At 47.2% G+C, this 115,343-nt stretch carries 117 protein-coding genes, 4 tRNA genes and 2 riboswitches (2 of these 123 only partly in view); of the genes, 100 read left to right on the plus strand and 21 right to left on the minus strand.

Annotated features, from left to right (window positions below):
- From lptB to rpoC, 16 genes are all read left to right on the plus strand, one after another.
- A protein-coding gene (gene lptB / locus MWL85_RS10900; RefSeq protein WP_018028412.1) for an LPS export ABC transporter ATP-binding protein crosses the window boundary here: on the plus strand, positions 1-670 show its 3' portion. Its footprint begins 101 nt before the window's first position; 670 of the gene's 771 nt are visible here — the last part of the coding sequence; the start codon falls outside the window, past its left edge; it ends in the stop codon at positions 668-670.
- Entirely contained in the window at positions 657-1,283 is a 627-nt protein-coding gene (gene recR / locus MWL85_RS10905; RefSeq protein WP_018028411.1) for a recombination mediator RecR, read from the plus strand. The genes lptB and recR overlap by 14 nt, the downstream gene beginning before the upstream one ends.
- Before the next feature lie 91 nt (positions 1,284-1,374).
- Positions 1,375-2,805: an MFS transporter gene (locus MWL85_RS10910; RefSeq protein WP_026161734.1), complete on the plus strand. Its 1,431-nt coding sequence runs from the start codon at positions 1,375-1,377 to the stop codon at positions 2,803-2,805.
- 301 nt (positions 2,806-3,106) lie between these two features.
- Positions 3,107-3,189, plus strand: a tRNA-Tyr gene (locus MWL85_RS10915).
- Between the two features lie 28 nt (positions 3,190-3,217).
- Positions 3,218-3,290 (plus strand) — tRNA-Gly (locus tag MWL85_RS10920).
- A gap of 9 nt (positions 3,291-3,299) precedes the next feature.
- Positions 3,300-3,371 (plus strand) — tRNA-Thr (locus MWL85_RS10925).
- Between the two features lie 195 nt (positions 3,372-3,566).
- Positions 3,567-4,754, plus strand: a complete 1,188-nt coding sequence (gene tuf / locus MWL85_RS10930) for an elongation factor Tu (protein WP_021902511.1) — start codon at positions 3,567-3,569, stop codon at positions 4,752-4,754.
- A gap of 85 nt (positions 4,755-4,839) precedes the next feature.
- Positions 4,840-4,912, plus strand: a tRNA-Trp gene (locus MWL85_RS10935).
- A 30-nt stretch (positions 4,913-4,942) separates the two neighbouring features.
- A complete protein-coding gene (secE, locus tag MWL85_RS10940; protein ID WP_018028408.1) occupies positions 4,943-5,164 on the plus strand; it encodes a preprotein translocase subunit SecE in 222 nt (73 codons plus the stop codon).
- Between the two features lie 68 nt (positions 5,165-5,232).
- Complete coding sequence (gene nusG, locus MWL85_RS10945) at positions 5,233-5,784, plus strand: transcription termination/antitermination protein NusG (RefSeq protein ID WP_021902510.1); 552 nt, start codon at positions 5,233-5,235, stop codon at positions 5,782-5,784.
- A 139-nt stretch (positions 5,785-5,923) separates the two neighbouring features.
- Entirely contained in the window at positions 5,924-6,370 is a 447-nt protein-coding gene (gene rplK / locus MWL85_RS10950; protein WP_018028406.1) for a 50S ribosomal protein L11, read from the plus strand.
- 20 nt (positions 6,371-6,390) lie between these two features.
- Entirely contained in the window at positions 6,391-7,092 is a 702-nt protein-coding gene (rplA, locus tag MWL85_RS10955; protein ID WP_018028405.1) for a 50S ribosomal protein L1, read from the plus strand.
- Positions 7,093-7,119: 27 nt separating this feature from the next.
- Positions 7,120-7,665, plus strand: a complete 546-nt coding sequence (gene rplJ / locus MWL85_RS10960; protein WP_018028404.1) for a 50S ribosomal protein L10 — start codon at positions 7,120-7,122, stop codon at positions 7,663-7,665.
- A gap of 101 nt (positions 7,666-7,766) precedes the next feature.
- The gene (gene rplL, locus MWL85_RS10965; protein ID WP_018028403.1) at positions 7,767-8,141 is read left to right on the plus strand and encodes a 50S ribosomal protein L7/L12; all 375 of its coding nucleotides are present in this window, start codon (positions 7,767-7,769) and stop codon (positions 8,139-8,141) included.
- 118 nt (positions 8,142-8,259) lie between these two features.
- Entirely contained in the window at positions 8,260-12,072 is a 3,813-nt protein-coding gene (gene rpoB / locus MWL85_RS10970; protein ID WP_244400730.1) for a DNA-directed RNA polymerase subunit beta, read from the plus strand.
- A 29-nt stretch (positions 12,073-12,101) separates the two neighbouring features.
- Positions 12,102-16,391: a DNA-directed RNA polymerase subunit beta' gene (gene rpoC, locus MWL85_RS10975; RefSeq protein ID WP_244400731.1), complete on the plus strand. Its 4,290-nt coding sequence runs from the start codon at positions 12,102-12,104 to the stop codon at positions 16,389-16,391.
- A gap of 176 nt (positions 16,392-16,567) precedes the next feature.
- On the opposite strand, the gene ribB is transcribed toward rpoC, so the two are convergent.
- A complete protein-coding gene (gene ribB / locus MWL85_RS10980) occupies positions 16,568-17,209 on the minus strand; it encodes a 3,4-dihydroxy-2-butanone-4-phosphate synthase (protein WP_244400732.1) in 642 nt (213 codons plus the stop codon).
- A 105-nt stretch (positions 17,210-17,314) separates the two neighbouring features.
- Positions 17,315-17,434, minus strand: a riboswitch (FMN riboswitch).
- 945 nt (positions 17,435-18,379) lie between these two features.
- Positions 18,380-18,500: riboswitch (FMN riboswitch) on the minus strand.
- 501 nt (positions 18,501-19,001) lie between these two features.
- On the opposite strand from ribB, the gene MWL85_RS10985 reads away from it, so the two are divergent.
- The 46 genes from MWL85_RS10985 to MWL85_RS11210 all read left to right on the plus strand — a co-directional run bounded on the left by MWL85_RS10985 (position 19,002) and on the right by MWL85_RS11210 (position 49,121).
- Positions 19,002-19,604 carry a hypothetical protein gene (locus MWL85_RS10985; RefSeq protein ID WP_244400733.1) on the plus strand — a complete coding sequence of 201 codons (603 nt, stop codon included), beginning with the start codon at positions 19,002-19,004 and terminating at the stop codon, positions 19,602-19,604.
- A gap of 320 nt (positions 19,605-19,924) precedes the next feature.
- Positions 19,925-20,299: a 30S ribosomal protein S12 gene (gene rpsL / locus MWL85_RS10990; protein WP_018028961.1), complete on the plus strand. Its 375-nt coding sequence runs from the start codon at positions 19,925-19,927 to the stop codon at positions 20,297-20,299.
- 600 nt (positions 20,300-20,899) lie between these two features.
- Entirely contained in the window at positions 20,900-21,376 is a 477-nt protein-coding gene (gene rpsG, locus MWL85_RS10995) for a 30S ribosomal protein S7 (RefSeq protein ID WP_018028962.1), read from the plus strand.
- A gap of 24 nt (positions 21,377-21,400) precedes the next feature.
- Positions 21,401-23,524: an elongation factor G gene (gene fusA, locus MWL85_RS11000; protein WP_026161807.1), complete on the plus strand. Its 2,124-nt coding sequence runs from the start codon at positions 21,401-21,403 to the stop codon at positions 23,522-23,524.
- 29 nt (positions 23,525-23,553) lie between these two features.
- A complete protein-coding gene (rpsJ, locus tag MWL85_RS11005) occupies positions 23,554-23,865 on the plus strand; it encodes a 30S ribosomal protein S10 (protein WP_018028964.1) in 312 nt (103 codons plus the stop codon).
- Positions 23,866-23,934: 69 nt separating this feature from the next.
- A complete protein-coding gene (rplC, locus tag MWL85_RS11010) occupies positions 23,935-24,552 on the plus strand; it encodes a 50S ribosomal protein L3 (RefSeq protein ID WP_021903024.1) in 618 nt (205 codons plus the stop codon).
- Between the two features lie 5 nt (positions 24,553-24,557).
- Positions 24,558-25,190, plus strand: coding sequence for a 50S ribosomal protein L4 (gene rplD / locus MWL85_RS11015; protein ID WP_018028966.1), 633 nt, complete (start codon positions 24,558-24,560; stop codon positions 25,188-25,190).
- A 30-nt stretch (positions 25,191-25,220) separates the two neighbouring features.
- On the plus strand, positions 25,221-25,517 hold the full coding sequence (gene rplW, locus MWL85_RS11020; protein WP_018028967.1) for a 50S ribosomal protein L23: 297 nt from the start codon (positions 25,221-25,223) through the stop codon (positions 25,515-25,517).
- Positions 25,518-25,523: 6 nt separating this feature from the next.
- Positions 25,524-26,357, plus strand: a complete 834-nt coding sequence (gene rplB, locus MWL85_RS11025; RefSeq protein ID WP_244400734.1) for a 50S ribosomal protein L2 — start codon at positions 25,524-25,526, stop codon at positions 26,355-26,357.
- 45 nt (positions 26,358-26,402) lie between these two features.
- Complete coding sequence (gene rpsS / locus MWL85_RS11030) at positions 26,403-26,669, plus strand: 30S ribosomal protein S19 (protein ID WP_018028969.1); 267 nt, start codon at positions 26,403-26,405, stop codon at positions 26,667-26,669.
- 41 nt (positions 26,670-26,710) lie between these two features.
- Positions 26,711-27,118: a 50S ribosomal protein L22 gene (gene rplV / locus MWL85_RS11035; RefSeq protein ID WP_018028970.1), complete on the plus strand. Its 408-nt coding sequence runs from the start codon at positions 26,711-26,713 to the stop codon at positions 27,116-27,118.
- Positions 27,119-27,144: 26 nt separating this feature from the next.
- Positions 27,145-27,891 carry a 30S ribosomal protein S3 gene (gene rpsC, locus MWL85_RS11040; RefSeq protein WP_018028971.1) on the plus strand — a complete coding sequence of 249 codons (747 nt, stop codon included), beginning with the start codon at positions 27,145-27,147 and terminating at the stop codon, positions 27,889-27,891.
- A 47-nt stretch (positions 27,892-27,938) separates the two neighbouring features.
- Complete coding sequence (gene rplP, locus MWL85_RS11045) at positions 27,939-28,358, plus strand: 50S ribosomal protein L16 (protein WP_018028972.1); 420 nt, start codon at positions 27,939-27,941, stop codon at positions 28,356-28,358.
- A gap of 28 nt (positions 28,359-28,386) precedes the next feature.
- On the plus strand, positions 28,387-28,596 hold the full coding sequence (rpmC, locus tag MWL85_RS11050; protein ID WP_018028973.1) for a 50S ribosomal protein L29: 210 nt from the start codon (positions 28,387-28,389) through the stop codon (positions 28,594-28,596).
- A gap of 15 nt (positions 28,597-28,611) precedes the next feature.
- Positions 28,612-28,869: a 30S ribosomal protein S17 gene (gene rpsQ / locus MWL85_RS11055; protein WP_018358870.1), complete on the plus strand. Its 258-nt coding sequence runs from the start codon at positions 28,612-28,614 to the stop codon at positions 28,867-28,869.
- A 30-nt stretch (positions 28,870-28,899) separates the two neighbouring features.
- Positions 28,900-29,265, plus strand: coding sequence for a 50S ribosomal protein L14 (gene rplN, locus MWL85_RS11060; RefSeq protein WP_018028975.1), 366 nt, complete (start codon positions 28,900-28,902; stop codon positions 29,263-29,265).
- A 17-nt stretch (positions 29,266-29,282) separates the two neighbouring features.
- Positions 29,283-29,603: a 50S ribosomal protein L24 gene (gene rplX, locus MWL85_RS11065; RefSeq protein ID WP_018028976.1), complete on the plus strand. Its 321-nt coding sequence runs from the start codon at positions 29,283-29,285 to the stop codon at positions 29,601-29,603.
- 24 nt (positions 29,604-29,627) lie between these two features.
- Complete coding sequence (gene rplE / locus MWL85_RS11070) at positions 29,628-30,179, plus strand: 50S ribosomal protein L5 (RefSeq protein ID WP_021903025.1); 552 nt, start codon at positions 29,628-29,630, stop codon at positions 30,177-30,179.
- Positions 30,180-30,197: 18 nt separating this feature from the next.
- A complete protein-coding gene (gene rpsN, locus MWL85_RS11075) occupies positions 30,198-30,467 on the plus strand; it encodes a 30S ribosomal protein S14 (RefSeq protein WP_244400735.1) in 270 nt (89 codons plus the stop codon).
- Between the two features lie 455 nt (positions 30,468-30,922).
- Positions 30,923-31,318, plus strand: a complete 396-nt coding sequence (gene rpsH, locus MWL85_RS11080; RefSeq protein WP_021903027.1) for a 30S ribosomal protein S8 — start codon at positions 30,923-30,925, stop codon at positions 31,316-31,318.
- A 24-nt stretch (positions 31,319-31,342) separates the two neighbouring features.
- The gene (gene rplF / locus MWL85_RS11085; protein WP_018028980.1) at positions 31,343-31,897 is read left to right on the plus strand and encodes a 50S ribosomal protein L6; all 555 of its coding nucleotides are present in this window, start codon (positions 31,343-31,345) and stop codon (positions 31,895-31,897) included.
- 25 nt (positions 31,898-31,922) lie between these two features.
- A complete protein-coding gene (gene rplR / locus MWL85_RS11090) occupies positions 31,923-32,267 on the plus strand; it encodes a 50S ribosomal protein L18 (protein ID WP_018028981.1) in 345 nt (114 codons plus the stop codon).
- A 24-nt stretch (positions 32,268-32,291) separates the two neighbouring features.
- Complete coding sequence (gene rpsE / locus MWL85_RS11095) at positions 32,292-32,798, plus strand: 30S ribosomal protein S5 (RefSeq protein WP_018028982.1); 507 nt, start codon at positions 32,292-32,294, stop codon at positions 32,796-32,798.
- Positions 32,799-32,820: 22 nt separating this feature from the next.
- Complete coding sequence (rpmD, locus tag MWL85_RS11100; RefSeq protein ID WP_018028983.1) at positions 32,821-33,000, plus strand: 50S ribosomal protein L30; 180 nt, start codon at positions 32,821-32,823, stop codon at positions 32,998-33,000.
- 61 nt (positions 33,001-33,061) lie between these two features.
- Positions 33,062-33,505 carry a 50S ribosomal protein L15 gene (rplO, locus tag MWL85_RS11105; RefSeq protein ID WP_018028984.1) on the plus strand — a complete coding sequence of 148 codons (444 nt, stop codon included), beginning with the start codon at positions 33,062-33,064 and terminating at the stop codon, positions 33,503-33,505.
- 18 nt (positions 33,506-33,523) lie between these two features.
- Entirely contained in the window at positions 33,524-34,849 is a 1,326-nt protein-coding gene (gene secY / locus MWL85_RS11110) for a preprotein translocase subunit SecY (protein WP_018028985.1), read from the plus strand.
- A gap of 29 nt (positions 34,850-34,878) precedes the next feature.
- The gene (gene map / locus MWL85_RS11115; protein WP_244400736.1) at positions 34,879-35,679 is read left to right on the plus strand and encodes a type I methionyl aminopeptidase; all 801 of its coding nucleotides are present in this window, start codon (positions 34,879-34,881) and stop codon (positions 35,677-35,679) included.
- A gap of 51 nt (positions 35,680-35,730) precedes the next feature.
- On the plus strand, positions 35,731-35,949 hold the full coding sequence (infA, locus tag MWL85_RS11120; RefSeq protein ID WP_018028987.1) for a translation initiation factor IF-1: 219 nt from the start codon (positions 35,731-35,733) through the stop codon (positions 35,947-35,949).
- Positions 35,950-36,051: 102 nt separating this feature from the next.
- Positions 36,052-36,168 (plus strand): 50S ribosomal protein L36, encoded by a 117-nt coding sequence (gene rpmJ / locus MWL85_RS11125; RefSeq protein WP_018028988.1) that lies wholly within the window; start codon positions 36,052-36,054, stop codon positions 36,166-36,168.
- Between the two features lie 104 nt (positions 36,169-36,272).
- A complete protein-coding gene (gene rpsM, locus MWL85_RS11130) occupies positions 36,273-36,653 on the plus strand; it encodes a 30S ribosomal protein S13 (protein WP_018028989.1) in 381 nt (126 codons plus the stop codon).
- 15 nt (positions 36,654-36,668) lie between these two features.
- Positions 36,669-37,055 carry a 30S ribosomal protein S11 gene (gene rpsK, locus MWL85_RS11135; protein ID WP_018028990.1) on the plus strand — a complete coding sequence of 129 codons (387 nt, stop codon included), beginning with the start codon at positions 36,669-36,671 and terminating at the stop codon, positions 37,053-37,055.
- 176 nt (positions 37,056-37,231) lie between these two features.
- The gene (gene rpsD, locus MWL85_RS11140; RefSeq protein WP_018028991.1) at positions 37,232-37,831 is read left to right on the plus strand and encodes a 30S ribosomal protein S4; all 600 of its coding nucleotides are present in this window, start codon (positions 37,232-37,234) and stop codon (positions 37,829-37,831) included.
- Between the two features lie 38 nt (positions 37,832-37,869).
- Positions 37,870-38,868 (plus strand): DNA-directed RNA polymerase subunit alpha, encoded by a 999-nt coding sequence (locus MWL85_RS11145; RefSeq protein ID WP_018028992.1) that lies wholly within the window; start codon positions 37,870-37,872, stop codon positions 38,866-38,868.
- A 9-nt stretch (positions 38,869-38,877) separates the two neighbouring features.
- Positions 38,878-39,381, plus strand: a complete 504-nt coding sequence (rplQ, locus tag MWL85_RS11150) for a 50S ribosomal protein L17 (protein WP_018028993.1) — start codon at positions 38,878-38,880, stop codon at positions 39,379-39,381.
- 900 nt (positions 39,382-40,281) lie between these two features.
- The gene (locus tag MWL85_RS11155) at positions 40,282-40,509 is read left to right on the plus strand and encodes a hypothetical protein (RefSeq protein WP_070708396.1); all 228 of its coding nucleotides are present in this window, start codon (positions 40,282-40,284) and stop codon (positions 40,507-40,509) included.
- Between the two features lie 1,196 nt (positions 40,510-41,705).
- A complete protein-coding gene (locus MWL85_RS11160; RefSeq protein WP_018029269.1) occupies positions 41,706-42,743 on the plus strand; it encodes a PQQ-binding-like beta-propeller repeat protein in 1,038 nt (345 codons plus the stop codon).
- A gap of 239 nt (positions 42,744-42,982) precedes the next feature.
- Complete coding sequence (locus MWL85_RS11165; RefSeq protein WP_244400737.1) at positions 42,983-43,768, plus strand: hypothetical protein; 786 nt, start codon at positions 42,983-42,985, stop codon at positions 43,766-43,768.
- A 25-nt stretch (positions 43,769-43,793) separates the two neighbouring features.
- Positions 43,794-44,453, plus strand: coding sequence for a hypothetical protein (locus tag MWL85_RS11170; protein WP_244400738.1), 660 nt, complete (start codon positions 43,794-43,796; stop codon positions 44,451-44,453).
- 550 nt (positions 44,454-45,003) lie between these two features.
- On the plus strand, positions 45,004-45,465 hold the full coding sequence (locus MWL85_RS11175) for an Imm49 family immunity protein (protein ID WP_244400739.1): 462 nt from the start codon (positions 45,004-45,006) through the stop codon (positions 45,463-45,465).
- A gap of 24 nt (positions 45,466-45,489) precedes the next feature.
- Complete coding sequence (locus tag MWL85_RS11180; protein WP_244400740.1) at positions 45,490-45,759, plus strand: transposase; 270 nt, start codon at positions 45,490-45,492, stop codon at positions 45,757-45,759.
- A gap of 23 nt (positions 45,760-45,782) precedes the next feature.
- Positions 45,783-46,487: a hypothetical protein gene (locus MWL85_RS11185; RefSeq protein WP_244400741.1), complete on the plus strand. Its 705-nt coding sequence runs from the start codon at positions 45,783-45,785 to the stop codon at positions 46,485-46,487.
- 187 nt (positions 46,488-46,674) lie between these two features.
- Positions 46,675-47,127 (plus strand): PDDEXK family nuclease, encoded by a 453-nt coding sequence (locus tag MWL85_RS11190; protein WP_244400742.1) that lies wholly within the window; start codon positions 46,675-46,677, stop codon positions 47,125-47,127.
- A gap of 138 nt (positions 47,128-47,265) precedes the next feature.
- Positions 47,266-47,961, plus strand: a complete 696-nt coding sequence (locus tag MWL85_RS11195) for a hypothetical protein (protein WP_244400743.1) — start codon at positions 47,266-47,268, stop codon at positions 47,959-47,961.
- Positions 47,962-48,141: 180 nt separating this feature from the next.
- Complete coding sequence (locus MWL85_RS11200) at positions 48,142-48,435, plus strand: hypothetical protein (protein ID WP_021902721.1); 294 nt, start codon at positions 48,142-48,144, stop codon at positions 48,433-48,435.
- Between the two features lies 1 nt (position 48,436).
- Positions 48,437-48,619: a hypothetical protein gene (locus tag MWL85_RS11205; RefSeq protein WP_021902720.1), complete on the plus strand. Its 183-nt coding sequence runs from the start codon at positions 48,437-48,439 to the stop codon at positions 48,617-48,619.
- A gap of 16 nt (positions 48,620-48,635) precedes the next feature.
- Positions 48,636-49,121 (plus strand): hypothetical protein, encoded by a 486-nt coding sequence (locus MWL85_RS11210; protein WP_244400744.1) that lies wholly within the window; start codon positions 48,636-48,638, stop codon positions 49,119-49,121.
- A 95-nt stretch (positions 49,122-49,216) separates the two neighbouring features.
- Here MWL85_RS11210 and MWL85_RS11215 read toward each other — a convergent pair whose 3' ends face one another.
- A complete protein-coding gene (locus MWL85_RS11215; protein ID WP_244400745.1) occupies positions 49,217-49,603 on the minus strand; it encodes a hypothetical protein in 387 nt (128 codons plus the stop codon).
- 479 nt (positions 49,604-50,082) lie between these two features.
- Between MWL85_RS11215 and MWL85_RS11220 the strand changes: the two genes are divergently transcribed.
- The 6 genes from MWL85_RS11220 (at position 50,083) to MWL85_RS11245 (ending at position 56,881) form a co-directional block, all read left to right on the plus strand.
- Entirely contained in the window at positions 50,083-52,242 is a 2,160-nt protein-coding gene (locus MWL85_RS11220) for a S9 family peptidase (protein ID WP_244400746.1), read from the plus strand.
- Positions 52,243-52,260: 18 nt separating this feature from the next.
- On the plus strand, positions 52,261-53,550 hold the full coding sequence (gene purD / locus MWL85_RS11225; RefSeq protein ID WP_244400747.1) for a phosphoribosylamine--glycine ligase: 1,290 nt from the start codon (positions 52,261-52,263) through the stop codon (positions 53,548-53,550).
- Positions 53,551-53,566: 16 nt separating this feature from the next.
- Complete coding sequence (locus tag MWL85_RS11230) at positions 53,567-54,451, plus strand: hypothetical protein (RefSeq protein ID WP_244400748.1); 885 nt, start codon at positions 53,567-53,569, stop codon at positions 54,449-54,451.
- 30 nt (positions 54,452-54,481) lie between these two features.
- Complete coding sequence (locus tag MWL85_RS11235; protein WP_244401882.1) at positions 54,482-54,937, plus strand: YqaA family protein; 456 nt, start codon at positions 54,482-54,484, stop codon at positions 54,935-54,937.
- 260 nt (positions 54,938-55,197) lie between these two features.
- Positions 55,198-56,196, plus strand: coding sequence for a class II fructose-bisphosphate aldolase (locus MWL85_RS11240; protein WP_021903900.1), 999 nt, complete (start codon positions 55,198-55,200; stop codon positions 56,194-56,196).
- A gap of 199 nt (positions 56,197-56,395) precedes the next feature.
- The gene (locus MWL85_RS11245) at positions 56,396-56,881 is read left to right on the plus strand and encodes a ferritin (protein ID WP_244400749.1); all 486 of its coding nucleotides are present in this window, start codon (positions 56,396-56,398) and stop codon (positions 56,879-56,881) included.
- Positions 56,882-57,384: 503 nt separating this feature from the next.
- On the opposite strand, the gene miaA is transcribed toward MWL85_RS11245, so the two are convergent.
- The 7 genes from miaA to MWL85_RS11280 all read right to left on the minus strand — a co-directional run bounded on the left by miaA (position 57,385) and on the right by MWL85_RS11280 (position 64,225).
- Complete coding sequence (gene miaA / locus MWL85_RS11250) at positions 57,385-58,245, minus strand: tRNA (adenosine(37)-N6)-dimethylallyltransferase MiaA (protein ID WP_244400750.1); 861 nt, start codon at positions 58,243-58,245, stop codon at positions 57,385-57,387.
- Entirely contained in the window at positions 58,245-58,817 is a 573-nt protein-coding gene (locus tag MWL85_RS11255; RefSeq protein ID WP_244400751.1) for an IS1096 element passenger TnpR family protein, read from the minus strand. Before MWL85_RS11255 ends, miaA begins: the two co-directional genes overlap by 1 nt.
- A gap of 41 nt (positions 58,818-58,858) precedes the next feature.
- Positions 58,859-59,677 (minus strand): acyl-ACP--UDP-N-acetylglucosamine O-acyltransferase, encoded by an 819-nt coding sequence (gene lpxA / locus MWL85_RS11260; protein WP_244400752.1) that lies wholly within the window; start codon positions 59,675-59,677, stop codon positions 58,859-58,861.
- 3 nt (positions 59,678-59,680) lie between these two features.
- Entirely contained in the window at positions 59,681-61,111 is a 1,431-nt protein-coding gene (locus MWL85_RS11265; RefSeq protein WP_070707141.1) for a bifunctional UDP-3-O-[3-hydroxymyristoyl] N-acetylglucosamine deacetylase/3-hydroxyacyl-ACP dehydratase, read from the minus strand.
- Positions 61,101-62,168 (minus strand): UDP-3-O-(3-hydroxymyristoyl)glucosamine N-acyltransferase, encoded by a 1,068-nt coding sequence (gene lpxD, locus MWL85_RS11270; RefSeq protein WP_244400753.1) that lies wholly within the window; start codon positions 62,166-62,168, stop codon positions 61,101-61,103. Before lpxD ends, MWL85_RS11265 begins: the two co-directional genes overlap by 11 nt.
- Positions 62,169-62,177: 9 nt before the next feature.
- Positions 62,178-63,008, minus strand: coding sequence for an orotidine-5'-phosphate decarboxylase (pyrF, locus tag MWL85_RS11275; protein WP_244400754.1), 831 nt, complete (start codon positions 63,006-63,008; stop codon positions 62,178-62,180).
- Between the two features lie 68 nt (positions 63,009-63,076).
- The gene (locus MWL85_RS11280) at positions 63,077-64,225 is read right to left on the minus strand and encodes a lactonase family protein (protein ID WP_244400755.1); all 1,149 of its coding nucleotides are present in this window, start codon (positions 64,223-64,225) and stop codon (positions 63,077-63,079) included.
- A 180-nt stretch (positions 64,226-64,405) separates the two neighbouring features.
- On the opposite strand from MWL85_RS11280, the gene MWL85_RS11285 reads away from it, so the two are divergent.
- From MWL85_RS11285 to MWL85_RS11295, 3 genes are read left to right on the plus strand one after another with little or no spacing between them, the layout of a single operon-like run.
- Positions 64,406-64,861, plus strand: coding sequence for a hypothetical protein (locus MWL85_RS11285; protein ID WP_244400756.1), 456 nt, complete (start codon positions 64,406-64,408; stop codon positions 64,859-64,861).
- Between the two features lie 17 nt (positions 64,862-64,878).
- Entirely contained in the window at positions 64,879-65,313 is a 435-nt protein-coding gene (locus tag MWL85_RS11290; protein WP_244400172.1) for a hypothetical protein, read from the plus strand.
- Between the two features lie 5 nt (positions 65,314-65,318).
- A complete protein-coding gene (locus MWL85_RS11295; RefSeq protein WP_244400171.1) occupies positions 65,319-66,251 on the plus strand; it encodes an IS3 family transposase in 933 nt (310 codons plus the stop codon).
- A gap of 278 nt (positions 66,252-66,529) precedes the next feature.
- Here the strand turns inward: MWL85_RS11295 and MWL85_RS11300 are convergent, their stop codons facing one another.
- Genes MWL85_RS11300 through MWL85_RS11310 form a run of 3 tightly spaced genes read right to left on the minus strand, consistent with a single transcriptional unit; the run spans position 66,530 to position 68,970 of the window.
- Entirely contained in the window at positions 66,530-67,510 is a 981-nt protein-coding gene (locus MWL85_RS11300; RefSeq protein ID WP_018028895.1) for a glucosaminidase domain-containing protein, read from the minus strand.
- Positions 67,503-68,222 (minus strand): 2-phosphosulfolactate phosphatase, encoded by a 720-nt coding sequence (locus MWL85_RS11305; protein ID WP_244400757.1) that lies wholly within the window; start codon positions 68,220-68,222, stop codon positions 67,503-67,505. The genes MWL85_RS11300 and MWL85_RS11305 overlap by 8 nt, the downstream gene beginning before the upstream one ends.
- Complete coding sequence (locus MWL85_RS11310; protein ID WP_244400758.1) at positions 68,212-68,970, minus strand: copper homeostasis protein CutC; 759 nt, start codon at positions 68,968-68,970, stop codon at positions 68,212-68,214. Before MWL85_RS11310 ends, MWL85_RS11305 begins: the two co-directional genes overlap by 11 nt.
- A 475-nt stretch (positions 68,971-69,445) precedes the next feature.
- On the opposite strand from MWL85_RS11310, the gene MWL85_RS11315 reads away from it, so the two are divergent.
- Entirely contained in the window at positions 69,446-69,745 is a 300-nt protein-coding gene (locus MWL85_RS11315) for a DUF4248 domain-containing protein (protein ID WP_244400759.1), read from the plus strand.
- Positions 69,746-70,063: 318 nt separating this feature from the next.
- Here the strand turns inward: MWL85_RS11315 and MWL85_RS11320 are convergent, their stop codons facing one another.
- Together MWL85_RS11320 and MWL85_RS11325 are read right to left on the minus strand one after the other, a co-directional pair.
- Positions 70,064-70,996 (minus strand): IS3 family transposase, encoded by a 933-nt coding sequence (locus MWL85_RS11320; protein WP_244400171.1) that lies wholly within the window; start codon positions 70,994-70,996, stop codon positions 70,064-70,066.
- 5 nt (positions 70,997-71,001) lie between these two features.
- Complete coding sequence (locus MWL85_RS11325) at positions 71,002-71,436, minus strand: hypothetical protein (RefSeq protein ID WP_244400172.1); 435 nt, start codon at positions 71,434-71,436, stop codon at positions 71,002-71,004.
- A 112-nt stretch (positions 71,437-71,548) separates the two neighbouring features.
- Here MWL85_RS11325 and MWL85_RS11330 point away from each other — a divergent pair, with 112 nt between their 5' ends.
- The 5 genes from MWL85_RS11330 to MWL85_RS11350 all read left to right on the plus strand — a co-directional run bounded on the left by MWL85_RS11330 (position 71,549) and on the right by MWL85_RS11350 (position 78,456).
- Positions 71,549-72,163 (plus strand): tyrosine-protein kinase family protein, encoded by a 615-nt coding sequence (locus MWL85_RS11330; protein ID WP_244400760.1) that lies wholly within the window; start codon positions 71,549-71,551, stop codon positions 72,161-72,163.
- 26 nt (positions 72,164-72,189) lie between these two features.
- Positions 72,190-72,360, plus strand: coding sequence for a hypothetical protein (locus tag MWL85_RS11335; protein ID WP_244400761.1), 171 nt, complete (start codon positions 72,190-72,192; stop codon positions 72,358-72,360).
- Between the two features lie 85 nt (positions 72,361-72,445).
- On the plus strand, positions 72,446-73,546 hold the full coding sequence (locus MWL85_RS11340) for a hypothetical protein (protein ID WP_244400762.1): 1,101 nt from the start codon (positions 72,446-72,448) through the stop codon (positions 73,544-73,546).
- A gap of 54 nt (positions 73,547-73,600) precedes the next feature.
- Complete coding sequence (locus tag MWL85_RS11345) at positions 73,601-77,089, plus strand: hypothetical protein (RefSeq protein ID WP_244400763.1); 3,489 nt, start codon at positions 73,601-73,603, stop codon at positions 77,087-77,089.
- Between the two features lie 23 nt (positions 77,090-77,112).
- Positions 77,113-78,456, plus strand: coding sequence for an OmpA family protein (locus tag MWL85_RS11350; protein ID WP_244400764.1), 1,344 nt, complete (start codon positions 77,113-77,115; stop codon positions 78,454-78,456).
- A gap of 587 nt (positions 78,457-79,043) precedes the next feature.
- Here MWL85_RS11350 and MWL85_RS11355 read toward each other — a convergent pair.
- Positions 79,044-79,601 carry a four helix bundle suffix domain-containing protein gene (locus MWL85_RS11355; RefSeq protein ID WP_244400765.1) on the minus strand — a complete coding sequence of 186 codons (558 nt, stop codon included), beginning with the start codon at positions 79,599-79,601 and terminating at the stop codon, positions 79,044-79,046.
- 209 nt (positions 79,602-79,810) lie between these two features.
- On the opposite strand from MWL85_RS11355, the gene MWL85_RS11360 reads away from it, so the two are divergent.
- From MWL85_RS11360 to MWL85_RS11425, 14 genes are all read left to right on the plus strand, one after another.
- Positions 79,811-80,335: an N-acetylmuramoyl-L-alanine amidase gene (locus tag MWL85_RS11360; protein WP_244400766.1), complete on the plus strand. Its 525-nt coding sequence runs from the start codon at positions 79,811-79,813 to the stop codon at positions 80,333-80,335.
- 3 nt (positions 80,336-80,338) lie between these two features.
- The gene (locus MWL85_RS11365) at positions 80,339-80,632 is read left to right on the plus strand and encodes a hypothetical protein (RefSeq protein WP_244400767.1); all 294 of its coding nucleotides are present in this window, start codon (positions 80,339-80,341) and stop codon (positions 80,630-80,632) included.
- Positions 80,625-81,086 (plus strand): hypothetical protein, encoded by a 462-nt coding sequence (locus MWL85_RS11370; protein WP_244400768.1) that lies wholly within the window; start codon positions 80,625-80,627, stop codon positions 81,084-81,086. Before MWL85_RS11365 ends, MWL85_RS11370 begins: the two co-directional genes overlap by 8 nt.
- A 20-nt stretch (positions 81,087-81,106) precedes the next feature.
- Complete coding sequence (locus MWL85_RS11375) at positions 81,107-81,613, plus strand: HU family DNA-binding protein (RefSeq protein WP_244400769.1); 507 nt, start codon at positions 81,107-81,109, stop codon at positions 81,611-81,613.
- 674 nt (positions 81,614-82,287) lie between these two features.
- Entirely contained in the window at positions 82,288-83,727 is a 1,440-nt protein-coding gene (locus MWL85_RS11380; RefSeq protein ID WP_244400770.1) for an RNA-binding domain-containing protein, read from the plus strand.
- 134 nt (positions 83,728-83,861) lie between these two features.
- A complete protein-coding gene (locus MWL85_RS11385; RefSeq protein ID WP_244400172.1) occupies positions 83,862-84,296 on the plus strand; it encodes a hypothetical protein in 435 nt (144 codons plus the stop codon).
- A 5-nt stretch (positions 84,297-84,301) separates the two neighbouring features.
- The gene (locus MWL85_RS11390; RefSeq protein WP_244400171.1) at positions 84,302-85,234 is read left to right on the plus strand and encodes an IS3 family transposase; all 933 of its coding nucleotides are present in this window, start codon (positions 84,302-84,304) and stop codon (positions 85,232-85,234) included.
- 337 nt (positions 85,235-85,571) lie between these two features.
- On the plus strand, positions 85,572-86,780 hold the full coding sequence (locus MWL85_RS11395) for a phosphoglycerate kinase (RefSeq protein WP_244400771.1): 1,209 nt from the start codon (positions 85,572-85,574) through the stop codon (positions 86,778-86,780).
- Between the two features lie 167 nt (positions 86,781-86,947).
- Positions 86,948-87,493 carry a hypothetical protein gene (locus MWL85_RS11400; RefSeq protein WP_244400772.1) on the plus strand — a complete coding sequence of 182 codons (546 nt, stop codon included), beginning with the start codon at positions 86,948-86,950 and terminating at the stop codon, positions 87,491-87,493.
- 6 nt (positions 87,494-87,499) lie between these two features.
- Positions 87,500-88,468, plus strand: a complete 969-nt coding sequence (locus MWL85_RS11405) for a GSCFA domain-containing protein (protein WP_244400773.1) — start codon at positions 87,500-87,502, stop codon at positions 88,466-88,468.
- The gene (locus MWL85_RS11410) at positions 88,465-90,933 is read left to right on the plus strand and encodes a bifunctional UDP-N-acetylmuramoyl-tripeptide:D-alanyl-D-alanine ligase/alanine racemase (RefSeq protein WP_244400774.1); all 2,469 of its coding nucleotides are present in this window, start codon (positions 88,465-88,467) and stop codon (positions 90,931-90,933) included. The genes MWL85_RS11405 and MWL85_RS11410 overlap by 4 nt, the downstream gene beginning before the upstream one ends.
- A 13-nt stretch (positions 90,934-90,946) precedes the next feature.
- Positions 90,947-93,724: a DNA polymerase I gene (gene polA, locus MWL85_RS11415; protein WP_244400775.1), complete on the plus strand. Its 2,778-nt coding sequence runs from the start codon at positions 90,947-90,949 to the stop codon at positions 93,722-93,724.
- Positions 93,725-93,752: 28 nt separating this feature from the next.
- Entirely contained in the window at positions 93,753-94,784 is a 1,032-nt protein-coding gene (locus tag MWL85_RS11420) for a virulence RhuM family protein (protein ID WP_244400776.1), read from the plus strand.
- Entirely contained in the window at positions 94,765-96,663 is a 1,899-nt protein-coding gene (locus MWL85_RS11425) for a ComEA family DNA-binding protein (RefSeq protein WP_244400777.1), read from the plus strand. The genes MWL85_RS11420 and MWL85_RS11425 overlap by 20 nt, the downstream gene beginning before the upstream one ends.
- Positions 96,664-96,895: 232 nt before the next feature.
- Here the strand turns inward: MWL85_RS11425 and MWL85_RS11430 are convergent, their stop codons facing one another.
- On the minus strand, positions 96,896-97,156 hold the full coding sequence (locus MWL85_RS11430) for a toxin-antitoxin system protein (protein ID WP_244400778.1): 261 nt from the start codon (positions 97,154-97,156) through the stop codon (positions 96,896-96,898).
- A 697-nt stretch (positions 97,157-97,853) separates the two neighbouring features.
- Here MWL85_RS11430 and MWL85_RS11435 point away from each other — a divergent pair.
- The 7 genes from MWL85_RS11435 to MWL85_RS11465 all read left to right on the plus strand — a co-directional run bounded on the left by MWL85_RS11435 (position 97,854) and on the right by MWL85_RS11465 (position 106,700).
- Positions 97,854-98,567 carry a porin family protein gene (locus tag MWL85_RS11435; protein ID WP_021903115.1) on the plus strand — a complete coding sequence of 238 codons (714 nt, stop codon included), beginning with the start codon at positions 97,854-97,856 and terminating at the stop codon, positions 98,565-98,567.
- 157 nt (positions 98,568-98,724) lie between these two features.
- Positions 98,725-99,879 carry a sensor histidine kinase gene (locus tag MWL85_RS11440; RefSeq protein ID WP_244400779.1) on the plus strand — a complete coding sequence of 385 codons (1,155 nt, stop codon included), beginning with the start codon at positions 98,725-98,727 and terminating at the stop codon, positions 99,877-99,879.
- Positions 99,876-100,649, plus strand: a complete 774-nt coding sequence (locus tag MWL85_RS11445) for a LytR/AlgR family response regulator transcription factor (protein WP_244400780.1) — start codon at positions 99,876-99,878, stop codon at positions 100,647-100,649. Before MWL85_RS11440 ends, MWL85_RS11445 begins: the two co-directional genes overlap by 4 nt.
- Positions 100,650-100,701: 52 nt before the next feature.
- Positions 100,702-102,105: a TolC family protein gene (locus MWL85_RS11450; RefSeq protein WP_244400781.1), complete on the plus strand. Its 1,404-nt coding sequence runs from the start codon at positions 100,702-100,704 to the stop codon at positions 102,103-102,105.
- 18 nt (positions 102,106-102,123) lie between these two features.
- On the plus strand, positions 102,124-103,200 hold the full coding sequence (locus MWL85_RS11455; protein ID WP_244400782.1) for an efflux RND transporter periplasmic adaptor subunit: 1,077 nt from the start codon (positions 102,124-102,126) through the stop codon (positions 103,198-103,200).
- Positions 103,201-103,204: 4 nt separating this feature from the next.
- Complete coding sequence (locus MWL85_RS11460; RefSeq protein WP_244400783.1) at positions 103,205-106,351, plus strand: efflux RND transporter permease subunit; 3,147 nt, start codon at positions 103,205-103,207, stop codon at positions 106,349-106,351.
- Between the two features lies 1 nt (position 106,352).
- Entirely contained in the window at positions 106,353-106,700 is a 348-nt protein-coding gene (locus tag MWL85_RS11465; RefSeq protein ID WP_021903121.1) for a PG0541 family transporter-associated protein, read from the plus strand.
- A 158-nt stretch (positions 106,701-106,858) separates the two neighbouring features.
- Here the strand turns inward: MWL85_RS11465 and MWL85_RS11470 are convergent, their stop codons facing one another.
- The 5 genes from MWL85_RS11470 to MWL85_RS11490 form a co-directional block, all read right to left on the minus strand.
- Entirely contained in the window at positions 106,859-107,728 is an 870-nt protein-coding gene (locus MWL85_RS11470; RefSeq protein WP_244400784.1) for a hypothetical protein, read from the minus strand.
- Complete coding sequence (locus tag MWL85_RS11475; protein ID WP_244400646.1) at positions 107,725-108,939, minus strand: ISL3 family transposase; 1,215 nt, start codon at positions 108,937-108,939, stop codon at positions 107,725-107,727. Before MWL85_RS11475 ends, MWL85_RS11470 begins: the two co-directional genes overlap by 4 nt.
- Positions 108,940-109,091: 152 nt before the next feature.
- Positions 109,092-110,819, minus strand: a complete 1,728-nt coding sequence (locus MWL85_RS11480; RefSeq protein ID WP_244400785.1) for a carboxypeptidase-like regulatory domain-containing protein — start codon at positions 110,817-110,819, stop codon at positions 109,092-109,094.
- Between the two features lie 3 nt (positions 110,820-110,822).
- The gene (locus MWL85_RS11485; RefSeq protein WP_244400786.1) at positions 110,823-111,671 is read right to left on the minus strand and encodes a GLPGLI family protein; all 849 of its coding nucleotides are present in this window, start codon (positions 111,669-111,671) and stop codon (positions 110,823-110,825) included.
- 93 nt (positions 111,672-111,764) lie between these two features.
- A complete protein-coding gene (locus MWL85_RS11490) occupies positions 111,765-113,441 on the minus strand; it encodes a putative transporter (protein ID WP_244400787.1) in 1,677 nt (558 codons plus the stop codon).
- 722 nt (positions 113,442-114,163) lie between these two features.
- On the opposite strand from MWL85_RS11490, the gene MWL85_RS11495 reads away from it, so the two are divergent.
- Both MWL85_RS11495 and MWL85_RS11500 read left to right on the plus strand, forming a co-directional pair.
- Positions 114,164-114,934, plus strand: a complete 771-nt coding sequence (locus tag MWL85_RS11495) for a hypothetical protein (RefSeq protein WP_244400788.1) — start codon at positions 114,164-114,166, stop codon at positions 114,932-114,934.
- Between the two features lie 130 nt (positions 114,935-115,064).
- A protein-coding gene (locus MWL85_RS11500; RefSeq protein ID WP_244400789.1) for a hypothetical protein crosses the window boundary here: on the plus strand, positions 115,065-115,343 show its 5' portion. 207 nt of this gene lie beyond the right edge of the window; 279 of the gene's 486 nt are visible here — the first part of the coding sequence; the start codon lies at positions 115,065-115,067; the stop codon falls past the right edge of the window.

Raw genomic sequence — 115,343 nt, forward strand, 5'->3', positions numbered from 1 at the left:
AGGCCCTAATGGGGCTGGCAAGACCACTACCTTCTATATGACGGTAGGGCTGGTGACCCCCAATAACGGACGGATATTCCTTGATGATGAGGATATCACCAAGCGACCTATCTATCAGCGTGCGAGGATGGGCATTAGCTACCTCGCTCAGGAGGAGTCTGTCTTTCGTAAGATGAGTGTGGAGGATAATATCCTAGCAGTGCTGGAGATGACGGGGCTGAATCATCAGGAGCAGATTGAAAAGTTGGAGAAGCTGATTGATGAATTTGGTCTGGAGAAGGTGCGGACCAATAACGGCGACCGCCTCTCTGGTGGAGAGCGACGACGTGTGGAGATTGCTCGTTGCCTCGCTATTGACCCGAAGTTTATTATGCTTGATGAGCCTTTCGCTGGTGTTGACCCTATTGCGGTGCAGGATATTCAGTTGATTGTCTCCAAGCTGAGGGAGCAGAATATCGGTATCTTGATCACCGACCACAATGTCCACGAGACCCTATCCATTACCGACCGTGCCTACCTACTATTTGAGGGACAGGTGCTTTTCCAAGGGAGTGCTGAGGAGCTAGCAGAGAATCCGACTGTGCGAGAGAAGTACCTTGGTAAGGACTTCGTGCTCCGCCGCCGTAAGTTTGACCACGTGACCATGAGGGGCGAAGATGTCGGGCGTTGAGGATTACTCACAATTGCTACAAAGGGCGATTGATGCTTTTGCCTCTCTTCCAGGGGTGGGGCATAAGAGTGCGATGCGCTTGGCTCTTTCTCTCTTAAAGCAGGAGAAGACTTTTACCTATCGTATTTCCGATGCTCTACGCGACCTCGTGGATGGTATACAATACTGCGAGAAGTGCCACAATATCTCCGATGAGCCGATCTGTAGCATTTGTAGTGATGAGACACGCGACTCCCATATCCTCTGTGTGGTGGAGAGTGTGCGTGATGTGATGGCAATCGAGCGGACTGGGCAGTATCAGGGGCTTTATCACGTATTGGGAGGCGTGATCTCTCCTATGGATGGGGTGGGGCCTCAAGACCTTTTCCTCCACGACCTCCCTACACGTATTCAAGAAGAGGGGATAAAGGAGGTGATCCTTGCCCTCAGTACCACTATGGAGGGAGAGACGACCAACTTCTACATCTACCGCCTGCTCAAGGATATAGAGGTGCAGATCACCACTATTGCACAAGGCATTGCGATAGGTGATGAACTGGAGTATGCCGATGATCTCACCCTCGGCCGTAGCATCTTACAGCGAATTGACTTCCAAGAGAGCCTTAAGCGGTAACCCCACTTTTCTGAGACCATCTTGTGGCAGTCTGCCCAAAAAACCTTACATTTGTCCCATCTGAAATTTTCAAACTTATAACACAACTATTATGACAACTTCTACTAAAGGCCACACGTTACGTGACAAAGCCGCAGTGAGGTGGACCGTTTTGATAATGATCGCCCTCACGATGCTTTTCGCCTACATGTTTGTAGACGTCCTTTCACCTCTCAAGACACAGCTCGATCAGGTATTGGGCTGGAATAGTACCGTCTTTGGTACTTACGCGGGGAGTGAATTCTTCGTCAATGTATTCCTACTCTTCCTTATCTTTGCTGGTATTATCCTGGATAAGATGGGGGTTCGCTTCACCGCTATCCTCTCAGGCTCTCTGATGGTGATCGGTGCCGGTATCAAGGTATATGCCCTGAGTTCTGCTTTCAATGCCGGTGCCTTCCCTTACGATCTATTAGCCGGTTGGTTCCCCAACTTTCCACCTTCTGCAGCCCTAGCATGTGCAGGTTTTGCTATCTTCGGTATGGGTACCGAGATGGGTGGCGTGACCGTTTCCCGTGCTATTGTAAAGTGGTTTACTGGTTATGAGCTAGCGATGGCGATGGGTATTGAGATGGCGATTGCCCGCCTTGGTGTTTTTGCTGTATTCCAGACCTCTCCTCGTATCAACCAATGGATGGTGAATAAACTTGGCGTTTCTGAAGGATTGGATGCACTGCAGACGGTACAGGCACCAGTTCTCTTCGTCTTTATCCTTCTTTGTATTGGACTCTTCCTATACCTTATCTATGGCGTGCTCGACCGCAAGTTGGAGAAAGAGGCTGCTGGCTCACTGGTAGAAGAAGAGGAGGAGCCATTCCACTTCCGCGACCTTGGTAAGGTCTTTGGTAGTAGTGCTTTCTGGATTGTAGCTCTGCTTTGTGTGCTTTATTACTCTGCTATTTTCCCATTCCAGAAGTTTGCCACCAGCATGCTAGAGAGTAACCTTGGCATTGAGAATACCACCGCTTCAAGTATCTTTAGCCTATTCCCTATCGGGGCAATGGTGATCACTCCTTTCCTCGGCTTCTTCCTTGATAAGAAGGGTAAGGGAGCTACTATGCTCATTATCGGTTCGGTGCTGATGATTCTTTGCCACGGTACCTTTGCGCTCTATCCATTTGATAATAGTACCACCTCTTTTGTGGTGGCTATCTCGGCCATTGTGTTGCTGGGTATCTCCTTTAGCTTGGTGCCTGCTGCCCTGTGGCCAAGTGTGCCAAAGCTGATCGATAATAAGGTGCTCGGCTCTGCCTACTCTGCTATCTTCTGGGTACAGAATATCGGTTTGATGTCGGTGCCAATGATTATTGGATCAGTGCTCGATAAGACCAACGTGGGTGTTGTTGCTGGCGAACCTATGAACTTCACCCCCTCTATGCTGATCTTCACTAGCTTTGGAGTCTTCGCCCTTATCCTTAGTCTCTACCTCAAGAGTGTCGATAAGAAGCGTGGCTATGGCCTAGAGCTCCCCAATATCAAGTAATAGTTACCCTATTAATATATTAAAAGCACCGTGGAACTATCTCCCACGGTGCTTTTAATGTTTGAACGCTAATAGGACTGTACCTGAGATGCTTTACTGCCCCGTCTGTCCTATCTACTTTGGGTGCTATTATTTCTTTGTGTTAGTCTGTTCGTAGCGGCAATAGACCTAAATATTGAAGGGCGCTGAAACTTTTTCTTGAGAATATTTGGCGAAAAGAAATAAGTTATGTATCTTTGCGAACGGTTTAGTCTATACAACGCTCTAGCGAGGGCCGTGGAGAGTGTAGTCTAAAAGGAATGGGCAGTTACCAGAGTGGCCAAATGGGGCTGACTGTAACTCAGCTGGCTTACGCCTTCGGTGGTTCGAATCCATCACTGCCCACTTTCTACCTTTACATTTAAGGGTGTATGCGGAAGTAGCTCAGTTGATAGAGCATTAGCCTTCCAAGCTAAGGGTCGCGGGTTTGAGCCCCGTCTTCCGCTCAATTATTTGCCTATGTAGCTCAGTGGTAGAGCACTTCCTTGGTAAGGAAGAGGTCCCGGGTTCAAATCCCGGCATCGGCTCAAGCGTATTTTACGACTTCAGCAAGGTGCGTGGAGTGATAGGGTGAGAGTATTCGCGATGTGTCGGGAATCTCAGCTCGAAGTAATGAATTGGGAGGAGTATGCCTTAGGTTATTACGTCTGCTTCGAAGCGTCTTGGAAGGGATGAGAAGAGAGAATAATATAAACTCAAATATATTTTATTGTTATTGAACTATGGCAAAAGAACATTTTAACAGGTCGAAGCCCCACGTAAATATCGGTACGATCGGTCACGTGGACCACGGTAAGACTACTCTTACTGCTGCTATCACTACCGTATTGGCAAAGGATGGTCACACTGAGCTCCGCTCATACGACTCTATCGATAACGCTCCTGAGGAGAAGGAGAGGGGTATTACTATTAACACCTCACACGTAGAGTATGAGACTGCTAACCGTCACTATGCCCACGTAGACTGTCCTGGTCACGCCGACTATGTAAAGAACATGGTTACTGGTGCTGCTCAGATGGATGGTGCTATCATCGTGGTTGCTGCTACTGATGGTCCTATGCCTCAGACTCGTGAGCACATCCTACTAGCACGTCAGGTGAATGTACCACGTCTGGTAGTGTTCATGAACAAGTGTGATATGGTGGACGATGAGGAGATGCTAGAGCTTGTAGAGATGGAGATTCGTGAGCTCCTTAGCTTCTACGAGTTTGATGGCGACAACACTCCAGTGATCCGTGGTTCTGCCCTTGGTGCACTGAATGGTGAGGCTAAGTGGGAGGATTCTATCCGTGAGCTAATGGATGCTGTTGACGAGTGGATTCCACTTCCTCCACGTGATATTGATAAGGACTTCTTGATGCCTGTAGAGGATATCTTCTCTATTACTGGTCGTGGTACTGTAGCTACTGGTCGTATCGAGACTGGTGTGGTACACACTGGTGATGAGGTTGAGATCATCGGTCTTGGTGCAGAGAAGCTGAAGTCTGTGGTGACTGGTGTGGAGATGTTCCGTAAGATCCTAGATGAGGGTGAGGCTGGTGATAACGTTGGTCTACTTCTCCGTGGTATCGATAAGGATCAGATCAAGCGTGGTATGGTGCTTTGTAAGCCAGGTAGTGTGAAGCCACACTCTCGCTTCAAGGCTGAGGTGTACGTACTTAAGAAAGAGGAGGGTGGTCGTCACACTCCATTCAAGAACAAGTATCGTCCACAGTTCTTCATCCGTACGCTCGACGTAACTGGTGAGATCACTCTTCCTGAGGGTCAGGAGATCGTGATGCCAGGTGATAACGTAACCATCACTGTAGACCTTATCTACCCAGTAGCATGTAACCTAGGACTTCGCTTCGCAATCCGCGAGGGTGGTCGTACAGTAGGTGCTGGTCAGATCACTGAGCTACTTAACTAATACTAGCAGTAGCTAAATATAAATATCTTATCGGAGTGGTGTAGAGGGTAGGTAATCCCTCCCCTCTATCCCTCTCCGATTATATACGGGCATAGCTCAGTTGGTAGAGCACTGGTCTCCAAAACCAGGTGTCGAGAGTTCGAGTCTTTCTGCCCGTGCGATTTTTGTAATAGAAATATATCGGTTATATGACTGACCAAAAGAAATCCAATTTCTTCGTAAGAGTAGGTGCTTACGTGAGCGATTGCTTTAAGGAGCTTCGCTACAAGGTTACTTGGCCGACCAAGAAGGAGCTTTCGAGCAGTGCAGTACTGGTACTATCTGCTTCCATAGTGATGTCAGTATTCATTTTCTTGGTGGACAAGGCGTTTGAATTTATCATGAGTAACGTTTACGGCTGGCTTGCTTAACCCTTCTTAAGGGAATGGTGAGTGAGTGGTAAAGCTTTTCTGTACTGTATCTAATGGATAACCAACCAATGAATTACTACGTTCTTCGTACCATCACTGGTAAGGAGAAGGATGTAGCTGATTATATAGAAAGTATGCGGGATGCTGTCCCAGTATTCAAAGAGCATGTAGGTGAGGTGCTTGTGCCTATGGAGACCTATTATCAGCTCAATAAGAGTGCTAAGGGAGGGCGCGTAGAGCGCACACGTCCGTATTACTCTGGCTATGTATTCGTTGAGGCTAGGTTGGTGGGTGAGACAAAGTTTACACTTCGTCGTATCCCTAATGTCCTTGGCTTTTTGGGCTCTGATGATGACCATCCAGAGATCTTGAGCCAGCAGGATGTGGATCAGATGAAGCATCTTGCAGATGAATTGAGTGAGACACCAGATGCCGATAGCCTTACCTTTATGGTGGGCGAGCGTGTTAAAGTGGTCTTCGGACCATTTGCAGGCTTCTTTGGTGAGGTGACTGAAGTGCTTGACGATCGCAAGAAGCTGAAGATACTTGTGAAGGTGTTTGGGCGCGAGACCTCAATGGAGGTGGATTTCGTGCAAGTGGAAAAGGAGAGTTTGTCATAACCTAGTGAAGAGGCCTCACGCGGCTCTGCTGTTACGAATTATGGGTGTGTGAGGTGTCGCCGATGGCGAAAGGCGATAGTCTAGGTGCTCGGATGTACTTTTCTACGAGTGAGTTATTAATGAGAAAAAGTGTTTAATCATGGCAAAAGAAATTGCTGGTCAGCTAAAGCTGCAAATTAAGGGTGGAGCTGCTAATCCTTCTCCTCCTGTTGGTCCTGCTCTTGGTTCCAAGGGGATCAATATTATGGACTTCTGTAAGCAATTCAACGCCAGGACCCAAGATAGTGCTGGTAAGGTCCTTCCGGTGATCATCACATACTACTCTGATAAGTCTTTTGACTTTATCGTAAAGACTCCTCCTGTGGCTGTACAGCTATTGGAGAAGGCTAAGAAGAAGAGTGGTAGTGCTGAGCCAAACCGTACAAGGGTGGCTACCATTACTTGGGACGACGTGAAGGCTATTGCTCAAGATAAGATGCCTGACCTTAACTGCTTTACCGTAGCGAGTGCTATGCGTCTAGTAGCAGGGACAGCAAGAAGTATGGGTATAGCCATTAAGGGCACTTTTCCAGAGGATGTTGAATAATCAAGGACCATTGATGAATTATGAGTAAACTAACGAAGAATCAGAAGTTGGCCCTGAGCAAGATCGAACCTGGAAAAGAGTATACACTTACGGAAGCATCTGCTCTTGTAAAAGAGATTACAACTACTAAGTTTGATGCATCTGTAGATGTAGATATACGCCTAGGTGTCGACCCACGTAAGGCCAACCAAATGGTGCGTGGTGTGGTATCTCTACCCCACGGAACTGGTAAGGAGACTAGGGTGCTGGTGCTTTGTACCGCAGATAAAGAGGCTGAAGCTACCGAAGCTGGTGCAGACTATGTAGGTCTTGACGAGTACATTGACAAAATCAAAGGCGGATGGACTGATGTGGATGTAATCATCACAATGCCATCTGTAATGGGTAAGATTGGTGCCTTGGGACGTGTCCTAGGTCCACGTGGCTTGATGCCTAACCCTAAGAGTGGTACAGTAACCAATGAGATTGGAAATGCTGTCCGCGAGGTGAAGCAAGGTAAGATTGACTTTAAGGTAGATAAGGCTGGTATTGTACATACCTCTATTGGTAAGGTCTCTTTCACTGCTGACAAGATTGCTGACAATGCACGCGAGTTTATCAATACTATAGTTAAGCTTAAGCCTAGTGCTGCAAAGGGTACGTACATTAAGAGTATTTACCTCTCAAGTACTATGAGCCCTGGTATCAAGGTGGATCCTCGCTCCTTAGAGTCGAAAGAGTAACAACTAGAGAAAAGAGATCCATAGTATATGAAAAAGGAAAAGAAAGTATCAGTCGTTGGTGACTTGGTAGAGCTAGTAGAGAAGTATCCTAACTTCTATCTAGTAGATATTGAGGCGCTGACTGCTGACAAAACAAGTAGCCTTCGTCGTCTTTGCTTCGAAAAGGATGTAAAGCTGATGATGGTGAAGAATACTCTGCTTCGTATCGCTCTCTCTCAGAAGGATGAGGAGACTTTTGCTCCTCTATTCCCTTATCTGAAGGGTAATACTGCTGTGATGTTTGCTGAGACAGCTAATGCTCCTGCACGCCTGATCAAGGACTTTGCAAAGGAGAATAAGCCTGCTGATGCAGATAAAGCAGCTAAGCCAGAGCTAAAGGCAGCTTACGTACAAGAGAGTCTATATCTTGGTGCAGACAAGCTCGAGGAGCTGGTCAATGTCAAGAGCAAGGAGGAGCTGATTGGAGATGTTGTATCTCTACTCGAGGGCTCTATCCAAGGTGTCCTTTCGGCACTCGACTCTGCTGGTGGTACTATCCATGGTCTACTCCAAACGCTCGAGGAGCGTGGTTGATTAAGAGACCATCGGACACAATAAAGGTGGCGTAGAGCATTAAGCTACTACGAATTGATAAATAACAAGATTGTATAATACCATAATAAGTATATAAGAATATGGCAGATATCAAAGCTATTGCGGAACAACTAGTGAACCTAACCGTTATTGAGGTAACTGAGCTAAAGAATATCCTTAAGGAGGAGTATGGCATCGAGCCTGCAGCTGCTGCTGTGGCTGTTGCTGCTGGTCCTGCTGGTGGTGAGGCTGCTGCAGAGGAGAAGACTGCATTTGATGTAATCCTTAAGTCTGCAGGTGCTGCTAAGCTACAAGTAGTGAAGGCTGTTAAGGAAGCTATGGGTGTAGGTCTTAAGGACGCTAAGGACCTAGTTGACGGTGCTCCATCTAAGCTTAAGGAGGGTGTAGACAAGGCTGAGGCTGACCATCTCAAGGCTGCTCTTGAGGAGGCTGGTGCCGAGGTAGAGATCCAGTAATCTCGCTTTGTCTCCCCTGTAGATATTACAGGTGATGGTTAAGAACCCACGAATACGAGTGTAGTGGGTTCTTAACCTTTTCGTGTCTTTGTTCGTTTTAGGCTTTTAAGGTTTTTTTATGTCCCCAAGAAATAATACAGAAAGAGTAAATTTCGCTTCTATTCAAAACCCTCTGGACTTCCCAGACTTCTTGGATATTCAGTTGCAGTCGTTCCGTGACTTTATGCAGTTGGATACTCCATCTGATAAGCGAAAAAATGAGGGTCTCTATAAGGTATTTATGGAGAACTTCCCCATCCACGACACACGCAATAATTTTGTGTTGGAGTTCTTGGACTATTTTATAGACCCCCCAAGATATACCATTGAGGAGTGCTTTACGAGAGGACTAACCTACAATGTACCTCTAAAAGCTAAAATGAAACTTTATTGTACTGATCCTGAGCATGAGGACTTTGACACCTCTGTGATGGATGTGTACTTGGGTCAAATCCCTTATATGACACCTCAAGGCACTTTTGTGATCAATGGTGCTGAGCGTGTGGTAGTCTCTCAGATGCACCGCTCGCCAGGTGTCTTTTTTAGCGAAAGCATCCACAATAATGGCACCAAGCTCTACTCTGCTAGAGTGATCCCATTCAAGGGCTCGTGGATTGAGTTCGCAACCGATATTAGCAACGTGATGTATGCTTATATCGACAGAAAGAAAAAACTTCCAGTAACCACTCTCCTGCGAGCTATCGGCTATGAAACAGATAAGGATATCCTTAATCTGTTTGGCATCGCTGAGGAGGTGAAGGTGACTAAGACTGGATTGAAGAAATATGTCGGTCGAAAGATCGCTGCACGTATCCTTAATAGCTGGGTTGAGGACTTGGTCGATGAGGAGACTGGTGAGGTGGTTTCGCTCGACCGATACGAGATTATTCTGGACCGTGACGAGGAGATCACGGAGGAGAATATCCCACAGATATTAGAGTCAGGCGCTAAGACAATTCTTCTCCTGACTGATGGTGAGTCGGGGCTTGACTACAGCGTGATCACTAACACATTGCAGAAGGACCCCTCTAACTCTCAAAAGGAGGCGGTTTACCATATCTATAAGCAGCTGAGAAGTCAGGATCCTGTGGATGAAGCTTCGGCAATGGAGGTGATCAATAACCTCTTCTTCTCGGATAAGAGGTACGACCTTGGCGATGTTGGTCGTTATCGTATCAATAAGAAGCTCAATCTCGACATTGATGAGAGTGTGAAGGTACTTACCAATGAGGATATTGCAGCCATTATTAAGTACCTAGTGGTGCTACGCAATGGCAAGGAGACGGTGGATGATATTGACCACCTAAGTAACCGTCGTGTCCGCACGGTAGGTGAGCAGCTCTCACAACAGTTTAGTATCGGTCTCTCTCGTATGGCACGTACGGTAAGAGAGCGAATGAACGTTCGTGACAATGAGGTCTTTACGCCAGTTGACTTGATCAACGCCAAGACGATTTCGAGTGTGGTCAATTCTTTCTTCGGCACCAACCCTCTATCACAATTTATGGACCAGACTAATCCGCTGGCAGAGATCACGCACAAGCGTAGACTTTCGGCCCTTGGACCTGGTGGTATTAGCCGTGATAGAGCTGGATTTGAGGTGCGAGATGTGCACTACACGCACTATGGCCGTCTTTGTCCAATTGAGACTCCTGAGGGTCCAAATATTGGACTGATCAACTCACTCTGTGTTTATGCCAAAATCAATGAGCTAGGCTTTATTGCTACTCCATACCGTAAGGTAGTCAATGGCAAGGTGGACTTCTCGGACAAGGGGGTAGAATACTACACAGCTGAAGCAGAGGAGGATAAGACGGTAGGTCAGGGTAATGCGCCACTGAATGAAAATGGTGAATTTATCCGCGACACCGTAAAGGCTCGTTATGGATCGGACTTCCCAGTGGTACCACCAAGTGAGGTGGATTTGATGGATGTCTCTCCTATGCAGATTGCTTCGATTGCTGCCTCTTTGATTCCTTTCTTGGAGCACGACGATGCTAACCGTGCGTTGATGGGATCTAACATGATGCGCCAGGCTGTGCCATTGATTCAGACCGATGCTCCTATCGTTGGAACTGGTTTGGAGGGCGTAGTGATTAGAGACTCCCGCTGCCAAATTATGTCGGAAGGAGAAGGTACGGTAGAGTATGTGGATGCTACGCAGATCAAGGTGCGCTACGATCGCACCGAGGATGAGGAGTTCGTCAGCTTCGAAGATAGCCTAGTGACGTATGAGCTACCTAAGTTCCGTAAAACCAACCAGAGCACGACTATAGACCTGCGCCCAATTGTATTGAAGGGCGATAGGGTGAAGAAGGATCAGATCCTTACCGAGGGATATTCTACCCAGAATGGGGAGCTGGCACTTGGTCGTAATGTGACGGTAGCTTACATGCCTTGGAAGGGGTACAACTATGAGGACGCTATCGTGCTTAGTGAGCGTATGGTGCGTGAAGACTTCTTTACCTCTGTTCATGTGGATGAGTACAATCTTGAAGTACGTGAGACGAAGCGTGGTATGGAGGAGCTCACTAGTGATATCCCTAACGTGAGCGAAGATGCTACCAAGGATCTAGATGAGCGTGGAATCATACGTGTAGGTGCAAGAGTACATCCAGGAGATATCCTTGTGGGTAAGATTACTCCTAAGGGAGAGAGTGACCCAACGCCAGAGGAGAAGCTATTGCATGCCATCTTCGGTGAGAAGGCTGGCGATGTGAAGGATGCTTCACTAAAGGCCAATCCATCACTGAGTGGCGTGGTGTACAAGACCTATCTTTTCTCTAAGGTGCCTAAGGGACAGAATAGTCGCAAGGCAACGCGCGAGATGAAACAGCAGTTGGAGGAGAGTGAAGCACAAGAGAAGGAGGAGCTACGCAAGAATATGCTGGCTAAGCTCTCTAAGCTCACCTCTCGAAAACTCTCTAAGGGCATCGTTGACTATATGGGTGCTACAGTGGTCGCAGAGGGAGTTAAGTACAATAATACGATCCTCGACCAGCTCAATTATGAAGAGATCGTATTCTCTGGATGGACCGATGATGAGCACACTAATAACCTGATCAGTCAGCTTCTTGGTAATTATATCAAGAAGGTGAAGAAGATAGAGAGTGACTATCGCCGTAAGCAGTTTGATGCTACCCTAGGTGACGAATTGCCTAACGGTATCATGCAGAATGCCAAGGTGCTTATCGCCAAGAAGCGTAAGATCCAGGTCGGTGATAAGATGGCAGGACGCCACGGTAATAAGGGTATTGTCTCTAAGGTGGTACGTGTAGAGGATATGCCATTCTTGGAGGATGGTACTCCTGTAGACCTTTGTCTTAACCCACTAGGTGTGCCTTCGCGTATGAACCTTGGTCAGATCTTTGAGGCGGTACTTGGCTATGCTGGTAGAAAGCTAGGGGTTAAGTTTGCTACTCCTATCTTCGATGGCGCTACCCTCGACGATCTCAATAAGTGGACAGACAAGGCTAGAATTCCACGCAATGGACGTACCTATCTCTATGATGGAGAGACTGGCGAGCGCTTCGACCAACCAGCTACTGTGGGAGTTACCTACTTCTTGAAGCTAGGTCACATGGTCGATGATAAGATGCACGCACGCTCTATCGGCCCTTACTCTCTGATCACCCAACAACCTCTTGGTGGTAAGGCTCAATTCGGTGGCCAGCGCTTCGGAGAGATGGAGGTGTGGGCACTGGAGGCCTATGGTGCCGCTCATGTGCTACAGGAGATGCTCACGATCAAGAGTGACGATGTGGTAGGCCGCTCAAAGGCTTACGAGGCAATCGTCAAAGGCTCGCCAATGCCAACTCCAGGTATTCCTGAGTCGCTCAATGTACTGCTCAACGAGCTTAAGGGTCTAGGCCTAAGCTTCGAACTCCAATGATTACATCACAGCCCTTTTGATATATAAATATGGCTTTCATAAGAGATACAAAGATAAAGTCCAACTTCAATCAAATCCGTATCGGTATCGCCTCTCCTGAGGAGATATTCGAGAATTCACACGGTGAAGTTACTAAGCCCGAGACCATCAACTATCGTACTTACAAACCAGAGCGGGATGGTCTATTTTGCGAGCGTATTTTCGGACCGGTTAAGGATTACGAATGTCACTGTGGTAAGTACAAGCGTGTCCGTTACAAGGGTGTAGTTTGTGACCGTTGCCAGGTAGAGGTAACGGAGAAGAAGGTGCGCCGTGAGCGAATGGGGCATATCAAGCTGGAGGTGCCAGTAGTACACATCTGGTTTTTCCGCTCCGTGCCCAATAAGATCGCTTATCTTTTAGGAATCCCAGCAAAGAAACTGGAGAAGATTATATACTACGAGAGCTATGTAGTGGTTCAGCCAGGTCCTTACGAAGACTTGGAGGTGGGCGACCTACTAACTGAGGAGGAGTACCTAGACCGTATGGCTAGCCTCCCTCAGGAGAATAAAGAGTTGTCTGATGAGGACCACAATAAGTTTTTCGCAGAAATTGGTGCGGTGGCTGTAGAGGCACTGCTCTCTAGAGTTAATCTAGATGAGCTCTCGTACAACCTTCGTGCTAGAGCCGCTAAGGAGACTTCTCAGCAGCGCAAAAAGGAGGCTCTTAAGCGCCTGCAGGTGGTAGAGAGTTTCCGTGCTAGCCACGGCTACACTCGCCCTGAGTGGATGGTGATGAGGGTGATCCCTGTTATCCCACCAGATCTACGTCCGTTGGTGCCATTGGATGGTGGTCGTTTTGCTACCTCCGACCTCAATGAGCTCTATCGTAGGGTGATTATTCGTAACAATCGTCTGCGTCGTCTGATTGAGACAAGGGCACCTCAGGTGATCCTCCGCAATGAGAAGCGTATGCTTCAGGAGGCGGTAGATAGCCTATTCGACAATTCTGGTAAGTCGGGTGCAGTGAAGAGCGACTCCAATCGTCCGCTCAAGTCACTTACCGATAGCCTTAAGGGTAAGCAGGGTCGTTTCCGTCAGAACCTACTTGGTAAGCGTGTCGACTACTCTGCTCGTTCGGTGATTGTGGTGGGTCCTAGTCTCAAAATGCATGAGTGTGGATTGCCACAAGATATGGCGGCAGAGCTCTACAAGCCATTTGTGATCCGCAAGCTGATTGAGCGCGGTATCGTGAAGACCGTGAAGAGTGCGCGCCGTATTGTAGACCGTCGTGAGCCAGTGATCTGGGATATCTTGGAGAATGTCGTGAAGGGGCACCCAGTGCTACTCAACCGTGCTCCTACACTTCACCGTCTAGGTATTCAGGCTTTCCAGCCAAAGCTAATCGAGGGTAAAGCCATTCGTCTGCACCCACTAGCTTGTACCGCATTTAACGCCGACTTCGATGGTGACCAGATGGCCGTTCACTTGCCACTCTCTAATGATGCAATCCTAGAGGCACAGTTCTTGATGCTTGCCTCACACAATATATTGAACCCTGCCAATGGTACTCCTATTACCGTGCCTTCGCAGGATATGGTATTGGGACTATATTATATCACCAAGCTTCGTGACGGAGTAAAGGGTGAGGGCTATAAGTTCTACTCTCCAGAGGAGGCACGAATTGCCTACAATAATGGCAAAATCGACATCCATGCCAAGATTCAAGTGGTGGTGGATGACCTTGATGAGGACCGCAAGCCATTTAAGCATATGATTGAGACCTCGTATGGTCGTCTGCTCTTCAACTCTAAGGTGCCTGATGAGATTGGGTATATCAATGACCTGATTGGCAAGAAGAGTCTTCGTACGCTGATCGGTGAGGTGATCAAGTATTGTGGTATCTCACGTACTTCACAATTCCTCGATGATATCAAAGACCTCGGGTACTATATGGCCTTTAAGGGTGGTCTTTCATTCAACCTTTCTGATGTAATCATTCCTGAGCAAAAGGAAGAGCTCATCCAAGAGGGTTATGACGAGGTGGCCGAGATTATGGACGACTTCAATATGGGTAATATTACCAATAATGAGCGTTATAACCAGATCATCGACGTTTGGACCAATGTGAATAACAACCTTTCTGCTATCCTGATGAAGGAGTTGAAGGAGGACGACCAAGGCTTCAACTCTATCTTTATGATGATGGACTCAGGAGCCCGTGGTTCGGCCAACCAGATTCAGCAGCTGAGTGGTATTCGTGGTCTGATGGCTAAGCCACAGAGAAGTGGTGAGGGTGCTCAGACGATGGAGAACCCTATCCTCTCCAACTTTAAGGAGGGACTTTCAGTGCTAGAGTACTTTATCTCTACCCACGGTGCTCGTAAGGGTCTTTCGGATACGGCACTTAAGACGGCCGATGCTGGATACCTCACTCGTCGTCTCGTCGACGTTTCTCAAGATGTGATTATCACCGAAGAGGATTGCGGTACCCTACGTGGTATTGTGCGTCGTGAGATCAAGGAAGGTTCTAGTGTAGTAGCATCGCTTTATGAGCGTATCCTTGGTCGTGTGTCAGTACACGATGTAGTACACCCAATTTCAGGCGAGCTGATTGTCGCTGCTGGTGAAGAGATTGATGAGGCCAAGGCTTCTAAGATACAAGAGTCGCCAATCACTGAGGTGGAGATCCGCTCTGTGCTCACTTGTGAAGCAAAGCAAGGAGTTTGTGCTAAGTGCTATGGACGCAACTTGGCCCACAACCACTTGGTACACAAGGGTGAGGTAGTTGGTGTGGTAGCTGCTCAGTCTATCGGTGAGCCAGGTACACAGCTTACGCTTCGTACCTTCCACGCCGGTGGTGTGGCAAGTACCGATACTATTGAGCGACTCATCAAGGCTAAGTACGATGGTATCCTTGAGATCGAGGAGCTTCGTACGGTAGATGCCAAGGATGAAGAGGGTAAGCCATTCAAAGTGGTGGTCGGACGTCAGGCCGAGATGCATATTGTAGACCCTCACACTCATATGACGCTTATCAATGAGAATATACCTTATGGTGCAAAACTCTTTATAGAGCCAGGTGCCGAGGTGAAGGCAGATGATATCATCTTTGAGACTGACCCATTCAACGCGGTGATTGTTGCTGAGGTGAGCGGTAAGCTACAGTATGAGGATGTGGTAGAGGGTAGTACCTTCCGTGTACAGTCGGATACCAATATCGCTGCTGGCCATACCGATAGGATCATCATTGAGAGTAAGGATAAGAAGCTATCGCCAGCAATGTCAATTATTGGCAAGGATGGCGAGGTGATCAAGACTTATAACCTCCCAGTGGGTGCCCACCTCAATAACCAACAGGGTCAGAAGGTAAAGGCCGGTGATGTACTAGTTAAGATCCCACGTACCGTAGTGAAGTCGGGCGATATCACAGGTGGTCTACCACGTGTAACGGAGCTCTTCGAGGCACGTAACCCATCTAACCCAGCTGTGGTTGCAGAGATCGATGGTGAGATCACACTTGGAAAGGTGCGTCGTGGTAATCGCGAAGTGATTGTGACGAGTAGTACTGGCGAGGAGCGCAAGTATCTAGTGAGCCAAACCCGCCAATTGCTGGTGCAGGAGAATGACTTCGTACGTGCTGGCGAACCACTATCAGATGGAGCTGTTTCTCCAACCGATATCCTAGAGATATTAGGACCAAATGCGGTGCAAAACTACATCGTGAATGGAGTACAAGACGTCTACCGTAAGCAAGGTGTGTCGATCAACGACAAGCACTTTGAGGTGATTGTACGTCAGATGATGCGTAAGGTAGAGATCATTGATGCTGGAGATACCAAGTTCCTCGAGCAGCAGTTGGTGGATAAGATCGACGTTCAGGACGAGAATAATCGTCTCTGGGGTAAGAAGGTGATCACCGATCCAGGCGAGTCTACCACTTACTTCGAAGGTCAGATCATCACCGCTCGTCACCTACGTGAGGAGAATAGCTTGCTGCGCCGTAACGATAAGAAGGTGATGGAGGTACGCGATGCCCTTCCTGCAACTACCAAGCAGGTACTTCAGGGTATTACTCGTGCTGCTCTTCAGACCAAGAGCTTTATGTCTGCCGCCTCCTTCCAGGAGACACCTAAGGTGCTGAATAACGCGGCTATCGAGGGTAAGATAGATAAGCTTGAGGCTCTAAAGGAGAACGTAATCTGCGGTCACCTGATCCCTGCAGGTACTGGGTTGCGTGAGTACGAGAAGATCGTGGTAGCTTCCAAAGCTGATATCGAATCCCAGCGCCTACTAGAGACCACCAAAGGTCCTAAGTCAGGAGTTGTGATCCCAGACTAATACAATAATAAATAGATAGAATACCCTGTGATGGCTTATGCTATCGCAGGGTATTTTTTTAGCTATAACACCAGATAGACATCTGGACCGACGTAACGAAGTAGCCTCAGACTACCTTGAGAATGTTGCATCTCATCCTTCGTGCAACATTCTCCACTTGGTACGAAACGTTTGGTTTAGCGTTGGTGGTGCTTGCGGTAGGCTACGATATCTTCGATTGTGAGCACCGGCATATTGTGTGCTACGCTAAACTTCTTGATCTCTGGTAGGCGTGCCATAGTACCATCCTCATTAGTTAGTTCACAGAGCACCGCCGTCTCGCCTAGGCCGGCGATAGAGACGATATCTATACTCCCCTCCGTGTGTCCTCGGCGCTCTAGTACGCCACCCTCCCTTGCACGAAGTGGGAATACATGCCCTGGGTGTACCAAGTCTTCAGGCCTTGCTCCTTCTCGTGCTGCCGTTGTGATCGTCACGTAGCGATCTTTTGCCGACACCCCTGTCGTCACCCCCTCCTTCGCCTCTATTGAGATGGTGAAAGCGGTGTTATTGACGCATGTGTTGTGCTGTACCATCTGAGGCAGGTTGAGCTCTTGGCACTTCTTAGGCTTTAGGCATAGGCAGATGATACCGCTGCACTCGCGGATCATCAGTGCAATGCTTTGTGGCGTAAGCCGCTCAGTGGAAAAGATGATGTCGCCCTCATTCTCCCTATTTTCATCATCTACGAGGAGGATGCCCCGGCCATCCCTAAGAGCTTTTACGGCCGCTTGGATGCGTGCCTCAATTGCTGGAGAAATTGTGTTGGTTTGTTCCATTTCTTTTTGTGTTACTATTAGATTATAAATTGACGAGGATCTATGGTACACAAAAGCAGATGGGCCAACACTATAGAGCCGAAGCCTCAAATAGGTTAGCGGCATCTTGATTCGAATACCATCCGGACTATCACCGTCGGTCATGGAATTTCACCATATCAGTCCCGCTAGGGAGTTGTGGACTATACCACCGGTAAGGAATTACACCTCTCCTCTTGAATCAATCTCAAAGGTACAAAGATTTTCAATATTCTGTTTGGACGTAAGCCGAAAATCCAGGGGTTACGCATTACTGTTATGCGAATGATCATATACAAGTTGTTGAGGATAATGGGGTAAGGACCTCGGCAGAGGTCCCTCTTAAATAGGCACAGGTCGGAGGGGCGTTAGCCCCGAACGACCTGTGTGCAAGAGCATATTCACCCCCTCCCTTGACCCCGGCTGAGGGGTCAGACCTAGAGATAGGGTTGTCCAACCCACAAGAGGTAGTGGGGTTTGATCGCCTTCGTGCAACAGTCTCTAGAGACGAAAACGTTGTCCTCCTCTGCCAGCAGACGGTTTTCCTCGTTCCATATTAGCTTGCGCTCTCCGACTGTGCTGTCTTTATGTCTGTGGTCATCATTAGTGATTGTTCCTTTCAATAGAATTTTTTTCAGAAAGATTAGAGTTCTTATCTGTAGTCCAAAGATACCTAATAAGAAAAATAAGTGCAATTACAGCTGAAATATTTGGAATAATCTGTTCGATAATGAAGGTTATTAAACTCACAGATGTCGACATAGAGAGTAAGTCAATAATCGACATGAACAGTATCATAAATGCAGAATATGTTAGAATCAAGGTTATAACAACCTTAATTAGTATAGAATAATTTTTGCAACTGTTGCACATTTTAGTTTAGACGTTTTGGATTGACCTTTTGCTGATTTTCGTCTTGTCTAGCTTGGAAAATCGCCCTACTATTTGATTATTTTCTCTGCAAAGGCTCCAATTATGAGCTTTTACAACCGCATGGATGCGTGTTTCAATTGCTGGAGAAATTGTGTTGGGTTGTTCCATTTCTTTTTTTTTGTGTTACTATATTAGATTGTAAATTTGCGAGGATCTATGGTACACAAAAGCAGATGGACCAATACTATAGAGCCGAAGCCTCACATAGGTCAGCGGCATCTTGATTCGAATACGATCCGGACTATCACCGTCGGTTATGGAATTTCGCCATATCAGTCCCACTCGGGGAGTTGTGGACTATACCACCAGTAAGGAATTACACCTCTCCTCTTGTGTCAATCTCAAATGTACAAAGATTTTCAATATCCTGTTTGAAAGTGAGCCGAAAATCTGGTTAAAAGAGGGTCAAAAAGACCCTTTCGCAACCTTCTGAAATTCAATGCTATATAAATGCCTCAACCGAGATGCAACTAAGCAATCGGCGAGTTGCAACTCGGCAAATGGTTAGTTGCAACTCGCCGATTGCTTAGTTGCATCTCCACTTTCACCCTACTAGCATAGTGATTTTATGGAGTTGCTAAGAGGAATTACTTAGACAGTGCTAAAAAAAGAATGAGAACTTCAATAGGTGTAACCAACAAACAAGTACTCAAGTGTGTACAGTATATAAACTCTACAAGACTCCAAATGGCTATCTGGTTGAAAAATAATCAGTAAATTGCACTAGTAAATTCGATCTGTATAAGTACATTTGGTAGTAATAGAATAGTGTGCATTTTCTCATTAAACGATATGTTAGTATATGATGTTTATTAGGATGAAACGGAATCGGTGTAAAATTGTGTCGATTTTTCTGGTTTTATTAGCGTTGTCATCTTGTGATGTAAAAGGGCACAATGACTCTTCAGAAAGGAGTAGTCAAAAAGTATCGCCAATCGAGCAGCAGATTGAGCTTGAAGTAGCTATACAACAAGAGGCCTTAGAAGCTTATGAAGCTTTGGTATCTGCATTACAATACAGCACAAGATCTGAAAGTCAAGCTGTATTAGCTAGTTTGCCATCTCTCTTTCCAGAGTATTTTGGGGGTGCTTATATTAATGGCACCAACCAATTAGTGGTACAAATTGTAGATCGGTACTACAGTGATAAACAAGTCACAAGAATAAGGTCTATGAAAGGTCTTGAAAAAGCGCAAATTGAGGTGGTCACATATAGTTACAAGGAACTAGAGGACGCTAAATTGCATATTGAAAAGCAGTGGGAGAACTCATCCGTTCTAAAAGACAATGTTACTATGTATGGGATAGACTTCGAATCCAATAGAGTGCTTGTTGGGATTGACAACATAAAACCCGAAATCGTAGCTCAGTTTAAGACTGAGATATCTGATAGTCCAATCTACACTTTCGAAAATATTGGCTATGTAATCGAAGATAGCTTATAGAGTTGAGATTTCCTTGCTGTAGACAATGCTGGTAATATTGAAGATGATATCTTTACTTTGTATAAATGTGAAAGGTGATAGTGGTGGAGTTGTTTATGCATTAAATAAAAATCAATTCTTTAGGACCCTAAAGGCTATGTGGTTGGAAAATAATCAGTAAATTGCACTAGTAATTCAATCTGTGGATAGATTTAATTAGCTATTTACTTGGTAGTTATCAAATTTTATCGTACCTTTGCCCACCGATATGGTATACCTCGCTCATAGTGGGTGAGAGTCTGCTATAGAGGTAGATAATTTGTTTAATAAGATAGGATAAGATGCCAACGATTCAACAATTGGTCCGTAAGGGACGTGCGACAATTGAGGAGAAAGGTAAGAGCCCAGCTTTGGATAGCTGTCCACAGCGTCGTGGCGTGTGTGTACGTGTGTACACTACTACGCCTAAGAAGCCTAATTCAGCTATGCGTAAGGTGGCTCGTGTGCGTCTCACCAATGGTAAGGAGGTGAACTCCTACATCCCAGGTGAGGGTCATAACCTTCAGGAGCACTCTATCGTACTAGTGCGTGGTGGTCGTGTGAAAGACCTTCCAGGTGTGCGTTATCACATCGTGCGTGGTGCACTAGATACAGCAGGAGTGAATGGTCGTACACAACGCCGTAGTAAGTATGGTGTAAAGCGCCCTAAAAAGTAATTCAAGCGATAGCTAGTTTTAGCTGGGTGCAAAGAGAGCCCTCGTAGTAGCACAGTGGTGTTACCGCCAAAGAAGAGAAAGAGGGAATACAAAAAGACATTGACTTTATGAGATGGTGACGAGATGTCCATCGGTCTGAAACGATGGGGTCTCTGCTGAGAGCCAGGGCTACCTAAGTGTAGCAGGGTGTCACTATAGTATCCGGAGCTAGCCCAATGATCAATATTTTGGTTGGGTGTCGCCAAGGTTGAGCTTACACATTATACATATATAGTGTAGGTGAGACAAGCCAAGATGGCTAGGCGGAGTGGGTCGGAAGACTAGCTAGGCAAAGGAGAAGATGCGTAAGAGAGGAGAACTCACAAGTGAGGTGGATGCTCCCTAGAAGTGGTCTTAAGATAAAGACTAAGGGGGAAAGATAACGAAGTGTGGGTTGTCTATTTTCAAGCTTGCGGTGAAGACCGTAAGTGCAATCAAAACAAATACTGATTTGGTCTTGGCACCTTACATAGAGGTGTGCCAGTAGAGAAGCAGAGGAATGGCTGTGGCTGGTACTACGGTAAGGACTGCAAGACAATGATACTTTTTTTGTAGCATAATATGAGAAAAGCGAAGCCAAAGAAGAGGCAACTATTGCCAGATCCAGTGTACAATGATGTCGCTGTGACTAGATTCGTCAACCACATGATGTATGATGGTAAGAAGAATCTATCCTTTGAGATCTTTTACGGTGCACTAGAGATCGTAAAGAATAAAATGGCTAATGAGGAGAAGACTCCTCTAGAGATCTGGAAGACCGCTCTCGAGAACATCACTCCACAGGTGGAGGTGAAGACTCGTAGAATTGGTGGTGCCAACTTCCAGGTGCCTACTGAGATCAGACCTGAGCGCAAGGAGTCTATCTCAATGAAAAATATGATCCTATTCGCTCGCAAGCGTGGCGGTAAGACGATGGCTGATAAGCTATCCGCTGAGATCATGGACGCTTACAACCAGCAGGGTGGTGCCTTTAAGCGTAAGGAGGATATGCACCGTATGGCTGAGGCTAACCGTGCATTTGCTCACTTTAGATTCTAAAGAATAGAAAGGAAACAACAAGAGATGGCTAATAAGACACATTTAGAGCGTACAAGAAATATCGGTATCATGGCGCATATTGATGCCGGTAAAACTACTACATCGGAGCGTATCCTATTCTATACTGGTCTTACTCACAAGATCGGTGAGGTACACGATGGTGCAGCAACTATGGACTGGATGGAACAGGAGCAGGAGCGTGGTATTACTATTACCAGTGCTGCAACCACTGCTTTCTGGAACTATCATAACGAAAAATATAAGATCAACCTTATTGACACTCCCGGACACGTGGACTTTACCGTAGAGGTGGAGCGCTCACTACGTGTACTCGATGGTACTGTAGCTGCTTTCTGTGCAGTGAGTGGTGTACAGCCACAGAGTGAGACCGTATGGCGTCAGGCAGATAAGTACAAGGTGCCTAGAATCGCTTATGTCAATAAGATGGACCGTAGCGGTGCTAACTTCTATGAGGTAGTACGTCAGCTCAAAGATATGCTTGGTGCACATGCTGTGCCAATTCAGGTGCCCATCGGTGCTGAGGAGACTTTCAAGGGGGTCGTGGATCTCGTAACGATGAAGGCTCTTGTATGGCACGATGAGGAAATGGGGTCACACTATGATACCTTGGAAATCCCTGAGGATGTAAAGGCAGATGCCGAGGAGTGGCGTGAGAAGATGCTGGAGAGCCTTGCTGAGGTAGATGAGGCACTTATGGAGAAGTACTTTGACGATCCATCCACTATCACTGAGGATGAGATTCGTGCGGCAATCCGTAAGGGTACCATTTCTATGGAGATCAATCCAGTGATCTGTGGTACTTCATTTAAGAATAAGGGTGTACAGCCACTGCTTGACTGTGTGTGCGCTTACCTTCCTAGCCCACTAGATACTCCTACAGTAGAGGGTACCGACCCACGTGATCCTGAGAAGGTGATTGTGCGTCAGGTAGATGAGGATGAGCCACTTTGTGCACTTGCCTTTAAGATCGCTACCGACCCTTATGTAGGTCGTCTCTGCTTCTTCCGTGTTTACTCTGGTAAGCTAGAGGCAGGTAGCTACGTATATAATAGCCGTAGCGAGAAGAAGGAGCGTATCAGCCGACTATTCCAGATGCACTCTAATAAGCAAAATCCTATGGAGCTTATTAATGTGGGTGATATCGGTGCCGGCGTCGGCTTTAAGGATATCCGCACAGGTGATACCCTTTGTGATGAGGAGCACCCTATTACACTTGAGAGTATGGACTTCCCAGATCCAGTGATTGGTATCGCAGTGGAGCCTAAGACTCAGAAGGATATGGATAAGCTCGGAATCGGTCTGGCTAAGCTGGCTGAGGAGGATCCAACCTTTACCGTGAAGACTAATGAGGAGACTGGTCAAACCGTGATTAGCGGTATGGGTGAGCTACACCTTGAGATTATTATCGACCGTCTGAAGCGTGAATTTAAGGTAGAGTGTAATCAAGGCCGTCCACAAGTTAGCTACAAGGAGGCGATCTCTGAGGCTGTTGAGCTTCGTGAGGTGTACAAGCGTCAGACTGGTGGTCGCGGTAAGTTCGCCGATATCATCGTACGCCTAGAGCCTAAGGATAAGGACTTTGAGGGTGACCTACAGTTTATCGACGAGGTGAAGGGTGGTAATATTCCACGTGAGTATATCCCTAGCGTACAGAAGGGCTTTGAGCGTGCTATGAAGAATGGTGTGCTTGCAGGCTATCCTATGGATGGACTAAAGGTGACCTTGCTTGACGGCTCTTTCCACCCAGTGGACTCAGACCAGCTTTCGTTTGAGGTGTGTGCTATCCAAGCCTTTAAGAATGGTTGCGCCAAGGCACATCCAGTGCTTCTCGAGCCTATTATGAAGGTAGAGGTGGTAACCCCTGAGGAGAGCATGGGTGATGTGATTGGTGACCTCAATAAGCGTCGTGGTCAGGTAGAGGGTATGGAGACTCACCGCAATGGTGCCCGTATCGTAAAGGCCAAGACCCCACTTGCTGAGATGTTTGGCTATGTGACTGCCCTCCGTACCATTACGAGTGGTCGTGCGACAAGTACTATGACCTTTAGCCACTTTGAGGAGATGTCGACCTCTAATGCCAAGGCCGTACTAGAGGAGGTAGATGGACACGTAGAGCTCCTTAAGTAATAGATAATAAAGAGAATCATTGCAAGCATATGAATCAAGTCATTAGAATCAAGATTAAGTCTTACGACCATACATTGGTTGATAAGTCGGCCGAGCAGATTGTCAAGGCAGTAGAGCCTACGGGAGTGACGGTGCGTGGACCTATACCATTGCCTACTCGTAAGCGTATCTTCACCGTAAACCGCTCTACTTTCGTGAATAAGAAGAGCCGTGAGCAATTCCAGCTATCTACCTACAAGCGCCTCATCGACATTGTCAATGCAGGTACCAATACAGTAGATGCTTTGGCTCGCTTGGTACTCCCAAGTGGTGTGGAGATTGAGATCAAGACGGATATCTAATTATAGAGAGGTCTGTCTTACAAGAGATAAAAGTTATATTGTAAACCAAACCAATAAGTTGAGACTGAAATGCCAGGATTAATAGGAAAAAAAGTCGGAATGACATCCGTATTCAGTGCCGAGGGGAAGAATATCCCATGCACTGTTATCGAAGTAGGTCCTTGTGTGGTAACTCAGGTAAAGACTAGTGAGGTGGATGGCTATGAGGCAATCCAATTGGGCTTCGAAGATAAAAAGGAGAAGCATACCAATAAGGCTGAGCAAGGCCACTTCGCTAAGGCTGGAGTAACCCCCAAGAGACACTTGGCCGAGTTCAATAATTTTGACAAGGAGTACAAGTTGGGTGATGTAATCAATGCCGAAATCTTCAATGACGTCGCTTATGTCGATGTTATCGGGACCTCTAAGGGTAAAGGATTTCAGGGTGTTGTGAAGCGCCACAACTTTGGCGGTGTGGGCCAGACAACCCACGGTCAAAAGAATAGGCTCAGAGCACCTGGATCTATCGGAGCGTGTGCTACACCCTCTAAGGTAGTGAAGGGTATGAGGATGGCAGGTCAAGATGGTAACCGCCGTGTGACCATTGAGAACCTACGTGTGATTAAAGTGCTCCCAGAGCAGAATGCCCTTGTGGTAAAGGGTAGTGTGCCAGGAGCAAAAGGTACCATCTTATTAGTAAATATCTAAGCGATATGGAATTAAATGTATTGAACATCAACGGTCAGGAGACCGGACGTAAGGTAACTCTAGATGCTTCTGTATTTGGAGTAGAGCCTAATGATCATGTCATTTATCTAGACGTGAAGCGCTACTTAGCTAATAAGAGACAAGGTACTCACAAGACTAAGGAGCGTGCTGAAGTGGCCTTCAGTACCCGCAAGCTCTTCCGCCAAAAAGGTACAGGTGGAGCACGTAGAGGTAGTATTAAGAGCCCTCTACTAAGAGGCGGTGGTACAGTATTTGGCCCACGTCCACGTGACTATGAACAAAAGGTAAATAAAAAGGTAAAGCAACTGGCTCGTATCTCTGCACTAAGCCGCAAGGCAAGTGCCAATGAGATTACAGTGGTAGAGGATTTCTCTTTTGATGCTCCTAAGACCAAGCAATTTGCATCGGTACTTAAAGCACTCAAGATTGATGGACAAAAGAGCCTAGTGCTACTAGGTGGGATCGATAATACCCTCCTACTATCAGCACGTAATATCCCTACTGTAAACGTGATGCAAGCAGAGGACGTGAGCACTTACAATCTACTAGATGCTAAGCAACTCGTATTGACTGAGAGTGCACTCACCATGCTGACTGACCTACTAGCAAAGAAGTAACGGGACACTTTAGAGAGATAAATAAATAGTATGAGAGGTATTTTATTACAACCTATTATTACTGAAAAGTTGACGGACATCACCGAACAGATGCCCAATCGCTATGGCTTCAAAGTGGCTCGTAATGCAAATAAGACCGCTATCAAGGAGGCTGTAGAGAAGATGTACGACGTAGACGTGGTAAGCGTCAACACCATCAACTATGATGGAAAGCGCATGCAGCGATATACCAAGGGTGGTCTTATCGTAGGGAAAAAGCCTGCGTTCAAAAAGGCAATCGTAACACTTAAAGAGGGTCAAGTGATAGACTTCTTTAGTAACATTTGATAAGAAATGGGAATACGTAAATTAAAGCCCACTACGCCTGGGCAAAGACATAAGATTATCGGTGCATTTGATAAAGTCACTAAAAGTACACCGGAGAAATCTCTAATCGCATCGAAGAATAAAACCGGTGGGCGTAACAATACCGGTAAGATGACGATGCGCTATATCGGTGGCGGTCACAAGAAGCAGTACCGTATCATCGATTTCAAGAGAAGGAAAGATGGTATTCCTGCGACAGTAAAAGCTATCGAGTACGATCCAAATAGATCAGCACGTATCGCACTTCTTTACTACGCTGATGGTGAGAAGGCTTATATCCTAGCTCCTGATGGGCTAGAGGTAGGAAGGACTGTACTGTCCGGAGAGGATGCAGCTCCAGAGGTGGGTAATGCCCTTCCTCTAGGCAAGATCCCTGTAGGTACTGTGATCCACAATATTGAGCTTCGTCCTGGCCAAGGTGCTAAGATGGTGCGTAGTGCAGGCTCATTTGCTCAGCTCACCTCTCGTGAGGGGACCTATGTGGTGATCAAGATGCCTAGTGGTGAGGTACGCCGTATCCTCGCAGCTTGTAAAGCTACTGTAGGTAGTGTGGGCAACTCTGACCACGCCCTAGAGAGAAGTGGTAAGGCTGGACGTACCCGCTGGATGGGTCGCCGTCCACGCGTTCGTGGTGTAGCGATGAACCCAGTAGATCACCCAATGGGTGGTGGTGAAGGTCGTGCGTCGGGTGGTCACCCACGTAGCCGTACTGGTCTGTATGCTAAGGGTCTGAAGACTCGTGCACCTAAGAAGCACTCCTCTAAGTATATCATTGAGGGTCGTAAGAAGAAGCGTAAGTAATCGCTTTAGGTAAGTATTGAACCAACTTAATGTACTAATAAAGATATGAGTCGTTCACTAAAAAAAGGACCCTACATCGAGCTTAAGCTAGAGAAGCGAGTACTTGAGATGAATGAGAGTGGCAAGAAAAGTGTCATCAAGACATGGAGCCGTGCATCAATGATTTCACCCGACTTCGTAGGGCATACAATAGCTGTACACAATGGGAATAAGTTTATCCCAGTGTTTATAACTGAGAATATGGTAGGGCACAAGCTAGGTGAGTTTGCACCTACTCGTACCTTCCGTGGACACAGTGGTAATAGAAAGTAACCCCACCACGGGACATTAAATAAAATTAGATAGTAACTAATATGGGTAAAAGGAAGAAGCTAGCCGCTGAGCAACGCAAAGAGGCACGCAGTACTCAGTACTTTGCTAGGCTTGTCAATATCCCTTCCTCTCCACGTAAGATGCGTTTGGTAGCGGATATGGTACGTGGTATGGAGGTGAATAAAGCTCTTGGCGTACTTAGATTTTCAAGCAAGCAGGCGGCTACACCAATGGAGAAGCTACTACGTAGCGCCATCTCTAATTGGGAACAAAAGAATGGCCGTCAGGCAGACGAAGGAGAACTATATATCTCCAAGATTTATGTGGATGAGAGCATGACGCTAAAGCGCCTCCGTCCAAGAGCTCAAGGTAGAGGTTGTAGAATCCGTAAGAGAAGCAACCACTTGACGATTTATGTAGATACACTTCCCAATGCGGAAGAGATTTAAGCACATTCTAAGCAAATAATTTGTAGATGGGACAAAAGACAAATCCAATAAGCAATCGCTTAGGAATCATTAGGGGCTGGGACTCTAATTGGTTCGGCAAGAAAAGTGATCTCGCCGACACTCTCCTAGAGGATTATAAGCTTCGCACCTATATCGAGGCTCGCCTCTCTCGTGCAAGTGTATCTAGGGTAGTCATTGAGCGTACACTCAAACTAGTCACAATCACTATCTGCTCAGCACGCCCAGGCCATATCATCGGCCGTGGTGGCTCTGAGGTGGATAAGCTACGTGAGGAGCTCAAGCGCTTTACCGACAAGGAGGTGCAGATCAATATTTTTGAGATCCGTAGGCCTGATGTAGACGCCAAGATCGTGGCTGAGAATATCGCACGCCAGCTAGAAGGCCGTATGAACTATCGTAGAGCAGTAAAGCAGGCCATTGGTAATGCTATGCGCTCAGGTGCTGAGGGAATTAAGATTCAGCTAAGCGGTAGGCTCAATGGAGCTGAGATGGCACGTAGCGAGATGTTTAAGGAGGGACGTACTCCACTCCACACGCTCCGTGCAGATATCGACTATGCTCTTGAGGAGGCACGTACCAAGGTGGGTGCCATCGGTGTAAAAGTGTGGATCTGCCACGGTGAGGTATACGGTAAGCGTGACCTTGCTCCTGACTTCACACAGCAGCGTGACAATCGCCCACGTCGCGATGGTGGTCGTGGTGGCCGTGGTGGTCGCCGTAGAGGCAATCGTGGCGGACGTAATGAGCGCTAAGCTACTGCACGCTAAGGAAGTATAAAATTGAAGATAAGACATAAGATATGTTACAACCAAAAAAGACCAAGTTCAGAAGGCAGCAAAAGGGTCGTATGAAGGGTGATGCCCAGCGTGGTAATCAGCTTGCGTTTGGCTCTTTCGGCATCAAGTCGCTACAGACTTGCTGGATTACTGGTCGCCAAATAGAGGCGGCACGTATCGCTGTGACTAGATATATGCAACGTCAAGGTCAGGTGTGGGTACGTATTTTCCCTGATAAGCCTATCACTGCTAAGCCAGCAGAGGTGCGTATGGGTAAGGGTAAAGGTAACCCTGAGGGCTTCGTAGCTCCTGTAACTCCTGGACGTATGCTATTTGAGGTAGAGGGTGTGAGCTATGAGGTAGCAAAAGAGGCACTTCGCCTCGCTGCTCAAAAGCTCCCAGTGACCACAAAGTTTGTGGTTCGCCGTGACTATGAATTTTAATTTCTGTACTGTATATAAGTAATTAGGTATGAAGAGTAATGAACTAAGAGACCTCACGGTACAGGAGCTAAAAGAGAGAATCGAGACAGAGACTGTAAGGTATCAGAGGATGCAGCTCCAGCATAGAGTAACCCCTCTAGATAAGCCTTCATCGCTCAATGACCAGCGAAAGTTGGTAGCACGTCTCCGTACCGTCCTCAACGAGAAGAGCGTTGAGCAAGGAAGTATTAACGATTAAGAGTCGCTCTAAGAGATGGAAAAGAGAAGTTTAAGGAAGGTAAGACAAGGCGTCGTCTCTAGTAATAAGATGGATAAGTCTGTCACAGTAGCTGTGAAGTGGAAGGAGAAACACCCTATCTACGGAAAGTTTGTGAATAAGACCAAGAAATTCCACGCACACGACGAGAATAACGAGTGCAACGAAGGGGATACCGTTAGAATTATGGAGACTCGACCACTAAGCCGTACCAAGCGCTGGAGAGTGATCCAGATCGTAGAGAGAGCGAAGTAATAATATTGCAGATTTGTAGAGTAATCTATTATGATACAACAAGAGTCTAGACTAGCTGTAGCTGATAATAGCGGTGCTAAAGAGGTGCTCTGTATTCGCGTGCTAGGTGGTACTCGTCGCAGATATGCTTCGATCGGTGATGTGATCGTGGTGTCTGTAAAGAGTGCAATCCCTGGTAGTGATGTGAAGAAAGGGGCAGTATCGAAAGCATTGATCGTAAGGACCAAAAAGGAGATCCGACGTCCAGATGGATCGTACATCCGTTTCGATGAGAATGCGTGTGTACTCCTAAATGCTGCTGGTGATATCCGTGCTACCCGTATCTTTGGTCCTGTAGCACGTGAGATACGTGCCGTGAATATGAAGGTTGTCTCACTTGCACCTGAGGTGCTTTAATATAGAAAGGAAAGACAATGGCAAAATTTCATATAAAGAAGGGCGATACCGTATTTATTAATGCGGGTGATGACAAGGGTAAGACTGGCCGAGTTTTGAAGGTGGATACCAAGAAGAACCGAGCTATCGTAGAGGGACGAAATATGATCACTAAGAGGACTAAGCCAAGCGCTCAGCACCCTCAAGGTGGCATGGTGCACAAAGAGGCATCTATTCATATCTCCAACCTCAACCCCGTAGATCCTAAGACTGGGGCTCCTACTCGTGTGGGACGTCGTAGAAATGACGATGGTAAGCTTGAGCGCTATGCCAAAAAGTCTGGTGAGCTACTGAAGTAATAAATGCTAATAGCTGAAAGAGAGATGGCTACAGATAATTTGAAAAAGGACTATAATGAGCGTATTGTGCCACTGCTGATGAAGCAATTTGGCTACAGTAGTGTGATGCAGGTGCCTTCCCTTACCAAAATCGTGGTAAATCAAGGTCTAGGTGCTGCAACGGGCGATAAGAAGCTGATCGAGATAGCTCAAGGTGAGCTAGCCTTGATCACTGGTCAAAAACCAGTAGTGACCTACTCCAAAAAGGATATTTCTAATTTTAAGCTCCGTAAGGGTATGCCTATCGGTGTGATGGTAACGCTGAGGAGAGAGAAGATGTATGAGTTCCTGGAGAGGCTGATCCGTATCGCACTACCTCGTATTCGTGACTTCAAGGGTGTAGAGAGCCGCCTAGATGGTAGAGGTAACTATACCCTAGGTGTGACAGAGCAAATTATTTTCCCTGAGATTAATCTTGATAGTGTTACCAAGATTATGGGTATGAATATCACCTTTGTCACTTCTGCCAAGACGGACGAGGAGGGATTTGCACTCCTAAAGGAGTTTGGAATCCCTTTCAAGAAGAAAGAAAACTAAGGAAGGATAGAGAGCAATATGGCAAAAGAATCAATGAAGGCGCGTGAGCGCAAAAGAGCTAAGCTAGTGGAGAAGTATGCTGAGAAGCGTGCTAAGCTAAAGGTTGAGGGCGACTACGAAGGTCTCCAGAAGCTACCTAAAAATGCTAGCCCTGTGCGACTTCACAACCGTTGCAATATCACTGGTAGACCAAAGGGATATATGAGACTTTTTGGAATCTCAAGAATTCAGTTTCGCGAGATGGCATCAAAGGGGCTTATCCCAGGGGTGAAGAAGGCCAGCTGGTAACTATCAATGAGTATAGAGAGACCCATAGATTACCTGCCAAGTGTTGGAGGGTAAGTGCTGTGCAAAATAACTACGCTGAGTCTTAATAAGTACTCGGGCGTAGTTATTTTTGAACATCACAGTGCAGGGTCTTCTACTTATTTTAGCAACACTAATACTGATTGCCATCTTCCCGTAACGAGCGGGTGAAGAGCTGGCGATTGAGTGTTATTTGGAAATATCGCTAGATATTTGTACCTTTGTGCCTATCAAAGAGTTGAGAGATGTATCGCTATCGGTTCTGATTGAGCAGAGCTGATGCGTTATTTCGCATCAATTTGATGGTATGTGGTGGTGCTTAAAAGTTTATGACGTACAGCAATACCACAAGAGAGTGAAAAAGTGTATGTAAATATTGTCTGAGGTAGCTGTGTTGGTTCACTCTATTTTCAGATTAATTTCAACAACTTATTTTTATGACAGATCCAATATCTGACTATTTAACTCGCTTGCGCAATGCTATTATGGCAAAGCATAGAGTGGTGGAAATCCCAGCGAGTAACATCAAAAAGGAGATGACAAAGATCCTTTTTGAGAAGGGGTATATTCTCAATTACATGTTTGATGAGAGTGGCCCTCAAGGAACTATCAAGATTGCTCTTAAGTACGATGTAGTATCTAAGAAAAATGCAATCAAGAAACTGGAGCGTGTATCGCGTCCAGGACTTCGTCGTTATGTAGGCTATCAGGATATGCCTAGAGTCCTTAACGGGCTTGGTATCGCTATCCTATCTACTAGCCAAGGTGTGATGACCAATAAGGAGGCTGCAGACCGTAAGATCGGTGGTGAAGTGCTCTGCTATATTTATTAATCTTAATAGGAAAGGAACAAAGTTATGTCAAGAATTGGAAATTTGCCCATTTCTATCCCTAACGGTGTCACTGTCACTATTAAGGATAATGTAGTGGTAGTAAAGGGCCCTAAGGGAGAGCTTTCTCAGAAAGTTGATCCACGTATCAAAATCAAGGAAGAGGAGAATGTGCTACACTTCTCAACTACCAATGGTACTAAGGAGGAGAGTGCGTTGCACGGACTTTATCGCTCGCTAGTACACAACATGGTGGTGGGTGTATCCGAGGGATATACTAAGACACTTGAGTTGATTGGTGTAGGATTTAGAGCTTCAAATGAGGGACAGCTACTTGAGCTATCAGTAGGCTACTCTCACCCTATCTTCCTGCTACTGCCACCAGAGATCAAGGTGGAGACCAAGATGGAGCGTAATAAGGCTCCACTCGTAACACTTTCTTCGGCCGATAAGCAACTGCTTGGTCAAGTTTGTGCTAAGATCCGTACATTCCGTAAGCCAGAGCCATATAAGGGTAAGGGTATCAAGTTTGTCGGTGAGTACATTCGTAGGAAGTCTGGTAAGACTGCAGCAGCTAAGTAATCACACTTTTGGATATTCGTAATCTATGATAACTAAGAAGGAAAGAAGATTAAAGATCAAGGCACGTGTGCGTAAAAACCTACACGGTACTGCTGAGAGACCTAGGCTGACTGTATTTAGAAGTAATAAGCAGATCTATGCACAGGTAATTGACGATGTGGAGGGAAGGACCCTCGTAGCATTCGACTCTAAGATGCTAGAGGATAAGCTACCAAAGAAGGAGCTGGCCGAGAAGGTGGGCGAGGCTTTGGGTAAGAAGGCTGTAGAAGCAGGTATCGAGACGGTCGTTTTTGATCGTAATGGCTACCTCTACCACGGACGTGTCAAGGAGCTGGCAGAGGGTGCTAGGAAAGCAGGATTGAAGTTCTAACACAACCATAAGTACAGTAAAGATATGAAGAGAATTAACTCTGTAAGTGGTCTCGAACTAAAGGAGAGATTGGTGGCGATTAACCGTGTGACCAAGGTGACAAAGGGTGGTCGTACCTTTACACTTGCTGCTATGGTAGTGGTAGGTGATGAAAATGGAATTATCGGCTATGGCCTAGGTAAGGCAGGCGAAGTGAGTGTGGCTATTCAGAAGGCTACAGAGGCCGCCAAGAAAAACCTTATCAAGGTGCCTGTACACAAAGGAACTATACCTCACGAGCAGTCAGCTAAGTTTGGCGGTGCACGTGTGATGCTAAAGCCTGCATCAGAGGGTACTGGAGTAGTAGCTGGTGGTGCAATGCGTGCCGTATTGGAGAGCGTTGGAGTGACCGATGTGCTAGCAAAGAGCAAGGGGTCGAGTAACCCTCATAACCTTGTTAAGGCTACCATTGAAGCACTAAGTGAGATGCGTGATCCACTCGAGGTGGCTAAGATACGTGGTATCTCGGTAGAGAAAGTATTTAAGGGATAAGTAAGAGTACACATATAGTAATATGGAGACTATAAAGATTAAGCAAGTGCGAAGTCGCATTCGTTGTCCAAAGGATCAAAAGGCAGCTCTTGATGCTCTTGGACTTAAGAAACTTAATAGGGTGGTTGAGCTTCCTAGAAATGAGGCTGTACTCGGAAATATCAAGAAGGTACACCACCTAGTTGAGGAAATTAAGGATTAATCTAGTGCGTGATTCTCCTTTTAGGGAGAAGCACCCAACTAATTAAAGATATATATTAGATATGAACCTATCAAATTTGAAGCCCGCAAATGGGGCTACAAAAAGTCGCAGAAGGATTGGTCGCGGTCCCGGTAGCGGCATGGGTGGCACTTCTACAAGAGGTCACAAGGGAGCAAAGAGCCGCTCAGGCTATAAGGCAAAGTTTGGCTTTGAGGGTGGTCAGATGCCACTTCAGCGTCGTTTGCCAAAGTTTGGATTCCGTAATCCTAATAGAGTAGAGTATACTCCTGTCAATCTTGGTGCTATCGAGGTACTTGCCCAGAAGGGTATTACTGAGATCGGGCAAGCAGAGCTAGTAGCTGCAGGTCTTGTGCACAAAGACGACAAGGTTAAGCTACTCGGTATGGGAGAGCTTACCACTAAGGTGAAGGTGACAGTTCACGCTGCCTCCAAGAGTGCCAAAGAGGCAATGGAGAAGGCAGGAGCAGAACTGGTGTTACTGTAAATATAGAGAAGAGTACCGATGAAATTTGTTCAGACACTCCGGAATATCTGGAAGATAGAAGATCTCAAACAGCGTATTATCACTACGGTGTGGCTGATTATCATCTATCGTCTAGGTACCCATATCGTATTGCCAGGGATTGATCCATCTGGCCTAGTAGCACTCAAGGATCAGACCCGAGGTGGTGTGATGGCACTTCTTGATATGTTTTCAGGTGGTGCCTTCAGTAACGCTTCGGTGATGGCACTTGGTATTATGCCATATATCTCTGCTTCCATTGTGATGCAGCTGATGGCTATCGTAGTGCCTAGTATCCAAAAAATGCAGAGAGAAGGTGAAAGTGGTCGCCGTAAGATCAATCAGTGGACACGCTATCTCACCATTGCCATTCTATTGGTTCAGGGTCCAGTTTATCTGATCAACCTCAACCACCAGCTGATGGCTGCAGGTAGTTCAATGCCTACTGGCTTCTGGTTTAGCTTTTCAAGTACCATCTTCATGGCAGCCGGCTCTATGTTTGCACTTTGGCTAGGTGAGCGTATTACTGATAAGGGTATTGGTAATGGAGTTTCTTTTATCATCCTTGTAGGTATTTTAGCTCGTTTCCCAATGGCAATTACTCAGGAGTTCGTGCTAAGGTTTAATAATCCAGGTGGTATCTTCCTATTCCTCCTCGAGATCTTAATCCTACTAGTGGTGATTGCAGGTGCAATTATGCTCGTTCAGGGTACTCGCCGTGTGCCGGTACAGTATGCCAAGCGTACGGTAGGTAACCGTATGTATGGTGGAGCACGCCAGTATATCCCTCTCAAAGTGAATGCTGCGAATGTGATGCCTATCATCTTTGCTCAGGCTATCATGTTTATCCCTGTGACGTTGTTCCCAGCAATGACCTCTAAGTCTACTTTTTGGCAAGGCTTTGCTACGGGTCAGAGCTTCTGGTACAATTTCACTTTCGCTATTCTGATCATCCTCTTTACCTATTTCTACACTGCGGTTACCATCAATCCATCACAGATGGCTGATGAGTTGAAGCGCTCCAATGGATTTATTCCAGGTGTGAAACCAGGTAAACCCACCAAGGAGTTCTTGGATAGTGTGATGAGTAAGATTACTCTTCCAGGCGCGTTGTTCCTAGCTATTGTGGCTATCCTGCCTGCTTTTGCACGTCTCTTTGGCGTCTCAGCGCAGTTTAGTTCATTCTTTGGCGGTACCTCACTGATCATTCTTGTAGGTGTGGTATTGGATACGCTCCAGCAAGTGGAGAGTCACCTACTACAGCATCACTATGATGGACTACTTGAGACAGGACGTATCAAGGGTCGCTCGGGAAATCTGTATTAATATCTTAAACAATTGCGATAAGGACTGATATGTTTGAGAGAAGAAAGATTTACCTAAAGACAGCAGAGGAGATCGAAAAACTCTATCGTGCCAATCAATTGGTAGGTATGACACATGGCGAGCTAGCAAAGCATATTAAGCCAGGGGTGACCACTAAGGAGTTGGATAAGATAGCTTACGAATTTATCTGCGACCATGGTGCGAAACCAGCTTTCTTAGGATATTCTGGTTTCCCTGCTTCTCTCTGTACCTCTATCAATGAATATGTGGTACATGGTATTCCCTCCGAGACAGCGGTGCTCAAAGAGGGGGATATCATCAGTGTGGATTGTGGTACAATCTTAGATGGATTTGTAGGGGATAGTGCTTTCACCTTTCCCGTAGGAGAAGTCTCAGACGAGGTCAAGGGCCTTTTGCGTACTACCCATGATTCTCTCTATGTAGGCATCGAAGCCGCTGTAGTGGGAAAGCGTATCGGTGATATCGGCAATGCAGTCCAGACCTACTGCGAGAAGCGTGGCTACTCTGTAGTTAGGGAGTTCACTGGTCATGGCATTGGTCACTCAATGCACGAGGCTCCTAATGTCCCTAATTATGGCCGGCGTGGTACAGGAGCTAAGATTGAAGAAGGGCTTTGCATTTGCATAGAGCCGATGATCAATCTAGGGAGTAAAAACGTAGTCATTTATGACGATGGTTGGACTACCCGCACCAAGGACCGTAAACCCTCTGCTCACTTTGAGCATTGCATCGCTATTGTAGATGGCAAGGCCAAGATTATGAGTAGCTTCGAATTTATCAAAGAAGCTCTTGGTGGCTTTCCATTCTAAGCACTGTAAGATATTGATATTGATTAATCACTAAAAGAAAGGTATTTATTTATGGCTAAACAACCAGCAATAGAGCAAGATGGAGTAATTCTAGAGGCATTGTCCAACGCTATGTTTAAGGTGGAGCTCGACAATGGCCACCAGATTACCGCTCATATATCTGGTAAGATGCGGATGCACTATATTCGTATTCTTCCTGGAGACCGTGTAAAGGTAGAAATGTCGCCTTACGATCTATCCAAAGGGCGTATCTCTTACCGCTACAAGTAAAGCTGTGCAAGGTTGAAGACCATATTATTTCAAGTTTATACACACAACACTACCCGTGCGAGGCATGTGAGCCACTAGTGGGTATCAAAAGAAATAGAGATTATGAAGGTTAGAACATCTTTGAAGAAGCGTACCCCCGATGATAAGATTGTCCGTCGCAAGGGTCGTCTTTATATCATTAACAAGAAGAACCCCAAGATGAAGCAGCGTCAAAACTAATCCCCCTCACCCCTTCGAGGGTGTAGATGGATAGTGTAGGCGTGTGATCTTTATCGGGTCAATTGACTAAGAGAGTTACACTTAACTAACAACTATAGTATTATATGGCAATAAGAATTGTTGGTGTCGACCTGCCACAGAATAAGCGTGGAGCTATCGCCCTTACCTATATTTATGGTATCGGGAGAAGTGCTGCTGCTACTATTCTTGATAAAGCAGGAGTAGACCCAAACATTAAAGTGCAAGACTGGACAGACGACCAAGCTGCCGCTATTCGTGAGATCATCTCGAATAATTATAAGGTAGAGGGTGATCTCCGTAGTGAGACACAGCTTAATATCAAGCGCCTTATGGATGTCGGCTGCTATCGTGGTATCCGTCACCGTATTGGTCTGCCCTTACGTGGACAGTCAACTAAAAACAACGCTCGTACTCGCAAAGGACGTAGAAAGACCGTTGCGAATAAGAAGAAAGCTACTAAGTAAGACTAGGAAGAAAACATGGCTAAGAAAACTGCTACTAAGAAGAGAAAAGTACAGGTGGATCCTATTGGACAGGCACATATCCACTCTTCCTTCAATAACATTATCATTACCCTTACCAATAACCAAGGGCAAGCAATCTCCCAATCTAGTGCTGGAAAGATGGGGTTCCGTAGTTCGAAGAAGAACACTCCCTACGCAGCGCAGATGGCAGCAGAAGATTGTGCTAAGGTGGCTTATGATGCCGGTTTGAGGAAAGTGACCGTATATGTAAAGGGTCCAGGTAATGGCCGTGAGAGTGCTATCCGCACTATCCACGGAGCAGGTATTGAGGTGATGGAGATTGTAGATGTGACGCCACTTCCACACAATGGATGTCGCCCTCCAAAGCGTCGTAAGCCTTAATTGGCTTGCTTCACTTCCCTTGTTTCACCGACACTTTGTCGTACGCAAGAGAGATTATATATTAGAATGAGGCTTCTCTGCATTCATACTAATGGATTGGTTGCACTTCTGCACCTTCCGACGCAGCTGTGCAGAGCTAGTTTCATGGTTACTAATTATTTTTATTACTATTTATAATGGCAAGATATACAGGTCCAAAAGCCAGGATTAATCGCAAGTTTGGAGAGCCAATCTTTGGCAATGCCAAATCGAAGAAAACTTACCCAGCTGGTCAGCACGGCAATTCTCGCCGTAGCAAGACTTCAGAGTATGGGTTGCAGCTGCGCGAAAAACAGAAGGCTAAATACACCTATGGCGTACTAGAGCGCCAGTTCCGCAACCTCTACGAGCGTGCTTCTCGTATGCCTGGTGTGCGTGGTGAGGTGTTGATTCAGCTTCTAGAGCGTCGTCTCGACAATGTCGTTTTCCGTCTAGGTCTAGCTCGTTCGCGCAACGCTGCTCGTCAGCTTGTTAATCATGGACACATCGTAGTAGATGGTCAGGTAGTTGATATCCCTTCATATACTGTTTCTGAGGGTCAGACTATTGGCATCCGCGAGCGCTCCAAGTCGCTAGCTATTGTATCTGAAGCAGTTCAGGTACTAGCACACAATCAGTACCCATGGCTCGAGTGGGATGGAGCTTCTATGACTGGTCGCTTCCTCCACATTCCAGAGCGTGCTGATATCCCTGAGACCATCAAGGAGCAGCTCATCGTCGAGCTCTACTCCAAGTAATGATGTCCCATTTTCACCTTTAATATTAGAGAAGAGATATGGCTTTAATCGCATTCCAAAAACCAGAAAACGTGCTTATGCTCGAGGGTACTGCTACACATGGCAAGTTCGAGTTTAAGCCACTTGAGCCAGGCTATGGCATGACTATAGGTAATGCTCTTCGACGTATTTTGCTCTCCAGCCCTGAGGGCTTTGCCATCAATAGCATCAAGATTGATGGGGTAGAGCATGAGTTTGCAACCATACCAGGTGTCATAGAGGACGTCACCAACATCATCCTGAACCTCAAGAAGATTCGTCTCAAGCAGGTGACCCCAGGTGAAGTTGGCGAGACTGCTGTTATCAAAGTCAATGGTAAGAGCAGCGATACCTTTACAGGGAAAGAGATTTCAGAGGGACTTAAGAGCTTTGAGGTCCTCAATAAGGATCAGCTTATTTGTCGGTTAGATAAGTCAGCTTCCTTCAGTATCCAATTGACCATTGATCAAGGTCGTGGCTGGATCCCAGCTTCGGATATTGCAGAGAGTTTCGACGACCCATTACAGATTGCTATTGATGCTATCTATACACCTATTCTCAACGTAAAGATTGCTGTAGAGAATACACGTGTGGGTCAGAAGACCGATTACGATAAGCTTTTGATTGAGATTGATACCGATGGCTCCATTCATCCAAAAGAGGCACTGAAGAATGCTGCTCATCTGCTGATTCAGCACCTAGAGCTATTCAGCGATGAGTATTTCTCAGTAGACCTTGAGTCTGAGCAAGAGGAGGAAGACTTTGACGAGAATACCCTAATGACTCGTCAGCTTCTCAAGAATAGGCTAGAGGATGTAGAGCTATCAGTGAGAGCATTCAATTGCCTACGCGCTGCAGGCGTGCTCACCCTTGGTGACCTCGTCAAGTACAGTCGTAGCGAGCTCCTCAAGTTCAGAAACTTCGGTAAGAAGTCTCTCAACGAGGTAGATGAATTGCTCGATAACCTTGGGCTCACCTTTGGAATGGACCTTTCGAAGTACAAACTAGACAACGAGTAAAATTATATAATGAGACATAATAAGAAATTCAATCCGCTCGGTCGTACAGCTTCTCACCGTCAGGCGATGCTCTCCAATATGGCTAACTCCCTTATTGAGCACAAGAGAATCATCACGACCCTAGCCAAAGCTAAGGCACTCAAGGTGTATGCAGAGCCACTCATCACCACCGCGATAAAGAATGGCGAGAGTGTGCACGCACGTCGTATAGTATTCCAAAAGCTGCAGAATCGCAATTCCGTAGTAGAGCTATTTGGCCCTATCAGCGAGAAGGTTGGCGATCGCCCAGGAGGTTACCTTCGTATCCTCAAGATTGGTCGTCGTCAGGGAGATGATGCTATGATGTGTTTGATCGAGTTCGTTGACTTCAATGAAGATCGCGTTAAGCAGGATAAGAAGTCTTCAACTGCAGGTAAGACCCGTCGTACCCGTCGTAGCCGCAAGAAGAGCGCCGATGCTCCAGAGACCCAAGCACAGGAGTCAGAAGAGAGTAAGAGCGAGGCTGCAGAGTAATCAAGCAACAAGCTAAGTGTAACTCACAGGAGAGAGGTAAGTGTCCACCGACACTCACCTCTCTCTTTTTTTGCCTTGTCAGATGGGGTGACTTATCGGACAAGTCGGACGGGTCGGACAAGTCTGACAAGTCGGGAGGTGCAGGCTAGTGGAGACTGTTACACGAAGGCGATCTGCGGTGTTGCTTTCGGAATTCTGGCTTGGTCACGTACGTAAGTACGCTCTCAGCGCCCTTATCCTCAGCGCCCTTTTGAGTACCTTGGCAGCCTAGCGGCTACCTAGCATCTCAACCTTCGTTCAAAGTCTCAGCACATTTGATTCAAATGTGCGAGAATAGCACTTCGTGCAACACTCTCTACATAGGCTTGTGCGACCACAAGGGTCGATGACGTATACCGTGCCTTTTTCCCGCTGGTCTTCGGGCTTCGCCCTTGACCAGGGGCTAGCTGAATGGCACCCTGTCGGGTGCTTTAGCTGGGGGTACCTTATCCGATTTCTTTGATGAAAAATGGATATTTGTAGGAAGTTAGGAATCAATGGGTTAGGAGGGCGAAAATTGAGATGCAACTAAGCATTTGCTTAGTTGCATCTCGCCGATTGCTTTGTTGCATCTCGCCGATTGCTTTGTTGCATCTCGCCGATTGCTTAGTTGCAACTCGCCGATCACTTAGTTGCATCTCAACTTTCGGAGACAGTAGGGAGTAGGTGTTAGATGTATACCTCTTCCGATATTCTGTGGTGATGGGATAAGGTATTATTTATAGGTCTATCTTTGTCGTTTATAGGAAACAAAGCGAAAAAATAAGTACATTTACCGTTCAAAGAGGTATTCTGCCTTACACTCTTTTTGGGATACTACCGTCCCTGTAGGTGAATATACTGAAAAATAATTAAGGTAAAATGAAACAAGAAATACTTAAGAGAGAATGGGAATACACATTCTATAAAGAGGGTGAAAATTTTTATTTGTCAGTCCTTTGTGGAAGTGTTGCATTGTATGATTTGATAATTCAGCTAGACTCTAATGAGTTACTACAGTATCATGAAGACGGTCAAACTTACTTAAACAAATTAGTTGAAGAAATAAGGAATCATCCGAGTCGCTTTATAGGTAGATCTATACTGTAAAGAGGATGAACTCTGGAGACTCGCCAACAGAGAGAATTTGTTCGAGAACTTGGACAAATGGCTAAATGAAGTGCCGCAAAATGTCTAAGATATCATTCGAGGTTGGGATAATGACTACAAGTTACTGCTGAACAAAGACTTGTCATCTTACTCAACTGGTGCAGAGCTTAAATCTCTATTGGCTTCAGCAGAAAATGTAGAGATATGGAAATACTTGAAGGATGATCCTGCTTATGCTTTTGAACTGGCTAAAGACAATAAAGTTTTACAAAGATGGAATCGAGTATGAATAAAGCTTTGAAGTTAAACTTCCATTACTTTGCTCTTCTAGTTGCGATAATTTACGTAACATGCTTGAATACATTGATTTATGACGACTATTGGACGCATAAAGTTGAAAGGGCTTTTGGGAAATTAGATTATTTAAAACCTTATATTAGTAAGGGGCTTAATATAGATTTCTCGGATTACTTGGATAATAGACCAGGTTGTAGAAGAATTCTCATGCTTGATTTTGGTGAGAATTGGCTATATTATTGTTTCGTTTTTATTGCTTTCATAGGATATATTATAGTGCCTATAATTTTAAGGCTCAACAAGTGCAAATTCAAGAAATCATATTTTGTTTTTGATGCTTTCTTTTGGTTGCTATATTTTTACGTTTTTATTTATAATAGCATTGTCAATTATCCTTTATACGGTGTTATACCATTAATAGTCCTGTCTCCAACGTGTTTGACTTTAATGGTTTGGCTTAGAATAAAACAGTATAAAATTTTGCTTAACCAACTTGTATAGTGGAAATTGTTCTCTTTTCTTTTCGCTATTTGTTTTTACTAATCGAAATAAGAATGAATGGTTACATTAAACTGAAGGAACAATTACCATCCATTCAACCCCTTTATAATGTTTGATAATAGGGGAAATCTATACTTTATAGGTCTATCTTTGTTGTTTTTCGGGAAACAAAGCGAAAAAAATAAGTACATTTACCGTTCAAAGAGGTATTCTGCCTTACACTCTTTTTGGGATACTACCCCAGTGGATGAAATTAATTTGATATGTGATGATCTCATCTCGCTAAACAAAATCCGCAAGACATTTGGGGACGATAACATAGAAGATGCAAAAAGTCTATTAAGAAAATTGGAGAATGACAAAATATTTGACATGATTTTTAATGTAGTAGAATAGTTATGTACAAACTAATAGAAAAAAGAAAAGACCGATATGGGTTTTATGTATGGGAGAAGTATTTCTCCTATTTAGTCAGGTCTAAAAAGGCATTACTGGTAGTCAAAAATCATCAAAATGAAGTTTTGTTCACATCCGAGGAAATGGCAATAAACCAGTATGCTATTATAGAAGATCAGGTTATTTATACTGGACCGGAGAACAACGTAACAAAAATCTATAACCTCAATACAAAAAAAGAGTTTGTTGTAGATACATATTTTTATGGATTAAATAAACTTCCCCAATATATAAAATCATCTATTTACTATCATATATTCGACTTTGTTCCCAACAATCAGTTCCTATATAATCTAAATACCAATCAAATCATTCCTCTGTCCATAGGAGAAATCAAAGGTAGTTTCGGAATAAATAATGATACTCATATTGTTACAGTAAAGGAAGGATGGGTATATTCGTATAGTAAAAATGATTTTTCCCTTCTGTGGCAGAAGGATATCGGAGAGATGACTCAGTACCGCTGGTTGTTTGGTACAATAGAAAGAGGTAATATTAGAGACATACATGAATACAAGGGTGATAGTGTTGTTGTCCTTACGGATATATTCATTGTGCGACTAAATATCAATACAGGAGATATTCTTTATTTACAACGACTTCCCCGTGGTCTGATATCTATCTCTATCATTGATAACAAAGCATACGGTTGTTATGCGTCCAGTTATATGGAGGTTGATTTGGATAATGGTGAGGTGATTAATTACATTGAGATGGATAAACTTGAATATCAAGGTGAAAAGTACGATGCAGAGATGGGCTTAAACCGCCTTTATGCTGGGTATCTCTACCATGGGATGAGACTCGAAGGTGGGGTGTTTGCGATAGGAGCCATTAATATTAACACAGGTATCCGAGAATGGGCGAATGTACTGGGTGTCCATTCGGTGCTTGAGATTCAATTTCATCAGAATAGAATGTATATTGCAGATTCAGGCAGAAATCTATACATTTATGAGAAGTCAAATACAACATTATAAAATTACTATATCTAAACAAAAGTACAGGACATTGGTCAAGCGACGTTATGAAACTTGAATAATAGAATATATGGACTTCGATGGAGTGAAGTTGCGGAGTTTTAAGTCGATGTTATTATTTTGAATAATAGGTAATTACATAGTGTAATAAAACATAGAATTAACGATAAAAATAAAAACGACTGAATTGGTCTGGAAATGTAAGATGCATAAAAAAGTTTAGAGAGGAATAAAACTATATGAGACGAAATAGACATACAAAACTATTTAGCTTGTGCGTAATGCATAAGCTACTCTTTGCGTGTATTATTCTGAATACCATCGTTGGTCTCAACTGTCAAGTAGCTGTTGCGCAGGTACGTTATCCAGTTCATGGGACGGTACAGGTGCTTCCTCCCTATGGGCTGTATTTGTCTGACTATTATGGTGGTAGTCAGGATCGCCTTGTCGTGACACTTCTCAATCGAGACTTGGAGCAGCCGTTGTTACAGGCACGTCTGCGAGTGCGGGTGAAAAACGGGATGAACTTCAGCCTTGAGTCTCGTGATGAGATCGTCTATCCTATCCTTGAGCTCTCCCCCAATGTTCCTCTCCGCCTCACTTCTATAGATATAGCCCCATATCTACAACCTGACCACATCCGTCTGAGTGGTCGATTAGACAACGGCCGTCTACCGGTGGGTATGACAGAGTTCTCCGTACAGGTTGTAGAATACCATACCGGTCGCCCTCTCTCTGCATGGCATACTGGAAGAGCTTGGTTAGATATCAAAAATCCACCTATCCTCAATTACCCTCGTCCCAATGAGGTTATTCCTTATCACGAGCCCTTTACTCAGGTGCAGTTCCAATGGATGCCACGTCATCAGGGAGTATCGGGTACCGAATACGAATTTGTGCTAAAAGAGCTGCCCGATAATGGTATAGCTCCTCAGTCTGCATTTGCCTATGGTATAGAGATCTACCGTACCAGACAGCGACAGACAGGCCTCTCCTATAGTGTCATGCAGCCACTGTCAATATAAATAGAATAAGTAATTCATAGAGATAATGTTAAAGAGCGAAAAGAAAAAATATGTTTTTGAGCAATTAGATCAGTTGCTCAAGCCACAAGGGTATCGTGCAACTAAGACGGGTGGGGCCCCCTACTATATGTTGGATAAAGATAATGCGAAATATAAGTTTTATCTTAACTTTAGTGATATGGGAGATTTATATTTCTCAAAATATTATATTGAATTAAAAGAAGTGACGAAAATACTAAAGCGAGTATTTGATTTAGACAATCCTTTGATCGATTTTAGACAAGCGAATATTCATCCAACCATTAATGACAAAAGCAAAAATCCATTTATCTACAAAATAATTGACAATTACCGTGAACTAAAGATATTTACCGATTGGGTAATAGACTATTTAGAAAACGATGGTAAGCAATTTATTGAGACATATTCCTATCTGCCAAATGTGCTAAAAAGAATGGATGAACTTGTTGCATTTGGAGAATATTGGACTGGAATACTTTGTGGTGGAGTTCCACATCTTTTTGAAGGGCTTATTATTTCAAAATTATGTAATGATCCAAAGATGGATGAGAAAATCGAATATGTGGATAAAATTTTTTCCACAAAAGATATCTCAGAATACCTACCAAATTACATTAAACTGAAGGAACAATTACCATCCATTCAACCCCTTTATAATGTTTGATAATAGGGGAAATCTATACTTTATAGGTCTATCTTTGTTGTTTTTCGGGAAACGAAGCGAAAAAAGTACATTCGCAATTCAAAGGAGCATTCAGCCTTACACTCTTTTGGGGATACTACCGTATAAAGTGGGTGTTTAATCATGTATCCGAAAAATTATACAGAAAAGGTGGTATTCATGAAAAACTATCCATAGCAATGGAAAATAAAAATATTGTTGGGCGATATGTTTTCGCGATAGATAAAAGCGATGGGACAAGTTATTTTGTTAAACTTTCAAATGATTTTTGATTATGAGAAATTTGGCGGATATTAATTTTAGTAGCAAAGAAAGAGAAAAACGTTTTTTGACTTACTATTCATTGACTAGTAGTGGAGTTGAAAGATTAAACCAGGACAATTTGATATTTGCTCTATATTCTTTTTTTGAAGAACATAGTCTAACTAAAGCCAAACAATATTTATATAATTGTGGTTTGTTAAGTGCATTTGATATTATTGAGTTTAACGACAGTCAGTTCGTGTATAACCTGCGCTCTATAGGTTATGCCATGTTGAGCGATAATATTCCATTTCTAAAGGAGCGGTTCGCTCATCTTACCTTTACAGACTTCTATCTAGACGATAACACCAGAGAAAGAATAGACCGTACGATGGAGGATCATGTATTGGCAGGCGATGACGGTTGTGTATTTGTTCATACAGTTCAGCAGTTCATATTGGGCAATGAGGAATTGATACAAAGGAATATTGAGATAATGGAAAGAGTGTGGTTTGATGGTAAAAATCAGAACAACACAATGCAATATGATGTAAACTTCTTCAAGGCACTACTTAAAAAGGACAAGGAGAAATGTGAAGTGATTCTACAGGAAATGGTCAGTCCGAAGATTCATCAGAAACGAAATGACGATCCTCTCCTAAAAAAGTATATCTCAATGCCGGCGCTTGGATATGCCAAGCTCGCATGGATACTGGGTATGGAAGTGGAAATTTGTCCTCTCCTGAAATAGTAGACACATAAACCATGCGAAATTATGGCAGAAAAGAATCGCAAGAGTAAAAAGAGAGAAGCTTATGATGATGCTTTTAAGGTCAAGGTGATACGAGAGTACCTAGACACCGGAGAGAACATTAGTAGCCTTGCTACAAGATTTAACATTTCAGTTTCGGCATTGTACTCTTGGTTGAGTAACTTTGGCATAGAAACATCACCAACTAATATTCTTAGTAGTATGAGCAAGAGTAATGCCGATTTAATCAAAGAGATGGCTGAACTGAAGCGAGCACTAGAAATAAATTTATAGGAATTGAATAAAAAGAAACGATTATGGCAATAGAGGTTGAGAGAGAATATATCCAAAAATGGACAAAGGAACATTTACCAGATTATACATCCCGACTAGGATTAATGGACTACATCTACTTTACAAAAGACGATGAAAATCTTACTATACAAACAGATATTCGCACACAGTTTTATGGAACTTTACTGTCATTTGGCGGATTCATCGTGGTATTCAAAGAATTTGAACGCATTTTCCTAAATGTTCTTGAAGACAACGTGGATGTATTATTATTAAAAAAACACTATGGTGATCATTTTATAACAGCTCTTTATGACTTTTCATACTCTGATTACTATGTGTTTCCAGAGCAATTGGAGTCAGAAGAGGAGCTAGAAATATATCTACAAGAATTTGTAAAGTGCGTTCGATATCATGAGAATGTTATCTTCCCCTATTTGAGTGACATAACAAACATGGCGAAATATGTAGGAAGTGTACCTTTTGAAAGAAGCTTAGAAATTAATGTAGGAGGAGGATATCCTGTTAGTTTTTTTAAGAAGCTGGCGATTTTAAAATGGGGTGGCTATGAGGAAAGATATGAAGAGTACAAGAAAGGGCTGGAAGCTTTTATTGAAGAGGGTTTTTCTGATCCAGAAGAAGCCGTCGAAGCCCCATTGAACAAGGAAGGTTTTGTTAATCTAATAGACTACCTCGAAAATAAACCGAATCCCTTTCTTAAATCTTAATGCCCAAAATGAGATAATACAAACGTAAATAATGTATGGAATAGAAAATGCAAAGATTCATATTTATATGCCAAAAGAGAATATAACTTCCGATTTAATTAGAACCTGGACGGACAATTTAAATAAGGTTAATCCAAAAAATGAGTTCGAAATACGAAGCATTGATGAATGTGTTAAATAAACGTTTATGATAGTAGTAGACAAAATAAGAGACCTTGATATCGCAAAACAACAGTTTGATTTTGATAGTGATATTGAAGAGTCTGTGGATTATCAAAGTTGGGTAGATTATATTGATAACAACCACAAATTATTCGTATGGTTTGAGGATACAGAGGATGGAAAAGAGGTGTTGAGTAAAATTGATAGCTTTCCCCTGAAGATGCAGCAATCATTGCTCTCCATGCTTAATAGGGTTCGGTGTTTTGCAAAATTCAATTCTAAGAAAGGACATTACGACTTGAGTGTTGCGTGCTCTAGCGAGAGCAAAAGAGTATCTATTTCTTTTGAGCGAAAACCGACAATCGAAGAATTGAGGCTATTTTTGGATATGGCGAATTACTTAGGGGCATATTTATTATTTGATAGGAAAAAGATAATTGATGCAAAGGTGATTGGAGAATTGGAAAAAGCACTTTAAAAGAAAAATACGTATGAGACAATCGAGAATGGGACGAAATGTCTTTATGACAAGAAGCTGGCGATTTTAAAATGGGGTGGCTGAACTGAAGCGAGCACTAGAAATAAATTTATAGGAATTGAATAAAAAGAAACGATTATGGCAATAGAAGTAGAAAGAGAATATATTCAAAAGTGGGCTAAGGTACACTTACCAGACTACAAGTCAAGAATTGCATCAATGGATTATATCATCTTTACAAAAGATGATAGCAATATTTCTATAGAGACTAGAATTCGCACACAGTTTTATGGAACTTTACTGTCATTTGCTGGATTCATCGTGGTATTCAAAGAATTCGAACGCATTTTCCTAAATGTTCTTGAAGACAACGTGGATGTATTATTATTAAAAAAACATTATGGTGATCATTTTATAACAGCTCTTTATGACTTTTCATACTCTGATTACTATGTGTTTCCAGAGCAATTGGAGTCAGAAGAGGAGCTAGAAATATATCTACAAGAATTTGTAAAGTGCGTTCGATATCATGAGAATGTTATCTTCCCCTATTTGAGTGACATAACAAACATGGCGAAATATGTAGGAAGTGTGCCTTTTGAAAGAAGCGGAGAAATTAATATAGGAGGAGGATATCCTGTTAGTTTTTTTAAGAAGCTGGCGATTTTAAAATGGGGTGGCTATGAGGAAAGATATGAAGAGTACAAGAAAGGGCTGGAAGCTTTTATTGAAGAGGATTTTTCTGATCCAAAATATATCACCGAAGCCCCGTTGAACAAAGAAGGGTTCGTCAATCTAATAGACTACCTCGAAAATAAACCTAACCCCCGTTGAACAAAGAAGGGTTCGTCAATCTAATAGACTACCTCGAAAATAAACCTAACCCCTTTCTTAAATCTTAATTCCCAAAATGAGATAATACAAACGTAAATAATGTATGGAATAGAAATTAAAAGAGAAATGAGACAAATGGCTAAATGAAGTGCCTCAAAATGTCAAACGGCTAATGGGTATATGAAAGCAGACATCGCATTGATTAAGTATGACGCTTTTGACAACATAGTCGATGCTTTCATAATAGAAAACAAACTCAGCGGCACTACCTCTTATACCAAAAGACAAATAGAAGGCTTTAGGGCGATTGTTAAGAATAAACATCAAACAATGAGAGTTATGTATGGCAGAGAAAACTTGAATGTTAACACAAAAGAAAAACAGATAAAGGCAGATAACATATATAGAATACACGACCATGGTATTGATAATCTTTTAAGTGTTGAAATACAAAGAATAGATATTGCAAGATAATATGGTTAAATCAGAGAAAAAGGGAATCGTATTTGGGGCTTTTGATTCACACTTTGACAAATATGGATACAAGGGCGTTAAAAGTGGTGGAGATCCGACATATGTAATGAAAACCGAAAACTACGTAGTGACATTCTTTATAAACTTTTTGGATCTGGGGGGGGATATATATATCAGGTGCTAGTATCTCAATTGCCAATGTGGAAGAAAACATCATTTCACTTTTTGGGAAAGCAGCAATTAAAAAGAGGTTTTTTTATGATGAAAAGAAGTATTTTTTATCTACAGTCTCTGACAAGGTTAACTTTAGCATGAATGATCCCAGGAAATTAGATAATGAGGTTAATTTACTCGATTTTGCGAACTCTTACATCAACTATTATGAGGAAAAGGGCAAGCACTTTATAGAACATTATTCCTCTCTTCCAAATATATTAAAGAGGATGAATGAACTAACATTGGTGGGTAAGGTTTGGCAAGATAGAGGAGTTGGAATTCTTTCTGGTGCTCTAGATGCTCAACTCAGAGGCTTAATCATTGCAAAGCTATGCAATGATAATGGATTAAATGATATGATATTGATGTGTGATGAAATTTTTTATAGAGATCAATACAAAGACTGGCTTCCATACTACATTAAACTGAAGGAACAATTACCATCCATTCAACCCCTCTACAATGTATGATAATAAGAGAAATCTATACTTTATAGGTCTATCTTTGTTGTTTATGGGAAGCAAAGCGAAAAAAGTATATTCGCAATTCAAAGGAGTTTTCAGCCTTACACACTTTTTGGGTTATTACCCATCAGGTGCATACTTAGGATAAATAAGAGCAGGGCTAGAATCAAAGTACTTATACTGATGATGGACCAAATCCGATTTCTTAACGATGATGTCTTACGAAATTCTATGAAGTATTTTAGATACCTATCTTTCCTCCATAGGGTAAAGTAGTTAATCGGTAAAGTCACGATGGCGGTAATGACTATGAAGGTTGCTCTACTTAGCTTTGCTGGTGATGCACTCGGTATTAGTAAGGTGGTGAAGTTTGCAATGGTCCATAGGATAAGTGTCGTGAATGCCAGCATGCTTGTATCAGAAAGGAGCACTATGGTACTGATCTTTTCATTTGTCAGACTTCTTACTACCTCCTTATTTACTCTCATGTATTTCTCTTTATTGATCATGCCCAATCTGTACGGAATGCGAATGAGGATCATCCCAAATATTCTATAGTATAAAATCTGGGTCCAACGATTGTAGTAGTAATGACCGTAATACAATCTATTCCATATATATATTATCTTTTTTATGTCCCTATAGTGTGTGTATGCAACCACAAATGTACCTATTTCCCGCTTCCCATAAGCTATAGATAAGGACCTCCAGGGGAGGCACGGGGGGACCTAATCGGACGAGTCGGACAGGTCGGACAGGTCAGACGAGTCAGACGCCCTCCACTTGAGGCTGTTGCACGGAGTGCATAATGAATAGCCTCTTCACTAATCACCAACAAATAAAAGGCTTTGAAGGACCTCTGCGAGGTCCTTACTCATAGACACCTTGCTAAAGACCTTTCTAATGCGTAACCCCTGTCGTACGAAACGTTGGGGCAAGTGGTTCCGTGCTTTTTTGGTAGATTTGTATGAATATAAATCAAACATCCAAAATAGATATCATGAGACGTAGCGTAACGATCCAATGGATGCTCGCACTTATACCACTACTAGCGAGCTTAAGTATCAGTGCCGTAGCACAAACCACCAAGAGCCCGTGGAGCATCGAAGAGGCCACCCCTGGCTCCATTCAGTATGCCCAGCTGATGCCGGAGAGCACCCAGTCCCTCAATATGGTCAATGAAGGGCTCCTTGTGCTTCAGGAAGATGGTTTGTATGCCGAGGGCATCCAAGGGCGACAACTGATTGCCAGCCGAGAGAGCCTTGGCCTTACTCCCTACTACATGCACTTCAAAGGCGACCTCCTCTGTGCCAATGTAGGAGGCGATTGGGTGCTTTGGGATTATAAAAAGCAACAAGAAGTCTATCGCTATAGCTTTGATCGGAAGCGTTGGACCCACTTCACACCCACTGCACAAGGGCATTATGCCCTTCTTTCCGATGGGCAGAACATTGCCGTTGTCACCCCTGGGCAAGAGCCCAAGCTGCTCACCACCGATGGCTCCTTTGATATCGCTTACGGTGTCTCCGTGCACCGCAATGAGTTCGGTATTGATGGCGGACTCTTCCCCTCACCCGATGGCCGATACTTCGCCTTTTATCGCAATGATCAGAGCGATGTAGAGTCCTACCCCATTGTCCAGATCAATCCACAGATTGCCCAGTACCAACCCATCAAATATCCAATGGCAGGTCGCAAGAGCGAAAAAGTGACCATTGGCATTTACGACAGCCAGAAGGGAACCATCCAGTACCTACAGACGGGTGCTCCCACCGACCGCTTCTTTACTAATCTCGCTTGGACTCCCGATAGCAAGAGCCTTGTGATTGACGAAGTAGAGCGTAGCCAGGCAGAGACTAACCTCCGGGAGTACAACGTTGCTACAGGTCGATTGGTCCGTACCCTCCTTAAGGAGACCCATCCCAAGTACATTGAGCCTTCTACTCCTATTCGCTTCTTGCAAGATGGCCGTTTTGTGCGGCTCAGTCGTGTCCGTGGCTACAATCATCTCTACTTATATAGCAGAGAGGGGCACTTGCTCACCCAGCTCACAGATGGAGCATGGGAGGTGAAGGAGCTGATGGGCATTGATGAGGCCAGCGGTTACATCTACTTCACCTCCAATAAAGATTACCCCATTGGTCAAGACCTCTACAGAGTCTCCCTCAAGCGTCCTCGCGTAGAGCGTATCACCGAGGGCAATGGCACCCATTACGTTTGGCTCTCTCCCGACTTTAGCCTCGCCTACGATCGCTTTTCCAATCTGGATACCCCATCAGTGGAGCAACTGATCTCACTAAAAGGGAAGCGACAAGTGCGTGAGCTACTGCGTGCCGAGGATCCTCTAGCTAATAAATACCGTCCTACTGTAGAGCTTGGTAGCCTCAAAACAGCTGAGGGCGACGACCTCTACTACAAGCTGACCCACCCCGCAGAGTTGGAGCCTGGTCGTAAATACCCAGTGGTCCTTTACGTCTATGGCGGTCCTCATTCTCAGCTCGTTACAGATAGTTGGCGGTCACTTCATATGGGGTGGGACACCTATATGGCACAAGAGGGCTACATTGTCTTTACCCTAGATAATCGTGGTACCTCCAATCGTGGTATGGACTTTGAGACCATCACCCACCGACAGCTAGGAAAGGTAGAGATGGCCGATCAGATGCTCGGCATCGACTACCTTCGCAGCCTTCCCTATGTGGATGCCGATCGCATCGGCGTCTATGGTTGGAGCTTTGGCGGATTTATGGCGACCAACCTGATGCTCAGCCACCCAGAGACCTTCAAGGTAGGGGTCGCTGGAGGTCCAGTGATGAATTGGGCCTACTACGAGGTGATGTATGGTGAGCGCTATATGGATACTCCTGCCGAGAATCCTCAAGGCTACCAAGAGAGCAACCTCATTGAGCGTGCTGGAGATCTCAAGGGTCGCCTACTGCTCATCCACGGAGGGGTGGACCCCGTTGTCCTTTGGCAGCACTCCCAGTTATTCCTTCAGGCGAGTGTCAAGGCTGGCACCCTTCCTGATTACATGGTTTATCCGATGGATGAGCACAACGTCCGCGGTCAGGACCGTGTGCACCTCCACAAGGTGATTTGTCGTTATTTTGAAGATCATTTGAAGTAAAGCCAAGAGCATAGATATATGAAAGCATTAATTATCGGTAGCGGTGGCCGAGAGCAGGCCCTTGCATGGAAAATAGGGTTGAGCGATATGATCACCCACATTTATATGGCTCCAGGCAATGGCGGTAGCCTACCCAAGTGCCACAATGTGCCTATCGGCATCACGCAGTTTGAAGCCATCGCTCAGTTGATCAAAGAAAAAGAGATCGAGTTGGTGATTGTCGGTCCCGAGGTGCCTTTGGTAGAGGGAATCGTTGATTTCCTACAGGCTGATCCCCAGCTGAGCCACCTCCATATTGTCGGTCCTACCAAGGCCGGTGCCGAATTGGAGGGGAGCAAAGAGTTTGCCAAAGCCTTTATGCTTCGCCATGGTATCCCTACTGCCAAGTACCGCTCCTTTACTAGTGAGACCCTTGAGGAGGGGCTTCGCTATCTGAGGGGAGAAGAGCGACCCCCTTACGTGCTGAAGGCCGATGGCTTGGCTGCCGGCAAAGGAGTGGTCATTCCTGAGACCCTAGAGGAGGCTGAGGCCGAGATGAAAGAGATGCTAGGGGGTAAGTTTGGTTCCGCCGGTGCCACCGTTGTGGTGGAGAGTCACCTCTCTGGCATCGAGTGCTCCGTTTTTGTCCTCACCGATGGCCGAGATTATATGCTTCTCCCTACCGCCAAGGATTACAAACGTATTGGCGAGGGCGATACCGGGCTCAATACGGGTGGTATGGGGGCGGTATCTCCCGTTCCCTTTGTGGATGATGCCTTTATCCAAAAGGTGGAAGAGCGCATTATCCGCCCCACTATCCAAGGGCTCCACTCCGAAGGAATTGACTACCGTGGCTTCATCTTCTTCGGACTGATGAACGTTGCTGGCGACCCCTACGTGATTGAGTACAATTGTCGCATGGGCGATCCCGAAACCGAGGCGGTGATGCTACGCATCAAGGGCGATCTCGTCGGCTCTATGCTGGCACTCAAAGAGCAGGTGCTGGGACAGATGGAGCCCCTCCTAGAGTTTGATCAAGTGGCCACCACGGTCGTCACCGTCTCCAAAGGCTATCCCGAAGCGTATCAAAAAGGCTACCCTATCACAGGGCTAGAGGGTGAGGCTACTCCTGACCTACAGATATTTCACATGGGTACAGCCTCCCAAGAAGAGGGGGTGGTCACCTCTGGTGGTCGTGTGCTTGCCATCTCCTCTATGGGCGATACCATTCAGGAGGCCCTTGATAAAGCCTACCATCGTCTGCAAGGTGTGCACTACGAAGGCATCACCTACCGCCACGACATTGGGCAGGATCTATTGAAGCTGTGATTCTTCTTTCCACTCCATGTTCCCTAAGCCCTCCATCGTCAGCCAGTTACTACCACAGCTAGATACGTGGTGGGGCCTACTCGTCTCCTCTCCTTGGTTCATTGCTGCTCTGCTGATCTTTGTTGTGCTATCGGCAAAGCGACATGGAGAGTTGGCGTATGGCTCTACCCGCTCCTCGCTGGTGGGGTGGTTGCTGATGACCCTCTACTTTGCTGCACACCTCCTACTTCCCACTGCACAAGTTAGTTTGGGGCTACTTGGATTGGTCCTTATCATTATGCTGAGCGACGGCATTGTCTCCTCACTTAGGCATAGCCGCTCCCCCTTTTTTGTGCACAACCTTGGAGTACTGTTGGGGTGTTTATTGATTATCCACCCCGCCAGTATCCTCCTCTATCCCTTTATCTTGGCCAAGCTGAGAGGAATTAAGAGCCTTTCAGGACGCCATGTTACCGCCCTCCTTATCGGTACCATCTCCATCCTGCTACTCGCCCTCATGCTCTTTGCCCCAAGAAGTTGGGAGGGAGTAGCTAGCTTCCTACAGGCCGGTATTGCTCCGATCACCCAGATCCAGCTAGCTCCTCTTTCTGAGTGGCCATTGATCCTCTTGGACCTTCTATACCTACTACTCATTACTATTGCCTGTTTTCAGAGCCTTCGGACCAGTGTGGTGAGAGTGCGGTTGGCATTGAACTTTCACGTCCAGTTGGCTTGGATCCTGATGCTTCTTCACCTGCTCTATGGGGCGCAGAGTGGGGGCCCACAATTGTTTATCCTCGGTGCTATCTTCGTCAGTGGTATTATGTCCGTGCACTTTGCTACAGAGCGTGATAGCCGTTGGATTGTCCTTCCTCTCACCCTTTTCACCCTTGCCCTTTGGGCATTCAAAGTGTGGGGCTGACTTCATTAAACACTCTGCTTTTATAGGATGATAGATTTCTTAATTCAGTATGGATACATAGGCGTCTTTTTAGCCGCCTTTTTGGCTGCCACCGTCCTCCCCTTTGGCTCTGAGCCAGTAGTGGTTGGCGTCCTTGCTGCCGGAGCAGAGTATGTACCGGTGCTAGTGGCTGCTACTATTGGCAACTTCCTAGGGGGCATGAGTTGCTACTGGCTCGGCTGGCTCGGCAAGACAGAGTGGATCACCAAGTACCTCAAGATGCCGGAAGAGAAAGTCAATAAGTGGGTTCAGTGGCTCCAGGACAAAGGGTCATGGATGGCGTTTTTCGTTTTTCTCCCTGGCGTGGGCGATTTCTTTGCCGTCGCCCTAGGATTGCTCAAGGCGAGGGTTTGGCCCGTCGCCTTTTGGATGTTCCTTGGTAAATTCCTCCGCTACCTCGTCGTCTTCGGAGCTTTTGATTGGATTGCCGGCCTGCTAGCTGCGTAGGGGATGCCTACTCGGACAGGGGGGTGCTATCTCGGACAGGTCGGACAAGTCGGACAGGTCGGACGGCTCTGGCGAGCACCCATCTATTGCGGCGTCCGACTTGTCTGACCCGTCCGATCTGTCCGACTTGTCCGATAGAGGTACCGCCGTCCCACTAATTATCTCCACAAACCTTGGTAAGTGCTGATTATTTTCTGTAACTTTGTGAAGTGAAGGTAAGAAGATAAATAATCATATTAGTTAGATCATTTTTTGACGACATGGTAAATTACAAAGATTTAGGACTAGTAAACACTCGCGAGATGTTTGCTAAAGCTGTAGATGGTGGCTATGCTATTCCAGCTTTCAACTTCAATAATATGGAGCAGCTGCAGGCCATCATTCAGGCTGCTGTAGAGACCAAGTCTCCAGTGATTCTTCAGGTATCTAAGGGAGCACGTGCTTATGCCAATCAGACCCTTCTTCGCTACATGGCGCAGGGAGCTGTGGAGTATGCCAAGGAGCTCGGTGCTAAGAACCCACAAATCGTTCTTCACCTCGACCACGGTGATAGCTTCGAGACTTGCAAGAGCTGTATTGAGATGGGCTTCTCTAGCGTGATGATCGATGGTAGCTCACTTCCTTACGAAGAGAATATCAAGCTCACTAAGCAGGTGGTAGACTATGCTCACCAGTTTGACGTTACGGTAGAGGGTGAGCTCGGTGTGCTAGCTGGTATTGAGGACGACGTAGAGGCCGAGGAGCACGTTTATACTCAGCCAGCGGAGGTGATCGACTTCGTTACTCGCACAGGTGTAGATTCATTGGCCATCTCTATTGGTACCAGCCACGGAGCCTACAAGTTTACTCCAGAGCAGTGCCACCCAGATGAGAATGGTCATCTCGTGCCACCTCCACTTCGCTTCGATATCCTAGAGGAGATCGAGAAGAAGCTTCCAGGCTTCCCAATCGTTCTTCACGGTTCATCAAGTGTTCCACAAGATCAGGTGGAGATCATCAATACCCACGGCGGTAAGCTCAAGGATGCGGTAGGTATTCCAGAGGAGCAGCTCCGCAAGGCGGCTAGGTCTGCTGTTTGTAAGATTAATATCGACTCTGATGGTCGTCTTGCGATGACTGCTGCTGTGCGCAAAGTCTTCGTTGACCACCCAGAGGAGTTTGACCCACGTAAATACCTCGGTCCAGCACGTGAGAGCCTCAAGAAGCTTTACATGCACAAGATCGAGAAGGTACTTGGTAGCGACGGAAAGGCAGAGTAACCATCCTCTTCCTTATAAATACAAGGGTGTGCAGAAGCTTCTGTGCACCCTTTTTAATTGGATCAGTCGGGAGCATGTTGGGGTAGACCATTCCAATGGTAAAGTTCTAAAATAAAGGGCAATACTATTGCAAATGACTGAAAAACTAACTAACTTTGTAGGAGGTAAGAATTAAGAACCTTATAAAATTAATTGAACTATGATCAAGAAAGATGTATTAAAGAAGATAAATGACCAGATTCAGCTCGAGTACGAGTCTGCATTCATCTACAAGCAGATGTCTATAGATATGGCCATCAAGGGCTGGAATGGTTTCGCTCATTGGTTCGACGCGCAGTACAAAGAGGAGATCGCTCACGCTGAGGAGATGGTCAACTACGTGATTATGCGTGGTGAGACCCCTGTGCTACACGATATTAAGACAGCTGAGTCGAAGTTGGAGGGCGTAGTAGCCTATTTTGAGAAGGCCTACGAGCATGAGTGCTTCGTTTCTAAGTCTATCAACGAGATTGTAGCTGCAGCTCGTAAGGAAAACGACTATGCTACTGAAAACTTCTTCCGTCGCTTTGTTGATGAGCAGGTAGAGGAAGAGGATACCGTTGCTGGTATCGTTGATCGTCTCAAGCTAGCCAATGGTGATGCCGGCTACTTGATGATTGATTGCCAGTTAGCTGGCCGCGAGTAATCACAAAAAGTGAATAGTAAAAGCACCCCGATTGGGGTGCTTTTTTTTTACGCCTAGGGCGGTGGGTGCCTTTCTCGGACAGGTCGGACAAGTCGGACAGGTCGGACAAGTCGGACGCCACGATGGAGCACCCGAAGGGTGCCACTCAGCTAGCCCCCGGTCGAGGCTCGTAGAGCCGAAGACCGGCGGGTTGAGAGGGACCCCAAATACCACGACCCTTGTGGTCGCACCTACATAGGCTTGTGCGACCGCTAGGGTCGATTACATATACCGTATCCTTTTCCCCGCCGGTCGTTCGGGGGCGTTTGCCCCCTCCGACACGGGGGCTAGCTGAATGGCACCCTGTCGGGTGCGGTGGGTGCCTTCCTCAGACAAGTCGGACGCCTCGATGGCTAGGTGGCTCGCTACTTATCTTGGTGGACCGTCCGACTCGTCCGACTTGTCTGATCTGTCCGACTTGTCCGAAAAAGGGACCCCCACCGACTTGTCCGATTAGGTACCCCTTATAAAGGTACCTCCGTCCCTTGCCACTTTGAGAAGAAAGCGATCTGCTGTCGGGCATAGGTGCGCGAATGCTTAGCAATTAGCCGAGTTGCTTCCTCTAGCGAAATATCTCCGTCGAGGTATGGGAAGATCTCTTTGTACCCAATGGTGTTGAGTGCATTATACTCCCGATAGGGCAGGAGTGCTCTTACCTCCTCCACCAGTCCTTTCGCCACCATCTGCTCCACCCGCCGATTGATGCGCTCATACAGCTCCTCACGTGGACGTGTCACCATCCGTAGCTCTACCTCAAACGGAAGTTTTCGTGGCGCCGGTGTCGTATGAAAACTACTGAATGGACGCCCCGTGGTATGGTACACCTCCAAAGCACGGATGATCCGCTTATGGTTATTAGGGTCAATACGAGCCAGATAATCAGGGTCTACCTTCTGCAATTCCTCTCGCAAAGGCACCACCCCTTCCTCATGAAACCGCTCCCAAAGAGCCTCGCGAAGCGTAGGCGAGGGTAGGGGGACCTCATCCATCTCATAGAGGAGGGCTTGCAGATACATCATACTGCCCCCCACCGCTACCACCACTGGATACTTGGTCATTAGCGTGTCCAATAGTGCCAATGCCTCCTCCGCATATTGATAGGCACTATATGGCTCCGTAATCTCTCGGCACTGCACGAAATGATGAGGCACCGCTGTCCTATCCTCCTGAGAGGGGGCATCGGTGCCTATCACCATACCACGATAAATCTGTCGGCTATCTGCCGATACGATCTCTGTATTCAGTGCCTTCGCAAGCTGTAGGGCGTAGGCCGACTTGCCCACCCCCGTTGCACCAATCACAGTGATCAGCTTGCCACGGCTCATTACTCCTCCGACGACTCCTCCCCAGAGATATCAAAGCCCTCGGCATCTAGTTCCGAGAGGTCAAAGCTATCATTGTCAAACTCCTCCAGCTCCTCCCGCTCAGGCGTTGGAATAGGTGCTGCCTTCGGTTTCTTTGGCTCCGCCACCAGTAGCTCCTCCACGTCCGAAGTTTGCTTTGGTGCCTCCCCCTTCCGACGGGTGCATTGAGGCTTATCTTGCTGTTCTCCAAGGATCACTTCCTTCAGCTCGAGGTAGAAGTAACGGTCCCCGAGTTGATCAAATTGATAGAGTATGCGATCCCCCTTCTCATCGAGGAAGTCATCGAGATAGGTATCATCCATCAGATAATACTCATCATCGGTGGCGTGCAACCCCATATCCATCAGCAGGATCTCCTTTTTTGGACGCCACTGCTTATCCGTGGTAAAGAAACTTGTGATCTGGTCATCACTGTAGCCTACCGACTCCAAGATCGCTCGGTGCAATTCCAAAAATGTGGCGGTGCCATCAATACGGATCTCCCTCAAGAAGCCCGGTACCTCATCACTCACCATCACAAAACGATATATCATACGCTATATTGATAGTCTATAAAAGTTGATTTTACCCCACCTTAATCCAGAGAGCTTCCTCGCACAATGCCACGAGCCGACTTCTCAATAAAGTCGAGGATGATTTTCTTCTCAGGCAGATCATCATACTCCTCCTTGATCACCTGAATCGCTTCCGTGTTATTCAGCCCACGATTGTACAGCGTCCGATAGATGTCATTGATCAGGTAGATCTGCTCCTTAGTGTACTGGCGACGTCTCAGTCCTACGATGTTGATGCCACAATAGATAGCCGGCTCACGCCCGATCAGAGTGTAGGGCGGGATATCCTTCGTGATGCGTGTACCCCCTTGGAGCATCGTATGGCAACCGATGTGTACAAATTGATGCACCAGAGTACCCCCACCGAGTATCGCCTGCTCATCAATCACCACCTCGCCAGCTATTTGGCAGGCATTGCCAATGATCACCTTATCGCCCACCTCACAGTCGTGAGCCACATGGGCATAAGCCATGATCAATACATCGCACCCCACCTTGGTAAAACCCTTGGAGGCGGTACCGCGGCTGATCGTAGCATACTCGCGGATCGTGGTGCGATCCCCTACAATCGCCACACTCTCCTCCCCCTTAAACTTCAGATCCTGAGGCTCGCCACCCACCACAGCATAGGGGTGAATGGTACACTCCCTACCGATGCGTGCTCCGTTACGCAAAATAGCACCACTCAGTAGTTTAGTTCCTTCGCCCACCTCTACATCATCCTCGATGACGGCAAATGGTCCTACTTCCACGCCTGCTCCCAGCTTTGCCTTGGGGCTAACAATGGCAAGCGGGTGTATCTTGGTCGTCTCTACCGACGAATTAGTCTGTTCGTTCATATTTTACTGATCCTTACTCTCTGTATTTCGGACAACTTTCGCCATAAACTCTGCTTCACAAGCGAGTTGCTCGCCAATGAATATCATCCCCCTCATATTGGCAATGCCACGGCGGACAGGCCCTATCAAAGCTACCTTCACCACCATCGTATCCCCCGGCACCACCTTTTGCCTAAACTTCGCATGGTCAATTGTTAGGAAATAGGTCGAGTAGTCCTCAGGGTTCTCCATCTGATTTAGGATCAAAAGCCCCCCAATCTGTGCCATACACTCCACCTGTAGTACCCCTGGCATCACCGCCTCATCGGGGAAATGACCCACGAAATAAGGCTCATTATTTGTCACACACTTCACCCCCACAATATGCTCAGGTCCAATCTCTATCACCTTATCCACCAGTAGCATTGGGTAGCGATGCGGAAGCAGCCCTTTAATCTCTTGGATATTCAGGAGCGGTGCCTCATTAGGGTCATAGGTAGGAGCTTGTGTTTGATTGAGGCGAATATCCTTACGGATCATCTTCGCCAAACTGGTGTTGATTGAGTGCCCCGGGCAGGTAGCGATCACACGCCCTTGGATCCGTCGGCCAATCAGTGCCAAGTCCCCTATCAGGTCAAGGAGCTTGTGGCGTGCTGGCTCATTGGGATACTGCAGAGGCTTATGATTGATATAGCCCAGTTGGTCTGCAGGGATAGAGGTCGTCCCCACCGTTTTTGCCAGCTTATCCATCTTCTCTTGCGGAATCTCCTGGTCGTAGATCACAATCGCATTGTCGAGGTCGCCCCCCTTGATCAGGTTATTATCCAGAAGAGCCTCTATCTCTCGCACAAATACAAAGGTACGGGCAGGGGCGATCTCCTCAGGATAGGTGGTAAGGTCGTCCAGACAGGCAAATTGATTGGAGAGCACCTTCGAATCAAAAGCGATCAGCACATGGAGGCCAAAGGAATTGTCGGGGAGAAGGGTCAGCTTTGAGATGCCATTTTCACCCTTCACCTCTATCTTACGCTTCACCACATAGACCTCCCTAACTGCTGCTTGCTCTACCACCCCCACCTTTTTTATCTGGTGGATATACTCTATCGCACTTCCATCAAAGATAGGGATCTCAGGGGCATTCACCTCGATTAAGCAGTTATCCACTCCCATAGCATAGAGAGCCGACATTGCATGCTCCACCGTGCTCACCTGTAGCTTTTTATTGGAGAGCACCGTGCCACGCTCCGTCATCGTTACATACTCAGCCAATGCCGGTATGGTAGGTCGTTCCGGAAGGTCCACCCTACAGATCTTGATGCCGTGCCCCTCATTAGCTGGGTTGAAGCGCACCTTGATATTTAGTCCTGTGTGTAGCCCCTTTCCCTCTAGTTCAAAGGCGGCACCTAGGGTATGTTGCTTCTGCGTAGTGCCACCCGAGTTGTTCTTATTTGCCATGATGCTCTGCTTTCAATTGATTCAGCTCCTCCTTCAGCTGCTCTATTTCGCTTTTCAACTGATAGAGTTCGCGGTCCATCTCTGGAAGTTGGACAAACTTTGCCGAGGCTTTCATCGCCTTTATATGTGGCTGTGCGGGGTAGCCAAACCATACGGTATTAGGCTCCTTGATATCACTTAGTACCCCTGTCTTGGCAGCGAAAGTAACGTGCGGTGCCGTCTTCAAGTGCCCTGCAATACCCACCTGACCAGCCAGTACATTCCACGCACCGATAGTGGTCGAACCTGCTATCCCGCTCTGTGCTGCGATGGCGGTGTGCTCCTCTACTTCGCAGTTGTGTGCAATCTGCACCAGGTTGTCGATCTTCGCTCCCTTACGAATCACAGTGGCATCCATCACAGCTCTATCAATGCAGGCATTGGCACCGATCTCCACATCATCCTCCAGTACCACCCGACCCGTCTGTGGAATCTTGTGGTAGCCGTCGGCATCAGGGGCAAAGCCAAAGCCATCCCCACCGATCACCGCTCCCGAGTGGATTACGCAACGGCGTCCCACCTCTGTATGGTCGCAGATCACCGCCATGCTATAGAGACGGCTCTCCTCACCGATGGTTACTCTGCCCCCCACAAATACATTGGGCCAAATCCTCACCCCATCTCCAATCACCGAGTCGCGACCAATATAGGAGAAGGGACCAATATAAACCCCCTCACCAATCACCGCTGTCGGATCCACATAGGCAAGAGAGGAGATCCCCATTGGCTTCTCCTCCGCCTCATTGCGTAGTTTTAGTAGCTCGGCAAGAGCGGTATAGGCATTGGGGACCTTGATGAGCGTGGTCGTCACCTCTTGCGAAGGCTCAAAATCGTGATTCACCAGTACAGCGCTGCTTTTTGTGCTGTAGAGGTAGCTCTCATACTGCATATTAGAGAGGAAAGAGAGAGCCCCCTCTCGCCCCTTCTCAATACTACTAAAGTCGGTGAGCACCACATCAGGGTTGCCCACCACCTCACCACCTAAGTGGTCTGCGATCTCTTTTGCTGTAAACTTCATTTTAATCTCTTATATACCTGCGTAGGTACGTAGGTAGTCACTCATCTCAGACTGTAGCTCGGCCGCTTTCGCTCCTGCCACCTCTGCAAAGTCCGCTTCAGAACTAGCGTAGATGATGCCACGCGAACTATTGACGAGTAGCCCACACTCACGGGTCATCCCATACTGAGCCACCTCACGAAGCGATCCCCCTTGTGCTCCAACCCCTGGCACCAAAAGGAAGTGGTCGGGTACAATCGTGCGGATATGCTTTAGGTGTGTCGCCTGAGTGGCCCCTACCACGTACATCATGTTAGAGGGCGTACCCCATTGGAGCGAAGTGCGGAGCACCTGCTCATAGAGTCGCTCCCCATTGGAGAGTTGTAGTTGCTGAAAATCAGCCGACCCCTTGTTGCTGGTCAGCGCAAGGAGTACCACCCACTTACCAGAATAGCCCATAAATGGGGCAATGCTATCCTCCCCCATATAGGGAGCCACCGTGATGGCATCTACCGCCATCTCCTCAAAGGCAGCTCGGGCATAAAGCCCCGAAGTATTGCCGATATCTCCCCGCTTGGCATCTAGGATTACTAGGCACTCAGGGTGCTCCTGCTGTAAGTAGCTAACCGTCTGCTCCAGTACCGCCACCCCTCGGCTACCCATCGCCTCATAAAAGGCCGCATTAGGTTTGTACGCCACGGCATAGGCCGCTGTGGCATCAATGATGGCTTTATTAAAGGCGAGAAGCCCCTCCTCATTTTGAGGAAGGCAGGCAGGCAACTTGCGTAGGTCACTATCTAGTCCTACGCAGAGGAAGCTCCGCTTCCTCTCTATCTCTTGTATAAGCTCCGCTCTATCCATAAGCGTTGGTTAAAAAGGTAACTGACCGAATGTTCCTGCAAATATCGTTAAATTTATCAAAATGCCCGCTATTCGGTCCAAAGCAAGCAAGCTGGCTGGTCGATAGCGATGCTGAGGTCTTTCTGCGCTCGCAATAGACCACTCTCCCTATCACAGCTGTAAAACTCTACCTTATTGGCTTTTTGGCACGCCACTGCGAGCCATCGACCAGAAGGGTTAAAGGCAAGGTCCATAGGTTGCTGACCTACACTCTGTGTCCCAGCCTTGGTTAGCTGCCCCATCAACTTATTTACCTTGAATATCGTCACTCGGCTCTCACGTCCCCACTCCGATACATAGAGGTAACGCCCATCTGGGCTGAGACATAGTTGACCTCCACGGCTTTGGGGGTCACCACTTAGCGAAAATCGCTCTACCTCAGTGAGTTTGCCCCGATGATGCTTATATAGGATCACCTCTGGGTTTTGCTCCGTGAGTAGGTATAGAAATTTACCCGACGAGTCCATAGCGATGCTCTTTGGGCGACTTCCCTTGGGTAGGTCGGTCGTCTCTACATCAATGGTGAGTGGTGGGTTCTTGCTACTGACATTGAAGTGATACACTTTGTCCTGCCCCGCATCCACCACAAAGAGCTCGTTGCCGTTGGGCGAAAAGCAGAGGTCGCTAGGGTGCGACTCTCCCTCTTGACCCAGTAGAATATGCCAATCGGGCTGACCAAGTAGTCCCGCCTCATCGGCAAAAAATAGGGTGATAGAGCCCGCATCATAATTAGCAGAGACCACCTTGCCACGGCCATCTGTCGCCACCGACCGTGGAGAGCCACCCAAGGTAAAGGAGCTATTGATCGCCGTGAGACGACCACTCACCCCATCAAGTTGTAGCGAGCTCACCATCGCCTCCGACGATTGCTCATTGGCGGTATAAATAATTCCCCGTTCCCTATCGAGTGCCAGACTGGTAGGATTGGGGGTGATGAGTGTGCTGCGATGCTTCACATTGAGGGTGCGTGGGTCAAAGCTAAATGAGTAGAGCCCCTCCGACCTATTTTGAGTATAGGTGCCGACCAGAAGGGTCTGTTTTTTAGCTGGCTCATGACCATAGCTGTCTGCTTCCTTGGACTGCGGTGAAAGCAAGCCACAAGAGCTGACTCCCATAGCAAGCAGTAGTGCAATAGTCCCTAGGAATAGATGAGTTGGGCGGTATAACTTATTATCCATTATTATCTGATTCTACTCCAAATTTCTCTAACTAAGTGCAAGATAACCATTTCCGATTAACTCTCCAAGAAGTTAGAGGTTTTTAGCCTTTGAAAGGTACCTTATCGGACAAGTCGGACGAGTCGGACAGATCGGACGGGTCGGACGGCCCAATAGATAGGTGATAGAAAGTGCCACGAGGTGTGGCGATGGTGTGGTGTGGTGGTGCGGTGGTGTGGCGGTGTGGTGTGGTGGTGGTGCGGTGTGGTGGTGTGGTGTGCAGGTGTGGTGGTGCGGTGTTGTGGTGTGGCGGTGTGGTGTGGTGGTGTGGCGGTGTGGTGTGGTGGTGTGGCGGTGCGGTGTGGTGGTGTGGCGGTGCGGTGTGGTGTGGCGGTGTGGTGTGGTGGTGCGGTGTGGCGGTGCGGTGTGGTGGTGCGGTGTGTGGTGTGGCGGTGTGGTGGTGTGGTGGTGCGGTGTGTGGTGCAGGTGCGGTGTGGTGTGGTGGTGTGGTGGTGCGGTGGTGTGGTGGTGCGGTGTGTGTGGTGGTGCGGTGGTGTGGCGGTGTGGTGTGGTGGTGTGGCGGTGTGGTGTGGCGATGGTGCGGTGTGGTGGTGTGGTGTGCAGGTACGGTGGTTGTCTTGTCCTAGAAAAAGTTGACTCATAGATAGATTTTTATGAGTAAGTTTGTAAAAAGGAGTCAACTCCAGAAGATTTATTTTGACCGAGTTATTCACCTCTATTTTGAGGAAAACTTAGGTTATACCCAGATTTCACACCTTGTCCCTATTGGAAGGACTACGATCCTGGAGTGGGTTCATAGGTACCTAGATTCTGGGTTAGACGAAGTTATAGAGATGAAGGCGAAGAAAAAGAAGAAACAAGAAGAGCACCGCGGATATCGCAGGTATTATTATTCGGATGTGGCGTCAGGCGGGGCGTCAGGCGGGGCGCCTGAGAAAAGCTCAGTTGATTTAGAAAGAAGGGTTCAAGAGCTTGAAAAACAGCTTTTTAGGCAGACTGTTTTGACAGATGCATTGAATGAATTAATCAATGTGGCAGAAGAGAATTTCCGCATCCAAATAAGAAAAAAAGCTGGCACCAAACGGTAGATCGCTTGCACGCACAGGATCTGAAGAAATATACAATACAGCTCCTTTGCGACCTGTTTGGTGTAAGTAAGCAAGCCTATTACAAGCGAAAAAAGTCAAAACTTCATGCCAATATGGCACTTGAAGAGATGGCTGTTGAGTACGTTCTTGAGACCCGAGAGAAAGCCCCTGGCATGGGCGGTAAGAAGCTGTGGCATATGTATAAGCGAGAGTTTAAGGAGGGGACTCCACTAGGGAGAGACCGTTTTCTTGACACTCTAGACAAGCACGGCTTGAAGCTAAGGCAACGTAAAAGAAAGCCGAGAACCACCAACTCCAATCACGGTTTTAAGCTCTATGGTAACCTCGTAAAAGATATGATACCAGAAAGAGCTAATCAGGTATGGGTGAGCGACATAACGTATATCCCCATCCATTATGACGGAGTACATCATAAGTTTAGCTACCTATCCGTGATCTTAGACTCATACTCAAAAGAAATTGTCGGGTGGAGCCTAGGCGATAGCCTAGACACTAAGTACCCTATTGAAGCTCTAAATCAGGCACTTAAGAAACTTAAATCGAATGGTAAAGCTAACGATAAGCTCATTCATCACTCAGACAGAGGCTGCCAGTATGCCAGCCACCAGTATGTGGATATTCTTAAAAAGAATGACATAGATATAAGTATGACAGAAACCCCAGATCCCAAAGATAATGCACAAGCAGAGAGGATCAATAACACTATAAAGAATGAGCTCTTAAAAGGCAAACGTTTTAAAACCATCAAAGAGGCAAAGGCTGAATTAACCTCAGTCATAGAGTTTTACAACACAAAAAGGCCTCACATGAGTCTCGACTATATGACACCTGTTGAAGCCTCAAAGTGCAAAGGGAAAATCCCCAAGAGGTGGAAAAGCTATAGAGAGGAGTACCTTGAAAATCAAAAAATAGGATAGGTGCCCAAGTTTTGGTACCTTTAGTCCTGTGAGGGGTTTCCTTACGGGCTACGCCCTCCAGTCAACCCCTCACAGGACTAAAGGCTAGAAAGTCAACATAAAGCAGGATTAATAACAACGTAACATTAACCGAGTCAACCTTTTTCAGGAAACCACAGGTTGCCGATCTAGTGCGGCGTCCGACTTGTCCGACTCGTCCGACCTGTCCGACTTGTCCGATACAGCCACCCCCGCTAGCCACCCCCGCCGAGCCACCCCCGCCATGCCACCCTAGCTACTTATCGTAGGCGGAGGATATCGCCCTCCATTGGGAGGTACTCGGGCGTGAGGTTATTGAGCTGGTAGAGCGATTTCAGCTGGATGCCATAGGTCTGGGCGATACGGTGTATCGACTCACCCACCTGTATGCGGTGCTCAAAGTGGGGTGGGGTAGCCCGTTTGTGTTTTGGCTCCAGGTAGATGATATCCCCCTTCTCAAGCGGGTATCCTGCTGGGAGGTCGTTGTACTCCGTTAGCTTTCGTTCCGACATACCCAAGTCGCGAGCAATTGCACTGAGCGAATCATCTTCTCCTGCTAATATATATAGGAGTCCATAGCTAAAGTAGCCCACCCGTTCGCCTGCCGGTGTCGTGGGTAGCTCAGGTCGTGGCTTCTTCTGTGCTTCCCTCTTTGGGGTGCTCTTCTGTGCATATTGGTAGCGACGAGAGGTGTTGCCCTCATCGATGAGGTAGAGCTGGTAATCCTCAATGATTTTGATCAGCTTATTGGCATATCCTCGGTCCGTGGCGTAGCCCGCATGTTGCAGACCTCTAGCCCACCCCTTGTAGTCCGTGGGGTCGAGTCGCTGTAGGGAGCGGTAACGGGGTTGTTGGAGAAACTGCCCATGATCTTTAAAGGAGTCCTCCACACGGTCGTAGGCACGAAAACATTCATTCGGGCGGTCGTCATTGTGAAATGTACGACTACCTCGCCACGACCTATGGCACTTGATGCCAAAGTGGTTATTGGCACCCGTGGCGAGACGACTTTGCCCTGCGCCACTCTCTAGCAGTCCTTGGGCGAGTGTGATACTAGCGGGGACACCATAGCTCTTTTGGTTTTCCAATGCAATACCAGCATATTGCTCAATATAGCGGTTGTAGGCATTATTGCCCTGCACCTTTGGGAGCGTCACTTGCGTGGTCTTGCTCGTGCCACAACTCGCCAGCAGTAGAGCAAAGCATGCCAGTAGTGAAGCAAGTTGTGTCGATCTACTCATGGCGAACCAGTTTGATCGTTTCTCCCTCCAGCTCCGTAATCGGCAGCACCTCCATCGCATCTATCGTGAGGCAGAAGTCGAGTGCCCCCTCCTTTCCCGCCTTCACCATGCGTGGGTAGTGGTTACTCTCCTTGATGTACTCCGTCAGCGACCCTTTGTGTTCCTGCCATAGCTCCACCATCATCTGCGACACATCGGTCACCACCTCGTGGCTCTCCGAGAGGGCGTCGCAAAGGGCTGCGGCAAAGAGGGTATCCTCCTTTGAGGGGCGTCCTTGCCACCCGGCACAGATCGCCAGCACATCCTGCCCTTGGCAAAAGCGGGCCACGGCAGAGAGGTTCACAAACGTCCCCACCACCACACGATACCCCTCGGCAATCGCCGCCTTGATGGTGCGCGTGCCATTGGTGGTGGTAAAGTAAATCTCCTTGCCCCCGATCGCCTCCTCCGTATACTCCGCAGGGTCATTGCCAAACTGTGCAAAGGGGCACCGCACCACATTTCGTTCCGCCCCCACTAGGTAGCCTTCGGCGGCTCGAGCCTCCGCCTCCTCCACCGTCTCGAGTGGGTAGATCGCCTTGGCTCCGTGCGCCATCGCTGTAGTAATTGTGGTGGAAGCTCTTAGTACATCAATCACCACCGCCACACTTCCTGGCTGGCGGTAGGCTGGAATCAGTTCCGGACTGAGGACAATATCAATCTTATTTTTCACTGCCTATATTATTCCCTATATTATTAATGAGTGTAGCGATCATCTCTTCGTCGCACTCTCTGAATGAATATTCTCCAATCTGAGGTTGGTAGTAGGGCGGAAAGGCAGGCCGGCGGTACTTCGTCAGTCCCTCCTTTTCGCAGGAGAAAGTGCCATGGATCTCCTTCACCTTACTCTTCCGGATCAGTTCCGCCGCATTATCGGGGGTGATGCCAGCACCTGCCATAATAGTGATCCGCTTGCCCGCCTGCTTCACCAGTTGCGCTAGCGTCTCCACCCCCTTAGGTGCCGAGATCTCCCCGCCCGAGGTGAGCACCCTACGGAAGCCGAGCGATTTCGCCGCCTCTAGCGATGCCTGAAGATTCTCAGTGCGGTCGAAGGCACGGTGAAGGGTCACCGGCAGTTTACCACACGCCTTGATCAGAATCTTATTGGTGAGCCAATCCAATTCACCATCCTCCGTGAGCGCTCCTAGTGAAAAGCCAGCCGCTCCCACCATCTTCAGTATCTCAATATCCTGTACCATCACCGCCACCTCACGCGTGGTGTAGACAAAGTCGCCACCACGAGGGCGGATAATCGGAAAGACCGGAATCTTCACCGCTGTTACCACCTCACGAAACATACCCAAGGAGGGGGTGGTACCACCCTCCGGCAGCGATGCACAGAGCTCCAACCGATGAGCCCCGCCCCGCTCCGCTGCGATGGCCGAAGCCACCGAATCCACACATGCCTCAATTGTAATCATACACAAAGCTACAAAAAATATCTGTGGGGGTGCTATGGCGGGGGTGCCTATACGGGGGTGCCTATCTCGGACAAGTCGGACGAGTCGGACAAGTCGGACAAGTCGGACGCCGAGCTAGATGTGGTTGCTGGCTTGGGCCGTCCGACTTGTCCGACTTGTCCGATCTGTCCGACTTGTCCGATAAGGTACCTGCTCTTGTCCGATAAGGTACCTGCTCTTGTCCGATAAGGTACCTCCCCGATAAGCCACCCGCCTCGTCACAAAAGTGGAGATGCAACTAAGCGATCGGCGAGTTGCAACTCGCCATTTGCTGAGTTGCAACAAAGCAAATGCTTAGTTGCAACTCAGTTAAAGACCACTACGGAGCAGATAATAATTTTATATGCGAATAATATTTGCATAGTATGTTATTTGTTGTTATCTTTGCGGAGTGAGTGATCAACAGATTTTTCATAAACATCTCTATATCAATGCTATGAACGAATTGCAGTTTTTCAAAATGACCTCTCCAAAGGGGGTAAGTGACACCGAATTAATCCCTACAAAGTTACCGCCTTTGCCTGAGGAGTTATCCCGAGCCCAGGGGGTGAAGTCCACCGCCTGCCTTTACTTCCCCGACATCACCCCCAAGAGTGCTAGTCGGGCGTTACGGCGAGAGATCGCTGGTTATCCCAAATTGCGTGCCGCCCTAGAGGCGGTCAATTGGAACCCCCGCAAACGGAGCTTCACCACCCTTCAGCAACAGCTGATTGTCCATTATATGGGGCAACCATGAGGGTGGGGCGGGGGTGTCTTTATCGGGAGTGCCTTTGCGGGGGTGCCTTTGCGGGAGTGCCTTTGCGGGAGTGCCTTTGCGGGGGTGCCTTTCTCGGACAGGTCGGACGAGTCGGACGTGTCGGACGAGTCGGATGCCGCACTAGATTGGTGCTAGCTGTGTGTGGTTTCCTGAAAAAGGTTGACTCGGTTAATGTTACGTTGTTATTAATCCTGCTTTATGTTGACTTTCTAGCCTTTAGTCCTGTGAGGGGTTGACTGGAGGGCGTAGCCCGTAAGGAAACCCCTCACAGGACTAAAGGTACCAAAACTTGGGCACCTATCCTATTTTTTGATTTTCAAGGTACTCCTCTCTATAGCTTTTCCACCTCTTGGGGATTTTCCCTTTGCACTTTGAGGCTTCAACAGGTGTCATATAGTCGAGACTCATGTGAGGCCTTTTTGTGTTGTAAAACTCTATGACTGAGGTTAATTCAGCCTTTGCCTCTTTGATGGTTTTAAAACGTTTGCCTTTTAAGAGCTCATTCTTTATAGTGTTATTGATCCTCTCTGCTTGTGCATTATCTTTGGGATCTGGGGTTTCTGTCATACTTATATCTATGTCATTCTTTTTAAGAATATCCACATACTGGTGGCTGGCATACTGGCAGCCTCTGTCTGAGTGATGAATGAGCTTATCGTTAGCTTTACCATTCGATTTAAGTTTCTTAAGTGCCTGATTTAGAGCTTCAATAGGGTACTTAGTGTCTAGGCTATCGCCTAGGCTCCACCCGACAATTTCTTTTGAGTATGAGTCTAAGATCACGGATAGGTAGCTAAACTTATGATGTACTCCGTCATAATGGATGGGGATATACGTTATGTCGCTCACCCATACCTGATTAGCTCTTTCTGGTATCATATCTTTTACGAGGTTACCATAGAGCTTAAAACCGTGATTGGAGTTGGTGGTTCTCGGCTTTCTTTTACGTTGCCTTAGCTTCAAGCCGTGCTTGTCTAGAGTGTCAAGAAAACGGTCTCTCCCTAGTGGAGTCCCCTCCTTAAACTCTCGCTTATACATATGCCACAGCTTCTTACCGCCCATGCCAGGGGCTTTCTCTCGGGTCTCAAGAACGTACTCAACAGCCATCTCTTCAAGTGCCATATTGGCATGAAGTTTTGACTTTTTTCGCTTGTAATAGGCTTGCTTACTTACACCAAACAGGTCGCAAAGGAGCTGTATTGTATATTTCTTCAGATCCTGTGCGTGCAAGCGATCTACCGTTTGGTGCCAGCTTTTTTTCTTATTTGGATGCGGAAATTCTCTTCTGCCACATTGATTAATTCATTCAATGCATCTGTCAAAACAGTCTGCCTAAAAAGCTGTTTTTCAAGCTCTTGAACCCTTCTTTCTAAATCAACTGAGCTTTTCTCAGGCGCCCCGCCTGACGCCCCGCCTGACGCCACATCCGAATAATAATACCTGCGATATCCGCGGTGCTCTTCTTGTTTCTTCTTTTTCTTCGCCTTCATCTCTATAACTTCGTCTAACCCAGAATCTAGGTACCTATGAACCCACTCCAGGATCGTAGTCCTTCCAATAGGGACAAGGTGTGAAATCTGGGTATAACCTAAGTTTTCCTCAAAATAGAGGTGAATAACTCGGTCAAAATAAATCTTCTGGAGTTGACTCCTTTTTACAAACTTACTCATAAAAATCTATCTATGAGTCAACTTTTTCTAGGACAAGACATTCCGCATCCTTCGTACCAGTCTCCTCTTCCGCCTACGTAATATACAAGGGGCTGAGGGTGGTCGTACGGTGATGCTCACCTCCCTCTTCGAAGGGGCTGGTAAGAGCTACGTCTCCTATAACCTCGCCCGCTCTCTCGCCTTCCTAGGCAAGCGGGTAGCATTGGTGGACCTCGACCTACGTAAGGCGAGCCTCTCCCGCCGACTTCAGCTTGCAGGGGCAGGGGTGAGTGACTATATCCTCGACCCCACTTCAGAGCTGTCACCCATGATGGTACAGCCCGATGCCGAGCTGCCCAATCTACAATTCCTCTCCACTGGTGGTGAGGTCTACAATCCTGTAGAGTTGCTGATGGATGAGCGGTTTGACCAACTCATCTCCACCCTACGAGCCGAGTACGACTTTGTGCTCTTCGACTCTGTGCCCTTCGTAGCCGTGGCTGATGCGGCGGTCGTATCAAGAGGTATGGATATGAGCCTCTTCGTGATCCGCTCGGGTGTGACCGATAGGCGGGTACTCCCCGATATCCAGCGCATCTATGATGAGTCGCTCCTCCCCAATATGCACCTGATCCTCAATGGAGCAGAGTTCCGCAAACGTGGCTACGGCTACGGTTATGGCTATGGTTACGGCTATGGCTATGGACAAGGGGCCAGAAAAGGTAAGCTAAAGAAAAGAGGAAAATAACAATAAGAATTAAAATCAGAGAAATTATGAAACAAAACAAGAAGTACGAGGCGCCTACCCTCTCCGTAGAGGAGGTGCGGATCGAAAAGGCCTTCCTAGCCCAAGCTACCGCTAGTGGTAATTTGCCTGATAAGGCTTTGCCAGGCGAGGGTGTAGGCATAGGTGACGATGGAGATTTGGATGATTTGTTTACCTGATGTATCAGCAATTGGGGAGTCTCACATCTATAGGAGATGAACCATTAAGGATGTTATTGAATTTAAATTTTGAAGGAAACAGTTTATGACAAAAAATGTATTCTATACTCTTTTGGGTGCTTCTGTGATGCTCGCAGGTATAACTGCTTGCAATCGAGCATCGGCCCCAAAAGAAGTGCAACATGCTTATGTATCGGCAGGGATCAGTGGTGGTACCACAAGAGCACTATTTGTAGGAGGTACTACACAGGATTCTCCTAGTAAGATCAAATGGGGCAAAGTAGGAGATAAGCTTCCAATGCTTATATACTACCCAGCGACCACTAAAACTGTTGCTATAGAGAGCAACCTAGAGCTTAAGGCTGACTATAAAGGAACCCTCACTGTCCCTTATGAGGAGGCTAACGTTAACAATCATAAGGTACAGTATTTTGCTACCAGTGGCCCCAATGCTGCAGCTTTCAAGGGTGCTTATTTTGACGCTGGAAGTTATACACAAGATAACAAGGTGACCTTAAATACTGCTTTGCCTCATAATGGTACCGTAGATATGACCGACCCTAATGTGGAATGGCCGCTGATATCGAAACCAAATGAGTCAAATCCTTTGGCACTTTGGAGTACCGTTCATACCAAAAGCGGTGGCGGTGTCAATTTTAATCTCTTCGGAAATATGTTCCTCATTCATTTTGAGAATGTGCTAGAGGATGATGGCTATGATGCCAATTCAAACGATACTAATGAAGCATACCTTCCACAGATCGTGATTGAATCCAATGGAATGGCTTTTGCGGGCTCAGAATTTGTGAAAGAGGTTAATTCTAATGAGGTTGGTGGCGCCATCCGTGCTGCGAGAGGAGAATTTAGCTTGAAAAAGCTAAACTTTTCATCAGGTGCTAAGCAACAAGTCCTACCAATTTGGTTTAGACCTTACAGGCCTACAGATGGTAAAGATTTTTATATTACTATTACTTGGAGGGTGTACAACAAGGATTTAGGTAAGTGGGAAGAGAGCGTTCGGAAACTAAGGCCGAATGTTGCTATGAACCCTACCAATGGCACCATCTTCTCGGAAAATGATGGTCGTTACTACCGCTTAAAGGGTGGAGTATCACCAAAAATCGGTGCTGAGTTTGGATCTAACTCATTCTTCATTGTTGAGGCTGAGCTTCCTTCATTTGACTAAGATAGAACTATTTATATTACATAGATAAATAAGAATATAATGGTAACAAGATATTTGAAACTATTTACGGCCACCTTGGTGGCACTCTTCGCCCTCGCTGCTTGTCAGAACGAGCGAACCGTAGACCTATATGGGGAGGGGGGCGACCCTAACGCACTAGATGTCGCTTTCACTATTAAGGACTTTGATGTTGTTAATCTTCGCACACATTTGAATCCAAGAGATGAACACCACATTGAGGACCTTGTTGTTTGGGTATTTGACAGAAAGGGTGAGATCGTAGATGCTCCGATCATTAGCCATGACCCTAAAAAAGATTTCCAATTTGCCGCAGAGACATCCAATACTGACAGCTCTGATACGGGGTCTATACACAATGGAGTGCCATTTGGTGGAACAAAGACAAGAGGTCAGTTGGGTGGTATACTGAGCCTGCAACTGAAGAAGAGCGGGGATAAAGTAACCGTTGTAGCACTTGCCAACTTCGTATCTAACTCTTTTACGCTTGAGGATGCTGTCTCTAAAAAGCCATTTACCTCTGATGCAGATTTTAAGGCAGTCAAGAATATTGAGGAGTTGAAGTCAGTTCGCCTCAATTACAATAAAAGAGGGGACAATAAGACCATGTCAACAGAGCGGTATGAATCCCCTTTGATGTATGCTGCGCAGAATCTGACTCTTGATGATGTTAGGAATGGAAAGGTAAGCATAGAATTGATTCCTTATAGTGCTAAGATTACCGCTAAGGTAAAACCTGGAAAGGGGGTCACCATCAATTCTCTCAGATATCACTTTGAGAATATCCCTACGCGCACTGAGATTTTCAATGCAATTGCAAAAAGTCAAGCTAGTATCAGCGAGATCAAACCACTTCCTTCCTCTACTAACAATATGATTTGGAGCGATCGAAACGATTTGAATGCTTTCATTGCTGAGGGCTATTTGGTACCTAACTATCCTGAACCCAAATCTCGGATTAGCTTAGAGGATATCAAGGCTGCACAAGCGAGGATAAAGGAAGATGGTACTGGCTATACTGCTTTTGACCTACGCCAAAAGCGTGTGAAAGAGGCTGCTACAGGTGGACACGTAGAAAATAAGGAATGGCAGTTTGCTCCTGATGAAGCTACCGCCCTTGTGATTGACGCTGAGCTAACCCTTAAGGATGGCGAAAAAGAACAGCGTGCAATAGTGGCCTATACAGTAGTGTTGGGTGACTTTAGTGGACTTACAAATGAAAGCTGGGTGCAACCCACTGATGCCGAACTGGAGAAGATCAATAACTATCAGATTGAGTCGGCTACTCACTATAAGTATACCATTACTATTAATGGTGTTAATAATATCATCGTGGAGGCAGAATCTTCAGATAAGTTGGATGAGCCTAATCCATCGGCAGAGGGTGTCGTGATTGGTAATAAGCCTACCTTCCAATTGGATAGTCACTATGAGCAGCGTACTTTCCTTCTTACTTCTACCGATTTTGATATCTTTAAGGAGCCTAACACTCGGGAGCTTAAGGATGATGCCAAGTTGCAATTTATGATCCAAACCCCATTTGAGCCACTGAGGCTAATTACCTACAATGCATTGGAGGCGAAAAAAGCTCGTGAGAAAGGGGTGCCAGACTCGAAGTTGGTGGATAACGATTGGATTCGTATTTATGTGCATGACCCAGCAAAGCATAACGATGTATTCGATAATAACAATTTACCAGAGATCCTTTATACTAAAACTGCTGGAGATGTGGCGAATGGTACTCCAGTAGCCGATTTTTGGGAGAAGACCTTGACTGTGGAGCAGTTCTTTGCTTGGTTGCTAGAGAATCCTAAGCCACTATTTGATAAGAAGAACGCCATCTGTATCACTATGTTTATAGATGAGTATTTCTATCAGTGGGATCCAAAGCAGATCAAAAAGGCGGATAGAAATCGTGATAATGCAGATAAGAATCTTTGGAAGAAGTTTTGTAACGCTCCTGACCGTAAATTCTTCCTCTTTACTGGTGACCTACAAGTATCTGCAGACCAGAATAGCCGCTTTACAGAGGGTACTTACCTGTCTGTAACTCAGCACTCAATCAAGACCATTTTTACTGAGACTAAGGAAGGTATTCGTATTTGGGGTGTAGAATCTATTGATGAGCAACCAAATAGGTCATTTACAAAGAATGTCCCTGGCGATCCAGCTTTTTGGTACAACGTATATACCTCTAATGGTTGGTCCAATACTTGGAATCTACTTGCAGGTGATATTAGCATTCCTGGCGGAGGAACGACTGCAGGTACAGAAGGTGGCTGGATCAAAGGCGGTACTAACCTCATTATGAAGCAACGTAAGAATACAGGGAAAGGCAAGCAGGATAATTATTGGTCTGAAATGACTGTTGGGGCAGCTAATGGCGTGGATATGCGTGATGAAGGGAATTATCAGGCTGTTTATTCGCCACTTACCCGAAATAGAGATGTCAATAGAGATGATAAGTTCCAAGCTTCAGAGATGAAGTGGTACATCCCTGCCTCAAGTGAAGTAATGGTCTTAGCGTTAGCCGAAGCATTATTGCCCACATATGCTAAGCTCGATGTGAAGCGTACAGAGAGTAATCGTAAGAATTATCCTAATGCTCCTTTAGTACTTCACTCTTCAACAATGTTTCGAAACAATGCAGTTGCCCAGACATCTTACAACCCAATAGTATTCCTACCTTATGACTTCTGCCATGTGCCACTTCTTGAGGTACTCTACGATGCTTCTTACTATAATGTAGGTCCAGCTAAGTATGGCACGGCTATGAAAGATTTCTATTCCACCACGCGCTTAATTCGTGACCTTGGTGTCGTAGAAGATGATGTTACTTCAATCGGTACTACCTACCATATGCTAGAAGGTGAGCGAACAGAGAACCATAACACTTTCTTGAAGTTTAAGCCAAAGTATGCTGATCCAGGAAGTATAAAGGTGGGTGCTAAAGACAGAACATCAGGGGAATTTTTCAGTGGTAATCTTGTATCAGGTTTGACAAGAAATAGCTTTGTAGATGGTGAGTTGCCAACCCACACTGAAAAGGATGCTTCAATTCGAATCTATAAGAAGGGCTTTAAAGTGGCTGGTAGCTATGCATACATCAATTCAAGTGGTGCTACGGTAGTTGAACGTTATGGATTAAATTATGTTGATCTGAAAGGAAGACTCCTACTCCGTAATAGCCCATGTAGAGGATACTATGAGGAGACCGATAAGTCTGACTTGGGAAAGTGGCGTTTGCCAAATATCCTAGAGCTAGGTTTAATGGGTACTGCGATGCCACGTGACTATTGGTTTAATACACTTGAAGGAGAGAATGGTACTGTTAAGAAGACAGTTTGGTCTGCTACTACACCATCTTTTGCTGCTCCAAGATCAAGGAGTACTTTCCAAAACTTATTCCTATATCTGGACCAGCAGATTTTCTGGACAATGAACTTCAAGGAGAATAACTTTGGAGAACCTGCTTCAAAAAGTACATGGAAGGGCTATGTGCGTTGCGTACGAGATATTGAATAATCAATTTAGAATCAAGATAGTATATGAATATTAGACAATTCATTTCAGTCCTCGGACTCTCAGCAGTGGCCTTTATTGGGGCCGCTGCTCAGAGCGAGGTGGTGAGCGAGTTCGCCACCGACTCCACCAAGGTGGTGACTTACAATGATGATAAGTACAAGGTGGAGACCAATCGCTTTGGCGATAACTGGTTCATCACCCTACAGGGTGGTGCTCAGATGCTCTTTGGTGACCACAATAAGCAGATGGACTTCAAGGATCGCCTCACCCCTGCTGCAACGGTGGCATTTGGTAAGTGGTTTACCCCAACCATCGCTGTACGTGCCCGCTTTACTGGCTGGGAGCTCAAGGGTGTCTCTGGCTGGACCGACCACAAGGCTACTGAGCACCCTAACGTCAACTGGCGTAACTATCAGGGTTTTATTGTGGGTGCTAAGCAGACTCAAATCAAGGGTCACGACGACTATATCTCTGGTGAGGTGAATGAGGCAGCTACCAAGCGAGTAGGCTATGATATGTACAACACCAAGATGCAGTACCTCAATAGCTCTGTAGATGTGATGTTTGACGTGGTGAACCTCTTCGGTGGCTACAAGGAGGATCGTGTGTTTCATCTGATACCTTACATCGGTATTGGTTGGGCTCACACCTTCAATAATCCTGTAGTGATGAAGAATGGTAAGATGACCTACCGCGACAAGAGCAATGAGGCCTCTATCAATGGTGGTCTGATCGCTGCCTGCCGTCTTTCTGATGCCCTTTGGCTACACCTCTCTGCCGACGCTTTCTATGCCAATGACCGCTTTGATGGTCAGATCGGTGGTCGCTGGGGCGAGGGTATCCTACAGGCTCAATTGGGTCTGACCTACAATATCCCTGGCCGTGGCTGGAACCGTAGCCACACCACTGTAGTGACCTACAATGAGGAGCTACTCAACACCCTTCGTAACCGTGTCAACGAGCTACAGCGTGCTAATCAGGCACTCCGTGATGAGCTAGCTAGTCAAGCTGTCGTAGAGGAGGCTAAGGAGACGATCATCGCTGGTCCACTACTGGTGACCTTCGTGATCGATAAGTGGGACCTCTCTAATAAGGATAAGGTGAACCTAGGCTACCTAGCTGAGGCAATGCGTCGTGAGCCAAATGCGAAGTTTGTGATCGCTGGTTATGCCGACCGTGGTACCGGTTCATCGAAGCGCAATCAGTTCCTCAGCGAGCAGCGCTCTAAGGTGGTGATCGACTTCCTTGTTAACGAGCAAGGCATCAGCCGTGACCGCTTGATCCGCGAGTCCAACGGTGGCGTAGAGAATATGTTCTACGACGACCCACGTTGCAGCCGTGCTGTGATCTCCCGTGTGGCTAAGTAACTAGCCCCCCCCATATAAATAAGTGGCCCTCGGTACCGCATTCGCGGTGCCGAGGGCCACTGCTATGTGGGGGGTGGCTATCGGGGGTACCTTTCGGGGGTGCCTTTATCGGACAAGTCGGACGAGTCGGACAGGTCGGACAAGTCGGACGCCGCACTAGATGGGTGCTCGCTGTGGTAGCTAGCTGTGGTAGCTGGTGTGGTAGCTAGCTGATGTGGCTGGCGTGGTAGCTAGCTGTGGTGGCTCGCTGTGGTAGCTCGCTGTGGTAGCTGGCTGATGTGGCTGGCTGTGGTGGCTCGCTGTGGTAGCTGGTGCGGTGGCTGGCTGTGGTAGTTAGCCGTGGTAGCTGGTGTGGTAGCTAGGTGTGGTAGCTAGCTGTGGTAGCTGGCTGTGGTGGCTCGCTGTGGTAGCTAGTGTGGTAGCTAGGTCGGGCCGTCCGACTCGTCCGACTTGTCTGACCTGTCCGACTTGTCCGATTAGGCACCCCCCCCTGTCTGACTTGTCCGATTAGGTACCGCCCTTGTCCGATTAGGTACCGCCCTTGTCCGATAAAGGCACCCCTACCGAGTAGGCACCCCCACCCCCTCCTATCTCCGCTGCTCTTCCCGATATTGTCGGCGTGCACGCGACATCTGCTCTCTAATTCCGCCTTGGGTTAGGAATTGTTCTTGTTGGCGATTGATTAGCTTTCTGAGCAAGAATGTAGCTTGGTGGATGAGCGTGATGCAGAGGTTGGCGATCTCCTCAGTATTCAGTTTTGGGAGTTGATCTAAATAATCTACCTTGATGCGTTCACTTCTTGCATATTCACGAACCATTTGGTACCGTTCATGAGTTTCGTCCCATAATGGTAGTCTATGGACTCTAAGGTAATCCTCGTAATCGATTAATAGTTCTTCAAGACTTGCCTTCGCCACATTGGTCAGTTTGATTTCTGTCTCCGTAGAGGTGGTAGAAGCTTTGCTCCCTTCTGCAATATTTTGTTTGCCTGACCGAGCTGCTTGTATCATTTGGTCGACTGTGCGGTCGCTGCTATTTAGATAATGAGTCGCAAAATAATAGGTGATATCATAGATCAGTACTGCTACCTGATACGCCTTCAGTGAACGATATCCTCCCTTAGGTGATAAAAATGTGTGACTCATATATAATATAGTATTGATGGTGTACAAGACAAAAGTACCAATATTATAGGAGATAGGGTGAGGGTGGGGGTGCTTTTGCAGGGCACTGGAGTGAGCGGTAGGGCGGAGAGGGGTACGCTACGGCTCAGGAGGGAGCGAGCGCGGGTGGGGGGTGTGGTACCTTTGTGCTGTCGAAAGGAAATAGTAGTTCACTCAATAATATATATACTATGAAAACACTTTATATAAGGCCACGAGAGTGGGAGCAGCTGACGAGGGCGGATCAGCTGGAACGTGCGAAGCGGCGGATTGACCTGCTGGTGATCCACTGTAGTGCCACGCCTCGGGGGAGGCGATATTTTCCCCCTCAGTTGATCAAGGACCATCAGCGTCGGGGATTTAGCACGGCGGGGTACCACTATTATATTACGCGTGAGGGGGACCTCTTTGCTATGCGACCGGTCTCAATGGTGGGGGCTCATGCCAAGGGGTATAACCGTTATTCGATCGGTATCTGCTATGAAGGTGGGCTGGATGAAGAGATGCGTCCGTGTGATACGCGAACCGCGGAACAGCGTCAGATGCTCACGCAATTGGTCTATGAGCTGAAGCGTCTCTACCCCAATGTGATGGTGGTGGGGCATCGGGACCTAAGTCCGGATCGGAATGGGGACGGTCGGGTGACTTCTGAGGAGTGGATCAAGGTGTGCCCTTGTTTTGAGGCGAAGGTCTATAACCTCTCTAGAAGTTTGTAGGCGATGACGGTGCAACTGCGACCTAGGGACCCTCAAACGCTCCGCCTCTGGCTGGCGATCCTCTTGGTGACCTGCGGTATGGCGCTCCTCTATATGGGCTTTTGGGTTACCCCTAGAGGTGAGATCCACTCGAGTGTGCTGGTGGCGTATGGTGAGGTGATGACCTTTGTGGGAGCTTTGATTGGGATTGATTATGCGGCGAGGGAGCGCATCTTGGACAGGGGTACCTTCTCGGATAGGGGTGCCTACTCGGACAAGTCGGACGAGTCGGACAGGTCGGACGAGTCGGATGGCTGATATTGAAGGTGATTTGTGGCATTGTTTATTGATCCTACTGTTGCCACTGATGGTGGGGTGTCGCTCGACGAAGCAGGTGGTGGCGACACAACAGCAGGCGGAGCAGCAGGTGGTCACCACTCGGGATAGTGTGGGGCTCTTGGAGCGACAACAGCGTAGGGTGGTGGAGCTGCAATGGTGGGGCGATACGCTTCGGCTACCGAAGGGGCCTGAGGGGAGCCCCCCTATCGTATCGGGTGGCTATCGGATCACCTATCTCGATGAATCGCTCTCGGAGCATCGGGAGGAGTCTCAAGCTAAGGAGACGCTGACGAGGCAGGAAACTGCCGAAAACTACCTTCTCCAACAGGGGAAGTCGACACGAAGAATCTACCTAGGGCTTGCCCTTGGACTAACCATCTCTCTACTCTTAGTTATAATAGGTAGGAGAATTAAGAAACAACTATTTTATTAACAACTTAAAGATTTAAAACTATGGCATTTATCTACAATGTGTATGAGCGTGACAACAAGATTCCTAACGCTAAGAGCCCACGTGTGGCTTTGGCGGTGAGCAGACAGATCCGTCAGATCTCCACTAAGGAGCTAGCTGAGGATATCGCGGACAGATGTACCGTGCACCGTGCCGATGTGCAGGCGGTGTTGGATGCCCTCTCTATCTCTGCTACGAGCTATCTGCTCAATGGGTTTGGTGTGAAGCTGGGGGAGCTGGGCTCTTTCTCTATGAGGATCAACTGTAAGTCTGCCCCTACTATGGAGGAGTTTACCCCTGACCTGATCAAGGGGGCTAAGGTGCGCTATACCCCTAGCCGTGATATCCTTGCACGCATCAAGGAGACTGGCTTTGTGAGAGGTTCTAGCCTTTCTAATGGCGAGGTGGTAGCCCCTGCCCCTAAGCCAGGTGCTGCGGAGGATACCCCTAAGGACCCTAATGAGGGCTCTACTGGTACCCCTCAGACTGAAGGCGATACCGGCTATTGATCGGAGCTGCCTGTGTCGGGGCTGGGGGTACCTTTCTCGGACGAGTCGGTGGCGGGGGTACCTATCTCGGACAAGTCGGACGAGTCGGACAAGTCGGACGAGTCGGACGCCGTGATGGAGCACCCGATAGGGTGCCACTCAGCTAGCCCCCGGTCGAGGCTCGCAGAGCCGAAGACCGGCGGGTCATGAGGCACCCCATATTTCTCGACCCTTGTGGTCGCACAAGCCCATGTGAGTGCGACCGCAAGGGTCGATTATTTTATTACCGATTCGTTTCCCGCCGGTCTTCGGGCGTTGCCCTCGACCAGGGGCTAGCTGAGTGCCACCCTGCCGGGTGGTGTAGGGGGTGCTTGTGGCGGGGGTGGGGGTACCTTTCTCGGACGAGTCGGACAAGTCGGACAATTCGGACGCCGCGATGGATGGGTGCTAGCTGATGTGGTTGGTGTGATAGCTAGTGGTGGGCCCCCCCCCTTGTCCGATTAGCCCCCCCCAGTCCGACTTGTTCGAGATGGTACCGTGCTCGAGACCTTTTCTCCGCTAGTCTTCCGAGTGAACTTCTTTTTATATCCCATATTAATTCATATCTTTGTACTATCCTAATGGATATCAAGAAAAGCAAAAATCCTAGAATCAAATAAATTGCTGTGTACAATTAAGATGATAAGGGAAATAGAATGATAACGAAAAGCAAACTTCTGCAGATGCTGTCGGACACCGAGAGCTACAATATTGAGAGGACAGAGTCAACTGGCAATATGGATAAATTTTGTCAGGCTATATGTGCATTCTCAAATGATATTTCGGGTAGTGGAAAGAGGGGCTATCTTATTATTGGTGCTAAGGACAATGGTGAGTTATCTGGTTTACAAGTTGATGATAAACTCTTATTGCAGATTGCCAATATTCGGACGGATGGCAACATCCTCCCGCAACCCACAATGACAGTAGAGAAGTTTCATTTTGATAATGGGGATGTATTAGTAACAGAAGTACAGCCCTCAGAATTTCCGCCAGTACGTTATCGTGGGCGTGTTTGGGTCCGAGTCGGGCCTCGCAAGAGCACCGCTACAGAAGCAGAAGAAAAGATACTTACTGAAAGGCGACTCTCCTCCATACATACATTTGATGCCATGCCTTGTTTAGGAACGAGCATTGACGACATAGACGTAGAACTTATTCGCAGGGAGTTTTTGCCAAGAGCAGTGGGGGAGGATATTCTTGGAGATGACGAACGAGATATTACCGAGCAACTTGCGTCTCTAAGCTTGTATGATTTTCGCTATAATTGTCCAACTAATGGTGCTATGATCCTATTTGGATTCAACCCTGAACGATACGTACATGGGGCCTATATTCAATACGTTCGCTTCAAAGGAAAAGATCGTGCAGGGGATATTCTCAACGAGCATAAATTTAGTGGTAATCTTTGTCAAGTATTACCTAAGATAGATGCTTTTATTGAAACGAGTATTTCGCAAAAGCGTCCAATCCCTATAAGTGTGCTTCGAGAAGAAACAATTTCCAAGTATCCGTATTGGGCTACTCGTGAGTTGTTGATGAATGCTATTATGCACAGGGATTACGAAGGTAATGCACCTATTCAGTTTTATGAGTATGACGACCGCATTGAAATTCAGAATCCAGGTGGATTGTACGGCAAGGTTAGTCCTGATAATTTTCCCAATGTTAGTGACTATCGGAATCCCTTTATTGCCGAATCAATGAAGAACTTGGGCTATGTAAATAGATTCAGTCGTGGTGTCTATCGAGTGCAAAAGGAGTTGAAAGAAAACGGTAATGGGCAAGCCTCTTTTGATTTTTCATTGATTACAGCTTTTCGGGTGGTAGAGAACGTTTCTCAAAAGTATTTTGAGGAAGGATTTGGAGGAAAAACTACCCAAGAAACTACCCAAGAAACTACCCAAGAAAGAATTATAGCCGCCATTATGGCAAAGCCAGAAATCACCCAAAGAGAGCTGGCTCAAATTATTGGTATTACTCCCAATGGTATTAAATACCATATTAAAAATATGAGCAAATCGGGAGTCCTCAAACACGAAGGCTCTACAAAGGCTGGAAAGTGGGTAATTATCAAAGAGGATGAGCTAAGATAATTGATAGTAATTGCGGTGGCGGAGGTACCTATCTCGGACGAGTCGGACAAGTCGGACAAGTCGGACAGGTCGGACGCCGCGATGGATGGGTGCCTGTCTTGTCCTAGAAAAAGTTGACTCATAGATAGATTTTTATGAGTAAGTTTGTAAAAAGGAGTCAACTCCAGAAGATTTATTTTGACCGAGTTATTCACCTCTATTTTGAGGAAAACTTAGGTTATACCCAGATTTCACACCTTGTCCCTATTGGAAGGACTACGATCCTGGAGTGGGTTCATAGGTACCTAGATTCTGGGTTAGACGAAGTTATAGAGATGAAGGCGAAGAAAAAGAAGAAACAAGAAGAGCACCGCGGATATCGCAGGTATTATTATTCGGATGTGGCGTCAGGCGGGGCGTCAGGCGGGGCGCCTGAGAAAAGCTCAGTTGATTTAGAAAGAAGGGTTCAAGAGCTTGAAAAACAGCTTTTTAGGCAGACTGTTTTGACAGATGCATTGAATGAATTAATCAATGTGGCAGAAGAGAATTTCCGCATCCAAATAAGAAAAAAAGCTGGCACCAAACGGTAGATCGCTTGCACGCACAGGATCTGAAGAAATATACAATACAGCTCCTTTGCGACCTGTTTGGTGTAAGTAAGCAAGCCTATTACAAGCGAAAAAAGTCAAAACTTCATGCCAATATGGCACTTGAAGAGATGGCTGTTGAGTACGTTCTTGAGACCCGAGAGAAAGCCCCTGGCATGGGCGGTAAGAAGCTGTGGCATATGTATAAGCGAGAGTTTAAGGAGGGGACTCCACTAGGGAGAGACCGTTTTCTTGACACTCTAGACAAGCACGGCTTGAAGCTAAGGCAACGTAAAAGAAAGCCGAGAACCACCAACTCCAATCACGGTTTTAAGCTCTATGGTAACCTCGTAAAAGATATGATACCAGAAAGAGCTAATCAGGTATGGGTGAGCGACATAACGTATATCCCCATCCATTATGACGGAGTACATCATAAGTTTAGCTACCTATCCGTGATCTTAGACTCATACTCAAAAGAAATTGTCGGGTGGAGCCTAGGCGATAGCCTAGACACTAAGTACCCTATTGAAGCTCTAAATCAGGCACTTAAGAAACTTAAATCGAATGGTAAAGCTAACGATAAGCTCATTCATCACTCAGACAGAGGCTGCCAGTATGCCAGCCACCAGTATGTGGATATTCTTAAAAAGAATGACATAGATATAAGTATGACAGAAACCCCAGATCCCAAAGATAATGCACAAGCAGAGAGGATCAATAACACTATAAAGAATGAGCTCTTAAAAGGCAAACGTTTTAAAACCATCAAAGAGGCAAAGGCTGAATTAACCTCAGTCATAGAGTTTTACAACACAAAAAGGCCTCACATGAGTCTCGACTATATGACACCTGTTGAAGCCTCAAAGTGCAAAGGGAAAATCCCCAAGAGGTGGAAAAGCTATAGAGAGGAGTACCTTGAAAATCAAAAAATAGGATAGGTGCCCAAGTTTTGGTACCTTTAGTCCTGTGAGGGGTTTCCTTACGGGCTACGCCCTCCAGTCAACCCCTCACAGGACTAAAGGCTAGAAAGTCAACATAAAGCAGGATTAATAACAACGTAACATTAACCGAGTCAACCTTTTTCAGGAAACCACAGCCAGCTGGGGCGTCCGACTCGTCCGACTTGTCTGACCTGTCCGACCTGTCCGATAAAGGCACCCCCCCCTGTGTGGATTTGGGTTTCGTGGGTTGGGGAAAAAAGGTTATCTTTGCGGGAGGGGCGGGGGGTGTTGTTTTGGATAGGTAACCATTAAATATATAGAAAGATTTATCAGGATGGCTAATATTGACAATTTTGACTTTAGGGGGAAGAGGGTCTTTGTGCGTGTGGACTTTAATGTGCCGCTAGATGAGGCGGGACAGATCACTGATGATACGCGTATGCGTGGGGCTTTGCCTACGCTTCGTAAGATTGTAGAGGGGGGTGGTCGCCTCATTATCGGTAGCCATATGGGTCGTCCGAAGGGGGTGGATAAGAAACTGAGTCTCTCTCAGCTCCGTGGACACCTGGAGGAGCTCCTTGGTAGAAAGGTGGAGATGGCTGAGGATTGTGTGGGCGATGCTGTTTTGAAGCAGGCTCAGCAACTGAAGGATGGTGAGGTATTGCTCCTTGAGAACCTTCGTTTCCACCCTGAAGAGGAGGGTAAGGGTGATGGCAAAGCTGGTCAGCCTGAGTTTGTAAAGCAGTTGGCAGCGTTGGCTGAGGTTTATGTGAATGATGCCTTTGGTACAGCACACCGTGCTCACGCCTCTACCGCATTGATTGCCGATTATTTTGATAAGGAGCACAAGATGTTTGGCTACCTGATGGCACGTGAGGTGGCTGCTGTGGACCGTGTAATGAAGGAGGTAGAGCGTCCGTTTACTGCGATTATGGGTGGTAGCAAGGTCTCTACAAAGATTGAGATTATTGAGAACCTCCTAACGAAGGTAGATACCTTGATCCTAACGGGTGGTATGACCTACACCTTTATGAAGGCGAATGGTGGCGAAATCGGTAATTCAATCTGTGAGGAGGATAAGCTGGACCTTGCCCTACAGATTCAGGAGAAGGCGAAGGCTAATGGGGTAAAGCTACTGATCGGTAGTGACTCTGTGGTGGCTGATGCTTTTAGCAATGATGCGAATACGAAGGTGGTGCCTAGTGACCAGATTCCTGCTGGCTGGGAAGGGCTAGATATTGGTCCTAAGACTCAGGAGCTCTTTGCTGAGGCGATCCGTGATTCGAAGACGATCCTTTGGAATGGTCCTTTCGGTGTCTTTGAGATGGATACTTTTGCCAAGGGTACTCAAGCAATGGCAGAGGTGATCGCTGAGACCACTGCTAAGGGTGCTTATTCACTTGTGGGCGGTGGTGACTCTGTTGCCGCAGTCAATAAGTTTGGTTTGGCCGACCGTATGAGCTATGTCTCTACTGGTGGCGGTGCGTTGCTGGAGGCGATTGAGGGGAAGACCTTGCCGGGTATTGCCGCAATCAACAAATAATGCTGCGCTGCGGGGGGCGGGGGTACCTATCTCGGACAGGTCGGACGAGTCGGACAAGTCGGACAGGTCGGAGGCCGCAATGATGCAAAGTCTCAGTTATAGAATGAAGTAGTATGTTACGCGAAGGCCACGAAGAGCGTGGCCTTCGCTATTAAATAGGAGAAGAGATGAGTGAGATAGAGATGAATGAGCAGTGGGGTGATGATGAGCTGACGGCGATTGATATCCCTATCCCCTTTCTGCTAGAGAAGGCTGATTGGACCAGTTATTTCAATAATAAGGGGTATTCGGGTGCCTACCCTTACCTCCTATATATGCATGAGGATGCGGAGGTGCTGAATGACCGATTGATGGCGGAGGTGAACAGGACGCAAACGCTAACGGGGCACAACAAACTTCAGGTGGACCTCTTCACCCGCTTTTCGGATCACAATGAGGAGGCAGTGGGATTTGTTTGGTTGTTAATCAGTGGCACTCGTTCGTTTGCTCCCGATCTACTAGATGATCTGGAGTGGCTCTTGAGGAGTGGGACGACCTATTATCTGCAGCACGCTTACACCTCGCATGGGAAGCAGGGGGTGGTGACTTGGGTAGAGGAGCTCGCATCGCACCCAGCCTATGCCCAAGTGGAGGAGAAGCTACCGCCTCGTGGCAATCTAAAATTGGCCGACCGCCTTGCTATGGCGACCCTTTCGGCTGAGGAAGAGGAGTAAAGGGTGATGGAGTGGCAGAAACGGGTCGAGGTGCCGTCGCTGAGCCGACGATGGAGTCGTAGAGATGCAATCACGCTTTGGGGCTCGTGCTTTGCCGATGAGCTACAGCGGCATCTCTTTAGGGAGCTCTACGACTGTAGCCCTTCGCCCTATGGCATCCTCTATAATCCCCTCTCCATGGCGGAAGGGGTGGAGCGGTTGCTGGCGGATCGACCTGTGACGCTTGAAGAGCTGATCGAGCATGAGGGGCTTTGGCATAGCCCGATGCATCACGGCACCTTTTCTGCACCTACTCCCGAAGAAACCCTGGCACGGATAGAGGGGGCGTGGCAAGTGGCGAGAGAGCGGCTGTCGACCACCAAGCTATGGGTCTTTACCTTTGGCACCTCTTATCTCTATGAGTGGGCCGAGGCACCGTATGCAGTGGTGAGTAATTGTCACCGTCTTCCAGCAAAGTGCTTTCAGCGTCGTCGTGCCGAGGTGGGGGAGATCGTGCGTCGCTGGTTGCCGTTACTTGAAGAGCTCACTAAAGGGGGAGCGGAGGTGGTGCTGAGTGTAAGTCCTATCCCGCATTACCGTGATGGAGCCCACGAGAGTCGACTCTCGAAGGCGGTATTGCTCCTGGCGGTGGCGCAGATGGTGGCGCAGTTTCCGCAGGTGCATTACTTTCCGAGCTACGAGATACAGCTAGATGAGCTCCGTGATTACCGCTTTTTTGCGGAGGATATGGCGCATCCATCGGAGACAGCGGTGCGGTATATCTTAAGTCGCTTTGAGGAGTTTGCCCTAGAGGAGGACTTGGATTTTAATCAAGAGTGGCACGCCCTTTTGAAGCTAGCAGAGCACCGTACCCTCTCCAGCAATCCTGAGCGGGTGGCAGCACATCAGGAGGGGGTGCTGAGGAAGCTTCGCCACTTTTCCCAACAACATTCGCACCCATTTCTTACGTCATTGATAGAAAAATTAGAGGTATGAGACGCTATTTACTTTCAGAGATCACTGCACTTCTTAAGGCTCCAAAGCCTCGTAAGGAGCAGGAGATAGAGGTTTTGCTGACCGATAGTCGGTCGCTCACTTTTCCGCAACGAACCCTCTTCGTGGCACTGGTGACGGAGCGGGGTGATGGGCATCGCTATATTGGAGAACTTTATGAGCGGGGAGTGCGTGCCTTTGTGGTTTCCAAAAAGGTAGCGGGAGCGTATCCCGAGGCGACAATGATTGAGGTGCCAGATACGTTACAGGCACTCCAAACCTTGGCAAAGTGGCGACGGGAAGCGCTACAGATGCCCATTGTGGCGATCACAGGAAGTAATGGCAAAACAACGACAAAAGAGCTCCTCTACCAGCTCCTCTCACCGCACCTTTCCGTGGGTCGCTCACCTCGTAGCTACAATTCGCAGATCGGGGTGCCCCTCTCCCTTTGGGGACTAGAAGAGGGCGAGCAGTTGGCGTTGATTGAGGCGGGAATTTCCAAGCCGGGTGAGATGGCACGTCTGAAGGCGATAATCGAGCCGACGATTGGGCTGATCACCAATATTGGAGAGGCCCATCAGGAGCACTTTGAGAGTAAAGAGCAGAAGGTGCGGGAGAAGCTATCGCTCTTTACCGACTGTGAGACGATCATTGCCCCACTGGACCAACCTTTGATCGTAGAGGGGTTAGAACAAATGGGACTGACCGCCAAAACCCACTTCTGGAGTTTCTCCGATGAGCGTGCAGAACTCTGGGTACGGCAAATTGAGTACCATGCTTCGGGAGTGACCCTTTCCCTAAGCATGGATGGAGTGGAGCGGGAGTTGCATCTTCCTTTCTTGGACCAAGGCAGTATCGCCGATGCGGTGGCGGCACTGTTGCTACTGAAGTACACGGCACCTTCGCTTCTTGAGGACTTGACCCCTTTTGCGACGCTTCAACCGATCTCAATGCGACTGGAGGTAGTCCAAGGAAAGCACCGAACGCTGCTCATTAATGATAGCTACAATTCGGATTACGACTCGCTGGCGATTGCCCTCGACTTCCTCAACCGTCGGAATAGTGACCACTGGCCTACTGCCCTCATCCTTTCCGATATGCAGGATAGCACGCACGACCCTCGCGAACTCTATGGGCGGGTGGCGGAATTGATCAGTCGTTATCAACTAGACCGCCTCTACTTGGTCGGGCCTGCTTTGGGGCAGTATCGTGAACTTTTCCCAGAATTAACGCAGTGGTATCCCGATTGGAGTTCGCTCGATAAGGAGCTGTCACTAGCACAATTGGCAGGACATATTATCCTCTTAAAGGGAAGCCATACCTCGCAATTTGAGCGGGTGATTGAGGATTGGAAAGCACTATCGCACCAGACCATTCTTAGCATCAACCTCAACCGACTGACCGAAAACTACCACACTCTTCGTCAACAACTGCCCAAGTCGATGCAGACCATCTGTATGATTAAGGCCAATGCCTATGGAGCTGGCTCCTATGAGGTGGCACGGACACTGGAGCGGGCGGGTACCGAGTATCTCGCTGTGGCGGTGGTGGATGAAGGTCGGGAACTACGAGAGCAGGGTATTCAGCTCCCCATCTTGGTGATGAACCCTGAGCTATCGGCTTTCCGGCAATTGATTTGGCACCAACTAGAGCCAGAGATATTTAGTCTGGAGATGCTGCGTGCCTTTGAAGAGGCGGCAGAAAGGTATGGCGATGGTACCCTGCCGATCCACCTGAAATGGAATACAGGGATGAATCGGCTTGGCATCACCCTCCCCGAGATTGATGAGGTGGTGGCGGTACTCCGACGCTCTAGTGCAGTGCGGGTCGCCTCTATCTTTACCCACCTCGCTGTGGCGGACGATCCTACGGAAGATGCCTTTACCCTTCAGCAATTGGAGCGACTAGATACCGCCCACCATATCCTGGAGGAACGACTAGGCTATTCCATTAAAAAGCACGCTCTCAATACTGCGGGGGCGATACGTTTCCCGAATTACCCCTCCGACTTTGTGCGGCTGGGAATAGGGCTCTACGGCATCTCTCCGCTGAAGCAGTCGCCTTGTGTGCTCGAACCGATTGCTACGCTGACCACGCAGATTCTGCAGGTGCAGGAGGTGCAACCTGGGGAGACGATTGGCTACGGTCGTCGCGGAAAGGTGACTCGCCCCAGTCGTATTGCGATTATTCCGATTGGGTATGCCGATGGATTGCCACGTCGCCTCGGCAATGGTCGGATCTCCTTCCGCCTTCCCGACGGCACCCTTGCCCCTACGATCGGTAATATTTGCATGGATACCTTGATGATCGATGTCACCGATGCCGAGAGTGCCGAGGTGGGAAGCGAGGTAACCATCTTTGGCGAGGGGCTACCGATTACCCGCCTTTCAGATGCCTGCGACACCATCCCTTACGAGATTCCTTCACGGCTCTCCTCGCGGATTGCTCGGCAATATTTTACCGAATAAAGCTATATTATTTATGGAAAAGAAACTATATCTACTCGATGCTTATGCCTTGATCTATCGTGCCTATTATGCGATGATTAGGAGCCCCCGAATCAACTCTAAAGGGGAGGATACCACGGCGATCTTTGGTTTTCTCAATACCTTTGAGGAGATCCTCAACCGTGCCGATGGGGCCCCCATAGCTGTGGTTTTTGACCCAAAGGGAGGTAGCTTCCGAAGTGAGCTTTATCCAGAGTACAAGGCTCAGCGCGAAAAGACACCCGAGGGGATTAGTTTCGCCCTACCTTATATCAAGGAGTTGGTCAATGCCTTTGGCGTACAGCACTACACGGTGCCGGGGTATGAGGCGGATGATGTGATTGGTACGATTGCTACGCAGGTGGGAAGCCGAGAGCCTGACCGTATGGTCTATATGATTACGCCGGATAAGGATTATGGGCAGTTGGTGCAAAAGAATGTCCGCATCCTGAAGCCCAACCGCTCGGGCGGTGGCTTTGAAGAGTTGGGACCTGAGGAGGTAACGAAAAAGCATGGGCTGCAGGAGAGTCGGCAGGTGATTGACCTCCTGGCCCTCTGGGGTGATACTTCGGACAATGTGCCTGGGGTGAAGGGCATCGGCGAGAAGACAGCGGCAACGCTTCTCACGCAGTATCATGATATTGAGGGGATCTATGCCCATATCGATGAGATCAAAGGGAAGAGAAAAGAAAATCTACTGGAGGGACATGAACAGCTCAAACTCTCACGCGACCTCGTGACGATCCGCACCGATGTGCCTTTGGAGTATAGTCTGGAGGAGATGCAGCGGAAGGAGACGGATCAACAAGCTCTCCTCGATCTTTACGAGCGGTTGGAGTTTCGTTCGAAAATCGGGAAATTGCAAGCGGATGCCACCCCTAGTTCCACTCCACAGCCCCGTTCGCTTTTTGATGAAGGACCAGTGGAAGAGCCTGTGATAGAGAGTAGTTTTAAGCGTTTTGATAGCAGTGAAAAGCAGTATCACCTCGTAGAGAGCGAAGAGCAGATCTCCACTCTAGCAGAGCGACTAGCAGCCGCACCCGCCTTTGCTTTTGATACGGAGACGGATGGCTTGGACGGCATGAGTTGTGGCATCGTAGGCATCTCCTTTGCGATAGCACCTCATGAGGCATGGTATATTCCGCTTTCCGAGCTGCCAATGGAGGCACAGATGCAGTTGGCTCCTTTGCAAAAAGCTTTTGGCGATCCTAAGGTGCTCAAGATTGGGCAAAACCTAAAGTTTGACCTCAAGATCATAGAGCGGTTTGGCCTTCACCCTGTCGGTCCCTACTGGGACACGATGATTGCCCACTACCTGATTCAGCCTGAGCTGCGGCACGGTATGGATGCGATGGCGGAGAGCTACCTCGGCTACCAACCAATCCCGATTGAGGAGCTGATAGGGCCGAAAGGAAGGCAGCAGAAAAATATGCGACAGCTACCGCCCGAGCAGGTCTACACCTATGCTTGTGAGGATGCCGATATCACGTTGCAGCTCTACCATAAATTGCGGGAGGAGCTGGAGAAGGAGGAGCTGGAGTCGCTCTTTTATGAGGTAGAGATGCCACTGATGGAGGTGCTACTGCGTATGGAGCAGACTGGCGTGCGGCTCGATGTGAAGCAGCTCACCGATACGGTGGATGAGCTCTATAAGGAGTTGGGAGAACTGGAAGGGGAGATTCAGCGACAGGCGGGCATCCCATTTAATATCAATTCGCCTAAGGAGGTGGGAGAGGTGCTCTTTGATGAGTTGAAACTGGTGGAGAAGCCGAAGAAGACAAAGACGGGGCAATATGTGACCCGTGAGGAGGAGCTACAGAAGTTGGCACACCTCCACCCGATCATTGGGCTCATTCTTCGCTACCGAGGGCTCCGTAAACTGGTGAGTACCTATATTGAACCACTGCCACAGCTGATCAATCGCCAGACTGGGCGTATCCATACCACTTATAATCAGACGGCGACGGCGACGGGACGCCTCTCGAGTACCGACCCCAACCTTCAGAATATCCCTGTTCGTGATGAAGATGGTCGGCAGATACGTAAAGCCTTCACTGCCCTCTATCCTGAGCGGGGCGACCGTTATATCTCGGCCGATTACTCTCAGATAGAGCTGCGATTGATGGCTCACTTCTCGGGCGATGAGGCGATGATCGAGGCCTTCCGTGAGGAGCAAGATATCCACGCCATTACCGCTGCCAAGATCTATCACCTGCCACCAGAGCAGATCACGCCCGACCTCAGGAGGCGAGCCAAGACGGCCAACTTCGGGATTATCTATGGGATCTCTAATTATGGGCTGAGCAGTCGGCTGGGTATTCCCTTTGGCGAAGCAAAGGAGTTGATTGATGGCTACTTCCGTACTTTTCCTGGGGTACAGAAGTATATGGAGGAGATCGTGGAGAAGGCGAAGGAGCAGGGCTATGTGGAGACGATTATGGGGCGACGGCGCTTCCTGAAGGATATACACTCTGGCAATAGGGTGGTGCGAGGTTTTGCTGAACGCAATGCCATCAATGCGCCCCTCCAAGGCTCGGCTGCCGATATCATCAAGGTGGCGATGATACGGATTCAAAAACGACTGGTGGAGGAGCAGTTCCAAGCTAAGATGATCCTACAAGTGCATGACGAACTGAACTTCTCTTGCCCTGTGGAGGAGCAAGAACGGCTGGTAGCTATGGTACGTGAGGAGATGGAGGGAGTCTGCCCTGAGCTTCGCGTCCCTCTGAAAGTGGATGTCGGTATTGGTGATAATTGGCTGGAGGCTCACTAACCCTCAAAACCATTAAACTGTAAAGAATATGGATCAACCTACTAATCACTTCCTTATTTACAATCTTCCCGATGGCAAAGGAACCATAGATGCCATTATTAGAAATGAGACTATTTGGGCAACTCAAAAGTCAATGGCACAACTATTCGGTTGCACTACAGATAATATTAGTTTGCACCTAAGAAATATATACGAAACCAATGAGCTTCAAGAACTTGCAACTACCGAGGAAATCTCGGTAGTTCAGATTGAAGGACAGAGGCAAGTGCAACGCAACATTAAGTTTTACAACCTAGACGCCATCATTTCTGTAGGATACAGAGTCAATTCACAAAAAGCAACACGTTTCCGTCAGTGGGCTACAAAAGTACTCAACGATTATATTCGCAAAGGGTTTGCCCTTGATGATGAGCGACTAAAAAATGGTTCTCTTACCTTTGGTAAAGATTATTTCAGAGAACTATTAGAGAGAATCCGCTCTATTCGTGCTAGTGAACGAAGGATTTGGCAACAAATTACGGACATTTTTGCCGAGTGTAGCATAGACTACGATCCGCAATCACGTACTACAAAGGATTTTTATGCTATGGTACAGAATAAGTTCCATTATGCTATCACTGGACAAACTGCAGCAGAAATAATTTTCTCAAGGGCAGACCACCAACAACAATATATGGGATTAACAACGTGGAAGAATGGTCCCAATGGTAGGATACTTAAATCGGACGTTCAGATTGCAAAGAATTATCTTTCAGCAGATCAAATTAAACGACTTGAACGTTCTATAACTGGTTTCTTTGACTATATTGAGGATTTAGTAGAGCAGCAAAACACATTTGATATGCAGCAGTTTGCACAATGTGTTGATGCATTTCTTCAATTTAGACAATATAAGATACTCATAGGAAAAGGTCATATTTCCATGAAGCAGGCGATAAAAAAAGCTACAGATGAATATATGTTATTTGATCCAACCCAACAAATAACCTCTGACTTTGACCGACAATTACAATTGCTTCAAGGATCAGAGAACTATTCTGATGAGCAGACCGAATCTTAGTCTTTCTCTGGTTCGTATCCTACTTGTAATATCTCTTTTGTGGTGGGGACGAATCATCACTGCAGAGGCACAAGAGGTGGCGACGGGGCAGGCGATTCAATTACTATTGGAGGAGCTACCTGAGGGGGAAGAGGCACTCCAGCTAGAGGAGACCCTTCGGCAACTATTGGCGGAGCCCCTTGACCTCAATCATGCGACGGAAGAGCAGTTGCTTCAGTTGCCTTACTTCGATGCCTTCTTTGTGCGGAATTTACTGCTTGCCCGATCCAAGGGGGGCGGACGTTTCCGATCTATCTATGATCTGAAGGCGGTTCCAGGTGCTCCGATAAGTCACTTACCCCTCCTGGCCCCTTTTCTCACGGTGGGCAGTGACAGGTCACGCACTACGGCACCACTGCGGCAGGACTTTTACTTGGGTAGTGAGCTAACGCTTCCCCATCGTCGTGACCGCTACCAAGGGATTGGGGTGGGGCTGAGGTATGTGGGAAGTCGACAAGAGCGGCACTCGTGGTCGCTAGTCCTCGGACAGGATCGTGGCGAGTCGTGGCTCCCGCTTCGTAAGGGGGTTGCTGACCACCTCTCTTTTAGTTACCAGTATCGGCAACCGCACTGGCAGGTGGTGTTGGGTGATTATCGGTTACAAGCTGGGCTGGGAGTGCAATTGGGTCAGGCCAATTCATTTTTCTCCCGAAGTGAAATGACGGGGCAACCCCCTTCCCTTAGTGGAAGGTTAATTCGCCCTCACACCAGTTTTCGTGAGGAGGGTTATCTCAGAGGGGTGGCAACTAGCTGGCAGGGTGGTCCTGTGCAAGTAGCCCTCTTCTATGGATTTGAGCGACTAGATGCACGTGTTGAGGGGCGGCGACTCCTTACCCTCTACCCCGGTGGTATGCATCGTACTGCCAAGGAACAACGCTACCGACACACTGCTCTCCGCTCTAGTGGTGGAGCCATTGTGAGCTACCAGAAAGGAAAGCTGGAGGTAGGGTCCACTCTAATGGGGCGGCGATACCGCACGGCGGAGGGACAGCCAATGGTCGCCTATCGCCGAGAGCCAAAGCCGGAACTAAACCACTCTGCTTCGCTCTACTTTAGGTATCTCCAAAGGCACTGGCTCCTTACCGGTGAGACTTTATTGGCTCCGACTAATCGGCGTGCGACTCTGCTCTCGATCAGTTATTTTCACGATCATATCGGTCGCATTACTCTCTCAACTCGTTATCTAGGTGCTGATCACTATTCCCCCTTGGGTATGATAGAGAGTCGTAGCTCCTCTCGCCGTGACGAACGGGGAATGCAGCTCTTTTGGAGTGGGGAACTGGCACGCTGGTGGACCGGTATGGTGCACCTTGACCTCTCGCAGAAGGCTTCTGTGAAGAGTGGATTAAAGCCAGAGCAGTGGCGGTTAACGGCACGAGCTGATTACCGTGAGGGGCGCCAAGCCTTTCAAAGCCGGCTGACCTTCACCAAAAGAAGTCAGCTGCCGCTCCGTACTGCTTTTAGGACTGCTTATCTCTGCCAACTCTCCTCGCCTCTATATATAAGGAGTGGCCTACAATTTACACATCTATCCGATACCCCACTTACTTGGGCGCTCTTTGGTAGGGTAAGGTATCAGCCCGATCCGCAGTTTTCGCTAGAGGGTGGGGTGCACTACTTCTCTGCCACCTCGGGTGTGGTACGTGCTGACCAGCCCTATCTCCCATGGCGATACTATGTGCCGATGCTTCGGGGCAAGGGATTACGAACGACCCTACAAACTCATTATCACCTAGGTCATCTGCATGCCTACCTCCGTGCCTCCCTCACCCACTACCAAGAGGCTCCCACCTCGCTTCTCCCCTCGCTATTGGAAGTGGCCTTTACCTATCGCCTATAGAAAGCTATCATAAACTTCTTAAGGAGACTGTTGCACGAAGGCGATCTGCTGCGTTGCTTTCGGAATTCGGCTTCGGTCACGTACGTGAGTACGCTCCCTTCAGCCTCATCCTCAGCGCCTTGCATCTCATCCTTCGTTCAAAGTCTCAGCACATTTGCGTCAAATGTGCGAGAATGGCACTTCGTGCAACATTCTCTTAAGGTCTTTCTTGAACCTAGTAGTGTATATGACTCTACGCTTCATCGTCAAATAAAGAGGCTTCAATTGTGCTCTTGTTGGTCGTATCTACCTCTCCAGCAAATTCTCCATTTCTTGCCTCTTCACAGACCTTAATAGTTTCCTCATTATATGGTCTATAGCCCATACGATAGAGCAAGGTCTCAAAATAATTGCTAAGACTTCTATTTTCGGCTTTAGCCTCCTTCTTCATTTGATCCAACAAGTCAGAATCAATTCTGATAGATGTTGATGTCTTTAATGTTGCTCTATTCATATATAGGTAGTATTTATCGTGTTGCTTGTAGCAAAAGTACCTATATTTTCATTAATGATGTACTTTCTTTAATGAGAGAATAGGGGGTTACGCATTAGAAGGTCTTACCATGAATGACCTCCCCGTGGGAGGTCAGACGGATCCTAGCCCCTAGTCAAGGCTCGTAGAGCCGATGAATAGGGGACCAAAACCCGACCCACCCCCGCCATTCGACCCCTTGTGGGTCGGACAACCCATTTAAGGATTAATCTGATGCGTTAGTCTTACCCGCAAGGGGTCGTGGGATAGGGGGGATGACCGTTAATCCCCCAGTCGTTCGGGGCTAACGCCCCTCCGACATGGGGGCTAGGATCCGTCGGACCTCCTCGAGGAGGTCCTTCTAGTCTATTAGTAGCATTGATGAATATAAGTTGTTAATGCTGTACAGTGTATGAGATGCATGACTCTTTTTAATGCGTAACCCCCTAAAAGAGAAGAAAGTCTATGGGCATAGCCTTCTGAAGGAGTCTTACCCGTAATAAGTACAATTTAGTCGTTTCGGTAGGGAATATGGTCGTTTCGGTAGTCTTTCCCTTGTGGTATGCTACTCGGCTGACTACCTTTGTGCTGTAATTAGATGGTTCGGCGATGCTGGCTGGGCCAATCAAAACAAAAAATGGAACAATTATTTAGAAACAAGTAAGAAAAGAAAAAGCTTATGAAACGACAGATGATGACAATCGCCCTCGGTATGGTGATGGGACTGCTAGGAACTTCGGCAATGGCACAGAGCAATGTGTCGCTGGACTATGGTGTGAAGGCAGGTGTAAACTGCGGCCACCTAGCACTGAGTGATGACTTCAAGGTGCTAGATAGCAAGATGAAGGCGGGTGCAGACTTTGGTGGATTTATGAGGATCAACCTACACCAGAACTTCGCCATTCAGCCTGAGCTAGAGTTTTACTACCGTGGTAGTGGCCTAGAGACCAATGTAGCTGGCAAGGAGTTTGAGAATAAAATCAATCAGTGGGGTATGCAGATCCCTGTATATGCCCTTGGTAAGGTGGCTGTGGGTAATGGTACACTTTATGGTGGTGTAGGTCCTTTTGTGGGCGTAGGCTTCTCAGCTAAAACCGATGAGATTGAGCTCCTCGGTAACCGAGTAAAGATAGATCCGATAGACCTCTATGAGGAGCACAATGAAAAGTCGGCGCTTCAGAGATGGGATGTAGGTATCGCTTGCCAACTAGGTTATGAATTTGCCAATGGTATCCAGATCAATGCCGGGTATAAGTATGGCTTTATCAACCAGGTAGACGACCTTAAGAGCTCTCTGAATGACGTCACTTCAAAGCTAGGTATGCCTCTAAGTAGTGATGACTACAAGGCCAATGCTAGTGTGCTGACTGTAGGAGTGGGTTACCGCTTCTAATCTAAGTAATCTTTTTACAATTCTCTAAGTTAAGTAGTGTGACGAGTCGTGCCGCTATGCCCTCTCTGCGTGTGTGGAAAAGTGTGTGTAAAAGGGGGAGAGTGTGGTGGTATGGCTCGTTACTTTATGCTATATTTGCTAAAATAGGAGGGAGCTGATGGTAGCGATTGAAGAAGATATGGAGGCGAAGGGTATTTGGAAGAAGGGTCGATTGAGCCGACGACATGGTCGGGGCTTTATATTTCTAAGCACGGAGCGTAGAAGTGTATGGCTGGCGACGCTGATTGTGAGCTTTTTGCTTGCCTTTGTGATGCTGTCGTCGTCAATCTATTATTACAGTCTGCTTGATGAGAGTCGGCAGATTGATTTTGGGGCGATCTTATCGCTCAACTTCTTCGGTTCGCTTTTGGTGAATATGCTCTTCTTCTACCTCCTCCTTTCGATCCAGTCATGGGCGATCAATAGGTACAATATCCGCCAGTATCAGTTTTGGCTAATACTATTAGGCCTTTTGGGAGGTATGGTGTGGCTATCCCCTTACCTGTCAAGGTTGCAAAGGTGGTGGTTTAGAGACTACCTCAATTACCATACCTATGCGACATTACAGTATGTAAAGGACTTGGTGATCTTGGTGGTTACCTTTCTCTTCTCCATGATTATCTACCTCATGAAGCAAAACCACGTGGCAGTGGTGGGGATGCAGGAGCTGGACTTGGAGCGATTGCAAAATAGATACACAGCACTCAAAAACCAAACCGACCCGCACTTCTTATTCAACAGCCTCAATACGCTGATGGGTCTGATCGGCAGAGATGACGAAAAGGCAGCGGAGTATGTGGAGGAGCTGGCAGCAGTATTCCGACACACGATGCGCGACAAAGTGGTGGTGAGGCTCTCGGAAGAGCTGGAGTTGGTGAAGTCGTACCTCTACCTGATGTGCCTTCGCTACTATGATGGGCTAAAGGTGGAGTGGGGTATTGAACAGGAGTATCTCGACTACTACGTGATCCCATCGGGAGTGCAGATCTTGGTGGAGAATGCAATTAAACACAATATCGCGAGTAGTAAGCTACCACTGACCATCTCTATCCGTACTGAAGAGGGACGACTAGTGGTGGAGAACCCTTTGCAACTCCGAGAGCGAGCAGCCTCTAGTAGTAGCGGGGTGGGTCTGGATAATCTTATGGAGCAATATCGATTGGTATTTGGCAAGGATATTGAAATCGTCTCAAGGGGTGGGACGTTTAGAGTCTCTCTGCCATTGATAGAAAGTTTGAATGAATTGGCACCCCGTGCAAAGTCACTCTTATGAAGGTCATTATAGTAGAGGATGAGTATTTTACCGCCAAGCGCCTTGAGTCGCTACTCAAGGAAGGGGATAGAGAGGTGGAGGTGCTTGCTATCCTGCAGAGTGTAGAGGAGTGTGAGGAGTGGTGGCAATCCAATGATGAGCCCGACCTCGCCTTTATGGATATTCACTTGGCAGATGGAGAGGTCTTTTCGCTCTTTGATCGGGTGGAGGTTACTTGCCCTATTATATTTACCACGGCGTATGAAGAGTATGCCCTGAAGGCCTTTGAGGTGAATAGTATTGACTACCTCTTGAAGCCAATCAAGGCGAGTGATTTGGAGCGTGCCTTGGGAAAGGTGGAGCGCTTTAGTAGAGGTGGTGAGAAGGTAGACAATCAGGCGGTGGTGAGCCAATTGATGGCGGCGCTTGGTAGCTCGCCGATGAGCTATAAGAGTCATTTTCTTGCCCCTTTTAGGGATAAGCTCTTGCCTATATCGGTGGATAAAATCGCCTACATACGCTCTGAGAATAAGGCATGTGTGGTGGTGACGACCGATAAAAAGGAGTATGCCATGGACCTTTCACTGGAGAAGATGGGCGAGGAGCTCAATCCTAAGCTTTTCTTTAGAGCCAATCGACAGTATATCGTAGCTCACAGTGCTATTGTGAGTATGTCGGTATGGTTTGGAGGAAAGCTCACGGTGTCGCTTTCAGTGCCCACGCCCGAGGCGATTATTGTTAGCAAAGCCAAGAATAGGGAGTTTCGGGAGTGGTATCAAGGGATGTTGTGACCCCCTTTTATTTACTTATAAAGTAAGTGTAAGTATTTTTTTAGTGTAGATTATGTTTCGGAAATTGAATATAGGGATGACCTATTGTCTATTTATAGCAATGGTGCTCTCTATGGGAGAGGCTGTGGCCCAAGCTCCAGCACCGCTCTCATTGGAGAAGTGCCGTGAAATGGCTTTAAGCCACAATAGGGAGATACAGATGGCAGAGTCGGAGGCGATCACCTCGGACTACTTGGTGAAGTCGGCCAAGACGAAGTATCTGCCACGAATCGACTTTGCTGGGGGTTGGGTGAATCCTGGCGATCGGGCGTTGAAGCCATTTGCCATTGACTTTAATATTCCTGGAGTGACACCTCCAGGGCTTTCATTGCCACTGGACTTTATCAGTGTTGCTCCAAAGGAGGTATTCACGGGTGGCTTTGTGCTGAAGCAACCGATCTTTATGGGTATGAAGATCGTGGAGGCCAATAAGATGGCACGCTCTGCTTCGGAGCTGGCACACGAAAAGGTAAAGCTGACGGAGGCGGAGGTGCTGACCACGGTGGATGAAGCCTACTGGAGAGTGATTTCGGTGGAGGAGAAGGTGTCATTGGCTAAGAGCTACAAGTCTTTACTGGAGCGATTGGCGCAGGACCTGCAGAACCTTTATGCCGAGGGAATGACCACTAAGAATGAAGTGCTCAAGGTACAGGTGAAGCAAAACGAGGTGGAGCTCTCGCTGATGCAGGCTGAGAATGGTCTGGTGCTCTCTAAGATGCTTCTGGGGCAAATCATAGGCGTAGATGCCGAGCAGATCTCTCTGGATAAAAGTGTGATTAGTGAGGAGGAGTTGAGTAGTCGCCTGGTGGCACTCACCGACCCCTATGCTGTGGAGCGTGCCGAGGTGGCGATGCTTCGGAAGAAATTGGCCATCACGCAGTCGGCTAAGAAGATGGTGCAGTCGCAGTTTTTGCCCAATGTGTTTTTAGCTGCTGGTTACAACTGGACGAGCCCCAACCTCTACAAGGGAACTCAGAACAACCTTGGTGGCGATTGGATGATCGGAGTAGGGGTGCAGATCCCTATACTCACGTGGGGCGACCGCCTTCATCAGGTGCATATGGCGGAGCAGCAGGTGACCAAGGCCCAATTGGAGCTACAGGAGGCGCAGGAGAAGATAGGTTTGCAGATTCAGCAGAATCGATTTAAGCATACCGAAGCGCTCAAGAAGATGGAGTTGACCAAGCTCTCCAAAGAGCAGGCGGAGGAAAACCTCCGTATCACTCGAGACAACCTTCTGGAAGGGATGAATAGCATCCGAGATATCCTAGAGGCACAGGCGATGTGGGAAAAGGCGGCTTCTGCCGATATCGATGCAAGGGTGGAGGCAGCGGTGACCCTATCGCAACTAGAGAAGTCCACTGGGGCTCTCTATCAGTATGCAGAGGAATACCATCAGAAACAAAATCACAAATAGATAAATAGACATTAAGATATGTACTTCAAAGGAATAAAGCAGATTTGGCTACCCCTTCTACTATTGGGAGTAATGGGTAGCACCGTCTCCTGTAGCAAGAAAGGCGATAATGAGCAGACGTCGGAGGCGGATAAGGTAGTGCCTGTAACGATAGCACAGGCCAAGGAGATGACTTTCACACCAAATATCCGATTCTCGGGTAGTGCCGAGGCCTCTAAGAGTGCCAACCTAGGAACCGCCTTGCCAGGTAGAGTGGAGCGTATTCACTATACCAAGGGAAGCTACGTACCACAGGGGGCTCTGATTGTGGAGATGTCGGATGAGATGCTGCTACAAGCACAGATTGAAAATGACGCGATTAAGCGTGACTTTGAGCGGGTCACTCGACTCCGTGAAAAAGAGAGTATCAGCCAAATGGATTACGACCACGTGAAGGCTAAGTATGATGCTTCGGTGGCGAAGGTGGCGATGCTGAAAAAGAATACCTCCATCACCGCACCATTTAGTGGTGTGATTACCGATATATTGATCAATGAAGGGGAGACTTATGCCTTTACCCCAAGTGTAACAAGCGACCTCAAGCTGGAGAGTGGTATCATAGAGCTTCGTCAGGTGAATCCACTGAAGGTGACGATCGAGGTGAATGAAAAGGAGCTGAGCTATATAGAGCGTGGTCAGGCGGCGGCGATCACTTTTGATGCTTACCCCGACCAAGTGGTGGAGGGTAAGGTCTCCTTCCTCTCTCCTGTCCTTTCGCCAATGTCGCGTACTGCTTCTATTGAGGTGAATATCCCCAATAGCAGTCGTACCTTCAAGCCAGGAATGTACTGCAATGTTGCCATCGCTCTTCCCGAGCGTGAGGGTCTCTTTGTACCGCTCAATGCGATCTATCGTTTGGCGGGTACGGGCGAGGAGTATCTCTTTAAGCTGAGTACCGATGGCACCACCGTCACTCGTATCCCTGTCACTCGTGGCGAGATTAGCGACGGTTGGGTCTATATCGAGAGTGCCGATATTAAGAGTGGCGACTCGGTAGTGATTGATGGAAAGAATAAGCTCAGTGAGGGCTCTAAAGTGAATGTAGTAAAGAAATAAGCGTATGAAGCTACCTGAATTTGGTGTGAAAAGACCTATTGCTACCGCCATGATCTTCGTGGCGATTATGGTGATCGGTGTATTTTCACTATTGAAATTACCACTGGACCTGATGCCGAATATGGAGTTCCCCTCCCTTACGGTGATTACGGTCTATCCTGGAGCCTCGGCTGTGGAGGTGGAGGAGCAGGTCTCCAAACCTCTGGAAGCGGTGCTTTCGGCGGCGGAAAATCTGGTGGAGATCAAGTCGATCTCTAAGGAGAATGTCTCTTTTATCCAACTTCGTTATGAGTGGGAGGAGGATGTAACGGCAGCTGCTAATAACGCACGTGACCTTTTGGAGCTGGCGAAGTCGCGAATGCCTTCGCAGGCTTATACGCCGATTATCTATAAGATCAATGCCTCAATGATGCCTGTGCTTGGTTTTGCAATCAATGCCGATGAAAACTACAACGGCCTAGAGGAGATCGTGGAGGATAAGATTGCCTCCCCCCTGAGAAAAGTGGATGGCGTGGGTACCGTGATTTATCTCGGTCAGCCTGAGCGGGAGATCCGTGTGGAGATCGACCCTACCCGTATGCAAGGGTATGGAGTATCGGTGGCACAGGTCTCTATGATGCTGAAGGCCAATAATGTCAATGTGCCGGCTGGCTTTGTCTCTGAAAGTGCTTATGACTTCTCTGTGCGTATGCCAGGAAAGTATGAGAGCGTGGAGGAGCTGGAGAATACGGTGATCAAGGCGATGAAAGGCAAGGTGGTGCGTCTGAAAGATGTAGCCACTGTCAAGGATACTTTTAAGGAGACCGATGCATCGGCTTTCAACCATATTGGCCAAGGCATTGCACTCCTGGTGCAAAAGCAATCGGGTGCCAATACGGTGGATGTGGCGAATGCCGTGCGTGACAAGATTGCTAGTATTCAGGGTGATCTGCCTTCTGACGTACAGATCTTTGAAGTGATTGGTTCGGACGAATTGGTCACCTCTTCGGTGAACAACCTGAGCTCTTCTATCTGGTATGCCCTGATATTTGTGACACTGGTGGTATTGCTCTTCCTAAGAGAGTGGAAGTCGAGTTTGATTGTCTTCCTCACCATGCCAGTCTCACTGATTTCAGCCTTTATCGTGATGAGTCTACTCGGCTATACCATCAATATCTTCTCACTGGTAGCCCTAGTGATAGCCATAGGTATGGTGGTGGACAATGCCATTGTAGTTCTGGAGAATGTCACGCAGCATATCGAGCGTGGGGCGATGCCTAAGCAAGCAGCAATGTTTGGTGCCTCGGAGATGGGTCTAGCTATTGCCGCCTCTACCCTGACCACCATTGTGGTATTTATGCCACTGGTATTTATGGGTGGTATTGTGGGTGTGATGTTTAAGCAATTGGCGATCCTTACGGTCGTCTGCCTGATTACTTCGCTATTTACGGCACTTACGCTGACCCCTATGCTTTCAAGCGTATTGCTGAAGCCAGCCCCTCGGGGTGGAGAGGAGCGAAAGCATGGCAAGCTCTACAATTGGAGCGAGCGGATGTTTGAGCGAATTGAGCGGAGATACCATAGATTCCTCGGTTGGGCGGTATTCCACAAGGGCGTTACTCTAGGGAGTGCCCTCATCATCTTTGTCCTCGTGCTACTACTCGGGAAGTCGGTAGGTACCGACTATATCCCCGATATTGATGCCGGCTCTATTTCTATACAGTTTGAGACGGAACAAGGAAGCTCGCATGCTGTGACAGAGGCGGTGGGCAATCAGATTGTGAAACTCATTGAGGAGAATGTACCAGAGGTGGCTGTGGGTGGCCTTGCTAGTATTTCTGGTCAGACTCCTGATGGAGCTCTCACGGCAGTAGGATTTAAGGAGGGTAAGAATATCGGTACCATCTTCTGTCACCTCAAGCCTGTAGATGAGCGTAGCCGAAGCAGTCAGGAGATTGCCAATGATATCCGCCCACTGGTGGAGGCGATCCCCGAGATTGAGAAGGTAACGGTGTCGGGAGGTAGTGCCATGGCGACTGCCCTTACGGGAAATAAAGCCCCTATCGAATTCGTTATCTTTGGTAAAGATATCGAGGAGATGAATAAGGTAGCACTCGGTCTTGAGAGCAAGGTGAAAGAGTATCCAGAGTTTACCAACGTAGAGGCCCTTGTCTCCGCTGGTAATCGTGAGGTGCATATCGTGGTGGACAAGGATAAGGCGGCCCAAATGGCACTGAACCCTGGGGTGATTGGTATTCAGGTGCGTGAAAATCTCTACGGTGCCGATGCTGGTGTCTTTACAGAGGATGGTCGCGACTACGATATCAAGATTCAGTATGCCCCCGACTTCCGCCACTCTATCAATAAGCTCAAGGAGATGCAGGTGACCAATCTACTTGGTCAGCAGGTGCCTCTGATTGCAGTGGCAGACCTACAGGAGAAGGAGGGCCCAGTGGAGATTGAGCGAATGACGCAGCAAAGGTATGTGAAGGTGACGGCCGACCTCAATGGCATCTCTCTAGGTGAGGGTGCTAAGATCGCTGAGGAGATTATCAATAATACCAGTGCTCCTGAAGGCATCGAGATTTCCCTTGGTGGACAGGTGGAGGATCAGAGCGATACCTTCTCTTCGCTAGCCACAATCTTCTTAATTGGGCTGATGCTGGTGTTTATGGTGATGGCTGCTCAGTTTGAGTCGCTACTCGACCCATTTATCATCTTCTTTGCTATACCATTCACCTTGGTAGGTATCATCCTTGCCTTCTTCATCACAGGGACTACCCTAAGTGTGGTTACCTTTATCGGACTCATTATGTTGGTGGGTATCGTGGTGAATAATGGTATTGTGCTGGTTGATTATACCAATATGCTGGTACAGCGTGGATACAGCATCCGCGATGCCGTGATGGAGGCAGGTCGCTCACGACTACGCCCTGTATTGATGACCTCTATGACCACTATCCTCGGTATGCTACCAATGGCACTTAGTACCGGTATGGGTAAAGAGATGTATGCCCCTCTTGGTATTACCGTTATTGGAGGTCTGCTGATCTCTATGTTGGTAACCCTCATTTTGGTGCCTACCGCTTATGCCTTTATGCACCAGCGGAGACTCAATCGGGAGCGCAGACTATTTAGAATGAAAAGAAACAGCAGTGACGATAATGAATGAGATGAAATTTACATACATCACCTGTAACATCAGTATGCTTGAGCAGATGGAGGAGCTCTTAAAAGAGCTTGAGATCCAGGTGTACCAAGTAATTCCAAAGGCTTTGGCAGAGAGCCACTTTGATATCCCGCATAAGGATACTGCCGTATGGCCAGGCTTCAATGCCTCCCTAATGGTACAGGAGGAGGTGCCAGCTAAGTCGGAAGCACTGATGAAGCGGATCGAAGAGATGAATCACACCGCCTATAATAACAGCGAGCTAATCGCTGCTTATCAATGGACGGTCAATACCTTTGTGCTACCAGAGCCAGTGGCACCGCTCCAAGGAAGTGCTGCTCTCTCCGACTAAAGCCAAACGGAGACTGCCTCGGTAGTCTCAGCTTATCTACACTAAGTGGAAGTAGGGAAGAGTCCCCATTCCACAACTATTAATTTGTAAGGAATAGCCACTATCAAAGTATCCGAAACGCTTTGATAGTGGCTATTTTTTTGTTCTATAACCTCTCGTCAGAAGTAGAAAAGGTAGGAGAGTAGTGCCGAGCGACCTCTCAATTGGTACCACGAGCGATTGCTCTCGGTGGCACTATAGCTAGTAAATCCATACTCCCGCTGATTGAGGAGATTGTGGAGGTGCAACTTGAAATTGCCTATGGTGGTGCGGTACTCACCCACAGTGCTGAGGAGAAATAGATGCTTCATCTCATGCATCCGCCATTCCTTCCCTTGATGCTCACAGAGAAGCGTGAGGTGTAAGTCGTCGGTAGGTGAATAGGTGACATCTAGTGTCCCTAAGAGCGTATGGAGTGGATCAAGCTTCTGAGTGGCATACCACATCTGAGAGCGAGTAACATTGTAGGATAGCTTGCCCGACCAGTGCTTTGCTAGATCACATTGTACTTCACCCCAAGTTGATAGGTTCATCATCTGCGACGTTTGTTCCACCTCCCGACGCATCGTTTGGTAATGGGCATAATTGCCCGAAAATCCGGCCGATACCTTGCTTTTTATCTTCCGAAAGTAGCGAGAAATATAGCTATTGAGCTGATAATTACCATAGGTATTGTCCCCTTTCACCAGTTCTAGACGATTCAAGTTGACCGTTGGGTTATCCGTTAGAAAGTGATCCGAATGGCCATATCTTCCCGAGAGGGTGATTGTGCCATACAGCTCCTGTACTGGTTGGCGAAACTTCAGGTTGATGCTAGCATAAAGACCTTGGCTACTCGTTAGCTCTCCAGCTCCCAACCGCTCCTGCCGGTAGGTAGTGAAGAATGGCTGTCGCATCAGATCTAGTAGGCTCCCCACCTCTTGGTAATAATTGACCATCCCAAATAGGTGCCATACTCTATTGAGCCGGTACATATAATTGAGGTTCATCCGACATTTCGTGTGATACGGCAGTCATGTAGTGCAAAAAGTCTAAGTTTGAAATAGTCATCATCTCTATATCCGTAAGCATTTCTCTTCATCACTTTAATTTTATTGTTTATACCCTCCACTTTGGCCGTTGATAGCCGTCCATAATACCATGCGAGTATTTCCTTTTTAGCTGTATTGATTGTATTTGCTAATGAGATTAGAGGTTTTGAATCTGTATCTAATGCCATTGAGACCCAGCTGTTTAATCTTTCCTCTGCTTCATTAATGGTTCGTTGATTATATATTTCTCTCAGGTCCTCCTTGAGGTAATAGGCTTGAGAGAGGGGTTCGTTCATTGCGAGTGCTTTCTGGAGCTTCGTTCTCCCTTTCTCATCAATCATCTTTTCCCCGTTGGCAAGTAGGAGGTATCTTGTTCCTTTGATTAGTTTTTTCTTTCCCTCGTCCACCTCTTTTGCCACTAACTCTCTTCGCACTTTATCAAGGGTATCATTCATTAGCTTGATGACATGAAAGTGGTCAAATACGTGTATGGCATCAGGGGTATTCTCACGTACTGATTTAGAGAAGGCTGATGACATATCTGTCGCCACATACTTTATCTGAACGTTCTTCTTCCTTACCCTTTTCCAAAACGTTGTAAGAGCATCCGCCCCCTTTCCATCGCCAACATGAAGGATTCTTCCTGAGATTAGGTCCACTACGATTGTCTTATAAACATGTCCTTTTCGGACAGCGAACTCATCAATACCTATGCACTGCACCCCTTGTAAGGAGGGCTTGCTGTAGTGTCTCTTAAGATAGGTTGTGTGAATATCCTTTACTACATCCCAACTAACACCTAGCCTTTTTGAAACCTCCTGAATAGTCATTGCCCTTAGCAAATCAACCACGTACTTGGCAAAGCGATTAGAGTACGACCTATTGCCTTTAACAAAGCTGACCCTCTCGTAATCATCGTTTCCGCATTCTTTGCATTTGTATCTTTGTACTTTCATGTGCAATATGGTTTTGGTAGAACCAATTGGTAGCGCATGGATATTACGATACCGGTAGCCATTCTTCACGAGAGTGTATTCCCCGCAGCACGGGCACCTCTTTTTTGTTTTAGAATACTCTATATCTAAAACTATTTTGTTAGTTTTGTAGTGTGTAGCAGTACATTTGACTCCAACAAGACCATATACATGTCGTAGAAAACTGGTATCCATTGTGTAATTAAGCGTTTAGTGGATGATTCGCTCAATTATAATGGATTTCCAGTTTTCTTTCAAATTATCAAAGAGAAAAAAGACTCCGTCGCCCATATCTTGCGGATTTCATCCCGCAAGATGATTGGTGTATACAGGCTGACGCAGTAGTCTCAAGGTGATACAGTCACCCCATCACGCAGAATATCGGATGAGGCATAATTGAGTGATGGAGAAAGAAGTAGATGCGACGCCCGATCCGCTTCGCCATACTTCAGTATCGCCAATGTGGTTGGTAGCTCAAATGAGATATTATTGTCTCCCAGAGAGAAACGCCACAGGCGAGGCGATACTTTCAGATCCCATCGTTGCCCTTGCGTATATTCTGCCCCATCCTTATGAATCTTATCCCGTACATAGCTTCCCTCTATCGGAATGGCCAATTGCCATCCTTTCTTTAAGGGAAATAGAAAAGAAGTGGAGAGGCTAGCCCTCATCATCTCCTCGCTAAACTTCTGCTCTATCAGAGGGGCAGAGAGGGAGAGAAGCGGTGCATTTTGGTAGGAGAGCTTACTGTGGAATGAAAGCACCTTTCGCCCGAAGCGTTGACTCCAAGCGAGGTGATTTTGTGCCAAGTGCGATCGGAGATCTATCTCCTGAAGCATCGGAGTGGCGGAGCGGAAGATCTGATCCTTTTGATGCTGCCTTAGCCCCACATACTCTACCGTCTCATTCAAGTAGTTGTTACGCTCATTGCGTTTGTACTCCAGCATTGCCCGACCCATCTGCTCACGAGATCTCGTGTGGACCTCATGCTCATTGAGCACCACATCTTCCGTCTTTGAAGGAGCGAAAAAGGTCAATTCATTACCATAGGAGTGCCGACTAGTATAGTCTGAGTAGCTAAGGTCTGCCTTCAGTGTTCGGTCGGTCGAAAATTGGTAAATCGTCTTGCCCTTTCTTTGACCGCCCCGCTGGCGTAAGTAGAAATGTGGAGAGAGGGAAGGCTCAGGTGCCGAAAGACCCATAGGCAGGCTCGAGAGCAAAGGACTCGAGGGCATCAAAGGGGTAATGACCGAGTGCTTCACCTCATCTGTTGCGTTGAAGTCCTTATCTAGTCGTCCCTCCACCGTACTCTGCCACCTTGGTTGAGCATAGAGGAGATAGCCCATTCCCCGGTAGGCCAATTCCTTCTGGCTATCCACCCCTGCCCCGATCTCCGCCTTGCCATTAGCCCGGCCACGAGCCTTATGGTTCAGTACCAGATTCATCACGATCTTATCGTCACTCACCAGATCCTTCAGCATCTTGATGTCCTGCTGATTCTCCATAATCTCTATGCGGGCGACCTTGTCATACCTTAGGTTTTGAATAGTACTTTGGTAATCCCTGCCCAAGACATCCATATTGTCGATGGTCAGCTTATCCACTGCCCTGCCGAGATACGAAATCGATCCCGCCTTAGAAACCTCCACCCCAGGGAGCTTCTTCAGAGCATCCTGTAGCGTTACATCTCGTTGGCTCACAAACCTCCCTAGGTGATAGACCGTCGTATCGCCATGCTGTACAATGCGGGGGGCCTCCACCACCAAGTCCTTCAGCTCTCTATTGGAGGGGGAGAGCTGGTAGGTGTGTAGCTGGCTATCGGTCACTTTTGTCTGAAAAGGCTCATAAGAGAGGTGATTAAAAGCAAGCGTACAAGGCGGCGTAGCTTTGGGAATGCTAAACTTACCTTGGGCATTGGAGGTGGCAAATGCCTTCGTCTTTCCCTCTACAATTACCTTCACCATCACCCCACTAATGGGCTGACCACTCTCGTCATCTACCACCACTCCACTCACCTGAGCTGTTGCAGATACCCAGACCAAGAGGAGCCACAAACCTACTAGCCACTGTCTCATCGGTTACTCCTTTTCCAAGAAGATAAAACCATTGGGAAATGAACGCATTAATACGATCCCATCATTCGCAAAAACAACCGTCTTACCATTCTCTCCCTTCCTTACAGTCATACTGGTGACGCCTGCTGATAACCCTTTGCTTTCCTGCTTAGGATAGAAGGCATGATACAGCTCCAAGAAGCCCTCTCTATTGATCTCAAAAGCACTTTCTGGGCGAACGAATGGCGGTACTATTCCTCTTTTGTTGCGAATCTCGGCCAATTCAAAGGTGATCTCTCCCGTGCTATCTTCTGCCGCCAACACCAATCCAGGTAGCCCAGCCAATTTCCATGGACCATAGGGTAGAGGTATCTCCTCTGTGTACCAAGCCGTCCACTGCCTACCAGCAAAGTCCAACTTCGCTTCGTGGCAAAGGTACCCTGCTATCTCCTTACTCCCTTCGCCCAGCTCCCAATCTGTTGGAAAAGACTCGGTATAATAATAGCGATTGGGCAGGATCGGTTCGTGATGCTCTATCTCTTGTCGCTCTAGATCTAGGTAGATCTTTGGTAGGAAGAAGCACTCTGCTGCTGCTTCACGCACCTCTGATTTTTCTATCACGGTAGGATCAATATCGTCCAAAGCTCTGAGAGAGTCGGTCTTGTAGGCAGCATAGTCCTCCACTACCGCTCTGGTGTCTCCTACACTCAGCATCACAAACGTTACATCCACTGCCCCTTCTGGGTTGGTGGGTTCGTGCTTCAGCAACTGCTTATAAATAACATTGAGCTGTGCCGGCTCCACATTCTGTGCACTAATCTTAAAGGAGACCAGCAAAAAGGCTCCTAAAATAAAGATGCTCACTCTTTTCATAATAAAATCGTATCTCACTACAAGTTAAGTAACTACTTGTGCAAGATACGATTTTTTTTTATTTATAAAAACGATGAGTGCTTTCTCTTCGCGTTAGAGGAGGAGTATGATCATCAGCTGTGCCGCCAGTACCCTTAAGAACATCGTGAGCGGGTAGACCGTGGCATAGCCCACTGCGGCAGCATCGCTATCGGAGAGGCTATTGGCGTAGGCTAGGGCAGGTGGGTCGGTGGTGGCACCTGCCATCATACCGCTGAGCTGTAGGTAGTTGAGCTTAAATACAAATCGACCGAGTAGCCCCACCACCAGTAGTGGAATAAGGGTGATCAGTAGACCGTAGCCCACCCACACAAAACCGCCATTATTCACTAGCGTATCCACAAAGCCATTGCCAGCGTTGAGCCCCACACAGGCGAGGAATATGCTGATGCCCATCTCCCGAAGGATGAGGTTGGCACTAGTGGTAGTGTAGGCTACTAATTTTAGTTTGTAGCCAAAGCGGGCAATGAGTATCGCCACCACTAGTGGGCCACCAGCCAATCCAAGCTTCACAGGCTGAGGAATGCCGGGGAACATAATAGGAATAGAGCCGACCAATATACCGAGGGCAATTCCTAGGAAAATAGTCACTAGGTTAGGCTCATCCAGTCGCTTGATAGAATTGCCAATCAACTCTTCCATACTATCGATAGCCGCATCACTTCCCACCACATTGAGGCGGTCGCCGTATTGGAGAGCAAAGTTAGGCGAAGCTACAATCTCCACCCCTGCTCGGTAGATGCGGGTGACATTGACACCATACAGAGCTCTTAGATTGAGACTCTTGAGTGTACGTCCATTGATCTCTCTATTGGTCACTACCAACTTGCGCGATACATACTTCGAGCCCTCTAGTATCCAGCGCTTGCGGTCGATGTGTAGCTTCCGACCCACTGTCACGATGAGGGCATCAATGTGTGGCTGCTCGGTGATGACAAATATCCGGTCCCCCTCGGAGAGCACCGTATCTATGGTTGCAATATGTATTTCGTCCGTCTCCTTTTTCCAAATCCTCGACACCACAAACGTCCTACCGTGTAGTAGCTCTGTGAGCGACTTCACGGTATGGCCAAATAGAGCAGGGTTGGTCACTTGTAGCGAAATAGGTATTGCCGAGAGCTCTTCCCCAGCTCGCTCCTCCTCTAGCTTCGCCTCCTCCTCCTTGATATTCACTCTTCCGATCCAGCGAATCAGTATGATGGAGAGGATGATCCCTACCACGCCTAGAGGATAAGCTACCGCATAGCCCATGCCGATAGAGGGGTCTTCAATGCCGGTTATATCAGAGTAGGCCTGCTGAGCGGCTCCTAGCCCAGGGGTATTGGTGATGGCACCACTCATGATGCCCACCATCGTCTGCAGAGGCACTCCCGAAAGGAAGTAAATTACCGTCGTTACCACCACTGCCAGCACCACATTGAGGGTGGCGAGCAGGTTGAGGGTACGCCCTCCCTTTTTGAAGTTGCTAAAGAAACTAGGCCCTACCTGTAGCCCTATTGAGAAGACGAAGAGTATCAGTCCAAACTCCTGAAAAAAGTGCAAGAGACTCCTATCCACCTTCATTCCTAGCTCCCCAAAAAGGATGCCAACAAAGAGGATAAACGTGGCGCCAAGCGAAATGCCAGCGATCTTCACCCTGCCAAGCAAAATTCCTAGCATAATTGTCAGGGCAAGAATCATTAGTGAATGTCCTACTCCGCTGCCGAAGAGTAGTTCTTGAAACCAGTTCATAATAGTATCAAATTGTCTAATATATTAATAATAGTGGGATTTCCATCTAGGCTCATCACTACAAAGATACCAATTATATTGAGATGGCGATATTAATACCTGCAGGGGTTACGCATTAGAAAGGGCTATTGTGCGAATGATGATATACAATCTGTTGAGGATAATGGCGTAAGGACCTCGGCAGAGGTCCCTCTTAAATAGGCACAGGTCGGAGAGGCGTTAGCCCCGAACGACCTGTGTGTAAGAGCATATTCACCACCTGCTTGACCCCGGCTGAGGGGTCAGACCTAGAGATGGGGTTGTCCGACCCCTCGGCCGGGGTCGCAAGGGTGTGTGGTACCTCTTTATACACAGGTCTTCGGCACTGCGTGCCTTGACCTGTGCCTATTTAGCACGGACCTCTGCCGAGGTCCTTACTTATAGACATCCTGTTGAAAAGTATACGGTAAGAACTTTCTAATGCGTAACCCCTGTCGGTACTGGGATTACCCCAGGGATGACGCCAGCAAAAGATTTGGTCTCAACGATTTAGTTTCGTACATTTGCGATACCCCTCCTGCAATTAGGAGGATTTTGGACAGCAAGAACTCACGGGGCGTGACTTGACAGGGGCCTACCAGTTTTAATGTCTAGAACTAAATATAATTGTGTGTGCTTGTATGATATTTATTACCACCAAGCACATAACACATAATGAAGCTACATAATGTAGCTATTCCTTTATGAAAAATATTATGTCAATAATCTTATTGCAACTTCTTTTTCTTGTTGATTCCTATTGCGTGGGATTTTCTCAAAACAGCATGAATTATCCAATTGATTCCATATCAACAAATTATTCTCAGAGTAATGTAGTATATTATGGCATTCGACTTTGGCCGAAGGAGAATTCGAGTGGGGAGGTTAAGAAAGGAAATGTAGAAAATAGAATTTTCCTTGTGTTAGATATGGGTGATACCTTGACTATTATATCCGATGACTCTCGATTATTTAATAATAACATTTACTCTATAGCAACCAAGAAGAGGGCTAGGGAAATATATAGGGGATATCGACTGGATTTTGATGAAGAAGTCCCCATGGGATTTTGGGCAACATCTTTGTCGGATACGATTATTTACGAAAAGGCTCCCATAAAATCTGCTTGCTATCAGTTGTCCAAGGGTATATTAAGAAGTGACCTTGCAATTGATATGGTTATAAAGGAGGGAATGACAATAGACTCCTTAATAAAGGATACAGAACTTAATAACAGTTCCTTTCCAAATTGTTTGTCGAAATATAAGCATATTGCCATAATACACCCAATGGCCGTTCGTTCAAATTTTGTAAATAAAAAGATGGGGGTAGGTTACCAAAAAGGTCTTGGCGACTTCACAATGCTTCTTTTGACAATAGATAATCACAAAATATCATCGATTGAATTTACGCATTTTGGAAAAGAAAGGATGACTGATGGTTTAAGCATAGAAGAATGTTTGAATTTCAGATAAATCTTTTCTGTAAATAAAAACTTGTGCCAGCTATCACCTCACCTATACCTATCAGGAGACTCTACAGCGTAAGAAGTTACAACTCGGTAATGTTCGTGACATCAACTTTTAATAGAAGAAAGGGACGCAGATGAAAACTATTTTATCAAAAATCAGTTTATTGATATTTGTCATATTACTCTCTTGTAAGATGGATGCTCAGTGCCTACCAGATAGTAGCCTGTATAGCCATATAACCTATATAGATGGAAAATGTGAGCGAGAAATAGAAGGTGTATTTCAAGGGATAGGCAGAAACCCTTTGGACGGAGACACGCTAGGCATAGCTTCTGCTATAAAAAAAGAGATAAAAGAGATCCCCAAGAGTTCAGTTTCGTTTGTTTATAAGGGTCAGAATTATTACATCAGT

The sequence above is a fragment of the Porphyromonas somerae genome, assembly GCF_022845615.1.
GTDB lineage: Bacteria > Bacteroidota > Bacteroidia > Bacteroidales > Porphyromonadaceae > Porphyromonas_A > Porphyromonas_A somerae.

Excerpts from the sequence above, each read along its gene's own strand:
- recR (WP_018028411.1), top strand. The coding sequence starts at position 657 with ATGTCGGGCGTTGAGGATTACTCACAATTGCTACAAAGGGCGATTGAT.
- MWL85_RS10910 (WP_026161734.1), top strand. The coding sequence starts at position 1,375 with ATGACAACTTCTACTAAAGGCCACACGTTACGTGACAAAGCCGCAGTG.
- tuf (WP_021902511.1), top strand. The coding sequence starts at position 3,567 with ATGGCAAAAGAACATTTTAACAGGTCGAAGCCCCACGTAAATATCGGT.
- secE (WP_018028408.1), top strand. The coding sequence starts at position 4,943 with ATGACTGACCAAAAGAAATCCAATTTCTTCGTAAGAGTAGGTGCTTAC.
- nusG (WP_021902510.1), top strand. The coding sequence starts at position 5,233 with ATGAATTACTACGTTCTTCGTACCATCACTGGTAAGGAGAAGGATGTA.
- rplK (WP_018028406.1), top strand. The coding sequence starts at position 5,924 with ATGGCAAAAGAAATTGCTGGTCAGCTAAAGCTGCAAATTAAGGGTGGA.
- rplA (WP_018028405.1), top strand. The coding sequence starts at position 6,391 with ATGAGTAAACTAACGAAGAATCAGAAGTTGGCCCTGAGCAAGATCGAA.
- rplJ (WP_018028404.1), top strand. The coding sequence starts at position 7,120 with ATGAAAAAGGAAAAGAAAGTATCAGTCGTTGGTGACTTGGTAGAGCTA.
- rplL (WP_018028403.1), top strand. The coding sequence starts at position 7,767 with ATGGCAGATATCAAAGCTATTGCGGAACAACTAGTGAACCTAACCGTT.
- rpoB (WP_244400730.1), top strand. The coding sequence starts at position 8,260 with ATGTCCCCAAGAAATAATACAGAAAGAGTAAATTTCGCTTCTATTCAA.
- rpoC (WP_244400731.1), top strand. The coding sequence starts at position 12,102 with ATGGCTTTCATAAGAGATACAAAGATAAAGTCCAACTTCAATCAAATC.
- ribB (WP_244400732.1), bottom strand. The coding sequence starts at position 17,209 with ATGGAACAAACCAACACAATTTCTCCAGCAATTGAGGCACGCATCCAA.
- rpsL (WP_018028961.1), top strand. The coding sequence starts at position 19,925 with ATGCCAACGATTCAACAATTGGTCCGTAAGGGACGTGCGACAATTGAG.
- rpsG (WP_018028962.1), top strand. The coding sequence starts at position 20,900 with ATGAGAAAAGCGAAGCCAAAGAAGAGGCAACTATTGCCAGATCCAGTG.
- fusA (WP_026161807.1), top strand. The coding sequence starts at position 21,401 with ATGGCTAATAAGACACATTTAGAGCGTACAAGAAATATCGGTATCATG.
- rpsJ (WP_018028964.1), top strand. The coding sequence starts at position 23,554 with ATGAATCAAGTCATTAGAATCAAGATTAAGTCTTACGACCATACATTG.
- rplC (WP_021903024.1), top strand. The coding sequence starts at position 23,935 with ATGCCAGGATTAATAGGAAAAAAAGTCGGAATGACATCCGTATTCAGT.
- rplD (WP_018028966.1), top strand. The coding sequence starts at position 24,558 with ATGGAATTAAATGTATTGAACATCAACGGTCAGGAGACCGGACGTAAG.
- rplW (WP_018028967.1), top strand. The coding sequence starts at position 25,221 with ATGAGAGGTATTTTATTACAACCTATTATTACTGAAAAGTTGACGGAC.
- rplB (WP_244400734.1), top strand. The coding sequence starts at position 25,524 with ATGGGAATACGTAAATTAAAGCCCACTACGCCTGGGCAAAGACATAAG.
- rpsS (WP_018028969.1), top strand. The coding sequence starts at position 26,403 with ATGAGTCGTTCACTAAAAAAAGGACCCTACATCGAGCTTAAGCTAGAG.
- rplV (WP_018028970.1), top strand. The coding sequence starts at position 26,711 with ATGGGTAAAAGGAAGAAGCTAGCCGCTGAGCAACGCAAAGAGGCACGC.
- rpsC (WP_018028971.1), top strand. The coding sequence starts at position 27,145 with ATGGGACAAAAGACAAATCCAATAAGCAATCGCTTAGGAATCATTAGG.
- rplP (WP_018028972.1), top strand. The coding sequence starts at position 27,939 with ATGTTACAACCAAAAAAGACCAAGTTCAGAAGGCAGCAAAAGGGTCGT.
- rpmC (WP_018028973.1), top strand. The coding sequence starts at position 28,387 with ATGAAGAGTAATGAACTAAGAGACCTCACGGTACAGGAGCTAAAAGAG.
- rpsQ (WP_018358870.1), top strand. The coding sequence starts at position 28,612 with ATGGAAAAGAGAAGTTTAAGGAAGGTAAGACAAGGCGTCGTCTCTAGT.
- rplN (WP_018028975.1), top strand. The coding sequence starts at position 28,900 with ATGATACAACAAGAGTCTAGACTAGCTGTAGCTGATAATAGCGGTGCT.
- rplX (WP_018028976.1), top strand. The coding sequence starts at position 29,283 with ATGGCAAAATTTCATATAAAGAAGGGCGATACCGTATTTATTAATGCG.
- rplE (WP_021903025.1), top strand. The coding sequence starts at position 29,628 with ATGGCTACAGATAATTTGAAAAAGGACTATAATGAGCGTATTGTGCCA.
- rpsN (WP_244400735.1), top strand. The coding sequence starts at position 30,198 with ATGGCAAAAGAATCAATGAAGGCGCGTGAGCGCAAAAGAGCTAAGCTA.
- rpsH (WP_021903027.1), top strand. The coding sequence starts at position 30,923 with ATGACAGATCCAATATCTGACTATTTAACTCGCTTGCGCAATGCTATT.
- rplF (WP_018028980.1), top strand. The coding sequence starts at position 31,343 with ATGTCAAGAATTGGAAATTTGCCCATTTCTATCCCTAACGGTGTCACT.
- rplR (WP_018028981.1), top strand. The coding sequence starts at position 31,923 with ATGATAACTAAGAAGGAAAGAAGATTAAAGATCAAGGCACGTGTGCGT.
- rpsE (WP_018028982.1), top strand. The coding sequence starts at position 32,292 with ATGAAGAGAATTAACTCTGTAAGTGGTCTCGAACTAAAGGAGAGATTG.
- rpmD (WP_018028983.1), top strand. The coding sequence starts at position 32,821 with ATGGAGACTATAAAGATTAAGCAAGTGCGAAGTCGCATTCGTTGTCCA.
- rplO (WP_018028984.1), top strand. The coding sequence starts at position 33,062 with ATGAACCTATCAAATTTGAAGCCCGCAAATGGGGCTACAAAAAGTCGC.
- secY (WP_018028985.1), top strand. The coding sequence starts at position 33,524 with ATGAAATTTGTTCAGACACTCCGGAATATCTGGAAGATAGAAGATCTC.
- map (WP_244400736.1), top strand. The coding sequence starts at position 34,879 with ATGTTTGAGAGAAGAAAGATTTACCTAAAGACAGCAGAGGAGATCGAA.
- infA (WP_018028987.1), top strand. The coding sequence starts at position 35,731 with ATGGCTAAACAACCAGCAATAGAGCAAGATGGAGTAATTCTAGAGGCA.
- rpmJ (WP_018028988.1), top strand. The coding sequence starts at position 36,052 with ATGAAGGTTAGAACATCTTTGAAGAAGCGTACCCCCGATGATAAGATT.
- rpsM (WP_018028989.1), top strand. The coding sequence starts at position 36,273 with ATGGCAATAAGAATTGTTGGTGTCGACCTGCCACAGAATAAGCGTGGA.
- rpsK (WP_018028990.1), top strand. The coding sequence starts at position 36,669 with ATGGCTAAGAAAACTGCTACTAAGAAGAGAAAAGTACAGGTGGATCCT.
- rpsD (WP_018028991.1), top strand. The coding sequence starts at position 37,232 with ATGGCAAGATATACAGGTCCAAAAGCCAGGATTAATCGCAAGTTTGGA.
- MWL85_RS11145 (WP_018028992.1), top strand. The coding sequence starts at position 37,870 with ATGGCTTTAATCGCATTCCAAAAACCAGAAAACGTGCTTATGCTCGAG.
- rplQ (WP_018028993.1), top strand. The coding sequence starts at position 38,878 with ATGAGACATAATAAGAAATTCAATCCGCTCGGTCGTACAGCTTCTCAC.
- MWL85_RS11155 (WP_070708396.1), top strand. The coding sequence starts at position 40,282 with ATGAAACAAGAAATACTTAAGAGAGAATGGGAATACACATTCTATAAA.
- MWL85_RS11160 (WP_018029269.1), top strand. The coding sequence starts at position 41,706 with ATGTACAAACTAATAGAAAAAAGAAAAGACCGATATGGGTTTTATGTA.
- MWL85_RS11165 (WP_244400737.1), top strand. The coding sequence starts at position 42,983 with ATGAGACGAAATAGACATACAAAACTATTTAGCTTGTGCGTAATGCAT.
- MWL85_RS11170 (WP_244400738.1), top strand. The coding sequence starts at position 43,794 with ATGTTAAAGAGCGAAAAGAAAAAATATGTTTTTGAGCAATTAGATCAG.
- MWL85_RS11175 (WP_244400739.1), top strand. The coding sequence starts at position 45,004 with ATGTTGAGCGATAATATTCCATTTCTAAAGGAGCGGTTCGCTCATCTT.
- MWL85_RS11180 (WP_244400740.1), top strand. The coding sequence starts at position 45,490 with ATGGCAGAAAAGAATCGCAAGAGTAAAAAGAGAGAAGCTTATGATGAT.
- MWL85_RS11185 (WP_244400741.1), top strand. The coding sequence starts at position 45,783 with ATGGCAATAGAGGTTGAGAGAGAATATATCCAAAAATGGACAAAGGAA.
- MWL85_RS11190 (WP_244400742.1), top strand. The coding sequence starts at position 46,675 with ATGATAGTAGTAGACAAAATAAGAGACCTTGATATCGCAAAACAACAG.
- MWL85_RS11195 (WP_244400743.1), top strand. The coding sequence starts at position 47,266 with ATGGCAATAGAAGTAGAAAGAGAATATATTCAAAAGTGGGCTAAGGTA.
- MWL85_RS11200 (WP_021902721.1), top strand. The coding sequence starts at position 48,142 with ATGAAAGCAGACATCGCATTGATTAAGTATGACGCTTTTGACAACATA.
- MWL85_RS11205 (WP_021902720.1), top strand. The coding sequence starts at position 48,437 with ATGGTTAAATCAGAGAAAAAGGGAATCGTATTTGGGGCTTTTGATTCA.
- MWL85_RS11215 (WP_244400745.1), bottom strand. The coding sequence starts at position 49,603 with ATGAGAGTAAATAAGGAGGTAGTAAGAAGTCTGACAAATGAAAAGATC.
- MWL85_RS11220 (WP_244400746.1), top strand. The coding sequence starts at position 50,083 with ATGAATATAAATCAAACATCCAAAATAGATATCATGAGACGTAGCGTA.
- purD (WP_244400747.1), top strand. The coding sequence starts at position 52,261 with ATGAAAGCATTAATTATCGGTAGCGGTGGCCGAGAGCAGGCCCTTGCA.
- MWL85_RS11230 (WP_244400748.1), top strand. The coding sequence starts at position 53,567 with ATGTTCCCTAAGCCCTCCATCGTCAGCCAGTTACTACCACAGCTAGAT.
- MWL85_RS11240 (WP_021903900.1), top strand. The coding sequence starts at position 55,198 with ATGGTAAATTACAAAGATTTAGGACTAGTAAACACTCGCGAGATGTTT.
- MWL85_RS11245 (WP_244400749.1), top strand. The coding sequence starts at position 56,396 with ATGATCAAGAAAGATGTATTAAAGAAGATAAATGACCAGATTCAGCTC.
- miaA (WP_244400750.1), bottom strand. The coding sequence starts at position 58,245 with ATGAGCCGTGGCAAGCTGATCACTGTGATTGGTGCAACGGGGGTGGGC.
- MWL85_RS11255 (WP_244400751.1), bottom strand. The coding sequence starts at position 58,817 with ATGATATATCGTTTTGTGATGGTGAGTGATGAGGTACCGGGCTTCTTG.
- lpxA (WP_244400752.1), bottom strand. The coding sequence starts at position 59,677 with ATGAACGAACAGACTAATTCGTCGGTAGAGACGACCAAGATACACCCG.
- MWL85_RS11265 (WP_070707141.1), bottom strand. The coding sequence starts at position 61,111 with ATGGCAAATAAGAACAACTCGGGTGGCACTACGCAGAAGCAACATACC.
- lpxD (WP_244400753.1), bottom strand. The coding sequence starts at position 62,168 with ATGAAGTTTACAGCAAAAGAGATCGCAGACCACTTAGGTGGTGAGGTG.
- pyrF (WP_244400754.1), bottom strand. The coding sequence starts at position 63,008 with ATGGATAGAGCGGAGCTTATACAAGAGATAGAGAGGAAGCGGAGCTTC.
- MWL85_RS11280 (WP_244400755.1), bottom strand. The coding sequence starts at position 64,225 with ATGGATAATAAGTTATACCGCCCAACTCATCTATTCCTAGGGACTATT.
- MWL85_RS11290 (WP_244400172.1), top strand. The coding sequence starts at position 64,879 with ATGAGTAAGTTTGTAAAAAGGAGTCAACTCCAGAAGATTTATTTTGAC.
- MWL85_RS11300 (WP_018028895.1), bottom strand. The coding sequence starts at position 67,510 with ATGAGTAGATCGACACAACTTGCTTCACTACTGGCATGCTTTGCTCTA.
- MWL85_RS11310 (WP_244400758.1), bottom strand. The coding sequence starts at position 68,970 with ATGATTACAATTGAGGCATGTGTGGATTCGGTGGCTTCGGCCATCGCA.
- MWL85_RS11315 (WP_244400759.1), top strand. The coding sequence starts at position 69,446 with ATGAACGAATTGCAGTTTTTCAAAATGACCTCTCCAAAGGGGGTAAGT.
- MWL85_RS11325 (WP_244400172.1), bottom strand. The coding sequence starts at position 71,436 with ATGAGTAAGTTTGTAAAAAGGAGTCAACTCCAGAAGATTTATTTTGAC.
- MWL85_RS11330 (WP_244400760.1), top strand. The coding sequence starts at position 71,549 with ATGCTCACCTCCCTCTTCGAAGGGGCTGGTAAGAGCTACGTCTCCTAT.
- MWL85_RS11335 (WP_244400761.1), top strand. The coding sequence starts at position 72,190 with ATGAAACAAAACAAGAAGTACGAGGCGCCTACCCTCTCCGTAGAGGAG.
- MWL85_RS11340 (WP_244400762.1), top strand. The coding sequence starts at position 72,446 with ATGACAAAAAATGTATTCTATACTCTTTTGGGTGCTTCTGTGATGCTC.
- MWL85_RS11350 (WP_244400764.1), top strand. The coding sequence starts at position 77,113 with ATGAATATTAGACAATTCATTTCAGTCCTCGGACTCTCAGCAGTGGCC.
- MWL85_RS11355 (WP_244400765.1), bottom strand. The coding sequence starts at position 79,601 with ATGAGTCACACATTTTTATCACCTAAGGGAGGATATCGTTCACTGAAG.
- MWL85_RS11360 (WP_244400766.1), top strand. The coding sequence starts at position 79,811 with ATGAAAACACTTTATATAAGGCCACGAGAGTGGGAGCAGCTGACGAGG.
- MWL85_RS11365 (WP_244400767.1), top strand. The coding sequence starts at position 80,339 with ATGACGGTGCAACTGCGACCTAGGGACCCTCAAACGCTCCGCCTCTGG.
- MWL85_RS11370 (WP_244400768.1), top strand. The coding sequence starts at position 80,625 with ATGGCTGATATTGAAGGTGATTTGTGGCATTGTTTATTGATCCTACTG.
- MWL85_RS11375 (WP_244400769.1), top strand. The coding sequence starts at position 81,107 with ATGGCATTTATCTACAATGTGTATGAGCGTGACAACAAGATTCCTAAC.
- MWL85_RS11380 (WP_244400770.1), top strand. The coding sequence starts at position 82,288 with ATGATAACGAAAAGCAAACTTCTGCAGATGCTGTCGGACACCGAGAGC.
- MWL85_RS11385 (WP_244400172.1), top strand. The coding sequence starts at position 83,862 with ATGAGTAAGTTTGTAAAAAGGAGTCAACTCCAGAAGATTTATTTTGAC.
- MWL85_RS11395 (WP_244400771.1), top strand. The coding sequence starts at position 85,572 with ATGGCTAATATTGACAATTTTGACTTTAGGGGGAAGAGGGTCTTTGTG.
- MWL85_RS11400 (WP_244400772.1), top strand. The coding sequence starts at position 86,948 with ATGAGTGAGATAGAGATGAATGAGCAGTGGGGTGATGATGAGCTGACG.
- MWL85_RS11405 (WP_244400773.1), top strand. The coding sequence starts at position 87,500 with ATGGAGTGGCAGAAACGGGTCGAGGTGCCGTCGCTGAGCCGACGATGG.
- MWL85_RS11410 (WP_244400774.1), top strand. The coding sequence starts at position 88,465 with ATGAGACGCTATTTACTTTCAGAGATCACTGCACTTCTTAAGGCTCCA.
- polA (WP_244400775.1), top strand. The coding sequence starts at position 90,947 with ATGGAAAAGAAACTATATCTACTCGATGCTTATGCCTTGATCTATCGT.
- MWL85_RS11420 (WP_244400776.1), top strand. The coding sequence starts at position 93,753 with ATGGATCAACCTACTAATCACTTCCTTATTTACAATCTTCCCGATGGC.
- MWL85_RS11425 (WP_244400777.1), top strand. The coding sequence starts at position 94,765 with ATGAGCAGACCGAATCTTAGTCTTTCTCTGGTTCGTATCCTACTTGTA.
- MWL85_RS11430 (WP_244400778.1), bottom strand. The coding sequence starts at position 97,156 with ATGAATAGAGCAACATTAAAGACATCAACATCTATCAGAATTGATTCT.
- MWL85_RS11435 (WP_021903115.1), top strand. The coding sequence starts at position 97,854 with ATGAAACGACAGATGATGACAATCGCCCTCGGTATGGTGATGGGACTG.
- MWL85_RS11440 (WP_244400779.1), top strand. The coding sequence starts at position 98,725 with ATGGTAGCGATTGAAGAAGATATGGAGGCGAAGGGTATTTGGAAGAAG.
- MWL85_RS11445 (WP_244400780.1), top strand. The coding sequence starts at position 99,876 with ATGAAGGTCATTATAGTAGAGGATGAGTATTTTACCGCCAAGCGCCTT.
- MWL85_RS11450 (WP_244400781.1), top strand. The coding sequence starts at position 100,702 with ATGTTTCGGAAATTGAATATAGGGATGACCTATTGTCTATTTATAGCA.
- MWL85_RS11455 (WP_244400782.1), top strand. The coding sequence starts at position 102,124 with ATGTACTTCAAAGGAATAAAGCAGATTTGGCTACCCCTTCTACTATTG.
- MWL85_RS11460 (WP_244400783.1), top strand. The coding sequence starts at position 103,205 with ATGAAGCTACCTGAATTTGGTGTGAAAAGACCTATTGCTACCGCCATG.
- MWL85_RS11465 (WP_021903121.1), top strand. The coding sequence starts at position 106,353 with ATGAAATTTACATACATCACCTGTAACATCAGTATGCTTGAGCAGATG.
- MWL85_RS11470 (WP_244400784.1), bottom strand. The coding sequence starts at position 107,728 with ATGAACCTCAATTATATGTACCGGCTCAATAGAGTATGGCACCTATTT.
- MWL85_RS11475 (WP_244400646.1), bottom strand. The coding sequence starts at position 108,939 with ATGGATACCAGTTTTCTACGACATGTATATGGTCTTGTTGGAGTCAAA.
- MWL85_RS11480 (WP_244400785.1), bottom strand. The coding sequence starts at position 110,819 with ATGAGACAGTGGCTAGTAGGTTTGTGGCTCCTCTTGGTCTGGGTATCT.
- MWL85_RS11485 (WP_244400786.1), bottom strand. The coding sequence starts at position 111,671 with ATGAAAAGAGTGAGCATCTTTATTTTAGGAGCCTTTTTGCTGGTCTCC.
- MWL85_RS11490 (WP_244400787.1), bottom strand. The coding sequence starts at position 113,441 with ATGAACTGGTTTCAAGAACTACTCTTCGGCAGCGGAGTAGGACATTCA.
- MWL85_RS11495 (WP_244400788.1), top strand. The coding sequence starts at position 114,164 with ATGAAAAATATTATGTCAATAATCTTATTGCAACTTCTTTTTCTTGTT.